The following is a 115,343-nucleotide window of genomic DNA, read 5'->3' on the forward strand; positions in this document are numbered from 1 at the left end:
AAGTCCTGATCTGTAGGACTTTCGCTTCAAGTTTTTCCATAAGAGAGGGATCTTTTTCTCCTGAATAAAAATCAATGCGCACAGCAAGGGAAAGCTTTGATGCAACAGCTCTTGCTACCTTTCCCCTTACCCACCAGGGCGCAGTATTTATCAGAGGGTGACTGTAGATGATCCCGTGCTTTGGAGATGGAGCCCGAGCCCGAAGATGTTTGAAAAGCGCCTTGCTGGCTCCTATAACCTGAATGGTGCTGGAGGGAAACGCAGCAAGTTTTTCGAGGTTTCCTGCAAGACTTATTAACCTTGCTCCAAGCATTGGGCCTGCAATAAGCTTCAGGTTGGGTGCAACCAGTTCCATGCTGTTCTCAATGTAAGCCTCGATCTGTCTCCGCTGTTCATAGAGACTGCACACGTTTTCTGCAAAACCTCTAAGGAGTGCTTCATCCGCAGGTTCAAGTTTTGCACCCATTGAGTTTATGGCTTTCGAATAAAGCGGGTCTTCAGAGCCGACATTTTTACGGGAACCATATTTTACAATAAAAAGTGCAAGGTCTTCTCCACCTAACCCGCTTTCCGGAAAATAACCTCCGTACCATTCAGAAAGCCTTTCAGACAGGGCATTTGTGGTTTCATTTATATCGTTCAGGGCCTCTACAGCCTGAATAATTCGCTGGTCAGGAGTAAGAGCACCTGAGACCTGAAGTTTTGCCGCCTCCAGAGTAACTTCATGTAAAAGGGAATAATATTCGGCAGTGGATTCTGCAAACCCGGATCTGATAGCTGCAGCTTTGAGGTCAAAGCCTTCAGGAGGAAGATCTGACCTGCTGTTCCTTAGATCTAGAGAATGGAGGGCAAGCTCCCGGATGTCTTTTGAAAGAAGTATGGAACCCAGAATTTCTCCGTCTCTGTCGGTTTCAATAGTTCCAAACCAGGTATTGATTTTCAATCCGGACCCCCGGAGATGTCCGCACCCCTGTTCCTTCCCTTTGTGAGTAAAACTCTTCCTCCAAGGGACTCTTCAAGCATGCGCTGGGTTTCTTGCTGGAGTCTTTTGCCTTCCTCGACGCTTCCGACAATGCCGTAAACTACCGGCCCGAAAGAACTGATACCTGATCCACTTGCGCCGTTGTCACGCATGTAATTCATGATATCCAGAACAGGCTGTGACTGAAGTCCGACTTCCCTTTTCTTAAAACCTACAGTCTGGATGTGGTTAATTGCCTTGCCAAAACTTTCCAGGTCTTCCTCGACAAGTGCAGGAAGCATCTGCATGAGGATTACGTGGGAAATTTCCTGAACTTCGGCAAGGGGAATTGGACAATACTTCTTGAAAATATCCACTTCTTCCGCATCGTGAGCCCCTTTACCTTCAGGAATTGCAAGGACTATGGACCAGTCAGGAAAGTCTCTTCTGAAAAGGACAGGACCAGGCGGTACGTGGCTGGCTGAAGAAGGAGAAAATGCGCCTTTATCCTTGAACTTATGTCCTCCATCCAGAATAAAGCCACCATTTTCAAAAGCAGCAACCCCTATCCCGGATGTGCCTCCCCTGCCGACCGCAACTGCAAGTTCCCTAACGCTTTTTCCCAATCTATAAATTCTGTTTACGGCTACTGCTGCTGACAGTGCGGCCTGGGTCCCGGAACCGAGCCCCACATGATCAGGAAGACTATCTTTAATATGCAGCTTTATTCCTTCTCCTATTGGAAGAAGGGCCTGTACAGCTTTTTGCATTTTGCTTGCTAGAAGAGGATTACCGATGATCTCTATATTCTCAGCTTCACTTGCAGAAATTTCCAGGCCGGGATATTCCAGGGTGATTCCCGCTCCCCCATCGACCCTGCCTATCTCTGCATTGAGGTCTATCAGGGTAAGATGAAGTCGGGATGGAGTCACTACTTTAATCATGTCTATATGTACCTCGTTACCTATTCATAAAGCTTAGGAATTAAACTTCCGTTAGCTCAGGAGCTAAACTTTCGTTTCCCCCAAAGTTTTTCCTTAATAATCGAATAAGTAAAAGATAAAGTTTTCCTGTTAAACATGAATTTAAGCATTGGAAAAATCAGAGAATATGCCCTTACACGGATTTCAATATCCCCCCTGAAATCCATCATCGGATTCATGAACACAGGATTAATGGAAAAACTGCAGTGCCTGCATCGGCTGTAGGCCAGTCCCGCAATAGAATGTAAAAGCCCACAGAGCATGCCCGTGTCTGCTGGATCGGAAAGGCCAAATGTCACATTAGATTCCAGACGTTTAATTTTTATCCCATTAAGCAAATCGGAAAATAGGCGAAATAGCGGTTTTCTGAGAGATCTGAATGCTTCCAGGCCCCAGTGAAGCATTTCTCTGGGGGTCATTTCTTCTGGAGCTTCTTCAATCTCGGGCTTCTTCTTCCCTCTTATCTTTGAAATTATACCCCATTTTTCTTTTTTCTCGTCCCCTTCTGTTAGTTTTTCTTTTCTTTCCCCTACTTCTGTTCGTTTTTCATTTTCCTCCCCTACTTCTGTTCGTTTTTCTTTTTTCTCACTATCTTCTATTCTTTTTTCTTCACCCTCACCCATTTCTATTCTCTTCTCTTCGACCTCTTTTTCTTCAACCTCCCTTTTTTTCTTCACTTCAGCCTTATCCTGTGGTTCTATAGTGACTCGTACTTTTTCCGTGTTATTCAGATCGATCTCACTTTGTTTCCCTTTTACTGTTTTGTCTTCATCCGATTTCTTCGGTTCTTCAGGAAAACTTTCGCTTTCTCCAGGTTCCTCTATGGAGAAGGTATGGGAAAAGAGCAGCCATTTTACAGTGAATACGCCTCTAAGTTCTTTCTTTTCTTCGAGACTCAGGACCTTAAGCTTGAAAGTGAGACCTATTGCTGTAAAAAGTACAAATAAAATCAACAGAAAAACCAGCAGAAGAACAGTGATTACCAGCATATTGATAGGTTATGGAGAAGAGGATAGTCCTGACTATCCTGAAAAACCATACTTATTCCATTCCCTGGAAGTCCCTGATATAGGTTTTAGTTCCAGAAATTCGATGGAAACTTTAGTGGGAACAGCCCTCTTCTTCAATCTTGACTTCGGTTCTTTCTACAGTTTCCTTTTCCGGAGTTTCTGTTCCTTTAACTTCCTGTTCCTGCAATTTTTCGTCTTTTTTGTTCTTGCCTCTCATGCCTTTGAGCTTGTCCATAATCTCAGGCACAAGATCAGGAATTGAGCTAAGGATTGAACCTGCATCGCTTCGCTCAGAGAGCCGGAAGATTCTGGCTTCTTCTTCAGAAAGCATAATAAATGCCACAGGCTCTATCTTCGCGCCTGCCCCTCCACCTCCGCCATATCCCGACTCAGTGTCTTTCTTGCCTTCTCCTCCACCTGCTCCAAAACCCATTACAATCCTTGAAATTGGAATAATTGTTTTCCCAGCAGCAGTAATCGGGTCTCCCACTACGGTTTTTGTAGTCGCAATTCTCTCAAGTTCACCTGCAATTTCTTTAATAGTGGCTTCTACACCCAATTTTTCATCCCCTTTTGTATATCGTTTCATATATTGCGATGATAAAGTTTTTCATTTTTTATTTTTAATCTAATTTTAGATACATTAAATTTGGGCTTAATCATATTTGAGTAATTCTGCACCTGAGAATTTAAATCCCGTTTTAATTTCAGGGACCAACTTATTTTTATCGTTTTCAAAGGCTATTGTTCTTTTACGTGGGCAACTTAAGTTTAATCCTCCCTTTTTTGAATGTAATGAATACTTGATCTTTATTTTTTGATTAATGAAAATAAGTCAATATAAAATAAGATATTCTATTAAGTTAAGTGACATGGATTATCCCAATAAATATAAATTACATAGGCAATATTTTTAAATTTTTGATTTATTCAATTTAACATAAATACAGTATATTTATATTCTATTATTTGAATTCCAGCTCAATTAATGGAATTTACATAAGGAGTCTTATAAAAGATGAACAAATTCTTTGAATAAGAAAATACTTTTTCATTCGCGCATTTATGTAGGTATTCAGTGTAAACTCCACTTATTTACAATGAAAGTTTCACCCTAAGCTTCTTTTAATGGACGGAGGAATTAAAATAAAAAAATTAAACACTTTGTTAGTAGCTATTTTCATATTAGCATTAATATCAAGTCTTGGAGCTGCGACTGAGATTATAGTGCAGCCAGGAGATTCTATTCAAACTGCTGTAAATAGTTCGTCTTCGGGCGATATAATTACTATAAATCCCGGAACCTATATTGAAAATATCATAGTAACTAAAAATGATCTTACAATCCGGTCAAAATCAGGAAATCCTGATAACACAATAATTAAAGCCAAAAGTTCAGGGGCTAATGTGTTCCTCCTGCAGGGAGACAACATAAAGATATCTGGACTTAAGGCTGTAGGAGCAACCCGATCCGGCTATTCAGGAATCTGTCTATCTTCATGCAGTAACTGCGTAATCGAGAATAACAAACTTTTGAGCAATTGTTATGGAATCTATCTCCTGCGTTCCAAAGGGGACAAGCTGTCAAAGAACACGGCTACAAATAATCTACAATATGGAATTGTACTTGGGACTGCTACAGACAATACCATTTCAGGAAATATAGCCCTTAATAATGGTCGTGGGATCCATATTGGCAACTCTGACGGTAACACACTCTCAGGCAACACCGTTCAAAACAACAATATTTATGGGTTTTATATCTGTGGCAAAAGTGACACAAACAAGATCTACAACAATTATTTCAATGACACCAATATGACTATTAAAAACGGAATCGGAAATTCCTATAACACTAAAAAAACCGCAGGTACTAATATTGTGGGCGGCCCTTACATAGGAGGCAACTTCTGGGGAAAACCCAATGGTACAGGATTTTCCAATACTGCAGTAGATAACGATAGAGACGGAATTTCCGATTCTGCATATAAAAACATAGCAGGCAGCATCTATTCTGACAATCTTCCTCTAGTTGTCTATAAGCCCAAGTCGACAAAGCCGGTTGCTGCATTTTCTGCATCTCCTACATCCGGAAAAGCACCATTAAACGTTAAATTTACTGACAAAAGTACAGGAACACCTACTTACTGGTACTGGAACTTTGGAGATGGATCAAAATCATACCTCCAGAATCCGACTCATAAGTATTCGAAGGCAGGGGCCTATAATGTTAGCTTAATAGTAAAGAATGCTGCAGGACGTAGCACGGTAACAAAAACAGGATATATAAAAGTGATATCAAAACCAGTTGCTGCATTCTCTGCATCTCCTACCTCCGGAAAAGCACCATTAAACGTTAAATATACTGACAAAAGCACAGGAATACCTGCTTCATGGTACTGGAACTTTGGAGATGGATCAAAGTCATACATACAGAATCCGGTTCATAAGTATTCGAAGGCAGGGACCTATACTGTTAGCTTAATAGTAAAGAATGCTGCAGGACGTGGCGCGGTAACAAAAACAGGATATATAAAAGTGACAGGAACTTCGCAAACTTCGACGGCTGCACTTTTTGCGTCTTCAACTCCTACTGCTGCACTTTCTGCATCTCCAACTTCAGGAAAGACTCCACTAACCGTTGACTTTACTGATAATAGTACGGGCTCACCAACTTCATGGAAATGGGATTTTGGAGATGGGACAGATTCAACAGAACAGAGTCCGACACATACATATTCAGCTGCAGGAACTTACACGGTTAAACTTACAGCAACAAATACAGCAGGAAGTAACACTGTAACAAAACCAAATTATATTACAGTAACAGCAACGTCACAAACACTGACAGAAACTTCGCAAACACCTGTTGCAGACTTCTGGGCTTCTTCACTCTCAGGAAAAGCACCACTAAATGTAACATTTACGGATACAAGCACAGGATCTCCAACTTCATGGGAATGGGATTTTGGAGATGGGACATATTCAACAGAACAGAGTCCAGCACATACATATTCAGCTGCAGGAACTTATACGGTTAAACTTACAGCAACAAATGCAGCAGGAAATAGTACAAAAACCAAATCAAATTACATTACAGTAACAGGAGCTTCACAAACGCTGACCGAAACTTCGCAAACACTAACCGAAACTTCGCAAACGCTGACCGAAACTTCACAAACACCTGTTGCAGATTTCTGGGCATCTCAACTCTCAGGAAAAGCACCACTAGATGCAACGTTTACGGATACAAGCACAGGATCTCCAACTTCATGGGAATGGGATTTTGGAGATGGGACAGATTCAACAGAACAGAGTCCGACACACACATATTCAGCTGCAGGAACTTACACGGTTAAACTTACAGCAACAAATGAAGCAGGAAATAGTACAAAAACCAAATCAAATTACATTACAGTAACAGGAAATTCACAAACGTTAACAGCAACATCACAGACGTTGACCGAAACTTCACAAATGCCCGTTGCAGATTTCTGGGCATCTCAACTTTCAGGAAATGCACCACTAGATACAACGTTTACGGATACAAGCACAGGATCTCCAACTTCGTGGGAATGGGATTTTGGAGATGGGACAGATTCAACAGAACAGAGTCCAACACACACATATTCAGCTGCGGGAACTTACACGGTTAAACTTACAGCAACAAATGAAGCAGGAAATAGTACAAAAACCAAATCAAATTACATTACAGTAACAGGAGCTTCACAAACGCTGACCGAAACATCGCAAACACTAACCGAAACTTCGCAAACGCTGACCGAAACTTCACAAATGCCTGTTGCAGATTTCTGGGTATCTCCACTCTCAGGAACAGCACCACTAGATGCAACATTTACGGATACAAGCACAGGATCTCCAACTTCATGGGAATGGGATTTTGGAGATGGGACAGATTCAACAGAACAGAATCCAACACACACATATTCAGCTGCAGGAACTTACACGGTTAAACTTACAGCAACAAATGCAGCAGGAAGTGGTACAAAAACTAAATCAAATTATATAAAAGTAGCAAAGTGACCACAACTTTGAAAACGATTGTAAATCTCCTGGGGCTCTTCAGTCTCAGGTAAAGATGCAAAAGGCAGTAGCACAAAAGTCATGTATGGATGTCAAGTATCTAAAAATGAGCTTGAAATCTAAAAGTAGATAAAAATACCTGAAGGCAAAGAGGAGTGGGGGCTTATTTATCGAACCATGCGAGAGGATATACTCGTATGGAATATCCTAGGGATTCGATTTCAAAATCGAATCCTTTAGGACTTACGCAGTTGAACTGAAAAATCAACCGCAACAAATCGTTAACTGTTTAAAACGGGACTTTAATCCATAGTCTTTGACGTAACTCATTTTAGCTAATATGATATTGCCACTATCTTAGCTTGACGTTTTTGTGCTGAAATACCTGTGTTTCTATGCTGATTTGCTTCATTCAGACTCTTTCTTAGATCAAGCCGTTCTAATTAAAAAAATTATTACGAAGTGATACTCGAAAGAGAAAATTTTAAAAATTGACAAAGAGTTCAGATTATTAACATAATTTATATGAAAAATAAATGAAAGATGGAGATACAGGATAAATGAAAGCTAACAAAAAACTGAACTCAGTAGCCTTAGCCTCAGCAATTCTAATTTTAGCATTAATTCTCTTTTCTTCTACGGTATCGGCAGCTGCCGAGAAATTAGAAGAAGAACAATTTACTTTTACAGAGGAACAAAGCAACGACACTCAGTCTGAATCTTCAACTCAATTTTTGGGATCAGCACAGAATATCAATAAGGTATATGGAATAAATTTTAGCCCCTATATGGATGGACAAAGTCCAGATTATGGGTCTCAGATAGATAAAAATCAAATCACGAATCGTATGAAAATAATAGCACCATATACTAAGTGGATACGAACTTATGGGACGGAAAACGGTCTGGAGTATTCTGGCCCAGTGGCTCATGAGATGGGGCTCAAGACTGCAATTGGTGCATGGCTTAGTGGAGATACTGAGGCCAATGAGAGACAGATAAGTAAACTTATCGATGAAGCTAAGGCCGGTAATGTTGATCTAGCCATAGTGGGCAGTGAAACGCTGCTAAGAAATGATCTTTCAGAAGATCAGCTTATTAAATATATCCAGCGTGTTAAACAGTCAGTGCCCGCCGGTATTAATGTTACAACAGCTGATACATATAGCGAACTTCTGAATCACCCTAAGGTAATGGATGAGTGCGATGTTATCATGTATAATAGTTACCCCTACTGGGAAGGTATCAGCATTGATAAAGCAATGGAAGTTCAGGATAGTCGCTATAAGAATTTAGTTAAGAATGCAAAGAATAAACCAGTAATAGTCTCAGAAACCGGATGGCCCAGCGCAGGAAACACGATTGGAGATGCTGTGCCATCACCTGAAAATTCTGCCAGGTACTTAAATGATTCTGTCTCATGGGCACGTAAGAATAACATTCAGTATTTTTACTTTGAAGCATTTGACGAAACATGGAAAAGCGTTCATGAAGGCCCCCAGGGTGCTCATTGGGGAGTATGGGACAAAGATGGCAATATGAAGCCTGGAATGGAAAGGGTCTTTCCACCGGAGACAGCCCCTAAGGCAAACTTTTCTGCATCTCTTACATCCGGAAAAGCACCATTAAACGTTAAATTTACTGACAAAAGCACAGGAACACCTACTTACTGGTACTGGAACTTTGGAGATGGATCAAAGTCATACCTACAGAATCCGACTCATAAGTATTCGAAGGCAGGAGCCTATACTGTTAGCTTAATAGTAAAGAATGCTGCAGGACGTAGCACGGTAACAAAAACAGGATATATAAAAGTGATATCAAAACCAGTTGCTGCATTCTCTGCATCTCCTACCTCCGGAAAAGCACCATTAAACGTTAAATTTACTGACAAAAGCACAGGAATACCTGCTTTCTGGTACTGGAACTTTGGAGATGGATCAAAGTCATACCTCCAGAATCCGGTTCATAAGTATTCGAAGGCAGGAACCTATACTGTTAGCTTAATAGTAAAGAATTCTGCAGGACGTGGTGCGGTAACAAAAACAGGATATATAAAAGTGATCTCAAAACCAGTTGCTTCATTCTCGGGGTCTCCTACATCCGGAAAAGCACCATTAAACGTTAAATTTACTGACAAAAGCACAGGAATACCTGCTGGATGGATATGGAACTTTGGAGATGGATCAAAGTCATACATACAGAATCCGACTCATAAGTATTCAAAGGCAGGGGCCTATACTGTTAGCTTAACAGTAAAGAATACTGCAGGACGTAGCACGGTAACAAAAACAGGATACATAAAAACTACATAAAAAGTATATGAAAATTATATAAAAAGTATATGAAAATTATATAAAAGGTAAATAAAAAGTAAATAAAAAGTATATAATAGTTGTAACAAAACCAGTTGCTGAATTCTCTGCAATTCTAACCTCTGGAAAATCGCTATTAACGCTATAATTTAATGACAAAAATACAGAAATTCCTATTGCATGGAAAATGAGAAATCATTCACCGGCCTTGACATGTGAAGGATTCGGAGAAGAGTAGATCATGGAGAAACTTGAGTAGAAGGAATAGGGATTTTTTGAACTCGCGCCCGATTAGCCAGCGCTGCGGTTTACTATAGATAAGGGCATTACACTCATCATAGCCCGCTAACAAAAAAGGAGAAAATCGAGGTTGAAATCCCCTAGCAAATGATTATCTGCAGAAACTGCAACCCTTCCAGAGAGAAAGAAATAATGGCTCTTCGTTGTTTTGTATGGATATTCTTGTAATGTACTCATTAAAAACAATACGGTCTGGAATTAAAAATCATCTTATCCATAGAAAATGACTAAGAGCCGAAATAATCCGGAAAAATGAGAATATTCAAGATAGGGAGCCATTATCATTGGAATTGAAATCATTTTTCCCGAACTGCCTAAAACGGCGGCGTAGGTACTAAAATAGGTCCAAAATTCTTAAAGATCGAAACGTACCGAAAATGTTAAAAAGGATGTTACATAAACGTGTTTTTAATATCATATGAAGGCAAATAGGAGCAACTAAGACGTCACCAATTGAAATACAAACCTCAGTATGTGCATTGTTGTTTATGTCTATCTGTGTAGCAACTTTGTTCTTCAGCTGTAAGCTTTTTGCCTGGAGATACTCAAACTATAATAAAGTTAACAAATTTATGAAACTAATAAAGTATAATAAAGTATAAGGAAGAAATAAACACCGCTTTTAGTTTTTATAGTTAGTTATGTCCATCTTTAATTCTTTCAATTTTTTCATTTTCTTTATTACATTTATGCTTTTAATTTGACATTGTTTTCTCCCAAAATTATTTCGCTGTTTAAATCCCTTTGTTTTATCCCAAAATGACTTCGCAGATTCAAAACCATTCGAAAGTCCAGTGAATGATACAACAAAAGGCGACGAAATATGCTAAACTTCAGTGGTTTTCCGGGAAAACGACTGTATTTTTCTTGAACCGGCACTACTCTCCGTTTTCAGCATTATTTATAATCCTCAAGCATTCTTGAGGATTGGAAATTGGGGAATTTTAATCCGGCTAAAATGAGGAATTGTTCACCGGCTTTTACATTAGTATAATCTCTGTATTTAAAGCACGGAAGACACGGAAATCAGTAGTAAAGGCGTGTTTCTTCCATGCTTTCCGTGTTTTCCGTGGTTGTAATATCCAGATCGAATCACTATGTGACCGACTGCGTTTTCCGTGTTACAAAATTCCATGTGACTTTAAAATAATATTTGCATCATAAACTGTAGTTATTTTATTATTATGCATATATTTGAGAATCGATATACTAGGATAATTCTTTCGTTTTTCCCAATCACAAAAGAAGGCAGGCGAGCATCTAGTCTGTGTGGCACAGGTCCTGGTAGAGGGAAAATTCACTAAGGCAGGCCAGATCAGCTTGATAAACTATTACTTCTGTACGCAGAACAATCTTGTAGAAAACTAAATCAAGAACTAACAGAGATCAGGCAAGAAAATGAAGTGATTTTCCTGAAAACTACCATGTTCTTTCCCTGATCTTGATCGATAGTTCTTAGTAACATGATTATTAAAATATTAATAAAGTTATTTTAAAGAAGGTAGGTATAATATCGATTAGAGAAAATGACAAATATATACTATGCATATCCTCTTTAATTGCAAATTCACTGCTTTGCCATTATTTGTGTGTAAAATATTTGGAGGACTCAATAGACAATGCTTTCTCAAGAGCTAAGAGATTCAGAGTACTTTATCAAGGTATTAAGGCAACATCTGCCTGAATTAAAAGAAAAGTATAGTGTGAATTATCTTGGGATCTTTGGATCTTATATTCGTGGAGAGCAGACCAAAGATAGCGACCTTGACGTGCTAGTACAATTTGATAAGAAACCAGGACTTTTAAAATACATTGAACTAGAAAACTATCTAAGTGATCTCTTAGGGATAAAAGTTGATTTAGTAATGAAAAGTGCACTTAAACCTAACATAGGAAAGCGAATCCTAAATGAGGTAAAAACTCTATGAAAGCAGAGAAAAGAGATCCTATAGATTTTTTAGTGGACATACTTGAGTCAATTGAAAATATAGAAAATTTTATTGAAGGATTTGATTTTGAAGAGTTTTCTAAGGATAAAAAAACAATATATGCAGTGGTACGAGCTCTTGAGATCATTGGGGAAGCAACAAAAAATTTGCCGGATTCACTAAAAATTAAGTATCCTGAAGTTCCCTGGAGATATATGGCCGGGTTTCGAGACAAAGTAGTACATGGTTATTTTGGTGTTGATCTTGAGGTTGTTTGGGATACGGCAATTGAAGACACTCCTTCTTTGAAGCCTTTAATAACAAAAATTCTAGACGAAAAGGAAAAGGATTAAGTTAATTTCTTAATATGGGGTACAATAGGACTCTTTTTTAGAATTTACGTTTGTAAAAGCTGTTTATATTTTACTCATATTACTTCAGAAATAAAAATCGAGGATGTGGCTAAGGTAAATCGAGTCATTTTTTCTCATGCAGAGATCACTTTTGCTTCTTTTTTAATTCCTTCAATAAGGTATGGGCTTATCGACCCTTCGGTTAGTAAATCGACTTTTACTCCAAGAAACTCAGATAGTTCTCTCTCAATTCTAACCATAGTGAGCAGACCTTTCGTTTCGGAAAACTCTACAAGAACGTCGATATCACTTTCGGGTCTTTCTTCTCCTCTTGCATAAGAGCCAAAAATAGCTACCTTTGTTGCTCCTTCTTTCTTGAGGAACGAAGATATTTTTTCGAATAACTCTTTATTTTGGGAAGCACTCTCCATATCAGCATAATTTCGTTTGTTACAATTTAAACATATACTGATGAAAGAGAGACACTTGTTTTGTCTTAGAGCCTATCCCAAAAGCCTCCTTTATTCTTAATCTCCAGAAGTTTTCAGAATTTTTTTGCATGATCATGAACTTGATTGATTACTCAAAATACAAGGTCCAAGAAGCAAATTTTGAGTTTTGGGATGGACTCTTAGAATAATTTTGTTTTGTCAATTTTTATGCTATTGTAATGACTTCTTGAGATTTATAGCTTTAAAAACTTGTACACTACTCGAGAATGCGAACATTTTATATCAAAAAGTTCGTATTCAAAGTTGGATCATACAAAAACATGTGTACTTTCCTAATTCTACAACTTATGCCTGTATCCTTGAATAGGCGAAATAATTTAGGATACACTAATAAAATCTGCAGTTTAACTTAAAAATCAAGTGAATAAAATTCACTTGAAAAAGTCCTAATTAATTTGCTAATCCATGAATGTAAAGCCAAGAAATTAAAATAAGGACTTCTACGATACAGGTTAATAATATCTCATCTGGAAGTTCTACAACTAATTTCATGTTTTCTCCTGTTCATTGTTGTTCTCAATATCTATACTACTCTGAAAAAAGGAAGATCAACTTCTAAATTTAGATTCCAGCAATTACCAACAACTATTCCAGGATTACAGTAAACTTCATGTAGTTTACCGTATAATATTAGATATACAACAATATGGCATTGATTATGTAATGCTTCCTGTCTCAGAGTCTTTAAGTTACAAGAATGGCCGTTCTTGTAACTTTTGACTTTGTTTAACTTCTGGTTTTCACACTCCTTTTGTTATATTTTTACTGTAAATGGTATTATTTTCCACTTATACCTGATAGGTGGTAAATTATTTGTAATAAGAAACTTCCTAAAGTACTGGAACTTCAGTTATGTTCTTATAGTCATCTTATTTTGTTCTTTATTCTATTTTTTGAGTATTTGTCGTCGAGCAATTCAATATTGAATTCTGTACCCTTTACCGTGTTCATATTTTGAATGTATAAACTAGGAATAGGCAAGCAATATGAGCCACCGACTTTTATTAAACGTTTTGAACCGAGACTTACTAAAGTCTGCATATAAATCTAAAGGTTATATAAGTATAAATACGTTTTCTTTATAATCGCATTTTCAAGGCTATAGACAATGCAATTGATTGCATAAAGCTTAAGTATTGATAGCTATATTGTAGCTATATGGACGAAAAAGGAAATTACCACTTTGAAAAAAATGAAATCAAGAAGAACGCAATTATATTAATTCTTGAAAATGAGGGAAAGATAAGCGAATCTGAAATATTGGCAAAATTCAAAGAAAAAGACAGATTCAAAGAAATCAATCAGAGCACGACAAATAGACACCTAAACAGCTTGCTTGAATTGGGATGTATTGAGAAGCTTCCAAATGTGAAAAAAGGTAAGTCTAATTATTGGGATATAACGAAAATCAACCATTTAGAAAATATAATGCGCGAGTTTCCGAATATAAGAATAAATGCATATGAAAAGTCAATAATAATTATTTTTGATGAGCGTGGTTATAGCCTAGAGAAAATAAAAAATTTAGATTTTTATATTAAATTACTTTTGTCTGTGTCTCTGTTTGATGCATTTCTCGATAATGATTATTATGGATTAAAGAAAAAAGCCATAAAAATTTACCTTAAAGGCGAAGGATACATAAAAACTATAAATTATGAATATCATGTTAAGAAATTTTTAGAAATGTCTAAAGAAGTAAACCCCAATTACCAAATATCGCCTTTTTTTGAGACATATCAAAGACATATGTCTAAAGAGGTTTTCCTTAAGCTATTTGAAGATTTTCAAATAAAGACAGATGAAATGATAAAGGAATTAGAGGAAGCATATACAAAATATAAAGAAATTGATGAAGATTTAGATATAAAACCTGATAATATTTTATTGGAACATTTCATAAACCACGACATTTTTAAAGACCTCGAGTCCCCTGACGAAAGAAGATTTTTTATAGATTTAAAAGAGTGTATAAGTAAAGCAGATAAGATATGGAGTAAAGAAGGTTTTCCAGAAATTAAGAGATTGTCTGAACTACTTAACCTCGAAAGACTAAAATTGTATAGCGAGTTTATAACAAAATACAAACAGCCTTCTTTGTTTTATATCTCAGAAAATTCCGAAATAATATATGACATGTTAAAAGATTTCTATAAAGATCAGATTTAAGAAAATTCTTGTTTATTATAGCTTTCTTTTATCTATTTTTATACTGAGGAAACATACGCTCGTTCCTGTTATTCGGTTTATTTTGTGCATTTTTCACTATATTTAATTATAAAGTGCACATTTGTGCAATTTTACTAAATTGTCTTTATATAATATTTCCTCAAAGTGTCATAGTGTTTATTAAAACCAGACGACTGTCGGTTTTTTTGCTTACTGGTACTTCTATTAAAATCAAAATTGATATCAATAAACCGTTTTGAGGCGAGATTATTTCAGGATAAAATCGAAAAAAATCATTTTCGACTCAGTACCAAAATCCAGTGATAAACGTGAAATTGAAAATCACTAGATTTTATAATTGGTTATAATCCATTAAATACGTCCTCTCGATGGAAGTCTTTCGATATCAAATATTGAGTTTGATTGAAGAACGAATTCTTCCTGCAAGTTCATGATTTCAATCGAAAAATACAAAAATCACTAGATTTTGGACCAGAGTCTCATTTTCATAAATTAAATATATATCAAACTACGAATTTTTTTCGCTAAGTGCAAGTCGATATGTTATTAATAGATATAACATATTGACTTTGCAGTTTATGACAGCTTTGCTGTAACTAGGCTGAGTCCTAAGTACTGTTACTTTATCTAATAATTTTTATTCAATTATCTCAAAAGAAACATAAGTTCAAATTATTTAAGTGCTAATTATTTTGTTTGTATAATAGTTGATACAATCCTAAGGGTGTATATAGCGTGGATAATTCCCCAAAAGAAAAGGGACGTAGGGAAGAAATCGAAACAGAGTATAAAATCGCTCTGGAAAACTATCCCTCTAATGCAGCTATACGCTCAAATTATGCTCTTCTTCTGAAAGAATTGGGACGTTGGGAAGAAGCTGAAAAACAATATAAGACTGCTCTGGAAATAGACTCCAAAAATGCAGCTATACACTCAAATTATGGTCTTCTTCTTGTAGAAACGGGACGTAGGAAGGAAGCCGAAAAACACTATATATTTGCTTTAGGCATTGACTCAAGTAATGCAGTTTTTCATTATAATTATGGCGTTCTTTTGGCAGAACTGGGACGCTGGAAAGAATCTGAAAAATACTATAGATCTGCTTTGGAAATCAATCCAAACAACGTTAATACACGTTCAAATTATGCTCACCTCCTTAAACAAATGGGACGCATAAAAGAAGCTAAAGAGCAGTTTATGCTTTCTCTAGAAATCAATCCAAACAACGTTAATACACGTTCAAATTATGGTCTTCTCTTGAAACAAATAGGACATTGGGAAGAAGCTGAAGAACAATATAAAATTGCTCTGAAAATAGATCCAAAGCATGTCAATACACACTATAATTACGGGGTATTCTTAGTAGAAAAAAAACGTAGGAAAGAAGCAGTGATACAATACAAGCTTGCAATTGATATAGATGGCAATAACCCTAACAGCCACATTGCTTACAGTTTACTCTTGTTGTCTATGGGCTTAGAGGAGAAATCCATTGAAAAAATGGAAATTGCTTCCAATCTTTTTAAAGAAAAAGGAGACTACGTCAAAGAATGCCTTGTTCTTGCGTGGCTTTATGAAGAACTATCAAACAAACATTACAAACTTAAAAAATATATTAAAAGTGGTGATTTTGCTGAAAAATCTGGGAGTAAATATATTGAAGCAGGTAATAAAGCAGGAGATAAATTAAAGGATGTTTCTTTGACAAAAGGGTATACACTTCTTGGGAGATCTAAAATTCGAAAAGTAGAGATTAAAGTTCCCTTTTATAAAGATGCTTTAAAGAGAATCTTGAAAAGGCACTCATATGAACTTGAAAAATTCGAGAGAATAATAGATTGTATTAAAAGTGCCTCTAAATGTTATGAAAAAGCAGCTCAAGTATCGCCAAAAAATAATCAAGTTTGTGTTGCTTGCTCTTCTACAATGTCTTGTCTTTGTGATATGATTGATCACATGGTTTTAATGATAACACGGAGAGATGAATTATCTAAGATGGATGATATATTAAAGAGTTGGAGTGAAGAGTTGGAAACTTCTGAGAAGATATATAACGAGCACAGTAAAGGAAAGTACAGTAAAGGAGAGCAGTTTGTTGAATCATTAAAGAAATTAATGGAATGTATAGAAAGTCTTAATAAATATAATGCTTTAGATTTGCATGGGAAGCACAGTGATTCTAAAAAGTGTGTAGAGCAATTATATAAAATTGTAAATAATATGGAAGGCCCTCTCCAAAGTATAATTGAAGTTTCAGCTAATAAAATGGATAAATATCTGAACAATATATTGCCTTATACCAAAAATGAAAGATCTGAGTTGACAAATGAACTGGATTACGCATATAGAATTAAGAAATGGATCTTGTATGCTTCGGGAGCCATTTTAATTTCAATAGTCAGTAAAATAGCTGTTGATTTTATATTAAAGACATTTCTCTCCTGATACTGTTAATACTTTTGTATTTCTATTAAAAGCTATCTTCCAGATTGGGAATATTATGGACGCACTAATTGATTTGGACGTAAAAATTGACGAAGCTAAAGTCTATGATCAACCTGATTTAGCGCCTCTAAAATATATCAATGATATAACAGAACTTTTCGAGGAGATTGTAGAAAAAACAGTCGCTACAGAGAGAGAATTAGTGTCTATTTGGATAGAAGCGTTTATCCAAGATAGAGAAGAGCTTGAGACCGTGGGGATTGATAACACTGGATTGATTTATCCACTCATTTTTAAAAGCATAGCTTTATCCTCTCCTTATATACTCCAAATATTATCAATGGATGATAGTTACCTCTCAGATTTTAAGTATTTTTTAGAAACATATGATAAGCAGGAGATGCCGGAAAAAATCAATAAGTTTCCAGAAAAATACTCGAAACTTCTCATTAGGGTTTTTGACATTTTTTCATCAGTATTAAAGACTTCTAGAGTTACTGAGGAAGAGAGTAACGAGATTGTTATAAATGTTCTTATTTCATTGCTAGAATATCTTCCCACTTCTGCAGCATTTGTAGCAGAGTTACAGAATCAAAATGAAAATGCACCCGAGAGTGAAATAAAAGGCCATAGTATTTCTGCCGACCAGACTTTAAAAATTTTTATTATCATAAACCAGATAATGATTGAAGCTATATTTTTTATAAAGACTTCATTTAAATCTACTTTTCAAATACTCAATTCAACTAATTTTATTTTTAGACAGAAATTTAAAAAAGTCTTTTTAATCTTAAACCAGATAATGACTCAAGCTATTTTATTTATAAAGACTTCATTAAAATCTACTTTCCAAATACTTGATTTAACTAATCTTTTTCCCATACTGAAGACGTTATCGGAATGGGAGGGATGTCAGGTTCTACCTCCTTGGCTATGGTTATGGTTTGCCTTTTACCTTTATTCAATTCCTTCTTTGTTAGGAAGATTTCAGAGGAATTACTCAAATTTGTTTTCTTTGACTTACCCAGTTAACTCTAATACTACTAACTTTTTTTATTTGCTTTTACTCCCTGGTATAACAGAATTAATTCTTCATTTGATTCTATTTTTAGGTATTTTTTCAGTTGTTTTTCCGCAATGGCGCAAATACTATGTTGAAAGAAAATATAAGTTAACTGAAAATTATATGAAAATTCCTGCAATAATAGAAATTGAAGATTTTCTTAAATTTCATGATCCAAATCTTCAAATCAAAACTAACCTACTAAGCCAAAGTGAAGAAGTATTCATCTATCCGCTTGGTTATCGTAAGACGGGCATAGCAATTTTTGGGAAATTTATAAAATCTTGGCGCATTGACAAAGAAAGATCTCAAAAAGTACTTTTACATGAGATTGGGCATCATAGAAACGGAGATGCTTTAATTTTGGGTATTTATAGTTTCTTCGTAGCATTTCTTAGACACTCTTTAATGATTACGACCTTAATTTTACTCATTCCAATGGTTTTGTTTTTTGCTACTGTAATATTTCCTTCTTTACCTTTAGTCTCAAATTGGATCAGTCAATTAATTTTATTCATAGTAGAAATGATATTATTATTGTTTGTCTTATTCTTCCAAACGGCATCGATTTTTACTCTTCCTATCATAGGTATGTGGGCTGTGGAACTTAATGCTGATAGATTTATGCTAGCATCAAATACAAATTCTACCGAAGAATCTTTAAAATTAATAGGAAAACTGAAAATAAAGAATTCATTTAAAATATGGTTCCTTGATCTAATATTCCATCCTCCAAATATTTTAAGGCGCTGGATGGTTACTCACCATTATGAGAAAAAAAGTATTTTCTTATACCTTTTGCTTTATCCAGTCGCCGATTTATTTCAATTATTTATGGCTTTAATGTATGAATTATGCCGTTATATTATGTATTACTTATCTGGATTAATCACCATCACGGAAATTATTGAAAATATGTATAACTATATTAAATTATACATGGATTCAAGATCATTTATATGGCTATTTATTTCAATTATAGTTTTATTCTGGCCGTTTGTAGCAGTTTACTGGGATGAATTATTTTCAGGAATACGTGAAATATCGAACTTAAAAAACTATAGAGGATATTTTCTATGTGCATCAATATTTGTAGTAGTTTCCATTATCATTTATTATTGTAGTCCATTGATAGGAGTTTGATTTTTTAATAAATTTTCGCACTCTAAAGCTCCACTTTTTATTTGTTAGATGCAAAGCTTCTACCGTGATGGGTGAATGATTAAACTGGTTCTGTTGCAAAAAAATGAGAGGAATCACTGAAACAAGTAAAAATTTAGGTTCCGTTTCAAAAATCTAATTTTACAGTATACTCGAACATACGAACTTTATAACGTAGAACGTTCGGATTTTAAGCAAAAATCACTTATTTTTTAATCATTATTTTGAATATTTTTCAATAAACACGAACTTTTTAACATTTTTTTCATATTCCACTTCTCATTGAATATGCCACTATTATTTGAATTTACTAAATCATATTAGGATAAAACAGTGAAATCAGAAATCAGGGATGAGAATCAATCCCATCCCCGTATTCAGCTTAGCTAACACAATAGCTTCGCTGACGAAAAAGAGGAGTTTTAGGCGTAAGGGTTCCGTAGCCCCTTGTTGACGCCGAAAGTCTTGCGCTCCTCAACTGTCTTCTGGTTCTTGTCGATCTTCTCTTTCGCGAGCTTCCTTAGGAGATCGAGACCGGGTTTGACTTCCTCAATGGGTTTCGTCTCGAACAGACCCGCAGCAACTGCTTTGGACCAGATCTCGTTCCCTACTTTGGTGCGGATGAAAACCGTAGACCAGCCATCTGGGCTTCCGACCGAGCCGGTTGAAATGTCGGCGAGGTTAGAAACATAGTCGAGACAAACATGGCAGCCTGGCTGCTCGTACTTGTGGGTTGCCTTGAGTGGAACAGTGGCAACGTTCCCACGCTCGGTATAGACCCAGAACTTGCCCTTCGTGATCTCCATTTTCTTCACGGAGCCGAGGCTCTGAGCTGCGTGGTCTTCGACAATGCTCTGCAAGGACTTGTACGGGAAGTTCTCCATGCAGAAAAGCCCTACTGTAAAGGCAACCTTGCCCGGGACATCCCGCATATTGATAGGATAAAGCTGAGCCTTCCTCACTGCCTGCATCTGGCAGCAGACACCGGTGACCCCGACCTTATCGAGGCCAAAAGACCTGGTTGCTTCCTTGAGCCAGGAGATCTGGGGGCTGATGCTGTATCTTGTTCCTCGTGCCTTGAGGATGTCCTCGCGGGTCATCGCAACTTCCGGCTTTGGCTGCCAGGGTTTGTCACCCTCGCCTGCAACAATAGTTCCGTCGATGAACCCTTCTTCGAGGGCATAGACCATGAGAGCTGTGGCGATTCCGCCGTCCTGAGCTTTCTTGAGGATCTCTTTGTCCGTGCTCCGTGCCGAAACACATGTCACGTATTTGCCGAGATACGGATCTTCAATCATCACTCTCACCATCCTTAAGCGCTTTAGCAATTATCTCGCTGATGTTCTCAAATTCAGGAATCACGTCCAAGTTGAAGAACGACCTCGGGCAGGCGCCATAGCAGGAACCGCACTTGATGCAGAGGTCACGTTCGCCCTGAGGTTTCCCGAACTCAAGAGTAATCGCATGCACTGGACAGGATGCAGCGCAAGTGCCACAGCCCATGCAGAGGCCCTGGTTGATCACGTCGTACATAAGGTCGCAGAAACATCCGGAAGTGCCGCGCTTCGCAAGGTCCATAAGGGGCTTCAAGTACTTGCCTGCAAGAGCCTTCTGTTCCTCGTTTCCTTCAAGGAGCAGGTACGCCATGACAGCGACGTTCCTTATAAGCTCCGGGCTCGGGGGACATCCAGGGATGTAGACATCCACATCAATAAGGTCTCCTATTGGGAGGAAAGACTCGTGCTGTGGCTGGTTGTGCTGCCCGCCGCGGCTGAACCGGGTGATATTCCCGTAGCATGCGCAGGAACCGAGGGCTACCACGATCTTGGACTTCTCCCGAGTCTCCTTTATGTCCTCCACGGATTCATGGTCCTGGAGGCAGACCGATCCCTCAACGAGCGCCACGTCCATCTCTGGTATATGCCGAACGTCAGCAAGAGTGAGGCAGTATACGAGGTCGGCATAGTCGTCCAGGATCTTGATGAGTCCCAAGTTGTTGTCGGCCAGGGACACCAGGCAGCCGGTACAGCCGCTCATGTGTACATGACCGATCTTGATCTTATTTGTCACTGGTTTTTTCTCCTTTGTAGCTTCCGCCTTCTTCTCCATCGCAACCTGAGCAGGCTTTGCTTCGCCGCCCATGGCTTTCGTGACGGAGTTAAGCAGTCCCATAGTTCATTCCGATTTCCTTCAGTATCTCGGATACAGCGTCTGGAATGGATCTTTTTACCTCGTCTGTAATCCCGATGACCATTTCAGGGGCAGAAACGTATTTCTTCTGGCATGCAAGGACACGGACCCGAATATCATCCTTAATGTACTGGAGCGGCTCGGTCAGGTCCCATGAGTGGGCGTCCCGGTAGCTCCCCACAGGAAGCTCGTCAACAGAGAGCCACCTGAGCTCACCGGGTTCCCCTCCAAAGTCCGCAATGTCCACAATGATAAGAGTCTTTGTGGACTCAGGGTTGAGAAGAGTAAAAACAAAATGTGGACCCCCTAGCCCTGCGTCAACAACCGTGATATTCTCTGGAAGTTTGAGGTCCTTGAGTTTCTCCACAACTGCAGGTCCGAACCCATCGTCCGCAAAGAGCGGGTTCCCACAGCCTGCCACCACGATCTCGGAGTACAGCGTTTCCATTCACTTCACCACTGCATGAGCTTCTGGGCGACTATCTTTTCCTCCTCGTTCACCACAATCATGTGGGTTGCGCACGAAACGCACGGGTCATAGGCCCGGACGACCATCTCGGCAATCTGCCAGGGAGCTCCAGTCAGAGCACGGCTACAGGTAGGGAAGTTCCAGGTTGTGGGCACAAGCATATCGTACCATAACACTTTCCCGTCCTTCACCCGTGCGAGATGGATATTGGTCCCACGCGGAGCCTCGTTCGCGGCCCAGCCCATGGACCCGTCTCCCTGAGGAATATGATCGGCAAGGACCTTACCCGAGGTGTTCAGGTTGTCAAGACATTTGAGGATGGTGTAGCAGCAGTCTGGGTATTCCATCTGCCTGGCAATATGCTGGGCGAAGGTGCCTTTCTCATCGAAGTTCTTGAATGTGGAAAGCCTTGCCCTCGGACCGACTTCAACAGGCTGCCCGTCGTAGGTTGGGACACCTGTGCAGGCCTCCATCTGGGGGTTGGCTTTGGTGCCGACTTTCGTGGTGCCTCCGACCGGGTAGCTCGGGTCCTCAAGATCGATTGTTACCTCACCCATGTACCAGTCCCATGGCCGGGTTTCTTTCCAGCGAGTGAAATCCCATGTGGGATTATCGTCCAGACTGGATGACCCGTACATGGAGGATGTAGCCATAACCCCCTGGTTGTGGTACCCGAGTGTCTTGGGAAGTGGGATCTGCTTGCCTGCGACTTCGACAAACTCCCGGTTCTGCATGTTCCTGATGACATCAAGCATGAATTCCATCTGCTCGTGAGCAAGGACAAGGCCTTCTTTTGCCAGGTCAGCCATTTTCTGCTTTGCCCTGGGACTCACATTATGGTACATCCCACCGATCCTCGGGTTGGAGGGGTGGATCGCCTCGCCGCCTGCGATGGCTCCAATAGTCTGTCCGATCTCACGGATGCGGACGATCCTTGCCATAACACTCCTGTCAGGCTGTTCGTTGGCGAACAGGTTAAACTTCTTTTCCGTCCCCGGTATGTAAAAATCCGGGAGGATCAGGATGTTGTGCAGGGCGATGCTATGGATACGGTTCGCGGCATGAAGAATGGTCCGCAGGAGTTTTGCGTCCGTGGGGATCTCGCAGCCAATCGAAGCCTCCATGGCCTCGGTACTTGCCAGGGTATGAGCAATGGGACAGATACCGCAGACCCGAGAAGCAATCTTCGGGACCTGTTCCATTGTCTTACCTATGGCTAGCTTCTCAATACCCCTTACCGGGGTGATAGAAAGCCAGTCTCCTCGCTCAACAATACCCTGATCATCTACCTTCAGGGTAAGCTTGGAGTGGCCTTCAAGTCTTGTGGTTGGAGAGATTTCTACAACTTTCGTCAATGGTATGCCTCTTTTTCGATTCGGTGTTATTTAGGCTGTACCGTGGTTAGGCACTCTCTGTGCGATTATTCTAAGATAGTTATTCGTACATGAAGTACGTTAACCTCTTAATTTCTCCAGCGCGTAGTACCTCAGTGTATTAAATATTTGATTTATAACGATAAATGGTTGAAAACGCGATATTACATAAATCCTTCTATCAATATAAAGAAGGATAATAAAATAATATGTATATTTTTTTCAGTTTATAACTCGGATTTTATATTGAAGATAGTACTTTTTATGACAACGAAAATATTGAAATTAGGAGAATATTAAATTCATAAATGATACAAAGATTGCTTATTAAAGAGTATACTTTGACCAATTATAAGGTCATTAAAGCGCTAGAAATAAAAAGCGGTATAAATTTTAGGAGTTGTGTCTTTATATACGTGAGAAATCTCCACCACCTTTTAGCCTTGATCTTTGTACCATTTTTTCAATTTAAATGTTTATTTTCTTTCAGAGTATATATCTGTTCTTGTATCAATCGTCAGCTTTATGTAGTTTGTTTTAGTGCAGCCCCACTGCCGACATTATTTAAGATATTTGACCTGGTAGTATAAATTCCGGATTTGGAATGTTTGCGTTGGATTCCTGGTTGTAGAAGTATTTCCGTCTCCAAAAGTTCATTTCCATATTAGAGGTGCCTGGAGAAAAAAAGACTCAGCTCCAAAATCCAGTACTTAGATTCAGACGTGAACATGTTAATAATTATCAGACTGTTGTAGACATAGCCTTATATTTTGTATAAGCCGTCACCCCAAATTATCAATCACTCAAAAAGATTCAGGCTATCTTATCAAGCTCATCCGATCTATAAATTAAGCAGCAAGCATTGTCGAAAGATCTAAAATCATACTTTTAAGCTATCAGGGGAAAAATGATACTGAAATGTCCAGAGAGTTGAAAGTAGATAATAAGAGAGACCTCAAGACATTAGCACCAAATCACGGGCTTTTATAATTACTTGCATGCATGAAGCCAAAAAATCCTGGTTATCTTCATGAAATCTGAACTTAGAGACTTCTTGCGAAATATATTAAGAGAATTGTATCAAAGAAGGAAAACCTGATTTATCTTCGAGAAATCAGGAAACAATTTCAAAGATTCTCAATGCGAGCAATATAAAAACACATAAGATCAGAATTCATTGGTCATTGGTTAAGGAATTTTCTTGCCTGCAGGCTATCGATTTTGCATTAAAAACCGGCCTTAAATTTTTGGCTCTTCGTTGTTTTGTGTGGATATACTCGTAACATAAAAACCAATGCGACCTCGAATTGAAAATCGCCTTATCCACAGGATGACGAAGAGCCAAATTTTGGACTATTTAAATGAAATATTTAAATGAAATTTATACCCTGTTTCTTCTCACAGTTTAGTAAAATATTTGACTGGTGTTGTGGAAATGGAGGCAATTTGTCACGATTCCTCGCTTAACCGAAGACGCATGAGTATCTCTCGATCTCATCAATAAACAAGGTTTAGCTCTCCTGTTTAGCTTCCAGAATAAGTTCATCAAGCATTTATCTATGAATTCACAAAATGCTTTTATAGCTTGAAAGTAATTACGCTGGATGTTCGTACTTGCGTCAATTGACAAAAGTTAACTCAATACAATTAGATCGTTTTTTAGTTTGAAATTATTCATACTACACATCACCTGATCGATTGTATATGAATACCTGAACACAGTAATTGATAAATATATCAACCTCCTTCCAGTTAAAACTAAAAATCACAATTACCGGCTTATCGGGCATGAAAGCCCAAACCATAAGAGTCCATAAATCCAGCTATAAAGATCGGATAGGACCTCTCGAAAGAGAATGAGTTACCTCGTTTCGGGAAAAAAATAGATTTCTGGCAGCCAGGGGAGAAGAATCGGCACTATCTCTCAGGATCTGCAAAGACAACCTAATTTAGAAAAGGTGGCATGCATGACAACAGTGTTTGATGTCCCTGCAATGGAACTTATCGAGAAGGTTGCAGGCATACTTAAAGAAAATGAAAAAGTCGTTCCCCCTGAGTGGGCAAAGAACGTAAAGACCGGGGTTCACAAAGACCTCCCTCCGAACAACGATGACTGGTGGTATATCAGAACCGCAGCAATCCTGAGGAAAATCTATACTGACGGGCCTGTAGGAATTGAAAGGCTCAGATCAATATACGGTGGAAAGAAGGACAATGGATCACAGCCGTACCACAAAGCAAAAGGCAGTGGTTCGATTGCCAGAAAGGCAGTACAGCAGCTTGAAGCTGCAGGTTACCTGCAAAAAGTAAAGGACGGAAGAACGGTATCTGCAAAGGGACGTTCTATGCTTGATAATGCAGCCAATGAGCTCAGGCAGGAACTTATTGAGAAGATCCCTGGACTTGCAAAATACTGAGAAAAATTCCATCCGAAGGGGACCTGAAAAATTCATAGGATTCCCTTTCAAATATTATTAATCTTAACCCAGATATTATTAATCTTAATCCAGATTGCTCCGGAAAACCGGTTTTTTAGATGATTGCCATGTCTACAATGGATGACGAACTTGACGAAATCCGAAAGAGACGGCTTGCAGAAATTCAGAGACAGCAGGCGCAGAACCAGCAGCCGGACATCCAGGCGGCTTACCAGCAGGAACAGGCAAAAGCTGAGATGGAAGCTCAGAAGCAGGCCATTCTGAGGCAGATCCTGACCCCTGAAGCTAGAGAGCGCCTTACAACCTTAAAGATGTCAAGACCGGCTCTTGGGGAACAGCTCGAAATGCAGCTGATCTCGCTTGCTCAGAGTGGAAGGCTCCCGTCTCAAATCAGTGATGAACAGCTTAAAAAACTCCTTATGAAGATGCAGCCAAAAAAGCGTAAGACATCTATAACCAGAGTTTAAAAACAATGAGAATTTCGGTCCTGTTTAGCGGAGGCAAGGATAGTTCGCTCTCTGCCCTTTTGATGGAACCGTTTTTTGAAATAGAACTCGTAACCTGCAGCTTCGGCTTGCTCCCAAATGGTGAGCTGGCAGCAAAAACCGCAAAAAGGTTAGGGTTCCCACATAGGGTTCTTTCCCTGGAATGGGAAATCCTTGAAAAGGCTTACGAAGAAATAATAAAGAACGGTTTCCCGAAAAGTGCTATAAATTATATCCACGAAAAAGCCGTAGAAACTCTTGCTTCGGACCCGGAAGTTAAACTCATTGCTGATGGAACCAGAAGGGATGATAGAGTTCCTGTACTCTCAATATCACAGGTACGAAGTATCGAAGATCGATTGGGGGTTCAGTATATCTGCCCTTTAAAGGGGTATGGCAAAAAAACCGTGAGTATTCTTGTAGAGCGTTATCTGAGAATTGAAGAAGGGCCGAGTGAGAATACTCAGAAAGCTGATTACGAAACCGAGCTCAGGGAGTTAATCAGGCAAAGAGACGGTGAGGAGAAAATAAAGGAACTATTTCCTTCCCATATTCAGTCCCATGTGCTTTCCAGGAAAAACTGCCCTGAAGAGAGCATGCCTTAAAATCAGGAAGTCTTCCGGAAGGGGAAAAATTCTGGAATAAAGATTTATACAATAATCGAGTTATATTCAACCCTTATACTGCTGCAGATTAACCAGGACCCTCATAGAATTTACCGGATATGATTTTCATAGAATTTGCCGGATATGGTTTTAAAAACTGCCTCCTAACTGGCAGAAAAAAAACCTCGATTATGCAAGGGTTAAAATCACAATCAGATAATCATTGGATATAACCGGAAATTAACGAAATTAAGTTATTTATAGGTCAACAGGTGTGATCCACTTGAGTCATAACATGAAAGGACAGAAGATACGTCTTGCAAAGGCGCACAAACAGAACACACGCGTTCCAGTGTGGGTTATTGTGAAAACTAACAGGAAGGTCGTGAGCCATCCCAGACGCAGGCACTGGAGAAGAAGAAGCCTGGATGTAAAGTAAGCGAGGAAGGTGGAAAAAATGGCTGACGACATGGTAAAAGAACAGATATATACTATCCCTCTCAGGGCAGCAAGGAAAGTCCCTGCATGGAAAAGAGCAAACAGATCAGTTACTGAAGTAAGAGGTTTTCTTGTAAGGCACATGAAAGTTGATTCTGTTAAGGTCAAACTGGACAAATCAATTAATGAGCGCCTCTGGGAAAAAGGCTGTGAAAAGCCTCCTCTCTCCATCCGGGTCAGAGCTGTAAAATTCGCAGATGGCGAGGTACAGGCAGAACTCGCCCAGTAAAATATATCAGAAGACGCGAAGCTTCAAAGAATATGATTCGAACAGTGGATATTTACGACACCCCAATGATCGGTGTCTTTGCAACCTGCACAGAAGATGTCGTTCTTGTTCCTACAGGAACAAAGCCCGAAACCTGTGCCATACTTGAGGATTCCCTGGATGCAAGGGTCGTTGAGACTCTTGTAAACGGAAGTGTTGTTATCGGAGCCCTTTCCAGAGGAAACTCAAACGGTTTCCTTTTTTCATATGGGACCGATTCCAGGGAGATGAAAGAACTGACCGGAGTTGAGGCTGAGATCCTCCCGGGCAAGCTGAATGCAGTTGGAAACATCGTGCTTGCAAACGATTCCGCAGCCCTTGTCCACCCCGAACTGCCAGACAGGGCTATTGAGACAATTGCCAGTACCCTCAAAGTAGAAGTTTACAGGGGAACAATTGCCGGAATAAAGAATGTAGGGATGGCTGGGGTTGTCACCAACAAAGGGCTTCTGGTGCACCCGAAAGTGACATCTTCGGAAATAGAAACTCTGGAAAAGCTCTTCGAGCTTCCGGTAAATATAGGGACTACGAACTTTGGGACTCAGATGCTCGGTTCAGGCCTGCTTGCGAACTCAAAGAATTATCTGGCAGGTTCAGACACTACAGGCCCCGAACTTGGGAGAATCGAGGAAGCCCTCGGGTTCTTAGAGTGATATTAATCCACCTGTTTCGTAAAAAGTTACAGCGAGAGTGGTGACCAAGATGAAGAGTTTTATTGTTAAAGGCAAATTTAAAGCAGGAAATTCCTGGGAAAAATTCACAAAGCAAGTCGAAAGTCAGAATGAAAAGAACGCGGTTGATAAGGTCTATTCTGTCTTCGGAAGCAAGCATGGTATTAAAAGAAGCCAGATCCAGATCGAAAGCATTGCTGAGGAGTGAAGGATATGGTAGATGTCAGTGAAGAAGATTTCAGGAATCTGGCAGCCAGGCATCAGGAGTTCCAGAGGCAGGCCGAAGGTTTAAGGCAGCAGATGAACATGGTCCAGACTTCTATCACAAGCTGCGACCAGGCAGTCATAACCATCAACGAGCTTAAAACCGCTTCAGCTGAGGGCAGGACTGCCGAAACGATGGTACCGATTGGATTTGGCTCGTTTGTTCACGCCGAAATAAAAAATGCAGAGAAGGTTATTGTGGACCTTGGAGCCGGCTTTAGTGCGGAAGAAAACGCTGATGAGGCCATTGAGACCCTGAACCGCCGCAAAGAGCAGCTTACGAAAATTCTCGAACAGATGAGTGCTTCACTGACTAAATATATACAGGGTATGCAGGCCCTGGAGTCTGAAGCTGCAAAGCTTCAAGAATCCGGCCAGGCCTAAAAACCTGGCTTAGAAACAAAAGGATTTAACTCAAATCCTGCATTTGATAAAGAACTTTTTATTTTGACTTAACTACTATTTTTTATTCGTTTTCCTGGGATGGGATCCTGTGTTCAACAAATTCAAAGAGAAACTAGGAAATTTTAAAAAGGTACTCAGCAGAACTATTGACGATAAAGCAGTAGATATCGAACCTGTGGTTGAGCCTGTACCTGAGGCCGAAGAAGGCTTTGAAGAGGACATTGAGCCCATTCCAGAGGAAGAAGCTCTTGAAACGCTGATCGAAGAAGAAAGTTACGAAGCCGAACCTGTAACAGTTGCCACTACACCTGTCAGGATAGAGGACAGAAAAAAGGCTGAGTACAGGAAAAAACTGGAAAACCGAAAAAAGGCGATCGAGAGCAAAACTGAAGAAGAAAACGTACCTGAAAACGTAACTGAAGAAAAAAAGGGCTTTTTCAAAAAATTCTCAAATATAGGCCTTACAAAGAAAGCAAAAGCCCTGGTCCTTAATAGAGAAGTCTATCTGGATAGTAAAGACCTGGAAGAGCCCCTGTGGGAACTTGAAATGGGGCTTCTTGAAAGTGACCTTGCCCTCTCGGTTTCCGAGGCAATTGTGGAATCAGTGAAAAAGCAACTCACAGGCACAACAAAACGCATTGGCAGCAATACCGGAGAAATTGTAGAGGAAGCCCTGAAAAAAGCCATCATTGAGGTAGTGTCTGCGAATACTTTTGATTTTGATGAGTACGTAAGAGACAAGGAAAAGCCTGTCCATATTGTCTTTGTAGGAATTAACGGGACAGGAAAAACGACATCCATTGCAAAGATGACGCACAGGCTGCTCAAATCGGATTATTCGGTAGTCCTTGCTGCAGGAGATACTTTCAGGGCAGGTGCTATCGACCAGCTTGGAATCCATGCAGACCGGCTTGGAGTAAAGATGATAAAACATCAACCTGGTGCCGATCCTGCTGCAGTTATTTACGATGCCGTGCAGTACGCAAGAGGCCATAAAATTGATTTTGTGCTTTCCGATACCGCAGGCAGAATGCATACAAACCTTAACCTGATGTCACAGATGGAAAAGATCTGCAGGGTAAGCACTCCTGACCTTATAATTTTTGTAGATGAAGCCGTAGCAGGAAACGATGCCGTTGAAAGAGCTGCGCAATTTAACGATGCTGTGCCAATCGATGGGTCCATCCTGACAAAAATCGACGCGGATGCAAAAGGAGGAGCTGCAATATCCATTGCCTATATTACAGGCAAGCCCATTCTATTTTTCGGGATAGGGCAGGGCTATGAAGATTTACAAAAGTTCGACCCCGAATGGTTTATAGACCAGCTTTTTAACCAGTAAATTTCTTTAACGTGGAGCTATTGACTGATAACAAATTTCCGAGATCAAAGTTGTGCTGACGCATACCGCTGTAAGCAACAGGATATATTCACATCAGCACAACTTAATTGTCCTGGAATATCATTTCAGGCCATAGATTGCATAATATTCATACTCATAGGCAATTTTATATCTGAGCGGCATGTGTTTTTTCTGAATTCGCACCAGATCGTTCAGCTCTATTGATCGCACGTCTTTAAACCCGACTTTTTCCATGTATTCCCGGGCCTTATCCAGGGATACCCCTTTCGCGTTGGGCAGTATAGCATTCACTTCCGCAGTATAACTGTCTTTGGAAATATCGTTTTTTTCGACTATATGTATCATAGCCTCACCGATCTTTCTTTTCAGGTGTGTCTCCAGGCGGCCGTCGTCCCATACGCCGTCTATTATGACTGCTTTTCCCCCTGGCTTCAGCACATTTCGCCAGCTTTTAAGGGCTTTTTCAGGATTAGGTAGCGTCCAGAGTACATGGCGAGTCACGACTGCATCGAACTTTCCTTCGTCGAATGGGGGATTCTCTGCATCGCCGATCCTGAATTTGATACTGCCAGGAGACTTAGACTTTGCCACCGAGAGCATTTTCTCGGACAGGTCGATACCTGTCACCTTATGCCCCATATCCGCCAGCATCTTGCTCATTTCACCCGTACCGCAGCCAACATCAAGAACGCTTAGCTTTTCCCCAGGGATTACCTGCCTGAAAAGAGCCTTCCAGGCTGCTGCTTCTTCCTCGCTCTTTACCCCGTGGCCGTGATATGTATCGTAGTGCTGCGATGAATAGTCCCATCGCTTCGTGATCTCTTCCTTGACCTTGTTTTCATTTATTGACATACAATACCTCGAAGCTTACCTATTTTTAACCGCGATACCATGGGCCATAAAAATGGGGTGATCATTGGCATATTTTAAATACCAGGGTAATCGCTTTCGCTGTATATCCCGAATTATTTTCAAGTCAGTAACAGCGATATCGTCTAAACCGGCCTTAGACATATACTCCACAACCTGCTCACTCTCGACCCCATGCGGATTGGGGAGGCAAACATTGACATCCTTCTTATAATCGTAAGTGAAGGGATTCTTTCCATATTTTATAAATCGATAAATGTGGTAATTAAATGCGGATATACGGGGAAGTAAACCCTTTGTGATCCACTTGCCGTCAATAATAACAACCCTGCCTCCTGGCTTCACGACTCTGGCCCATTCTTTTACCGCCTTCTCCGGGTGAGACATAGTCCAGAGTACGTATCGGGCAGTGATACAATCAAAAGTCTCGTCTTCGAAGCTAAGGTTTTCAACGTCCATTTCCATAAACCGAATATTCGCTCCTTTTGCCAGGGCTTTCTTCCGGGCTACATCCATCATTCCTTCGCTAAAGTCTACCGCAGTCACACTATAGCCCAGCTCTGCCAGGTACATGGCGATTATTCCGGTACCACTGCCGACGTCCAGGATATTTTTAGGGCTCGAACCAATTGCTCCTGATAATAGCTTTCTCCACATCTGACTTTCCTCGACCCCCCCGTTACCCGGCGCCGTATCGTAGAACTTGCTCCCATAATCCCAGTATTTCTTTACTCCTTCCTTGGTACTGTCGAGTTCCAGCTTGCCTGATTCCATCATGATCACCCCATTATGGCTTTTTTTATCCCGCAATTTCGCGTCGAATTAATTGGTATGACTTGCGGGATACCCTCACCGTCGAGTGTTACTCTCGCATTGACCCCGTAGACTTTTCGAATCATCGCTTCGGTTATCACGGAAGCCGGGCTTCCAGCAGCCACGATTTTACCTCCATTCATCAATACGACATTACCCGCATACCGGGCTGCCAGGTTGAGGTCATGTAATGCCACTATCGTCGTCATTCCATTCTCTTCCGTAATGTTCTGGATCACATCAAAAAGCTCAAGCTGCCGCTGGAGGTCAAGTGAATTCGTAGGTTCGTCCATGAGGAGCACTTTGGGCTTTCGGATGATCGATTGAGCGATAGACACCATTTGCTTCTGCCCTCCGCTGAGCTCGTTCATTGGCCTCATTGCCAGGTCTTCGATCCCGAGCTTTTCAAGCGTATCCATCGATGCAGAAAGGTCCTCGTCCTTTATCCTCCAGCCAAGCGAATTTATCTTTCCAAGCATTGTCGCCTCTAGCACCGTCATAACCGTACTTGTAGTGGATTCCTGGGGGAGGTAGCTAATGTTTTTTATGACCTCATCCTTCCGATATGCCTTCAGGTCTTTTCCATTGAATATTATCGACCCTTCGGCCTTGAGTATCCCGCATATGCATTTTAGCAAAGTGGATTTTCCGACCGCATTCGGGCCTATGATCGCAGTGACCATCGGCTCAGCAACCATATTTACGCTTTTTAATACCGGATTGGAATTATATCCAAACTTGAGGTTTTTGATTTCCAGCTTCACCAGTATCCCCTCTTTTTAGATAGAAGGAGCCAGACAAAAAACGGTATGCCAATCAGTGACGTGAGTATCCCTATGGGAAATATGATTCCTGGGACAACGGCTTTGCTGAGAACCGAAGCGGTGGAAAGTATAAACGCCCCGGACAACGCTGAAAAAGGTAAAAAGTATCGGTGGTCTTCCCCCACGAGCATCCGTGCTATATGCGGTGCCACGAGGCCAATGAACCCTATGGTGCCTACGAATGCCACTGCCGTGGACGTAAGAATTGAAATCAGAATCAATCCTTTTAATCTCATCTTTTCAACGTTCACTCCGAGGCTTTTTGCCTTATCGTCGCCCAGCCTGAGAGCGGTGAGCTTCCAGACGTCTATGGCTAGCAGTGGTATGACCATCAAAACGATTCCCACAGTGATGCCCAGAGTAGTCCAGGTGGTCTTGGTCAGGCTGCCAAAGAGCCAGAAAACTATAGCCTGGACCTGCTCCGGGTTTGCCGTATATTCAAGGAGCGCAAGCAGAGAGTCGAACAGGAACAACACGGCAATGCCGGTAAGCACGATGGTTTCGGAGGTGGCTCGCTTAAACCTGGCAATGCCATATATTGCCATGCAGCTGATTAACGAGAACACGAATGCGTTGACCGGTACGAATAAGGTATCTGCGAACGGCAGCACTTCCACGCCTAACACGATGGCCAGCGCGGCACCAAACCCGGCGGCTGCGGATATGCCAAGCGTATAAGGGCTAGCCAGAGGGTTATCGAGGATAGTTTGCATGTTCGCACCGGCAAGGCCTAAAGCTATTCCGATCGTGATCGCCATGAGGGCAACGGGTAGACGGAAGGTCCAAACAATGACCTGAACCGATCTATCACTATAGGCAGGGAAGAATATTGTCGAAATGACCTCGTTTGCCGATAAAGACGCGGGGCCTGTCATAATGTCGAGGATAAAAGTGAGGAAGATTGCCACCGAAATCGAGAGGAGATATAGATATTTTCTCCCGGTAATTTTCTTGTATGCTTCTTTTGTTTTAACGTTCATCCTGAGCCCTACTCCTCAAGTCCGCAGTTGTTAATAATAGCTGTACATGAACGTCCCGTTGTATTCAACAGGCATGAACTTTTCATGGTACTCCCGAATAGTAGCATTAGGATCGATATCCTTGAACTCCTCAGGATAGAACCATTTCGCAAAAGTCTCCAGCGCCACAAAATTATAGATGCTGAAGCAGTACCCATGATAAATGCCGTACACATTGTGGTTTTTGACGGCATTGATCGTGTTCCATCCGGAACGTGAAATATACGCATCCATTGTATTCTTAGTATCTTCAGCAGTGGAGGTATAGCCCATCCTGATTGATCCTGGTGTTGACCAGTTCCGGCCGGTCAATATTATGATACTCGGGCTCTGGTTGACAAGGAACTCAGGGCTAATCGCTTTGCTGGTATTTCCTAATAAAGTCTCAGCAATGTTGTCGCCGCCAGCTCTCTTTACAATCGATCCCCATCCAACATCTCCCTCGGTTATCCCGTATGTTTCTGGGCCATTGTATCCTGTCTCTATATATACACTGGGCTTCTTCAGTCCGCCATTCTCCTCCAGACGTGAATAAATCGTGTCTACATGTTGGTCATAAAAGTCGACAATATTCTCTGCTCTTTGTTCTTTACCAAGTATCTGACCAAGTAGCAGCATACTTTTTGTGGAGTTGACCATTGGGTCCATGTAGAAATCCACAAAAACCACCGGGATGCCTGCCTGTTCCAGCCTGGCCAGGGCTTCTTTCGTAGCGTCTCCGCTCCACATAAATTCCCAGTTATGCATGATGACAACATCGGGGTTTAACGCAATCACCTTTTCAACACTGAATGTATTGTCATCGAGGGAGCCTACATTTGGGATATCGGCCAGCTTTGGATATTTCTCTACGAACTTTACGTATCCGTCGCCTGCATTGTCCTTGAAGTCGTTGTCCCATCCGACGATCTTGTCGACAATTCCAGCTCCATCTATAGCGGCCAGTTCATGTGTTTTCGATGATTCCATCAGGACAATGCGTTCTACCGGTGATTTCAAAGTAACCGATCGTCCTTCCATATCCGTAACGGTGATCGTCTTCGCCTGGTTATCTGTGCTGCCGTTCGTGATACAGCCCGGGATGGTAAAGGCCGTAAAGATAACTAATACGCTTGCCAGAATTGTCAATATAGTGAACCTTCCACGCACCCAATTCCTCCAGTTTTTTCTCTCTCAACTCCTGCCATCAATAATAGCTGTACACCAGCGTGCCGTTATAATCGATGGGCATGAACTTTTTGTGAAATTCCTTGAGCGTATCAACAGGGTTCACGTCCTTGAACTCTTCAGGGTAGAACCATTTAGCAAATGCTTCCAGTGCAACGAAGTTAAATACGTCCGAGCAATAGCCGTGATATATGCCGTAGACCTTCCGATTCTCTACTGCATTGATCGTATCCCACCCTGGACGGTTGACGAATGGCGTCATCGTGCTCTTCGTTACATTCGATGTAAAAGTGTAGCCCATCCTGAGCGATCCGGGCGTAGACCAGTTCCTTCCCGTCAATATAATGATGTCAGGACTCTGGTTGACCAGATACTCGGCACTAAGAGCCTTACTTTTGTTGAGTAAAACCGGTTCTGCAATGTTGTCTCCGCCCGCTTTCTTAACGATGGCTCCCCATGCCACGTCCCCATAAGATATACCGTAAGTATCCGGGCCGTTATATGCACATTCGACGTAAACGGTGGGTTTCTTTCCCTGTGTTTTCTCCAGGCGGGAATATACGCTGTTGACCTTTTCCTCATAATAATCAACTATATCCTGAGCCCTCTGTTCCTTGCCCGTGATCTTCCCAAGTAACTGGATACTCTTCGTTGAATTTTCCAAGGGTTCCATGTAGAAGTCTAAAAATACTACTGGAACACCGGCCTGATCCATCCTGGCCAGCGCCTCTTTTGTAGCTTCTCCGTTCCACATGAATTCCCAGTTGGGCATGATAACGACGTCAGGATTCAACGCTATCACTTTTTCAGCATTAAAAGTATTATCGTCCAGGGAGCCTACATTGGGTATTTCGTCCATTGCCGGGAATTTTTCCACGTATTTCTCATACATGTCGCCGGAATTCTCCCTGAGATAGTTATCCCAACCAACGATTTTGCTATCAAACCCCTCTCCATAGACCGATGAAAATTCGGCTGTGCACGTCGAGTCCATCAGTACAAGGCGCTCCACAGGATATTTTAATGTCACCGATCGTCCTTCCATGTCGGTTACAGTAATTGTCTTCGCCTGGTCATCTGTGCTGCCGTTCGTGATACAGCCCGAAACTGAAAAAACCAAAAAAACGATCAACATGACCGCAAACATAGAAAATATTGTTAATTTGTATTTCATTTTGACCACTAATAATCAAATTATATCTAAATTATCCCAGTTCAAATTATAATATAAAAGCCGTATTAAACATCCCATTTGATTGAAATCTACAGATGCCCGCCGTTTCTCGGGCAAGATATACATCATAATACTCGTGGGTCTACAGAGATCAAAAAACAACGATTTATCTTGAGGAAGCATTATCCGGCATCACACTTATTGGCAATTCAGTAACAACATTAAGTAATAATATTCAGTAACACTGTTTAGTAACAATATTCTACTCAATACGTTTTTTAAAGTATTAATAGTTTATTAAATAGTAGCACTTTATAGTCCATGTTAGAACTTTTGTAATACAATAAATTGAAATTTATTAAATATCACACTTTTTTGTTCTTTCGATTGATATGAACATGTAAGAGATGCCGGATGATCAGATGCTAAATTGTTAACCTTAAAAAGCCAAACTGCAGCAGCATAAGCATCATGTACTTGGGCAAGATTGTGAGTGGAGAGATGAAAGAAATTCTACTGCAGTTCAGAGAAATCCATGTTTACTCTAAGATGCTAGAGAAATCCATGGCTATCCTAAGATGCTAGAGAGATCCATGGCTATCTTAAGATGTGGGTATCTGTGCAGCCATTAGATGGCCGAAAGCGCCCTTAGCAGCGATAAGCTCGTCAAATGTGCCGCTCTCCTCGACTTTCCCATTTGCTAGCATTATCACCCGGTCTGCAGACCGAATCGTCGAAGGCCTATGTGCTACGATCAGCGTTGTACGTCCTGCCGATATATCCTTGATCGCTCTTCGGACATTGACCTCTGACTCGGTATCCAGGCTGGAGACTGCTTCGTCCATGATCAGGATAGAGGCGTTCTTCAGAAATGCCCTGGCTATCGCAATCCGCTGGCGCTGGCCGCCAGAAAGCGTTGCACCCCGCTCTCCCAGTACAGTTTCCCACTTATCAGGCAAAGCTTCGATGAAATCTAGAGCAAACGCCCGACGAGCTGCATCTCGAATTTCAGCATCGGTAGCCTCGCTTTTTCCTATACGGATATTTTCCCTCACTGACATGTTGAACAGGTAGACATCTTGAGGCACATAGGCGATCATATCTCGGAGGTACTCCTGGGGGAACTCACGCAGGTCGTGCCCGCCAATCTTGACCGTGCCTTCAGCAGGGTCCCATAGCCTGAGTAACAGATAAGTGCAGGTTGACTTTCCCGCACCCGATGGACCGACCAACGCGACTGTCTCTCCTGGCGATACCGTAAGGTTCACACCTTTCAGTACCTCGGGTAATTCGGGACCGTACCGAAATCGCGTATCTTCAAAGCAGACCTTCGGGATGATAGGCCCTTCGGGAGAGGAAGAAACCAGATCGATGACTGAAGGCTGAGTATTCATGATTCCAAATACCCGGTCGGCCGCTGCAGCAGTCTGGCTGAGCTGTCTAGCGATGCTCAGTAAGTGCATGACGGGCGAGAATGCCATTGCAGTTAGAACTGCTGCCACAGGGTACAGTGCAACGTCCATGTAGCCCATGATCGAGAGCCAACCTCCTAGCGCTACGGTGACAACCATCCCTCCTGCTAACAGCGCATCGCCTGCCCCGCGTTCCATGCCGCTGCGGCTTTCGTAGGCCACATAAGTGTCCGAGTATTTCTGCTGGCTGACATCGAGCCGGTTCATTGACAGTTTTACGGCCCCGAAAGCCACAACTTCCCTCATTCCCTGGATGTAGTCGATAACGTCTGCACTCATTGCTCCCACTGATTCCCTGTGGGCTTTACCCTGCATTTCTGCCCGGCGAGCGAACCAGTCGGGCACCGTTACCGCGGCTATCAGAAAAGGGGCAAGTGTTATCATCAGGCTCCAGTGGATAAGTCCGATGGAAATTAGTGCCAGAGGCGTCACTACTATTGCCTGTAAAAACTCGGGCAGTGTGTGAGCAATGTATAGCTCCAGCAGGTTGACGTCGGAGAGCGCGGAACGGGCAAGGTCACCGGAACGCTGTTTGATTACGTATGCAGGGGCAAGTTCGTCCAGTTTCCGGTACAGAGCCTTGCGAATCTCGGCCAGCGACCGAAATGCGATGACATGGGACCAGTAGCCATTGAGGTTGGAAAGACCAAATTGAGTAACAGTAAACAGGAGCAACAACCCGATTGTCGGCCATAGGTCGATAACGGAAACCCCAGTAATTACCGCCCCTACAAGATATGCTCCGGTGATTGCCGACAGGATACCAAGCACCTGAATCACGATGCTGGCAATTCGCACTTTCCAGAGGTCCAGATGATAGCTGGTCAACAGCAGGTCAATAACCCTCACTTTTCGAAATACCTGTCCAACAGGCAGATCGAAGTGCGTGCTGTGTTCGTGGCTCATATGCATACCTCTTCGGCCCTTACCAGAGCACTGTAATTACCTTTATAGTCGACCAGCTCCGAATGCGTACCCACCTCAGCTAGATGACCTTTTTCCAGCACATAGATCCGGTCAGCATCTCGAGCTGCCAAAAGGCGGTGCGAGATGATCAGGGTAGTCCTGTCACTGGCTAACCCGGTTATTGCTTCGCGAATCAAAGCTTCATTGGCAACATCCACGCTGGACGTTGCCTCATCCAGAATGAGAATAGGCGCGTCCTTCAGGAAAGCCCGGGCAATGGCAATGCGCTGGCGTTCGCCTCCGGATAACCGTACTCCCCTCTCACCTATCAGGGTATCGTAGCCCTGGGGGAGAGCCGTGATGAACTTGTGCGCTGCAGCGGCACAGGCAGCCTGTTCGAGTTCTTCCTGTGAGGCCGTTGGCTTTGCCATCAACAGATTTTCACGTACAGTGCCGTGGAACAGGAACGTATCCTGAGACACAATCGAGTACATAGCATGTAATTCATCTGCTGGGATACACCGGACATCTTCTCCGCCGAGTCGGACAAAACCAGCTTGCGGGTCGAAAAATCTCATTAGAAGAGCAGTCACTGTCGTTTTACCGCTTCCGGAACGGCCTACCAGAGCTACTTTATCTCCCGGCCCAACCGAAAAAGAAAGGTTGTCGATCGCAGGAGAGTCAGTTTTCCGGTATCTGAAGGTGACACCTTCAAAGGTAAAGGAGGGAGGAAGGGAAGTGGTAGGGGTCCTGGTTGACGCTTCCGCGAGCGGAACTGCTTCCAGGATGTCCAGCACGCCTTCGGCGGCTCCCATCCCGGTAAAGGAGAAATGTATAGTCTGACTCAAGTCAGTTATCGGGCGGAGCGCTTCTCTCACCAGCAACAGAACGAAGAGCAGACCTTCTGCGGATATGGCACCTGCATCCATGCGGATGGCACCGATAATGATGGCTACGGTACTGCAGATTGCGGCTACCAGCCCCGGAGGCACGCTCCACAGGATCTCATCCCGCAGAATGCCGATCTCCGCATCGTACAGGTCATTCGTCCGCTGGTAAAGGATCTCACCCTGTTTCTGGCTGGCATTGAAAGACTTCAACGTAACAATGCCCTGGATGTTATCGACGTACTCCGCGAACAGGCGAGGCATGGCGACAAACCAGATCCGTATCCCCTTTCCGACTCCCTTGTAGATGGCAATTGGCTGTATTAGGGCAGCAACCATCATAGCACCAATAACCAGCCCAATGGTTATATCGACATGGAGCAGTATCGCCACAATCGAGATACCGGTGACAACAGTCACAATAACCTGGGGTAGGAAACGCCCGTAGTAATTCTGCAGAGCTTCAGCTCCGTCGACCAGCGTAGCCTGTATGACACCACTTTTCTGGGTCGAGACCCATCCGGGGCCAAGCTCGTACAACTTACGATACATACGCCGCCGTAGAGACATGGCGATACTGCTGGCAGTTTTGGCCGCGATATGATCATTTTCCCGGATCATAGCCCATCGCAGAACGATGAGGAGCGCCACAGCAGCAAAATATAGTTCGGATTTACGGAGCGGTACACCAGCGAACACTCCGTTGAGTATGACTGCAATGAGCAGCCCCTGGACAATATAACTGAACGAGATGAGAAGGCCAAGAATGATGACGCTCCACAGCTTGCCGTATTCTCCGCGGCCGAGCTCAAGCACCCTGCTGTCGAACAGTTTCATTCTGTTCGCCCCTGTCGTAATAGAGAGCCCGCGCTTAGACTCAATCCGAGTATACTCTTTGACGATATCGGTTTTTTTTGACATGTGATCTCTCTGTTAACAACTTCATTTTGTCATCAGTTGATACGTTTTTGGCTGTATTCCTTGAGTATTGCTGACTTGAGAAGAATCAATTTCAACGAAATTTTTTCAACGAAATTTTGAATACATCTGCTTCAACGAAATTTTGAATACATCTGCTTCAACGAAATTTTGAATACATCTGCTTCAACGAAATTTTGAATACATCTGCTAAAAAACGGTTATAAATAACTTATTAATTAACATTAATAACAATATTTATAACACATTAATTTCCATTAAAGAAAAATAGTAATAATAATTGACAATAATGGTATTATTTTTAAGAAAGATAACATTTGTTAGTCAAATAACAATATATATATCATATCAAATTATATTAAAAAGAATTAATAATAAAAATTAATAATAAATGTAACATTTTTGATTATTATGCTATTCAAGGCTGGTTAAAACATTAAAAATTACTTGAATAATTATTAGAGTTGTTAACTGAAATAATTGAAATATTTGTTAAGAGGCTGTCTAATAATAGCAATTTTATAAAACTCATCACGAACTTGGTCAAACATTATACATTAGAGGAACAAAAAATGAGTTTAAACATCCGCATTAAAAATTATTGGGAAGGAGAGGCGCAAGGTTACAGCGAAGTAATTGAAGATGAATTAAATGGCTTTGAGAGAAAAGCATGGTCTGATTTGGTACTGGAATACGCTCCCTCCAAAGATTGTCTTGACATACTCGATATTGGCACCGGACCGGGATTCTTTTCAATCGTCTTATCGCAGGGTGGACATAATGTTACTGGTATAGACTTAACCGAAAATATGATTGAATTTGCACGTCTTAACCTTGCACGTGAAGGTGCCAGTGCAAAGCTAATGACGATGGATTGTCAGAATTTGGAATTTTCAGACAATATTTTTGATCTGTTAGTTTGTCGTAATCTCACATGGACACTTGATGACCCCGCCAAAGCATATAAAGAATGGCACCGCGTCCTGAGACCAGGCGGGAGGATTCTTATCTTTGACGCCTGCTGGCATCTGCACCTGTTTGATGAGAATATGAAAATAGCCTATGAAAAAAAGGAGAAAGAGGTCCTTATGAAATACGGGCGCCCGATGCACCAGCACAAGGACCAGGACGAAGGCGCTGCACTCAGTCGAAAGCTGTTTATGAGTGATAAAGTCAGACCGCAGTGGGATTTGGATACAATGCTTAAACTCGGATTTTCAAAGGTATTTGCAGATACTTCTGTAGGTGAACGGGTACTCAATGAACAGCAGCAGGATAGAAACAGTATGCATCCTCCGTTTTTAGTTGGAGGAGAAAAATAGAATGGACACACTAATTTGCGTCTTGGGGCAAAATATTTACGGTTTATACAGTTTCTGAGCGGATTCAAAAAAGATGCAGCAGGCAAAGTAACAACTGGTCTGTAGTCCACAATGTGCTTTTTTTAAAGATGTAGGCGTTGTATAAGTCGGCACCTCGACGAATTAATAAAGCAGCCCGGCTTTTACAGGCCCTTATTGGACACAATTATAAAAATAATATGCAGTTCACACGGCAAGTAACACTTGGTCACGGAAGGTGAAGTAATGCTTAAAGGCATAGGAGAACGGTTATTCACACTGATTCCAGTACTGCTAGCTATTTCATTAATAACCTTCGTCCTTGGCAGCATGTCTTCCGGTGACACGGCACGTACGCTAGCTGAAAAGAAATATGACCGGCCAACATATGAGCAGATTGAAGAAATACGAACCGAAATGGGATTTGACAGGCCGGTGCTCGTCCAATATGCCAGTTGGCTTAAAGATGCGATGAGAGGTGATTTGGGCTTTTCTTATTCAAATGACAGGCCAGTGGTTGACGAGATCTTTCAATATTTTCCTAAAACATTACAGCTAGCACTTCTATCACTATTGTTTTTAATTATAATTTCATTTACTCTTGGAATTTTATCGGCGGTGTTTTCCGGCTCTTGGATCGACAAGATTTCCAGGATATACTGTTTTTGGAGTGTATCAATGCCCGAATTCTGGTTTGGACTCATTCTGCTGTATATTTTCGGCGCTCGTCTTGGACTAATATCAGTGCTTGGTGGAAGTTCAACGAAATTTCCAGTAATACCTGCTCTTACGATGTCCATATGCAGTGGTGGGATTTATGTCCGACTTATTCGTACAAATATGGAGGAAGTACTGAACAAAGGATATATCCGTGCAGCCAGAGCAAAAGGCGTTAGTGAATATAAAATTATAACAAAACATGCTCTAAAAAACGCAACACTTCCTGTAATCAACAAGCTTGGAATCGGATTCGGCTCTTTGTTAGCTGGATCTGCGATTATTGAATCAATATTTTCATGGAACGGACTTGGAAATCTGGCACTCGAATCTGTTAAGCTCAAAGACTATCCAGTAGTCCAGGGATATGTGCTGTTTATGGCTGTTTTTATGGTATCAATTAACATGGCTGTAGACATTTTATGCGGCATCATTGATCCGCGTCTTAAAAATGGATAAGAGGGATATATGATGCAGGTCAAAACTCAAGCAATAAAGAGATCGAATGCATGGTTTCATTCATCCGATGGCATTATAAATCGCATACTTACGCAAAAAGCAGCAGTTTTCGGTTTTGTAATAGTGGCTTTGATTATCATCATTGCCATAACTGCATCTGTAATCGCTCCAAATGACCCGCTTAAGGTAAATATGTCAATGCGCTTAAAAGGCCCAAGCTCTTTATATTGGCTTGGCACCGACAATCTGGGGCGATGCATTGCATCCCGCCTGATTTGGGGAGCACGGATGTCACTGATATACAGCATGTGCGTGCTGGGCCTTATGATGGCAATTAGTATTCCGATAGGTCTCCTTTCTGGGTATGCAGGCGGTCGCATAGACACGTTTATTATGCGGACTATTGACATATTTTTATCACTTCCGACTTTTCTGATGGCATTAGCTATTGCCGGTATGCTGGAACCAAGTGTGAAAAATATGATCATTGCCATGGCCAGCGTGTGGTGGGCACCTTATGCAAGAATAATACGTGGTATGGCAATGCAGATAAAGCAGCAGGACTTTATGCTTGCAGCAAAAGCAGCCGCCTGTACTCACAGTCAGATTATTTTCCGGCACATACTTCGCAATATCGCCCCGTCAATTATTGTAATGGCCACACTTGAAATTGGTTCGATTATACTGGCCATCGCATCATTTTCTTTTATCGGGTTGGGTGCGCAGCCGCCTACGCCCGAGTGGGGTGTTATGCTCAGCGACAGCAAAGAATTTATGCAGACACAGCCGCAGCTGATGATTTATCCGGGAGTTGCAATTATGATTACAGTTATGGCATTTAATCTTCTGGGGGAAGGACTGAAAAATGCAATACAAAACTGATCAGAGAGATGACCAGGCAATTCAGAGCGAAAATGTGGTGTTGGATATTCGGGGCCTTTCTCTGGAATACATTATGCCGGATCAAAACATCCACGCCGTGGTAGACTTGAACCTTGTTGCAAGAATGGGGAAAATCACCGCACTTGTTGGAGAAAGCGGCAGTGGAAAATCTACTGTCGCACTTGCGGTAATGGGTATCCAGGATAAAAATGCTGTAATTTCAGGTGGTGAGATTTACCTAGCGGGGACGGACATACTCTCTATGCCTAAAAAATATCTGCGGGCTTACATATCTAACCATGCCGGCATTATCTTTCAGGATCCAATCGATTCGCTGAATCCGTTATTAACTGTTGGAGAGCAGTTGGTGGAGGCAATCCTGATACACAAAAAAATAACAAAAAATCAAGCTCGCACCATTGCGCTAAATCAACTTCTGGCAGTCAGCCTGACGCAGCCGGGGGAATTGATGAAAAAGTACCCTTTTATGCTGAGCGGAGGAATGTGTCAGCGTGTAATGATTGCCATCGCCAGCGTTTTCCGCCCACCGCTTCTCATTGCAGATGAGCCAACGACAGCTCTTGATGTAACGATTCAGGCTCAAATTCTGCATCAATTGGATTCGATGCGGAAGAGAGACGGAACTGCAATTCTGCTTATTACGCACGATCTGGGAGTAGTTGCAGAAATAGCAGACAATGTGTGTATTATGAAGGACGGACATATTGTGGAAAGCGGCACGGTAGACGACATATTCTATAGTCCGCAACATACGTATACACGCCAATTACTGGCGGCAGCACTCTAAGAGGTTTGGCCATGGAAGTATTGGCGGAAACCCTGAACATACGGAAATCCTACGAAAAACAAAATTTATTTACAAATAAGGGAGAGCAGGTTTCTGCTGTAAACGGTGTGTCTCTCAAAATTCAGAAGGGACGTTCAGTAGGACTTATCGGGGAAAGCGGAAGCGGAAAAAGCACGCTTGGTCGAATGATGGCCGGACTGGAAACGCCGACAGAAGGACAGGCACTGTTTCGGGGACGGTCAATATCAAATATTTCCCTTAGAAAAATGCGTCCACTACGACGTAATATCCAGATGATATTTCAAAATAGCAGCAGCGTTTTTGATATGTCCTATACCGTAGGTGAAAGTATTGCCGAGGTTATTGAAAACAGCGAGAAAGTATCAAAAAAAGAGTGCTTAGAAAAAATTGAGACAATACTGGAACAGGTCGGTCTAGATGCCTTATACGCTCAGAGGAATCCAAAGGAGTTGAGCGGGGGGCAGCGCCAGCGTGCCAATATTGCACGTGCGCTTGTTCTTCACCCGGAGTTTGTTGTTTGCGACGAGCCCGTTTCCAGCCTTGATTATTCATTGCGCAAACAAATTCTGACTTTACTTAATGATTTACGAAATAAATTTGGTTTAACCTACTTGTTTATCACCCACGACCTCAACTGCGTGCCTTATGTCTGCGATATTATGGCCATTATGTATGCGGGTAAGATAGTAGAGCAAATCGATTTAAAACAGAACTCGATGCAGAACGCACTTCACCCATACACCAGCCTACTGTTTTCGTGTATACCAGCAAAGGTACCTGCAGAACGAAAAAAATGCACGATGGAGAGCGTAATTGATACAACAGTTATACCTGATTCAAAACACTGTTGTCGGTTTTTTCCACGCTGTCCTTGTTGTACAGAACGTTGCATAAATGAAGATCCAGTGCTAAGGGAGGTCGCACGCGGTCATTTTGTAGCATGTCATTTTGTAGCATGTCAAATCGTATAAGCCATTAAAGAAAGGGAGAATGAAAAATGAAGAAAAAATATATCTGGGCAATTATCGCGTCAGCACTATCGCTGGTGCTGTTGATGAGTGGATGCATCTCAAATCAAGCGTCAAACAATACACAGAACGAAATTTCTGATTATTCAGATACCACCGCCACGGCCGTCAGTAATCAGTCAGATTCCATTACAATTATGGTCTCCGGCAAACTGAACCCGGAAGATGCCAGCCCGATAGAGTCCAGCACTGAAATGTGCCTTTATGAAATGGTGTACGAACCGCTGGTCAAATACGGAAAAGGTGGCGTGATTGAACCGGGACTTGCTGAGAGATGGGAAATTAGTGATAATGGAACGCAGTATACTTTCTACTTACGTAAAGATGTCAAATATTCAGATGGTACCAGCTTTAACGCGGACAGCGTGGTGAACAGTGCAAAGCACTGGGACCCAACGAGATTTTCCACGCCACTTACAAATGTGGAGAAATTAGACGACTACACGGTCAGGTTGACATTTAAAGAAAACTGCTATCCCGTATTAATCGAACTGACCTACCCACGACCTTTCCGTATCGCATCTGAAAATTCGTTTGATGAAAGCGGCAACTTTGTAAAAATGATCGGCACAGGTGAGTGGATGGTGGAAAGTTACGTCCCTGAGGAAGAGGTGGTTATGGTGCCCAATCCGTATTACTACGGAACGAAACCGAATATTAATAAGATAACCATCAGAAAAGTTACCGACGGCGAATCAAGAATTATGGCGCTTCAAAGCGGAGAAGCTGACCTTTCTCTGGCCGATCTGCCTTCCGAAAGCAAATCGATCATTGAGTCATCAAAAAATCTTGCCGTTACAAACACTGAGGGCACATTGGGCTTTTTCCTCATGCTAAATCAAGAAAATACTGTATTGCAGGATGAAAATGTCCGTCTTGCATTAAATTACGTAATAGACAAAGACAGCATCGTGGAAAATATATTTGGAGGAGATGCTGTTGCCGCAAAGGGCATTTTACCTGATACGGTACCATATGTCACTGATGAAAACAGTAAAGGATACTCTTATAACCCGGAAAAAGCAAAAGAGCTGCTGGCCGAATCGGGATATACGGACAGTGATGGGGATGGGATCGTTGATAAGAACGGTGTGCCTCTGTCCCTCAAGCTTGTATTTCAGTCTGAGGAGTATGCAAGCTGGAAATCTATGTGTGAATACCTTCAGGCGGCTGCCAAAGAGGTCGGAATTGATATTCAGCTTGAGCAACTGGACACTTCGGCCTACTATGATGCAATCTGGAAAAACCGCGATTTTGACATGATTATTTACCGCACATATGAAGATTCATGGAATCCTCACGGATTTTTGCGCTCCATGTTTTATCAGTCCGAGGGTAGCACGTCCATATGCTGGTATGACCCTCAGTTAAATACAGATCTTGACGAGGTCATTAAAACACAGGACGAGGCAACGCGTCAGGCAAAGTATGACCAGATATTTAAGCTGATCAATGACAAGGCACTTGTTGTTCCTCTGTGCTATCCCAACAAACAATATGTATATAACACTCGCTTGCAAAACGTGACAGTTGCACCGACGAGCTATGAAGGCATAGAGTGGCAGTTGATCACTATAGCAAAGTAAGAGGTCAAAAGCATGTTGGGGACTGTATTTGAACAGATTGAAAAAGCCTGGTCTGCCGATGCCGGGGGTTATGACCAGGTGATCCAAAAACAGCTAAGTAATGAAAAAGACGTAAATCATTGGCAGGATGAACTTCGGCTGGTGCTTGGTGAGAAACCATTGCATGTACTTGATGTCGGGTGCGGACCGGGATTTTTTACAATTATGCTTGCCAGGCTAAAACATAATGTGACATCTGTTGATGGTGCTGAGGGAATGGTAGAGCGTGCCAGGATCAATATCAAAAAGGAGGCGTTAAATACAAAAATTTATAAAGGCGACGCCGTGCTTTTGGATAAAGAGAAGGAAGACAGCCTTGATGCCATAATATCACACGATGTTGTTTGGACACTCTATGACCCGGAGAAAGCTTTCATTCGATGGAAAAATCTGCTGAAAGCGGGTGGTAAAATCGTCATTTATGACGGCGATTACAGGCGGGATCAGTCCTCTTTGCGTTACTACGTATTGAAATTAATCTCAGATCTGATTAATCTCTTCATGGAAGGGAAATCTCGGAAAAAGAAACAGCACAATTCCCCAGGCAATGGATTCGAGCAACTGCCTATGATTCGGCATAAGCGACCGCAATATGATCAAGAACTGTTGCTGAAAGCAGGTTTTTCAAAAGTAGAGGTGACAAAGGATCGTTTCCGCAACAGTCCATTACATCTCGAATTCTGGAGATATGGATATCAGGGGAAAAGGTTCCGTGTAATTGCTTACAAGTAAGTGAGATAATAACTGCGAGAGTACAGGCTCTAATTATGAGAATAAAGAAATAATTGTGAGAATACAGGCTCAAATCACATAACTTTAATAAAACACTAAGTGAGATAAGCTTCATAATCCATAGGACTTATTCACTTGAGAAACAAAATCAATTGCAGCAAAGATTATGGATTAAAGTCGTGTTTTATACAGTTAATGATCTGATGCTGTTGATTTTTCAGTTCGACTACGTTAATCCGGTGATTTCACTATTTTTCTTTTCACCGGATTTTACATTTCGATCTTCATCTTTAGTTTTTTTTCATTAAATTTCGTTGACTCAGGAATTATTGCCCTTTGAGTGGCCATTCTTTTTACAAATATCTAAAAAACTCTCGTTTTTTGTTATTATTTCAATCACAACAAAATGTGTTCTGAAGCAGATTCTAATTAAAGCAAAATTCGGACTGGAATGAAGACGATTTCTTAGGTTGTGTTGTCATCTGGAGGATAAAGGTAATCAAACTGCACAGTATATATATTTTATTTTTGTTCAAGCTCATTTTTTATCCTTATTGCATCTTCTCTCGGAATCCAATACGTTAGGGGACCATCACTATAAAGAAAACAAATATTACACCAAACAAACCTTTTTACTTCAGTATTATATTTATTGAGTATTGCAAGAAATTTTCTGTTCCGGGTTGCTTGTTCAGAGACCGAAAGAACGTAATAATCTCCTTTTCTGATAACATGAGGAGAAGATATAGTCCAATCTTTTTTCTCTTCCTTCATCTCAACAAGTTCACCTCTGATGTCACTCCAATTATCTTTATCCACCATTATGTAATATCTTTCATCCGTATGATTAGTATCATATTCCATTCTATAGTTCGAGTCATGTTATAGTTTTGAAGAATGGATTTTACTTCTGACTCAGAAACTCCATCTTTAAATTGAATAAACAGACCACCTACTTGCGATTCAGGATCCGGCGTTTCTTTATCAACTGGAGGTTCTATAAATAACCCAGCTATCATTCAGTAGTTCCGAATAACCCAAGTTCCGAATGCTGAATTTAGAACATTAGTAACTAATTAGAATTAGCCGAAAAAAAGTTTTATTAGATCATGGAATTTATTTTTAATGCCAACAAAAAACGATTCCATGACCACAGATACAGCCAGCTTGCTGGCTGTATCCTCTGAATTGATTAGCAAATATAATATAATAACTTTGCCAGAATCTGCAAATTATGAATGTCAGGACACTTTAAACATATTGCTGCATGCCGCAACATCCTCTACAGACTCTCTTGAATCTGCAAGTAATGATTTGCAAAGAAAAAATCCTGACTTAAGAATACCTTCAGCAGATACTATTTTCAATTACATCAAAGAAAATAAAATTGAAGATATTCTTTCCTCTTTTAGAAAAATGAATCTTGAGCTTTTCAAGATGATGAAACTTGAAAACAATATTCATGATATAGCTATTGATTTTCATGACATTTCGTATTATGGAGACAAAAATACTCCTGGTATTAGAGGAATAAAACTAAAGAATGGTAGTTCATGGGGTAAATCGTTCTGTACTCTTGATATAATTGGAACTTCTCACTTAACACTTGACGTAATAGACATCAATAGTTTGAACAAGAATTATTCTCTTTTAATCGAATCTTTATTCAAAAGACTTAAAACGATAGGTGTAAAAACAGGAACAACATACCTTGATAAAGAATTTTTTAACACAGATGTAATTTCAAAGTTGGATGAACTTAAAGTCAATTTTGTTATAGCAGCTAAATCGACTCAGGTTATCAATAGAGAACTTAAAAATCATCAAAAAGAGTATGGGAATACTTCGACTATTTTTGAATATCGATTCCAGAAAGGAGGACCTTCTTTCAATGTTGTGGCAATATATAATGATAAAAAGAAAAAGTATCTTCTGTTTGCTACAAACAAAAAAGCAGAATCAATTGAGAAATTTGAAAAGATGATTCCTGAAGAATATAGAAAACGATGGAATATAGAAACTGGGTATAGAGTGAAAAACGAGTTCAAGATACGATCATGTACAAAATCTCCAGTAGCAAGAGTATTGTTCTTTATTATTCAATGCATCATGTACAATGTGCTAAATATGCTAAAGTCAGTTCTAGAAATTACAGCTTATGAGCTAAAATCATTAATAAATGAAGACATAAAAAAAGTTGTAAGATATGGACTAAGGTCGCTGAATTTTATTCCTGTTAGTGTGTTACTGGATTGTTTGAGATGGGTCAATGAAGAAAGAAATCGAGTGCTATGCACTCGATTAACTATAATATAACTCATCTCAAATTAAAATTTAAGAACCTAATAGCGTATGCTATAAAATTACTCAATGTGATCTGATTTTTTGAAAAATGTAAGTGAAAGTTATAGCTTAAGAATTTTAAAATCTGATCAATAATATAGTCTACTTTGAAAATTAATGGATAAAATGTAAGTTCAATTTGTTTTTATCATTCGGAAGTCAGTCTGATCGGAACTACTGGAATAACAGGAACAAAGAAATGAAAGTACTTTTCACCTTACCCTTTTTGACTATTGATTTTCCTCATTATCCCGGGCAGTAGGGTTGTCTTGATTTTGATTTTTCAAAACCGTTGCTAAATTAATCGGTGAATTGCCATCGAAGGCTTAAATTTGAGAAGGAGCAGAAAAAGGCGCATGGAGAACCAGTTTTGTTCCGTAATTTCATGCTAACTCAATTGTTCTGTAGCAAGTAATATTGAATACCTAAAAAAGCAGATCGACCTGATGAGCGGTCAATTAGGCAGGAAAGATGACCAGACCACACAGCTTAATGAAGTTACACAGAAACAAGCTGTTCATGTTCAGAGCTTGATTCAGAAAAAATAGTAATTGAATATGATGCGATTACCGGAGATATAGGAGATCAGTAGGAATAATAAATCCCAGTAGAAGTTTGTAATATCTGATCATTTATTGTTATGAGGATTTTCAAAAAGGGCAGGATACTCCTTTTTTAACGGTATGTAATATTCATCTAATTTCGTATTGTAAAGTGTTTTTACTTTTGAAAGTTGGTCAAAAGATAAATATTCAGGATATATAATTTGAGCTTCTTCGAGGTTTACTTCTTTGAAGTTAGCTCCTTCAAAACAAGTCCATTCAAGATGAGCTCCTTCGAGGTCAGCTCCTTCAAGATTAGCTCCTCCATCAAAAAAAGAATGCTTAATGCGCGTCCATTTAAGATTAGCTCTTTTAAGGTTAGCTCCTTTGAGATCCACCATCAGACGAGCTCCTTCAAGGTTCGCCCTATCAAGATTAGCCTCTATAAGGCTGCCTCGAATATGAGCCCATTTAAGATTAGCTCTTTCAAGGTTCGCTTTGTCAAGATCCGCGTGACAGAGATTAGCTCGATGGAGGTTAGTCCCTTCAAGGTGAGCTCTCTTAAGATTGGCCTTAATGAGGTGTGCCCCTTCAAGATTAACTCCTTCAAGGTGAGCTCCCTCGAGTTCTGCTTTACCCAAATACGTATAACTTAGATTAAGGTGCTTTGCCTCCTCACTGTTATACACACGCTTATGTTTTCCAAGAATAGTAAGTATTGCTTGAACATCGATAGACAGGAGTTCAACTATTGGATCGTCCTCATCACATTCTGAATATCTTATACGTTTGTCAGTTCGAGCATCTGCAGATATATACTCACTGTTGAGTTTATTTCCGTCCTTGTCAATAATTGAATTCATTCTGACGTAAGCGGTCAGAATCTCCATGATTGGCCAGTAGTCTTTTTCAGATTCATTTGAGATTCTCTCAAGTGCATATATTCCACCTAAGCGAATCTCTAATTTTTCATTTCCCAATTGATCTACAGCTCCACGAAGCTGCTCAATAAACCCATTTTTCAGACCTTCCTGAGCGATACTTATGCTTTTTTCTGCAGCAAAAGTTTGTTTACGATTGTAATGTAGGGCAATGATACTAATGATGACGCCTGAAATAGCAACAGTGACGCTTAAGTACGGATTTTCCAGACCGGTCACAAGACCACCTTACACTTTTTGTAATAAAGTAATACTATGTCCTACTCAGTTCCCAAATCTAGTGCTTTTTGCATTTTTTGATTAAAATCCTTAATTTCCAGGAAGAATTCAGACTTCAATCAAACTAAATATTCAAGATCTTCCAGAATCAATCAATAGATAACGTTCAAGGATTGTGACCATTTTCAAATCTAGTGATTTTTGATTTTATGGTTATCACTGGACTTTGGCATTGTGTCCCATATACACATTTTTTATTAATTAAATGGAAACATTGATTAGACTTTCTTAAACTTTCTCTATCACTTGAGAAGATTCTCATGGAAAAAAGTTGTATATTCCATCACTCATTTTCCAATAAAGAATCTTCTTTTCCCCTTTCCATTCAATAAATATATATGACTCCTCAAAGTATCTTTTATCCATGACCCTTGAGCCCGTGCATATGCATAAAATCTCGGAGCTTGCAAAAAAGATTGACTGCTCGTTTGAGTCTGAGGAGGTAAAAACAGCTTCAGATATCTATTCTCTGCTTGAGGAGCTGAGTCTCGATGGGAAGGTCATTCTTAAAGCTATAGACAGGCTCTTTCGGGGAATTGTAAGGACTCAACTGATGGCACAGGGTGAAGACCCGTATCCTCTTACTTATGCCTGCGACAGCGGAAGTACCAACCCAAGGACTTATGACAGCGGGCTTTTTGTAGATTTCTGCCACTGTGGGCTGGCTTCAACGCCTACTAATCTTGATATCCAGAGATTCCGAACAATCGTATGCGCCGCTTATTCTTCTTCCCAGAGGGTATCCATGCAGGGTAGCGCAATCTGGGAAACCTTCGATGAAGGATTTGGAAGGGCAAAACTGGTTACAATCGCGCCTGACGAGTTAAAAAGAAAAGCTTCTGACATGGTGCACAGTTTTGCCATGTACCTGGCAGAATCCGAACATATTCTTTTCATGAAAGACAGGATAAAGCCCGAGAGCTTTTTCATAATGGACGGGCCGATTTATCCAAAACAGCTAATGTACTGGATGGTGCTGGACGACGAGGACGTAAGGGTCCGGCAGAACACCGATGCCCGAAAAATTCTCCAGAATTACATTGATATAATGGACCATTTCTTGAAAAATCGGAAGCCTGTGATTGGGTTTGTGAAAAATCCAATTGACATGCAGATTATGGACAGCGTCCGGAAAAAAGGAAACGCTCTCGATCTGCCCTGGATGCTGGATTCGCAGTTTTTCAAGAACCTGCTCTCCCTGGAAAAAGTTAACAAAGCTTCAGGACACGGGGGACGAAATTCGAACAATAACGGGAAGAACGGCAAGCACAACGGCTCCAAAAATGATTACATTACTTACACGAACTGGTTTTTGCAGCCCAACAGGTTTTACGAAAAATTGCTTAACGGGACTTCACCCCTTGCAGCCGCAGACCCTCTCCAGCAGAAACTCAGGCACTATTTCCCGCCTGAAGATTATGCTCTTTGTTTTTTCATGCTTTATGTACCCTACAAAGATGTGGTCTTCAAGGTAGAAGCCCCATATGGGCTTGTTAAAGACGATTTTCTCCGTATGCAAATGACCAAAAAAGTGCTCTTTGACCTTTCTTTGTATGGTTTTCCTCTTACCCTCACAAAAGCAGACCATCTGGCAAAAATCAGGAAAGTAGAGAGGGAAGAGATTGATAAATTCTTTGAAAATATGAATCCCGATACTACTTACAATGACACTCGGTGGGGTAAGATTGAATGAAATATGAAAATGTCGACATTTTTACTTTTAACTCTTACAAACCAAAAAAGGAGTCAGCTCCTGCCAATTCAGGAACGAAAGAAAATGCAGGTTCAAAGGAAAGCCCTGCTGAGCTAAGAAATGAAAGTCTTGCTGAGCCAAGAAATGAAATTCCTGCTGAGTCAAGAAATGAAAGTCTTGCTGAGCCAAGAAATGAAAGTCTTGCTGAGCCAAGAAATGAAATTCCCGCTGAGCCAAGAAATGAAAATCTTGATGAGATAAATCCTGAAAACAGGAATATAAGCAAAACAGCAAATTCCGTTGAAGACGCTCCCGATCTGGTCACCTCTAATCAGGTCACCTCTATACTCACACCTGATACTGAGGAAATACTGCAAATTCCCTTATCCGAGGATTTGAGGAAAGATTGTCTGGAGGATGTACCCGATTTTATCCCACCCAAATCCGGTATTGAATACGGTGTTGAATCCGACATTAAATCCGATACTGAATTTGGCATTGAACACGGTACTGAATCCGACATTAAATCAGGTACTGAATCTGGCATTGAACACGGTACTGAACCCCGCACTGAATCTGATAGTAAATCCAACATTTTTTCAGACCCTGCCGAAGCAATTTTTGAATCTTCCTCTCTACCCAGAACTGCTCCTGTATCTAAGACTGCTTCTCTGTCTATTTCAGATCTCTCTCTTGAATCCGAAGTTCTCGGGAGTTCCGTAAAGGGAAATTTTCCTTTTGAAGGCTTTGCAGGGTGTGATGATAATGTACTGAAGGCTTCTCCGGTTTCAGAAGCTTTCGGGATTGTCACTACAGGCATAGAGCCCCTTGAATTAACCCCTTCAGGAGCTGTAATCACCGGTTACATTACATCAGCTCGACGGGATGAGATAAGGCTGGGAACATACGTTGTTGTGCCTTATGAAAACGGAGAAAAACTCTTTGCCAGGGTGGGAAAACTCCAGTACAGGCAGGAGTTTGTTGTAGACGATGCAACTGAAATTCATTCAAGGCGCATGCTCAGTGCCCGTGGAAACCCTGTAAATGAAGACGATTACAAGTTCCTTGCCTGTCTTGATCCGCTCTGTATTCTCTACCGAAAAGCCGAAGGTAAACTCACCCGGCGGATGGCAGACCGGATTCCTCACCCTAACACTCCTATCCTGCCGGTTACTGACAGGCTTGAAGTCCAGACAGGGCTTAACATTCCCGAAAACGGGATCTTTATCGGCCACCTGAGTGTAGGGGGCGAGCTTTTAAAAACCAATTCCGAGCCCGAAACGGTTGCATATTACCTGAGAAACGACTATTCCATGGGTGATCCCCTTATTTTCAGGCATATGCTTATTTGCGGGAGCACAGGTACAGGAAAAACTTTCCTTTCTAAGAATATCCTCCGCCAGTTCATGAATGAAAGCAACAGGTACAGGCTGCGGGGTTCTCCTGACAAGGCGCGGAAAAATCCTTGCCTGGTAATTATGGACCCTCAGGATGAGTATTCCCAGCTTTTTGAGGACAACGAAAACCTCACTGAGGGCGATAAATTTCGGTTTGAATCCGAAAATGTAACTTATGGCCGGGTTCTCTCTACAAAGGCTTTCGTGGCAAAAGTCGATGGGCAAAGATATCCCGGAGATAAATCCAGAGCCGAGCAGATTGAATTTACAATTCCTTTTTCACTTGTAGAACACAATTCCTGGCTTATTGCAGCAACCGGAATGTCAGAACTCCAGTATATCGGGCTTGAAGTGCTTCTTGGAGATTTCTTCAAGTCAAGTGTACCTCATACTTACCTGAATTTCATCAACCATATTGATAATGAAGGTACCCGTTCCTACTATGTTGACAGCGGGAAGCTTCACGAGTCCTCATACGATGGGATTGTAAGAAGAGTAAGAAGTCACTTCTTCTCGAAGGTTTTTGACCGGGATGCGACTTCAATCACTGACCTTGTGGATAAGATCTTCAAGCCGGGGCAGATTTCGGTTTTCCCAACTGAATATATAAGTGCTCCGAGAATCCGTGACCTTATAGTACTCACAATCATGAGCTTGATCGTGGACAACAAATTAAGTACAACGGGAAAGGAAGCTATTAAAGAAACTCCAATCATTCTTGCACTGGATGAGGCTCATCGATATCTCTCAAATGCAAATGGGGAACATTCTCGCCTTATTATTTCACGCTTTGCAGATGCAGCCCGCCAGGGCCGAAAAGAAGGACTGGGCCTTTTCTTGATAACCCAGGACCCTCAGGACATCGATGATACGGTTTTCAAGCAGATTAATACGAAACTGATCCTTAACCTCAATAATGACGCAGCTATTACATCTCTAAAAGTTCCGAAAGAATACGAGCGGAGAATTCCCTATCTTAAGAAAGGACAGATGATAATTCATTCTCCAGACAACAGCGATATCGTGGAGATAATCGGGCTTTCAAATTGTGTAGTCCGACATCGGTGATCTTATCAGGTTCGGTGATCAACAAATTTTCTTAGAAGATTCTTTGGCTGTACAGGCTTAGGTTGTACAGGGCAGGGTTCAGGCACAATGAGAGTCTATAGTACGAAAATCCGAAACATCCTGGTGTTGCGTAAACAGTAAAATGTCGTTTCAAATCAATTGCAATTATTTGTAAGCATTGAATCCTTGAAAATTGATGCTACACTAAACTTAATATGTGAATTAGTTTGCGAGAGTGAGTTATTGAAACCGTAAGTGTACTAATATAATTGTAAAAGTCTAAAATGTGTAAGCATCAATCTATGTTTTTCATAATATGAAGAATATGCCCTGTTTTTCCAATTAAATCAATAGCTCACGGACAACTAAAAACCAGATAATAAGATAGGTTTCTCAAAATCGCAAAAGAGAAAGTCAGTTTTCAAATTGGTTATACAAGATAAGATAATCTTGTTGTCAGATTTGATAAAATAATTTCCCCACTCCCTTTATCCATTATTTTTTCTCTTTTTCAATTAAAGAGTTTATAATGGTTTACTGACTTTCGGCGTATATTCCCGGTCTTGTGTTTGTTGTCACTTTTATGAAATTTGTCTTCGATATAGTACTGCTGCCTGCTGCATTGCTTACTGTAAGTGTAATCTTATAGTTTCCTGCCTGTGAATACTGATGGGTTGGATTCTTTTCTCTTGAAATTGCTCCATCTCCAAAACTCCATTTGTATGAAGTGGGGTTTCCGGAACTCTTATCTGTAAATTTAACTGTTAATGTTGCTTTTCCTGAGGTAGGGGATGCAGAGAACGAAGCAGTGGGTTTTGAGACTACTACTATGTAATCTGTTTTTGTTACCGTGTTACTGCCTGCAGTATTTGTTGCTGTTAGAGTCACAGTATAGTTACCTATTTTGGAATATTTATACTTTGGATTCTGGACTGTTGAAGTTTTTCCGTCTCCAAAGGTCCATTTCCATTTGGTAGGTGTTCCTGTGCTGGTGTCAGTAAAGGCAACTGTCAATGGGACTTTTCCTGAGGTAGGCTTCGCAGTAAAGCTTGCTACAGGCATTCCGCCAAATACTGCATCATATGCATTGATCCGGCCTGAACCATAATTGTTATCCTTTCCTGATGATCCAAGGTCTAATGACGTATCTTCTAACTTCTCCTTTACAGCAGCCGGCTTCATAGTTGGGTTCTCTTCAAGAATTAATGCTGCAGTACCGGAAACGTGTGGTGTTGCCATGGAAGTTCCTGACCAGTCCGCATATCCGCCGCCTGGAAGTGTTGAAGTGACATCTACACCGGGTGCAGATACATCAGGTTTAATGTATGTCTGGTCATTCAGAGTAACGGGGCCCCTGCTGCTGAAATACGCTATTACATCGGAGGAATCTGTTGCACCGACAGTGCATGAATTGAGTTCATCACCAGGGCAATTAATTGTGCTAGATGCAGGTCCGCTGTTGCCAGCCGCTACAACAGGAATTACACCTGCTGCTACAACATTGTTTATTGTATCTGCAAATGCTGTGCTGTGTACTGATGATCCACCACTGAAACTTATAATACGGGCATTATTAGTAACCGCCCACTCAAAGCCAAGAATACAGTCAGATAAATATCCAGAACCGCTTGCATCGAATACTTTTGCTACAATCAAATTTGTGCCTGGTGCAACTCCGGTTTGTATGCCATTAGCTCCGGTTCCTGAAATAGTTCCTGATACGTGAGTGCCATGCCCGTGATCGTCATAAGGAGACGACTCTGAGTTTACATAGTCGACCCAACCGATAACTTTCGGATCGGTTGTACTGGGATTGTCGTCAAGGTCATCAAGATCGGGGTGTGTCGCATCGACTCCCGTATCCACGACAGCAACAGTTATTCCTTTCCCAGTTATACCCTGCTGCCAGACAGCAGGCGCTCCAATTTTGTCAACTCCCCATGCCGTACTCTCCTGGGCAGTCGATGCCTCTGTTTCTACAGAGGAAGTTTCGGATTGTCCTATGGAGTAAATTGCATCAAGCTCGACAGTTGAAACATCGGATCTTTCGGTAAGAGACGCTAAAACGTCAGGGGTTACACTGGCTGCTACAGCATTAATAATTGACATGGGTTTTATATCTTTTACATTGTTTTTGGATTTCTCAGTCTCGAGAAACGTTATGAGATCTTTCTGTTTACTCTCGATTTTCTCTTTTCCAGCAGCAGTAAATGAGATCTGCTGATCTGGTAGCATTATAATTACTGGGACTTTTTCCGTCGCTGAAGTTTCAGCAAGTTTAGAAGATAAACTCGCTGAGATCTTATCATTTGAGTCTTCAGCTAAAGCGTTAAATGAAAACAGAGATACTAATAAAAATAATGTGCAGATTACACATAACAGTTCAGAAACCGTGTTTCTTAAGGGCTTCTGGCTTTTTTTTTCCACCTATTCACACTCCTTTTCAAAGTTATTCTTTCATTATTAATGGGTATAACTTTCTGTAACAAAATTACCTGGGTTTTCAGACTTTTCATCCCAGAGAATTAAAGTAAATACCTGTTGAGTAACTATATTTTTGTGGTTGATATGCAGGTGTTAAACTTTATTACAGAACATAAGACCCTTATAGAGATCGGTGTCCAATTATAAAATACTTCTGAGTTTAAAAGGTCTGGTATTTATTTTAATATCGGAATATTCTTAAAAATAGAAGAATTAGTATCCTCCCAAATTGTATGAGTAAAAGTAAATTTTATGTATTTACTGAAAATTTAAGAATATATCCAAGTCTGAAAAACAACGTCATGCGATGCATTTAACTTTATAAATGTATAAAAATTGTTGCACACTTTTCGAGTTGGAAAATTCTCCATTGAATTTGAAGAGGATACAAGAATGTGAATATTTAGTCGTATCAAAGCCTGGAAAAAATGCTTTTCAATACAAAAACTCAAAATGGCTCTTGTTTTTATGTGTGGATATTTTCACGACTCTGGTCCAAAATCCAGTGATTTTTGCATTTTTTGATTGAAAATCTGAATTAGCAAGAAAAATTCGGTTTTCACTAAAATCAATATTCGGTATCTAAAGACGTCAATCCCTAAGTTGTATTACAAGGATTGTGACCAATTACAAAATCTAGTGATTTTGAATTTTACATTCATCACTAGATTTTGGTACTGAGTCATTTTCACAATGTGTTTATAAAAACCAATGCGATCTTGAATTGAAAGTCATCTTATCCATAGGAAATGACGAAGAGCCATTAATAATTTCCCCACTACCCTTTACTTGACTTTTTCAATTTAAGCGTTTATTTGCTTTCAGAATATTCCAGGTCTTGTATTTGTTGTCACTGTTATGTAATTTGTCTTCGTTATAGTACTGCTGCCTGCAGCGTTGGTTACTGTAAGTGTAACTTTATATTTTCCTTCCTGTAAATACTGATGTTCTGGATTCTGGGCTGTTGAAGTTTTTCCGTCTCCAAAACTCCATTTCCATGAAGTAGGCGATCCTATACTTTTGTCAGTAAATCTTACAGTCAACGGGACTTTTCCTGAATTTGGAGAGGCTGAAAACGCAGTAATCGGTTTTAAATAAACTGTTTTTACAGTTATATAGTTCTTTATTGTTTTCGTGTTTGTTCCAGCTTCATTCTTTACTGTTAAGCTGACCGTATATTTTCCTTCTTTATTATATACGTGTACAGTGTTTTGGAGTGTTGAAACATTTCCATCTCCAAAACTCCATTTCCATGAAATTGGTGTGCCTGTACTCTGATCCGTAAAACTGACTTTCAGAGGAGGGTTTCCTGAAGTTTGGGATGCAAAGAAAGCAGCAACAGGTGGGTTTTCGGTTTTTAGAGTCAGAATATATATACCGTTGTTTCCTTCCCTATCAGACCAAAAAGCAATTTTTTTGCCGTCTGGGCTCCATACCGGAAATGAATCCGACGCTGAATTTGACGTTAACTGCACTTTGTTTTTTCCATCAGCATTCATAACCCATATATCTTTACTTCCGGCTTTATCTGACACATATACAATTTTACTTCCATCAGGTGAAAACATAGGGGAATTATCATTTGCCAAATCTGAGGTGAGTTGAGTTTTTCCGGTGCCGTCAGCTTTCATAGTATATATTTCCGAGTTTTCGTCTTCATAATATGACTCATTTTTCCCGGCATAGTATACTATTTTTGAACCATCTGGGGACCATATCTGTGACTGTTTGGACTGAGTTTGATGACTAATTAATCCCGGCCGGAAGCTGGTCAAATCTTTACCTACTTTTCCAATGTCAATATAGTAGTCTATGTCAGCTGGTCCATGTGCACAAATTGCTATTTTTGACGCATCGGGAGACAGGGCGATACTGTCAGCAATACCCATGTTCCCAAGGTTATGTTTATCAGATCCATCAGAATCCATTTCCCAATAGGAGCCCCCAATCTCTTCATAAATCTCAGAGTAGAGTATTTTTGAACCTGTAGGGAACCAGGTGTATATATAATAATATCTGTACCAAATGGTATCAAGCAATTGGATTCTTTCTGTCCCGTCTGAATTCATTATCCATAAATCACTCCTGGGTCCCGCAGCGTCATCATATCTGTTTTCAATATATGAAATTTTATATCCATCTGGAGACCAAGCGTAATCGGATGTAAAATTCTTTCCCATTGTAGAGGTGAGTTTCTTTTCTCCTGTGCCATCTGAAAACACTTTATAAAGTCCGTATTCCCGTGAGAACAAAATTTCCTTCCCATCCGGTGACCAAACCGGATTTGAGTCGGACGTAACACTGGACGCTACTTTTGTTAACTTATCGGATTCTAGGTCATCAGCTACTGCTACGTTTGATATCATAATCATAAGAAATATAAAAACTATTGACAGATATATGACTCTTGGATTAATTTTCACGACATTCCCTCACTTTCACAAGTACAGATCTTCTTACTTTCATAAATCCCAGCCGGATAATTCTGTCCTGCCAGCGAAAGATTACCTACCTTATCTTAGGTTCATAAAAATAACCAAGAGAACCTGCTGTGTTTCCAGGTTGTTTGTCAGGTTAAAGTCCGCTGAATAACAAGATTATTCATCTGTCTTCAGTTATGACAAAATATTGAAAGTGTTAACTTAATACAGCATTTTCTCTAAGCTAGAGATTGAAAACTCTGTATGTACCCTTATTTTGGTAACCATTTCAGAGCGGCCAGTTTCTTTACCTGAGTATGAATTATTCATCCCCCTTTTGCTAATGTGTGCTGTTTATGTAGCACTATATATTAAGCTATAAAATATACACCCTCAAATTCTCTTATATTTTTCTTATATATATATTTTCCTATAATTTTTTATATATTCACAGTTAACTCTCTTAAATTACATGCTGATATTTTATAATTGTACAAAACATACTTACATTTGTAAATATTTATAAAGAATAACTATGCCCTGACTCCCCCATAAATATACGTAACTGATTTTTTTAAAGTAAAATTACTCCCCCTTCTCACAAATTTACTGATTTTTGCTTAGCTATATTTATAAGTGACTGACTCTCTAACATTTCTCATAACTGCAATTAAAGTAGCTCTTAAATCTAGTCGAACAAACGAATCTGGTAATTTTTAATATTTATTAAATAATTATTGACTGTCCCTCTATAGAAACTTTGCTAAACAATAGGGGATTTCTTTTGAAACTGTGTGATTGTAGCTCAAGTGTTTATAACTATGGCAAGGTTTGCATTATTTTAGTCAATCCCCACACTATAACTAATATCAAAAATATATATACTGATAATTTAATTCCTTTGCCTAATTGATACCAGAAAACGTCCATTTTTTCCAAAAAACTCACGTTCATGTTCCTCCTCTTTGTTAATATATAATGAACGTTTACATATAAAAAATATTAACATTGATGACATTTGTTATCGGAATGTAGGCTAATACTTGAGTTTGCAATAGGACCCAGAAAACAGTACGTTGCAGATAAGTTAGTTGAGTCAGTTAAAAAACATCTTTCTGATAAAACCCTTCTTTTTGTCACAGATGCACAGGTAGTCAAAATAAGAATAAATGGGATACTTAAGAAAGTCGAGAAGAAGATTCTCTCTGGAAAAAACATTGAACAAAGCGAAATATCAACAACTTTACTTGAAACACAAAACCTGACTCTTAGGCAGGATAACAACAGAGTTTCAAGAAAAACAATAGGGTTTTCAAAAGCGAAAGAATGGTTAGAATCTCAAATGAGGTCATATTGCATGTATTTTGACTTCTATAGAGGTCATGTAGGATTAAGGTACAAGGATGAAAAAGGAGTGGAATGTAAAAATACACTCAAGAGAGGCAGGAATTGTGGACTCAATATGGACTTTAAAGAAATTGCTGACTTTCAGGTGTTTTAAAACATCAATCGAATAAAGATGAACCATCTAAGAAATTACCAGCTTTATATCTCATAAATTGGCAAAAAAATTGTAAAGATGAACCATCTAAGAAATTACCAGCTTTATATTTCACAGATTGGCAAAAAAATTGTAAAAAAGGAAAAGTGCTCCGATGGGGATTTGAACCCCAGTCGCAGGAGTGAGAGTCCTGAATGATTGGCCGAGCTACACTATCGGAGCAGTTTGTAATTTTGTTATGCTTTGCCTCTCAGCCAGCATATCTTCAAGTAATTTATAAAATATAAATCTTTCGTCTGAGTTTTAAAAAAATAGAGGAACTGCCGGAAGAGTATTATCTATCCGGCAAGCTTAAAAAAATATTCCTGAAAGCTTTCCTAAACTTAATAGTAATACGGTTTGTAATCCGGTTCCAGTTTCTCAAGTTTTGGCTGTCGGTTTGGTTGTCGGTTTGTCTGTCAGGACAGATTTATACGAACATAGCCTGAGGAATTGAGGGTTCTTCGGTATTTACGACCTTTTCGTGTGCTTTCAGGAAATCAGCCATGGTGATCTGTTTACCGCGCCTGCGGAGCACAAAAATTCCGGCTTCTTTGACGATAACGCTGATTTCTGCCCCGCTCATGCCTGTCATGACTTTTGCGAGTTTCTCAAAGTCCACATCATCTGCAAGGTTCATCTTGCGGGTGTGAATTTTAAGGATTTCAGTCCTTCCTTTCTCGTCAGGGAGTGGGACTTCTATAGACCGATCAAACCTGCCAGGCCTGAGGAGAGCAGGATCAAGCAGGTCAATCCTGTTGGTTGCAGCAACGACCTTTACATTGCCTTTCGGATCAAAACCGTCCATCTCTGCAAGGAGCTGAAGCATTGTCCTGTTGACTTCAGCCGAACCGCTGGTTCCGTCATAGGTCCTCATGCTGCCTACAGCATCTATTTCATCTATAAAGAGAATGCTTGGAGACTTATCCCGCGCAAGCTGGAAAATGTCTTTGACAAGCCTTGAACCTTCACCTACGAATTTCTGTACCAGGTCAGATCCCGACATTCGGATGAAGGTTGCTTTTGCATGAGAAGCTATAGCCTTTGCAATAAGGGTCTTGCCTGTGCCTGGGGCCCCGTGGAGCAGGACACCTGAAGGGGGTTCGATTCCGATGTCCTCGAAAAGTTGGGGCTCGGTAAGTGGCAGTTCAACGCTTTCCCGGACTTCCTGAAGCACGTCATCCAGCCCACCAATCATGCTGTAGTCTATCCCAGGAGAGTTAATAAGTTCCATTACCTGAGCCCGCACATCGGCAGCTCTGCTGACTACGGAAATAATTGAGTATGCTCCATTTACTGCAACTCTCATGCCGGGTTCAATCTTTCCAATACATTCTTCAGGGATCTGCGTAAGAACCTCCTGATTATTCCCATGCTGCCTTATAAGTGCGATTTCTCCATTTACCTCAAGAATAGTTGCAATAAAGAGAGGAGGCTCGGTAAGCTGTTCCAGATGAGCTTTCAATTTGTTGATTTCCTGAAGGTGCCTGCCTGTTGCCACACTTGCTTCCAGGAGCCGTGCCTTCATGTTCTCGTTCTGGACTCTCATTATTTCGATTTCGGTTAAGAGAGATTTCACATCTTCAGCATTGATCTTCCCGCTCTCAAGCTGGAACTCTACCCTTGTTTTGATATCTTCCAGAGAAGATCTTATTGCACTGTCTTCTGGCACTTGAAACCACCTTTTTTATCGCATGAAATTGAGTTTATACTGTCTATGATCTAAAGATTAGTTTTTATCTAAAGATTAGTTTTTATCTAAAGATTAGTTTATAATCTAAAGATTAGTTTTTATCTAAAGATTAGTTTATGATCTAAAGATTAGTTCACTCAGAAATTATTGATTTATAATGAATTGATTTGGAGGCAAACTGGCCTGCGGGATCTATAATACAGGTCCGTAACCAGTAAACCAGTCATGATCAGTTACCCGGTCAAGTTACCCACTTAAGCTTTAAGCGTTATTTTCCGGAGGTATTATTCTCCTATATAGTTTGTCTCTCAGGATGATCACATTTTGTCCTGGCTTTACAAGGAATAAAGCAGGAAATAAAGCCTGAGAAACAGGGAAATCAAGAATCCTCTTCCTGAAATCTCCCATTATAGTGTGACTCGCAAAGATCAAAGGGTAAAATGACATTTAAAAGGTACTCTTACTTTTCACAGTGAATGTTAAAATGTTTGAAATTAAATATATGTATAAATATAAAATGGATATATATAAGTTACTGCAACTCCTGTGACTATTTTTATATCCCGACTACCTTTATAATATCCCAATTAAGGATCTATTCAGTTATTTGATTAAATTGCTTTCGGACACTCGCTTGAAATTTGTCAACATTTGTATTCCGTTCAGTCATCATATTTCTTTTTTCTATATTATACATGCCGTTGCATTCTCCAGATTCCAGCAAATTATTCCGGAAAAAAACCAGACAGAAAATTTAGAAAAAACTGAGCTTTTAACTTATCTTTTCAATTAAGCTCTTAAACTTAACTCTTTAACTATTTTACTTATGTATTTCTTTTAGCTCCGGCGTTAAATTTTTAATTAGTTTTAATCCTTACTGAAAAGGACAAAGAATATAACCATTTCCCGACTTGAGCGAAAAAACTTTCAGGAAAATGGTATCCCTTTTTGTAAGCCTTTAAGGCATAACAAACTACGGATGCAAAAAGTTAGAAAGATAGATTTAATAATAAAAGCATTATATCATTCGACATGCGTACATCTCAGGATTTTCTAAGAGTAGGCACAGCAGTCATATTTGTTGGTATTATTATATTATTGCTAGGTACAGTTCTTACTATTATACAGCATCCTGCAAACAGCCAGATGGGTGGACTTATAATGATCGGCCCAATCCCGATAGTTTTTGGCTCTTCTCCTGAAATAACAACAAATATGCTGGGAATTGGATTAATAATCTCAGTAATCTATCTATTCCTATGGAAAACGAAACGTTGACTGATGGAAGCATGCTTTTTTCGATTGGAATTACCACAATACTCATCGGATTTCTGCTAATTATGATCGGCGTAGCTTTAAGCATGTACCAGGAATCCAGATCGAAGCAAAGCTACTCAAACAGAACAGACACATCCGGAATAGATTCACGCTTTGAGAGCACTTCAAATTCTGATAGCCCTCTCCATGAAAAACCCTCCAAAAGAAAAGTCGAATCCGAAATCAAAACCGGAGGAGTAATCATGATCGGCCCGATCCCAATCATCTTCGGAAGCGACAAAGAAAGTGCAAAAACCACCGCAGTCCTTGCAATAATACTCATGCTTCTCAGCCTGCTGATCCTCAGATCCTCCTTTATTTAAATCCCATAATCGTCGTTCCTGCCAGGTTGAAATCAACTATTTTTGAAAAAGTTTGCATTGCGCCATTTGATCACACCGGATGAAGCTTTTGGTCAAGCTTTCCGCCATAACAGTTGCGATCAAAACATTTCAAAAAAAGTTTGCGGTCAGCCCTTCATTTAAAAAGCTTGCACCACCTGATCCAAAACGAAACTCAGGTAAATCACCTTCCTGAAGCGCGTTGATAATGCAGCCTCTCTTGCCATAAGTCGATCCTATTGGTTCAGCTCAGCATCTTCATTATCGTTCATCCCTCTTGAGCGAAGCGTAGCGTAGCGAAAAGGGCCCCGTCCTCCCGAGACGGAACTCGGGTGACGGAACTCGGGTAACAAAAAGTTATTAATAGTTAAGCCCGAATCAGAGCTTTATGTTTACGATAATCACAGGCTCGCAGTTCGGTGACGAGGGAAAAGGCAAAATTGTCGATCTTATTTCAAAGAATTTTGATATTGTTGCCCGCTTCCAGGGAGGGAACAACGCAGGCCATACAGTCAAGGTAGGAGATGAGGTTTACAAATTGCACCTGATTCCTTCAGGTATTCTGCTTGATTCCAGAGTTCTGATTGGGCCTGGGGTTGTCCTGAATCCTGAGGTTCTTGCCGAAGAAATCGAGATGTTTGAGAAACACGGCATAAAAGTAGATGCCGAAAAACTTGGGGTCGATGCAAAGACAAGCATAATCATGCCTTACCATATCGAAATGGATGGTCTGAGGGAAGCGTCAAGGAAAACGAAAATTGGAACCACAAAACGTGGAATAGGCTATGCTTATATCGATAAAGTGGCAAGAGACGAATTCCGTATGGCTGAGCTTGTGGACCGTAAGCGTTTTTTTGCAAGACTTGAGGAACTTGCTCCCCAGAAAGAAAAGGAAATAGCAGCACTTGGAGGAGATCCTAAAATCGTTAGAGACCCTGTGCTAATTGAAAGATATCTTGAGCTGGGAAAGCAGTTTGCCACTTATGTAACAGATGTTTCCAGAGAAATCAACAAGGCTCTTGATGAAGGAAAACATGTAATGGCTGAAGCTGCCCAGGGTACACATCTCGATGTTATACATGGGACCCAGAAATTCGTAACTTCTTCTTCTACAATTGCAGGTTCTGCCTGTGCCAACCTCGGAGTTGGCCCTACAAGAGTAAATAACGTAATTGCTATAGTAAAAGCTTATATCACAAGAGTCGGTGAAGGCCCGCTTCCAACGGAACTGACAGGAGAACTCGGAGAAAGACTACAGAAAGCCGGAGGAGAATTCGGGACAACTACCGGTAGAGGCAGAAGATGTGGATGGTTCGATTTGCCTCTGCTGAAGAAAGCCATTGCTCTTAATGGATATACCGAGATTTCCCTGACCAAACTGGATGTACTCTCAGGCCTTAACCCAATCAGGATCTGCACCGGCTACACCTTCAAGGGAGAAAACCTTGACTATCCTCCTGAACTTACAGAAGATCTTGCTGAATGTATGCCTATTTACGAAGACCTTCCTGGCTGGGAAACTGACCTCACAGAAGTAAAAGCCTTCGAGGAACTTCCGGAAAATGCCAGAAATTACGTCAATAGACTGGAAGAACTTATGAAAGTACCGATTAATTACATTTCAGTAGGTCCGGGCAGGGAACAGACCTTTAAAAAAGAGTAATGCAATTTATCAGGCTTGCAAGGGTAATTACTCAAAAAATGTGTATAGTAACTGTGATGGATATGTAACAATACACATATCCAATTGTATTTATCTTTCTCATCATTACCAAATTATAACATATGTTGCCAAATTATAACATATATTTCCAAATTATAATATATATTACCAAATTTATATCTACATTCTTGTGATTTTAAGCCCTACTTAAGTCGATTATCTTTTATCTTCTATTTAAGCCGATTATCTTTTATCTATTACTGTAAATCTCATCGTGAACTCTGTGCCATTGTTCCTTTTTAATTCAAACTCTCCATCTAACTGATCTGCGAGAGTAGTTATCAGTTGTATGCCAAGGCTATCAACATTTTTAATATCAAGATTTTCAGGAATGCCTACACCATTGTCTGAAACAACTAGAATAAAACTGGTAGCCCTATCGGCTTCCTTTTCATTTTTATATTTACTGTTTTTTTCTCTATGTAATTTAATTTGGATTTCTCCCCTGTCTTTGCCGGGAAATGCATGTTTGAGAGAGTTGGAAACGAGTTCATTGACAACTATTCCTAAAGGAATACCAGTATCCATATTAAGGAAGACATTTTCTTCCAGATCCATTGAAAGGTGGATATTTTTGCTTTTAAGGCTGTAAGTCTGGAAAAGATTTTCAGCTAACTCTCTTATGTACGTCGAAAAATCTAATGTATCGGTTCCTTCTCCTTTATAAAGTTCTTCGTGAATGAGAGCCATAGATATAACCCGGTTCTGGCTTTCTCTGAAAGCCTCGATAACTCTCGGGTTATCAAACTTATCAGCCTGAAGGTCAAGAAGGGAAGAGATTACCTGCAAATTATTCTTAATCCTATGGTGAATCTCCTTTTTACGGGCAATCTCAACATTTGCTAAGGCTTTTTCTACTTCTTTACGTTCTGTAATATCCTGAATAATTCCTTTAACTCTAATAGGGTTGTTTTTTTCATCAAAAATAACTTCAGATTGCATGTGGACTATACGCTCTTCCCCATTAGCCAGGATAATCCTGTATTCAATACTGTTAGTTTGCCCTTTTACAGCTTTCTTAATGTCAAGGGCACCATCCACATAGTCACGATCATCTGGATGTATGCAATTTAAAAACTCATTATAAGGTGGTGCTGATTCTTGAGAATCACGTCCGAAAATACGATACATTTCCTCAGACCAGTATGCTTCGTCCGTTGCCATATCCCACTCCCAATTTCCAATATGAGCCATTTTTTGAGCTTCAGCGAGACCTTTTTCACTTTCTTTCAGGGAGTTATAAGCTTTTTCAAGTTCTGCAGTACGTTCTTCAACCATTTTTTCTAAATTTTCATGTGCTTTTTTTAACTTAACTTCTGCTTCTTTGCGCTCCGTGATGTCATTGGCGGCTCCAAACCATTCAACGATTTCGCCATTTGCATCCAGTATCGGAACCGCACGCGAGAAAATCCATCCCAGGCTGCCATCTGCCAGACGGACTCTATGTTCCAGTTCGTAAGTACTCTTCGTCCGTATGGCTTCATTGATGACTGCCATCACATGCGGCTGATCTTCAGGAGGAACATATTCATGAATCCATGTGTTGCTTGGGCTTTCCGTATTGGCAAGAAAACCTCGACCATGGAAATATCGCATCTCGCTCCAATCAGGGTTCACGCGATATACCATTTCTGAACTGGCAGTCACCAGAGCACGGAAGCGTTCTTCACTCTCCCGCAGCGCCTCTTCGACACGTTTGCGCTCGGTAATGTCAATGCAAATACCGGACATGCGCTGAGGCTTCCCATTGCTGTCATAGGTCGTATTGCCAAGGGCGTTGATCCACCGCACTTCTCCCGATGGGAGCACGATCCGGTATTCGTTTGCGAGGGAGGTGTGGTTGTTGATTGCTGTTTCAATCCGCCTTTCCGCAACCAGCCTGTCGTCAGGATAGGTCACACTTCTCCATAAGTCAAAGCTAGCATCAGATTTCCTGGGATCTAAACCAAAGAGGCGGAATAGGTCTTCGGACCACTCAATCTTGCCGGCAGACATATTCCAATCCCATATGCCTGCGCCTGCAGAGATCTGGGCCAGCCTCAAACGTGATTCGCTTTCCAGAAGTGCCTCCTCTGCTCGCCTGCGCTCTGTGATATCACGTGCAGCAGCAAAGACACCCATAACCTTGCCATTCTCATCTTTATAAACTGAAGCATTATACAAAACAGGAGTTATATGTCCGTCCTTATGTTGGATTTCCAGGGTATAATCCCTAACCTCACCTTGCATGAATACCTGCTGATAGCCTGCACGTGCTTTTTCAGGTTCGGTAAAATAATCTGAAAAATCAGTTCCAATCAACTCATTTCTGGAATATCCAGTAACCTGTTCTGTAGCATTGTTTACATCGGTAATCTTACCGTCACGCCCAATAGTTACCAGAGGGTCCAGACTTGCTTCAATCAGACTCCTGTTATAAACGTTTGACAACCTGATAGCTTCTTCTGCTCTTTTTCGTGCTGTGATGTCTATAAACGCAGAAATGGACCCACGTAGTTTTCCCTGTTCGTCACGTAGGGGTCTGGCATTGCCCAGTACATGTCGCATCTGGCCGTCAGCAGATACGATGTCTAACTCGCAGTTGTTTATCTCTATGCCCGTAGCTGCTAACTGTGACGGCATTTTTGAAGGTGGGATCTCTACCCCATCCTTGAATAATTTAAATATCTCTGGCTTCTCTCCCTCAGGAGCAGATTTAGAAAAGTTTGTGCCTGCAGGAATTCGTAACCATTCATAGGAAAGCCCATTACCAGTTATCTGAAGCGCCTGAGGGTCATGTGCTATGTACACGGCAACAGGCACAGCATCTAATAATACTGCCAGTTCCTCTGAACGAGCACGCTCACGTTTCTCGCTCTCCTGCAGTGCATTTACAACTGTATCCCGTTCAGCCAGTGACTGAGATAGCTTGATATTGCTGTAACTTAGTTGCGATATCATATTAGCAAATGTCATAAAGAAAGCCATGCTCGCATCCACAGCTTTCTTACTAAGCCGAGGAACTGTTTCAAGCGCCTTTATATATTCATCTTCATTAAAGCCGCACTGCCGAGCTTGAGATCGAAAAAGCTTATAGTTAAGGGGCTCGTCATCAAAAAAGAACTGTCCTGAAAAGATATTGCCAACGTGCTGACCTTCTACCATAACTGGAGTTACAACGTCCCACATGTTGTTTTTACATTTGTACAACTTATATCCTTTCGGAGCAACTTCCGCAGTTAGATGTATGTCCCTTTCTGTACAATGCTTGCAGGCTTCAGGACTAACTCTATGGAATTTCATGCAGATATCCTGCCATCCAGCACTTAGCAGAACATTTCCTTCCAAATCGGTCAGGCACATGGGGACATGAGCAAGCGCATAAAAGTCACTCATAAGGGACTGGACCGCTTTAGTATCAATAATCCTGGCAAGGTCCAGGTTCGCCTTTTCTTGAGTTTTACTTCCCTGAAGTTTTCCCTCAACCTTTTTACGGTCACTTATATCAAATCCGTAAATGTTTACACATTCTTGTTCAGGAGAGGGATGAAAAACGATAAAATAGACTTTTTTACCCATAGCAACTTCTATTTTTTCAATACTTCTCCGAGAAATTGCCCTTTGAACGAAAATTTCGAGGTTTAGAGGTAATTTTTCCCCGACTACCACCCCCCAATCACGCAATAAGGGCTCCCCCGCCTTATTGGAGTAAAGAATAACTCCGTCCTTTGCCACACTGAGCACAGGATTCGAGTCTATTGCTTGAGACTGCTCATTTTTCAATTTCATTTTCCCCTCAAATCTCCCTTTCTTAAGTGACAAAATATCTGACTTTCAATAATTATTTACAAATTATTTGTAATTATCGTACTACTAATTATCTCTTTTTATATATAATAAAATTTCAGTGATTTACGAAAGTAATCTTTAGCTTTAAAATAACTCAATAGTGCTATTTACTGATCTGTATTTTTATCATGACTATCTTTTTTACACTATATATTAATTCAATAACATAAATATAATACTTTTAAACTTATAAATCACATTATTACTATTTTTGTACTGAAAATTTCATGTGCGTTTTTATTGTTTCCTGTTTCTGCTCCTGCGGGAAAATATTTTCAATTAACTCCATTGTTGAATATCAAGCAACTATCAATAATCCATACAATTTTGAAATTCTGAAACTCTTTTATGAATGTTTATGTTGAAGCAAAAGCGGCGCCAGGAAAGCTATAAGGAAAGCTGTAAGTGCTACAGCAATAGCAGAGCCGGCAACTCCCTGCCAATCTGCTATCTTCCAGGCCAGCATTGCACCTCCAGACCCCAGGCTGCCGCCAATAAACATCCCTACCATGAACAAACTATTCACCCGGTTGCGTGCTTGCGGCTTAAGCCCGTAAATTATCTGCTGATTGGCAACCATGGCACTTTGCATCCCGAAATCCAGAAGAATAACCCCGAAGATTAAGCCTGCAAGAGAGTTCCAGCCTGCGAGAATCAGCCAGGATAGCAGAGCGGCAAACGCACCTGTAGAAACAACCTGGCCTGGTCCCCGGCGGTCAGCTAGACGTCCAGCTATGGGAGCAGCAAGCACTCCAACCACCCCAATGATTCCAAAAAGTCCTGCAACATCAGCGCCGAGGTGGAAAGGAGGCTGTTCGAGATGCAGCGCAAGGATCGTCCAGAAGGCGCTGAAGACGGCGAAGATCAATCCCTGTGTCAAGGTGGCTCGACGTAGACTGGATTCTTCGCGCCAAAGTTGTAGGAGTGAATGAAGCAGCGGACCATATTGCATAGAAGTTGTGGGCCGACTGAGCGGCAATAACAGTGCCATTGATGCCGCACCAACCAGAACCAGAGGAATACCAAGCCAGAACATCGCTCTCCAGCCGTAGTGAGTGGCAATAAAACCGGCGAGAATCCGGCTCAAAAGCATGCCGCTCAGCAATCCGCTCATAACGCTGCCGATAATTGCACCTCGGCGGTTATCAGAGGCAAGCGATGCGGCAGCCGGTATTATCTGCTGCGTGACAGAGGCGGTAAAGCCAATGCAAAGTGAGGCGCCCAGCAGGGCCCAACCAGTAGATGATGTAGCGGCAAAAAGCAGTGATAAGGCCAAAACGAGAAACTGCAACACGATGAGTCGGCGACGTTCTATCAGATCGCCCAGAGGTACCAGAAGCAGCAACCCAAGTGCGTAACCGAGTTGGGTAGCAGTTGGAATCAGGCTGGGAGCCAATTCGCCTGGGAAAGAGCGAGTGATAACACCAAGCATTGGCTGGTTATAGTAGATGTTCGCCACTGCGATTCCGCATGCACAGGCCATCGCAAAAACAAGCCCTTTACCTGGCTCAGAGGCACTTCTTGTATGGAATGTGTCCTTTTTAGAATAGTAGGTTCCGTCTTCCGACATGTAGTGCGATTTAAAACGATCAAGTACTTTATTTATTTCCCTCAGTCACAGGTTACACCATATAACCCGATGATGAATACATCAGATATTGTGATTCTGGATAACAGCCCATTAACATTGCTGTCATGTGAGCTTCACACACAAAAGTTACCATTTGTGCATGTCACACCAGGATTACCTCAAATGGAAAGTAGCTATGAAGCAATTCATAGGATAGCTTCTTGTCGCACCTGCAAAAAGTGGAGTTAATGTGTTTTTCATTAAAACGATAGTAACCTGATAAGCAAACGCTTATAAAATAATGGGGAAGTTGATGAATCCCATACTTATTGTTGCTCAGGCTGAATCCCATACTTATTGTTGCTCAGGCTTCAACTTCGATCTGGTTAAGTTTATTGTAAAAATCAACTATCAACTTTGCAGCTTCGCTTTCCATGTTTAACTGGAAAATTCGAGTTTGCTTTCCGAAGGGTTTTTCTGTAACAACTCCTGATCCAACCAGAGGTGTGATAACCCTTGATACACTTGCGTGTGACAATCCAGTTTCTTCAGCTATTCCTGAAAGATAAGTTGGTTCGTTTTGTCGTTCAATAAGATTCTTAAGGACTGTCATCTGTGCGGTTTTCCCGAATATTTTTTCTAATTTATCCATTGTTTTTCATCTCAGAGATGGCTTTTCTCTAATTAAATAATTCCTATTTTCTAATATTAGATACGACCATATATTTATTTCTTTTCTTTAATATAAATTGACTGATATTTAAGAGTATAAATGAAAACAATTAAAAACAGTCATTCTACACATACAAACAATAATGGAAACTCCAGAAAAGACATATATTTTTTCTATCTTTTACGTTAAATCCAAGATGAAATTATGCAATCCAGGCTGAAAAAGAGATTTCTTTTTTCAGATCCCTTTAAATAAATCGCAGTTTTAACTTAGAACCTATCAGAGAAGTGTTGTAACCGTTATATCTAATAGAAAAGTAAGATAATAGACAAGCAGGCTAAGACCTGAATATCTCCATATTATTTTCCATTACTGTTTCTGATAGCCAACTGCTCAGACAGATGCCTCTTAGATGTCTCCAAAGTCTTAATAGCTTTATTTATATTATATAGATCATTTAAAATGGTTTCCATGTCCGGATAAGTAATTTATCCTTCTCTTCCAATATATAAAAATACCTTTTTCATTCTATGTAAATCGTTTCCAAAATATCCCTGTAAAATGCTCTTCATCCACCCTCATATTTTCAATCATCTGTGACGCCGTATAAGGTACAATTCCCCGGCTGGCAAGAGAAATAATCGCCTTTTCCCCTGCGAGCGTAATATTCTTGCGTTTCTGTAAACTTTCTGTATCCGTTTTTTTTCTTTAGGGGAAACCTTGACCTTTTTTGCCTGTTTCTTGGCAAGGTTGATTTCCCCTTCTTCCCAGGGTTTGAGGCTGCAATCATCTTGTTTTTATAGTAGCCAACTGATTAAAATCATAAATAAACAAAAAAATTGAATTGGGGATAAAGACATCTGAGTATTGTAGACGGAGGGTGAGTAATGGTATACATTATAAATTGATTGGGCCAGATGTCTTTGCTGTATAATATTTAGGGATCGTTATATAAGTGCTATTATCTACTGCTATTTATCATGTATTTATTTCAGTACTCATATTCTTACTTTCAATAGTGCACCAGTATACATTATATCCTGTTTTTCATTCCCAAAACTTCTTCGTCTTCACATAATTTCTCTCTGCAACCAGAATATCCCTGTAAAACGCTTCTTCGTCCACCCTCATCTTTTCAATAACCTTTGACGCCGTATCAGGCCCAACTCCCCTGCTCGCAAGCGCAATAACCGCCTTTTTCCCCTGCGAGCGTACTATGCTTGCGTTTCTGTAAACTCTCTGTATCCGTTTCTTTTCTTCGGGAGAGACTTTGACTTTTTTTGCCTGTTTTTTGACAAGGTTAATTTCCTCTTCTTCCCAGGGTTTGAGGGCTGCAATCATCCTGGACTCGCAGACCGGGCAGATGATTTCTTCAGGGACGTTCTTGACCTGCCGGCGTGAAGTCCATTTCTTGCAGTTAGTACAGAATAAAATAATTCGGTCGTTCATAATGCGTTCCTTAAGGGCAAGCACTATTGATCGGTCGGCTTTCTCCGGTGCGACCAGGTCTTTTTTCATGGCAAAACCGGCTGAACCAATCGGAGTTGGCAAGGACACTTCAACTGAAATTTCGCCGGCTGCAAGTCTTTTAAGGACTTCTTTTGTCCTCGGGACGTCAAGCAGGTCGTGGAAGATTTCCCGGATGACTTCGTCATACATTGAGGAACCCTGGTATATTTCCAGCAGCTTTTTCATGCTTATCCGGTCGTAATCAACGTCTCTGGATAGGGCTCCGAATTTTCGGGCAACGTGGACCATTTTCCATTTCATCAGCATTGTGTTTTTCAGGGTCATTTCTATGATCGGCTCAACGTGTTCAGGGCGGAGGGAAAGCAGCATGTCCCGGATTTGAAAAGAGCCTACACGCCTTGGGAGGGTCAGCTTTATTCTGTAGGGGTCCACCTCCTGGGCTACACTGCTTCCGAAGCGGGCTGAAAGAAGCGAGGTCAGAACCCTGGCAAGGGTACCATTTGTATTATGGCCAAAACAGGCGTTCAGGGTTACAGCATCTCCTTCGTCTTCAATCACAATCGTATCCGCATCAGGGAGGGGGAAGCCTCCTTCGACGTGTTCACGCACAAGGCGGACCAGTTCAAGCACAGCATTCCTTGCTACGGGATATTTTGCCTGGAGTTTTTCGGCAATTGATTCATCATCAAGTTCTGCCCGAATAAAAGCCGCAATTTCCGCCCTTAGCTTTCCTACATCCTGGGCTACTTCAAAAGGCACAGGGATTTCTTCACCGGTCCAACTCGGAACCTCACCTGTGCCTTCCACAGGTTCGACTTTGATTCTGTCCTTTCCCTGCTCGCGGTCAGGCATCTCAACGACCCGCCACATATAGCCTTTCGTTATGAAAACGGCACCAGGTTCTGCAAAATTTACGACAAAGGCTTCGTCCAGCACGCCGACTGATTTTCCGCTTACAATATCATAGATCTCGTACTTTTTCTCGTCCGGGATCATGGAAAGGTTCTCGTAATAGTATTCACGGCTTTTCCTGCGTCTTTTGACGATATTTAAACCTTTTTCACGCCAGACCAGTTTGTAATCCCCTATCTGGTCCACAACTCTTTGCAGTTCCTCAAGCCGCAGATCCCTGAATGGGTAAGTCCGTTGAAGAATCTTGAGAATTTTCTCAATTTCAATCTCCCCAAAATCCATAACCATGCCCGCGATCTGATTTGCCACGACGTCCAGGGATTTTATATGCGGAGAAACTTCTTCCACCCTGCCTTCCAGTGCAGCTTTCGTAATTGCCATACTTTCTGCAGTATCGTCGACTTCCATAGAAATTATAGTACCCCAGGAAATCGAATGCAGCTTATGCCCGGCTCTTCCGACTCTCTGGAGAAGCCTTGAAACCTGGCGCGGAGACCCGTACTGAACTACCCGGTCGACGTTTCCTATATCGATTCCAAGCTCCATTGACGAGGTGCAGATAAGGCCTTTAAGGGCTCCTGATTTGAACGCCTCCTCAGCTTCCACACGGGCTTCAAAAGAAAGCGAGCCGTGATGTACACCTATGGATGTCCCGAGTTTCCGAAAACCGGCAGCTAAAGCTTCGGCACTCTGCCTCGTATTTACAAAAATAAGAGTGGACTGACTATCTTCGACAATTTTCCGGATGCAGAGCAGGTGAGATGCAAATTCGGGCTCGCAACCAACTGTTTTTGCAATTTCCAGGACTTCTTTTTCCCTTATCTTTCCTTTTTCTGAAACCTGAGGGTTGACCACATCAAATTCAAGCAGTTTCAACAGGGCTACCTCAATTACAGTAAAATCCCTTCCATTACCTGCTAGGAACTTTGCAATTTCCCAGGGGTTCCCGACTGTTGCAGAAAGCCCGATTCTCTGGAACTCTCCTGAAATTTCCACAAGTCTCTCAAGCCCAACAGCCAGTTGAGTTCCACGTTTTGAACCTGCAAGCTCATGGATTTCGTCTATCACGACATGAGTTATGGTTTCAAGGTTCTGGCGCAGGCGGGAGCCGGTAAACATTGCCTGCAAGGTCTCAGGAGTAGTGATCAGTACATCAGGGGGATTTTTCGACTGGCGCTGCCTTTCACTTTGCGGAGTATCACCATGCCGAACCTGGACTTTGATGTCGAGCAACTGCCCGAGGATTTCAATACGAGAAAGCATATCCCTGTTAAGTGCTCTCAATGGAGTTATGTAAAGGGCTGAAATTCCCTTTCTGGCTTCAGGTTTCTTTTTCAGGATACTGTCAAAAACAGGCAGCACGGCTGATTCGGTCTTGCCTGAACCCGTAGGAGCTATCAAAAGAGTATGCTTTCCATCCATTATGTGAGGAAATGACCTTTCCTGAGGTTCTGTGGGTTTTGTAAAGCCAAGAGTTTTGATGGCTTCCTGAATCTTTGGATGAAAAGTGTTAAAGATGTTATGAAATGTCATGTTTTTGTAATCAATTTTTGGTTAAATTGTTCAATTATTGTGTTAGTTGGCACCAGTATAAATGTTTCTCTGCAAGTGCATAAATAAAGTGAGTAAAAAAATAGAAAAATGCGGTCTCGAATTGAAAATTGTCTTATCCACAGGGAATGACGAAGAACCAAATATATAAATTAACCTGTATTAAAATAACATCAATTAACCTGTATTAAAATAACATCAATTAACCTGTATTAAAATAACATCAATTAACCTGCATTAAAATAACATCAATTAACCAGTACCTAATTATAATTAATTTGTCCTAATATAATATAAATTAACCAATACCTAATTATAATTAATTTGTCCTAATATAATATAAATTAACCAGTATCTAATTATAATTAACCTGTATTAAAATTGAAAAATTAAATATATGGAATTAAAGCTATGAAGAACTGAAGGTCGAAATCACACAATTTATTTTCAAGGTACGTAATCTATATAAAGGTTTGAATACAAATATATATTTATAAACTTAATTAAGGAATCAAATGTCAGGAAAAAAATCTTTAATAATAGTTGCAGGCATATGCCTTTTGTTAGTAGGAATTATTATTCTAAACCCTTTTATGCAGCAGAATTCTCCAACTAACAAAGAAGAAAACAACAGTGAGAACAAAAACAACAGTGAAGAAGAAAACAATAGTGAAAGCGCTAGTCCGAATTCTTTCTTCATAAATAATTGGGGTAACGCAAACCATGAAGTTACTGTAGAACTTCTTAACTCAAAAAACAATTCTGTATTTAGCGAATCATATACCTCGGTTCCTGGAGAAACCATAGAAGATCAATTTCCAGTTACACCGGTAACAGGGGGACAAGTTGTAGTTACATTAGATAACAATATCACCAGGACCCAGCCGGTTTCAGAGGATTTGACAGACCTAGTACTATACATTGACATAGATATGATAGCCAGTAGTCCATTGGACCTGACCACTGTTCTTCCATGAATTAAATAAGGAATGATTCAAATATAATATCAAAGGTTTTCGTTGCCAAAAATGATTATTTAGGGAAATGGAACTATAGATCAATTCCCAGACTGAAAATTTGAAGTTATATTTTTATCATTCCTTAACTCTGACACTATAAATGTCAGCGTTTATGGCGACGTGTTCCTGCCTCAATTAATGAGGCAAAGGAACTGCTAACTGCAAATCTAAACCTGAAAACGTTGAAAAGCGACGAAAGATACTCATTTTATCAAACCTTTGTGGAATATGGTGGAGTTAAACAAAAGTGGGTTTTGTTACTCTCTCATAAAATGAAATAAAAAAAGGTAACTCTTAGAAGGAAGCTTGAAAAATAGCTTGAAAAAGCAGAAAAGTCGCTTAAAAAGCTGGCAGGAAATGACTTTTTCTGTGAAGAAGATTCATAATTTCATATTCTTTTTTCTTCTGTATTTTCCAGTTCTTTATTATAATAAAGAGTAAACTCCTTTCCAGGGCGTAAGGAGAAATTATATGAGGCATATTTTTCTTCCGGAATTACTTCATACATCCGATATTTTGCAGGCACGATTATTGCATCGTATTTTGCCTTAGCCGGAGGTTCTGTATAATATGCTGCTTTCTCATAGTCCCTGAGGTACCAGGGAAGGGGCCAGTAAAGGTTTTCGGGATCTACAACTGATATACTTAGAGTTTCAGGCCCAATATTAAATCCTTCAATTTTCTCCATAAGTTGCCGGATATCCGGAGATGCCTGTGAATACGTCATCAGCTCATCAGGTTCCATACTTCTATAAAAATTTACAGAAATACACTGGGCCAGGGATATTATTAGTGTAAGCACCAGAATCCCCACAACAAAGATATGGGCTCTGGAACGTTTTGTCTCGAAAGTGGGGTTTTTGTCTGTTCCGGATAAATTCATGTTTTCTGTTCCGAGTAAATTCTTCTGTCTTTGGCCAGGCGCCCTGGAAAAAAAATCCCCCAGATAAGCTCCCGCCAGAATCCCGAAGGGTAGGACAATGTGCACAACAAGCCAGGGGACTTTTTCCTGAAGATAGGAATAGAGCAGCAAACTCGCAACTGCCCAGTAGGAAAGAAACATGAAAAAGGAGGCATTTTCTCCTTTCTTTTTAAGGAAATGAACAATACCTGCAGTCCCAAAAATCAGAATCGGGCTTTCGTATACAAGAAGGATAGGAATATAAAAGTAAAAAGGGCCTCCTATGCGTTCAATTCTGTGCATCTCCATCCAGTGAGAAAAAGCCCTTTCCACAATTGAAAAGAGGGTTTCCGGGGTTCTGAAAAGGCTTGTGTAGAATAACATTACTATAAAAATAAACAGAGTACCTGAAAGCAGAACTTCCGGTATAAATGGAAAAATAGCTGAAATCTTGAGAATAAGAGTTTTTTTAAGGCTCAACTTTTCTTTTTTCCAGTCGGAATAGAACCTGTACAAAGAATAAATCCCTGCATAGGCTCCGAACATGAGAATAATAAGATAGGCATTCTCTTTTGAAGATACAGCAATTGCAAGAGAAGATGCTGTAAGGATAAGATAAGGGTATCTCTTTGGGCTGTGAAGGTTCTCAAGGTATCGAATTCCCCCTATAACAGTTGCCAGTGTGCAGAAAACAATGATTGGGTCATTCCTGAAGAACCTTGAAAAGTATACCATACTTGGAGAAAAAGAGAGCAAGAAAGCCGACCAGAGTACACCTCTTTCTCCAAGTTCCTTCTTAAGTAAAAAGAGCAGAAGAATTGCCGCTACTCCGAAGAAGACAGGGATCAAGCGTGCTGTTGTGTCGTTTATTCCCAGAAAGTGAAAGACAACAGCAGTAGAATGAAAAAGAAAAGGGCCGTGATAAGCCGGATTATATCTATATTGTCCGGTTTCAAGAAGTCTAAGGGTAAAACTGGCATGTACGCTTTCATCGTGATGGAAAACTCGCTCTCCCAGATCAAACAGTCTTATTGACAGAGCAAAAAGGATGATCAAAAATCCGAGTATTTTATATTTTTTTTCAGAAAGTTCTGGCGAGTTTTTAGTATTGTAATCCCGGCCTCGCTGCATAATTCCCCCAATCCTCCAGCATAGCTGCTTCTTTATGAGCATAGATATATTTAAGGGATAGGATGAAATAGTCTCTCTCATGGCTGAGGTTAAAGTCAAGTTATTTGCAAATTTGCGTGAAAAAGCAGGTACATCGGAACTGCAGCTATCGGGAGAAAAGGTTATTGATGTCCTTTTATCCCTTACTGAAAAATATCCCGAGCTGAAGAACATTATTTTTGAGGAGCCCGAAGGAGAAAGCGAAGCTCCAGTTATGTGCGGTTCAATTAATGTCCTTATAAATGGAAACAATGCCCGGCATCTCGATGGGCTTGATACCCTTCTTTCGGATGCCGATGAGCTTGCCGTCCTGCCTCCGGTTTCGGGGGGCTGATTTTTTCAGGAAGGACGATCATGGGCAGGATATTCAAAGAACGAACCTCGGTTGATGAAGCTTTGAGACTTTTTCTTGAGCATATTTCTCCTCTAAAGAAAACAGAAGAAATCTCACTCGAAACCTGCACAGGCAGGGTACTGGCAGAGGACGTGATCTCGGAAAGGAATGTCCCTCACTACCGGCGTGCAGCTATGGATGGATACGCGGTAAGGGCTTCCGACACTATGGGAGCTTCCCCTACAAATCCGGTAATGCTGCAGCTTTCTGACCGAGTAGAGGAAGGATGTTTAACCTGGGTCCATACTGGGGCTTCAGTGACTGAAGGAGCTGATGCTGTCGTAATGGTTGAAGATACCATCGCCGTAGGAAACCTTGTTGAGATCAGAGCTCAGGTCTACCCGACTCGTAATGTGGGACAGGTTGGAGAGGACATAAAAAAAGGAGATGTTGTTTTTGAGGAAGGGCATCTTCTTCGTCCTTGTGATGCTGCTGTGCTTGCGTTGCTTGGACTTGACAGGGCAAAGGTTTTCAAAAAGCCTGTTGTTGCAGTTATTCCAACAGGGGATGAGCTTGTAAGCCGTCAGAAAGGCAGGGATGTGCCTCTTCCTGGTATGGTGCTTGAGACTAATGGGCTGATGTCGGCTCTTTATGTGAATAAATGGGGTGGAATTCCCCGATATCTCGATATAGTGCCTGATAACCCGGAAAGTATAAAAATGGCTATAGAAGCAAACATGGATACCGATATGATTCTTCTTTCTGGCGGAACGTCAGTAGGAAAAAGAGATCATGGCCCTGAGGTTGTGGCAGCTCTTGGAGAACTGCTCGTTCACGGCATAGGAGTCAGCCCCGGTAAACCTGCAGCCATTGGGGTTATAAATAACGTTCCTGTCGTTTGCCTTCCAGGTTATCCGGTTGCCGGGCTCGTTGCTCTCTATCTCTTTGTCCGTCCTGGGATCAGGAAACTGGCAGCAATTCCTGAGATTCCCGAGCTTGTTCTTAAAAGGCGCCTGGCTGCAAAAGTCAGTTCGAAAATAGGATATGTTAATTTCATCCGCGTTGTATTTGAAGGAGATAAAGTGCGCCCTCTTACCGGAGCTGGAGCCGGGGTACTGAGTTCCGTTGCTAAGGCTGATGGGTATGTGCTGGTGCCAGAAAACATTGAAGGGTATGATGAAGGAGAAGAGGTTGATGTCTTCTTAATAGAATGATATTTCTGTGTTCTCTCAAAAACACTCTTTTTTCCCTTCTTTACTCTGTTTTTCTCCATTGAAGCCCGGAAGGAATTTTCCCTCTTTCTGAGATAAAGTTTTATACTTCAAGGGATAATCAAACGAAGAAAACCATAGCTAAAACGCTCAGAGCTAAAACGTTCAGAGCTAAAATGCTCAGAGCTAAAACGTTCAAATCTAAAATGTTCAAATCTAAAATGTTCAAATCTAAAATATTTGGAGCTAAAACGTTCAAATCTAAAATCTAAACTTTTAAGTGATTCCCTGAGTGAAAAACAATGTCTTCCATGCATAAAGACCTGGATAAGATTTTTCTCATAGGCGCTGGCGGGTTCCTTGGAGCAATATGCCGTTTTTCACTCTGTGAGCTCATGGAATCGCATTTAGGTATCCTTTCGGTAAACGTACTCGGAAGCTTTATGCTCGGTCTGATAATGTACGACACTGAGTATATTGGGTTTATAGGTCCAAAAGGAAAGCTTGCTTTCGGGACTGGATTTATGGGAGCATTCACAACATTTTCGACGTTTGCAGTCCAGTCTTTTACCATGCCCTTTTTCCCTGCTCTGGAAAATATCAGTGTTAACCTGATTCTTGCCCTGGTCGGCGTGTTCATGGGCAGGAGTACAATAAAAGCCCTTTCAGGTAGAGAGGTATGAAGAGATGTTCTCCCTTCCAGGCATGGAAAAACTCTTTTTGATAGGTGCAGGTGGTTTCATTGGGGCATGCCTTAGATATATGGTTTCAAGCCAGGTTCCCAGGATTAAGAATATCCCTGCAGGCACGCTTACCGTGAACCTCTTAGGGACCATTGTACTCGCTTTTCTCACTTTTTCTTCTGAACCCCAATCTATGGTCTATCTCGTAAATATAGGAATTTTAGGTTCCTTTACCACATTTTCTACCTTCGCATATGAAACTTTCAAATTGCTTGAAGAAGGGCAAAATTTCTCCTTTTTCCTGAATATCTTTCTTAACGTTGCACTCTGCCTCGCAGGAGTAAGCATTGCATACCTGGCCCAGGGTTTGTGAGTTTAATACCGAAAGATGAGTAGAAAAATTTTCTATGGAATGTATTATTCTAGAATTCTAGAAACTATTATTCCATGAAGAAAATCTATTTTACGGCTTAAAAACAAAAGCCAAAAAGTTAAGTTAAAAAAGTTAAGTTAAAAAGTAAATTCAAAAAAGTAAATTTAAAAGCCCTTAAGATTACTTTACAAGAGCCTTTGCGGATCTTCTGATGAAGCGCCTCTTATGACCTGAAGAACTGAAGCGCTGTGCAGGTCCTGGATGTGCTTTTTGAGCCTGTGACTTCTGGACCTTAATTACTCTGCCTTTTCTGCCTTTTACTTTTACCCAATCAATGCTGCCGGTTTTGCCCATTATCATTCCTCGTTAAGTTTAATCTTAATTTTCTCTGAATTTATTTGTAATTTATCACGTAATATCCAGGTATTCGCTTATTGCTGGACACTGCCGGTTGCCGCGGATTCTTTCTTCTCCTCGGCAGAGTCTCAATAAACAGGTATTTAAACAGGTGTTCCCTGGTTCTATAGCGTTAAGTGTTAAATCGATAATTCTCAATGATTATTGAAAAATATCTAATATTTTTTGAAGCCTGAAAGTGCGAAATTATAAATGTCATCAAGCCTTGAGTTTATGTTAAAAAGAAATGCTAGTAATTAAATGTTACGGACATGGAATTAAAACAAGGTAGAATTGCACTATTCTTTTCTTAAAAAGGTGATTAACGTAAAAAAAAATAACATTGAAACAGGGCTTGCAGATGCAAGGGAAGAACTTGCAGGCGTAAAGAAATTTCCTGACCCTGAATTTGTAGGCATTATTAAAGGGCTGGGGTTCAGATGTGAACTTTGTGCACGGTGCTGCACAAAAGAGTTTAATGATCATGTTTTCCTGCTCGATGCAGACCTGGCCGTTATAAGGCAGATAAATCCGGATTCAGTTATCCCTGCTCCATATCCTGAGTTTTGTGACCAGAAGGGCAGGTTTTATGTCTCAGGCTATGCCTTGAAAACAAAACCTGACGGCTCTTGCATCTTCCTTGAGAATAAGCGATGCAAAATTTATGACAGGCGTCCTTCAATCTGCAGGGTCTATCCATACATGCTTCATCGGGAAGCTGACGGCTCTGGCAATGTGGACTGGCGCCAGATAAGCGGCTTAAACGAGCATGGGAGCTATTATTCAGAACTAGAGAATTCCGAATGTGAAGCAATTGCGAGGGAGACAAGGGCTTATGAAGAGGCTTACCTGAGACAGATGATCGGGTTTTTTGAAGCTGTGAAGGCTAACTTCCAAAAAAAAGGACTGAAGCACGTTCAAAGCGTATATGACCGCAGAATACGGGAGTTTCTTAAAGGCAAGTGCGAACTTGAAGTCTTTGTATATTATAACGGCGAGTTTGAAAAATGTAACCTTAAGCCCGGTACTTAAGCTTGGTACCAGTCAACAATGCGGTATATATTGGCAATTTGATTTTATTTTGCCTTGCCTTTTACTTTCCACCTGAGAAGTATCCCTTCTTCGATTGTTTCAGCAGAAGACAATTCAAGCATCAGGAGTTCGGCCTCTGAAAATCCTTCCCCGTCCGTAAAAGTCGGGGCTGTTTTTCCTCCGATTATAAGGTTTCCAACGAAAGTATAGACTTCATCAACAAGACCCGCAGAGAGCATACCCCAGTTCAGGGTTGCACCTCCCTCAACCATGAGGGTGTTTATTCCTATTTCCTTTAATTTTGCTGCAAGCTCGGTAAGATCAACTTTAAAGGTCCCTGTTTTAATGACGAGAGCTTTTTCTTCCAGTTTTTCTATCTTTTCGTCAGGTGCAGAAGTTGAAACGGCAATTATCCGGAGTCCGTCTCCTTTTTTGAAAATATCGGCATCAAGCGGAGTCCTTGCTGAACTGTCCACAATGATCCTTACTGGATTCTCGTTTTTTCCCGCGGCTTTCCTGGCTGCCCTTCTCTCTGGAGACTTTACGGTTAAGCTTGGATCGTCCGAAAGGACAGTTCCTATACCTACCATAACTGCATCTGCCTGGGCTCGGAGTTCGTCAACCCTTTCAAAATCAAGTTTTCCGGAGATTCTGACCTGTTTCCTTTCCTTTGTTGAAAGTTTGCCGTCGGCTGATATAGCAGAATTAATAAAAACAAAAGGTCTGTCCATTTTTCTGGCTCCTGAAAAAAGTAATTTTCGGAGGCGTTTCTGGAGAGAAAGCCTCTTTACTGGAATAAATTTTGAATAGGCATTAATAGCCTTATTTTTCTTAAATAGCTTTATTATTCTTCGCTTCACGTTAAAAACGTTTAACGGTTCTTAGAAGCGAGATTTAATCTTAACTTATTCGATTTCTATCAAAGGCTTCAGGAGATCATGGTCTCTCAAAAGTCCCTGAAGTTTCCGGTTTGAATTGATAATCGGAACCTGGTCAATCCTGTTCCGTTTCATTTTCCGTGCACAGTCGCTGACGGATGTAATATACGTAGCTGTGATCGGCTCCCTTATCATTATATCACTGCCGCTCAGGTTGGGAACCTTAATCCTTGAGACGCTATAGTAGATGCTCATGGTGTCTCGCATCGATTCCCAGGTCCAGGCATCGTCGTCCTGGCCTGCAGACATATCTGACATCTCTACACTGTCTTCAATTATGCTGGCAGCAATAACATCACGATCCGAGATTATTCCTATGAGCTCCAGGTTTGAATCAAGTACCGGGACAGCCTTAACACCTGCGAGTTCCATAATTCTGGCAGCAACAGGCAGAGGTGTTTCACTGTAAATCGCAACGACTTCCTTTTCCACATAGTCCTTTATCGGAATATCGATGTTCATATCCGCAATTGTGCCTATAATATCTGCCACGGTAACAAGCCCTACAAGTTTCCCGTCATCAACCACTGGAAGCCTTCTTATGTGGTGCTCCAAAAGTAAGCGTGCTGCAGTCTGCAAATCCGATCCGGAGGATATGGTTATCGGATCACGTGTCATAAGAAGAGCCAGTTGTTCTTCTTCAGGGTTTTGTAAAAGGTTTGTCCTTGTTACAACTCCCACAACTTTGGAGTCTTTAAGTACCGGAACTCCTGATATGTGCTTGTTCTTAAGAATTTTAAGAACCTCATCCCTTGAACCTGGAAGGGTTGCGCTTGCTACATCCCTTACCATGATATCTTCAATGAAGATGTTTTTTGGCATGTAATCTACACCTTTGTATACTCTGAATCCTGGTTTTCTTTCCCCTATCTCTATTTTCTCACAAGGCTTCCAGTTGGCAGAAAGTCTTAACCTTGTTTTTCACTCCGGACGACCAGGACCGGGACTTTTGAGCCTCTTACTACCTTCTCTGCAACGCTTCCCATCAGAAACCTGTCGAGCCCGGTTTTTCCGAGGGTGCCCACAACTATCAGGTCAGCATTATTGTTTTCTGCAAAATTTATAATCTCATTACTCGGGTGACCTTCCAACAGCACTTCTCTTACCTCAACTCCTGAGCCTTTTCCGCGTTCCTGTACCATGGATATTGCTTTTTCCCCTTCTTCTCTCAGGGTATCATACATTGCTTCCCATCCCGCATCCATAGGTATCGAAGAAAAAGAAGTTATATCTATTACGTAGAGAGCGTGAACCGTGGCCCCGCTGAGTTTTGCAATCTCAATACCGTAAGAAATAGCCTTAAGGCTGTTCTCGGATCCGTCTGTTGCAATCACTATATTCCGGTAAAATTCGCTCATCATGTCTGTTCTCCATTTGCTTTACGAATGAAGTACTGATAGTATGTCATCGGGTCTTGCCCGCCTTGTGATTCCACTTATGGGGTTCTTTATCCCTGCAAGATTATTGGAATTTCCATTCAGGATCATGAGATTAGCTTTATTCCCCTTTTGTATCGAACCCGTAGAATCAGATCCCATTACAAAGGAACCATTAAGTGTGCAAATTTTAAATACTTGCCTGTCATCAATGGAATAAATTTTAGACATAAATTCCATTTCAGCAAACATATTTACAGAATTTAACATTACATTATCCGTTCCTGCAGCTACTTTTATCCCAGCTTCCAGCATCTCGGCAACAGGTGCAATTCCGGCTCCTGTAATTAGATTAGATCTGGGACAGACAACAACAGGAATCTTTGCATCAGCCACGTCTTCAAGATCTTTTTTTGTGGCATTTGTCAAATGAATCAGGAGATCTGGCTCAAGTGACAATGCTTTTTCTATGTCGCTCGTATCTTTTTCTCCGGCATGGATCGCAAAGAATTTTCTATGTTTCCGTGTGCAGGTAGCAATATTCTCCAATAGTTCGAGATCAAGGTCATTTGCCCCACTCATTCCAAGTCCGGTAGAGCGTAGAAGAATTCTTCTTACTTCTGCCAGTACAACCTGAAGAGGCAGTTCAGGCTCTGTAGGTCTGCCCAATATCATGGAATGAAGGTTAAGTCCTTCAAGAGCTTTGTTCAGGGCTGCTACCCCTACAACACCCCCTTCTCTGAAATCCGCAAAAGCACAGGTCCCGGTTTCTATCATGTCCAGCAAGGACTTTCTCATGCCCTCAATCAGGGTTCTATATGGTGTGTCTCTTAATATCCTATGCTTTAACCCATCAGGAGGCTTTACAAGAGCATCCAGGTCTCTTTGAGTCCGAAAGCCGGAAACTTTTCCCAGAGGAGGGTCTTTGAATACCGAGTCTCCAAGGTGAGTATGTGCATTGACAAAACAGGGAGCAATTATGTTCTTAGAGAGTGTACGCTCTTCCCCAACTTCCGTAATTATTCCTCTCTTTACGCAGATATACCCCTCAATAGGTTCCAGTTCGGGGCCTGCAATAATTGTCCCGGGAATTATCTGTTCAGTGCCGTACATATATAGCACCTCAGCTACTCATTAAGCATATGTGCTTAATTTCTGGAAGAGCAAACATATACATAATATATAAGTTTTTCTTCAGATTTTTTACATTATAATTTTTTCAGGATATATAAATCTTTAAAATATAACTTTCTGAGAATGCATTTTTTTGAGAACGAAATTTTGCTAAGAACGCCGCCCGTCGCCTGATTTCATGCTTTTATAGTTTTTTGTTATGTTTGTTGTTTTCATATCGCAGTTAATTCTGCATTCTTTAAAGTTATCTTTCCAAATTATCAGGTTCTTATACTGCCCCTATAATCGAAATCGTTTCTTGTAAGAGAAATCGGTTTTTAATACAAATAGTTTTTTAATATATATACAATGTAGTAAATCTAGGGTTTGCCGACATTTTTATATATCACCATGTATATAATATGACTTTGTCGCATTGTATAGGTCCTTGCACGAGGTAATGGAAAATCCTGACTGTGAATGCATAGACAACCCCAATGCGGTACATCAATAGTGTGACACTGCCCTGCACGAGGGTAACTGAAAGTGACTGCGGAAAACCAGAGGATGAGCTTTCGGAGTTAGTGCGCCAGGGCTACAACACTATTTTCTCCTTCTTGTAAAAGCTCTTTCTTTAATCTTATACTCCCATTGTTTCCTATTATTTCTTTACTTTAAAGGGTCAGTCCGTTATTGATTTATAGAATCCCTCCAGAAAGGTAAAAGATATGTCCTTCGAAGAGGCAATAACAGATCTGGGTTCAGGTGTAATTGTTGATATAGAGGTTACTCCAGGCTCCAGGTCGATTTCGGTTCCAAGCGGTTATAACGAGTGGCGCAAGCGAATTGAAGTAAAACTAACAAAAAATGCCCAGAAAGGAAAGGCAAACGAACAGCTGGTAGAATGCTTTGCTGAGCTCTTTGCAATTAACAGTTCGGATATTCTCATAAACAGTGGGGCAACAAGCAGTAAGAAGTCTTTATTGTTAAAAGGAGTTTCATATCAACAGGCAGTTTCAGTTTTTGGAGCGCATTTAAAAAAATAATCCAGAAATTTAAAAACTACATTTGAAAATAACCGAACTTTATGAGTTATTTCCTTGTTTCCTGATAAGTAAAGTGCCTATAAGTAAACTGTCTATAAGTAAACTGTTTATAAGTAAACTGCAGTTCTCTTAAAGTTTTAATTAATAAAAAGGTTGCAGAAAACGTGGTTGATCTTGAAATTTACAGAAAAAGGCTTGAAAGAATTGAAGAACTGCTCTCAGAACTCTCCGAATATTCTGGACGGGGAGCAATTATCATTGTTGAAGGAAAAAGAGATGTCCTCTCACTGAAAAGGCTTGGAATAGAAGGTAATTTTGAACTCGCAACTCGTCAATCTCTTTTTAATTTTTCTGAGAAAATTGCTCGGCTTGGTAGTGAAGTAGTTATACTAACTGATTGGGACAGACGAGGTGACATTCTGGCTATAAAACTTTCAGGATACTTCCAGAGTTTCGGTTTGAAACCCGAACTTGAGATCCGAAACAAACTCCGACTCATATCTCAAAAGGAGATTAAAGATGTAGAAAGCCTGTACACTTATGTTTCCAGGCTGAGAGTAAAAACGGGCTTTTGTTCAAAGCAAGATTTCCAATAAGTCTAAATCTGAAAAATGAAATTTAAAGGTCAAGTTCAAAAATTAATATTAAAATTAATATTAAAATTAATATCATAATTAATATTGAAAACAAATATTAAAGTTAACATTAACAATTGACAGAGTTAGTTCATTCTTTATGCATAGGATTAGGTTCTGCTTTTTCCTGAATTATCTCCATACTCTGTGGATTCTTCTGATGGTTGAATGTTCGATCAAATTCCGGATATTTTGGAAACTTGCCAGCCAGTTCTTCAAACATTTTGTGCCTTGGACTAATGATGATTATGTGAGCGGGAGGATGAATTTTTTTTAGTCTGCTAATTGCCGCTCCTGCATGATTATTCAACTCCACCAGTGCTGCAGAGTTACATTTTGACTTGAGGGATACGCCCATTACACTAACAAGAAGCTCATCAGCATAGTTTGGTTCTATGCATTTTGGAGTAGCTGAAAATTGAATATGTCCGTATCGTTCTAAATCATGTAAGGCTATTTTTACTTTATCCGAGTCGTCTGCCCGGACTAACGCGAATGATTTCATTTTTTACACACCACCAATATACTGAAGTTATCCCCATTTCGATATGGATTTACCCCTATAATAATCTTTGTGTATGAGAAATGCTGAACAGCCAGGTTTTCGGACATTTAAGACCTCCTCTGGTCTTTTTATCGCTTTTACGGCACTATATATGGTCTGGTCCCCAAGGCTGTAAAATTTCATTTCTCTTATCCAAGAGATCTTCAAAAATTATAAGGGTACCTTGCAATTTCTTTTTTCAGATGTAGTATACGCTTCCAGGTAATGGAGTCGTGTATTCTATAGTTATATTCATCGTATATATATTCGTTTTGAAATAATATCTATTAATGAAAAAGTTTTATTTTCCAAGTAAAAAAGCTTTTTTGACTTTTTACCTTTCTAGTATTTTTATATAATTCCTATTTTTTTTATAAACATACATTAAAAAATTAATTTCCTATAAGCTTATTATTAATTTTCAACTTTAACATAATTAAAACCATGGTAACTTTATTCATTCTATTAAGCTACTCAAGGCTAATTGCCAATTTTTATGGGGTTTAAAATAAACTTTAATAAGATAGAGACTTATTTCAGGTGAATTTAAAATATGAATATTTTCACAAACTTGAGCTGCTGATATAAGCCATCAGATAAATTCCCAGACTTAAAAGCCTAAAGTATATATCATAAGTTAAATATTCAATTTTAATATATTCAGTATAATATATTAAAATTGAATATTAAATGTAAGAGCTTCATGATCATATATTAAAAGTAAAAAATTCTAAATAAAATATTAAAAACAAAATATTAATTATAAAATATTAAAAGTAAAAAAATTCTAAATAATCTATTAAAAATACAATGTTATATATAATATCTTAAAAATAAAATGTTACTTGCTAAAATGACATCTTTTATCTAGGACTTCGCTATATCATATACCGAAATCGCGTACAATAAGGTATCAAAAGGTATTACATAACTGTATTCTCTTTCTTTTCGTCGTGTTTACTTTATGAATGCAGCGGAAGAATTTATACATCTTTAGAATTATGGATATACCCCCGATATTTAAAGAAAAAATGATCTTTAGTTTATTTCTGATATTCAATCTAAGTTCAGCACTTTCAATAGTAAGTCCCATCATTTGTAATTTAGTAATAAATTTAGTAATAAGACCGTTACCTGTAATTTAGTAATAAGACCGTTACCTGTAATCAATAGTAAGATCTTACTTCTATCCGTGTTGAGTAATGCCGAATCTTCTGTAAATTAACTGATACAATAACAGGTTTGGCTGCCCAGTTCCTTAATTAACGCATACATGAATCATTATATTAGAAGGTGATTATATGGCTGAAGATATTAAATCCAAAGTAATACAGGCAAAAAAGGCATCGATTGAACTTTCCAGTGTAAGTACGGAAGTAAAAAACCTGGCGCTTGAAGCCATGGCTCAGGCTCTGGACAAGGAAAGGACAGCTATTCTGGGTGCAAATGCAAAAGATCTTGAAGCTGCAGCAGAACTGAAAAAGAAAGGGAAGCTCACTCAAGCTCTTGTAGACAGGCTTAAAGTAAGTGACTCAAAAATCGATGGAATGATTGCAGGAATCAGAGGTGTAATTAAGCTCAAAGATCCTGTAGGAGATACTCTCTCTACTCTTGAGCTGGACAAAGACCTCATTCTCTACCAGGTGAGCTGTCCGATTGGCCTTATAGGTGTTATCTTTGAATCTCGACCTGACGTGGTGCCTCAGGTTATGTCCCTTTGCCTTAAGAGCGGGAACGCGACCATCTTCAAAGGTGGGAGTGAAGCCCGGGAGTCTAATCGCACTATTTTTCAGATTCTTGTAAAAGCCATAGAATCCACAGACGGCATGCCAGCAGGGGCTTTCCAACTTATGGAAACCAGAGAAGAGATAATGGACCTGTTGAGTCTTGATGTTTATGTAGACCTTCTCATCCCCAGAGGTTCAAATGAATTTGTCAAGTTTATCCAGGAAAATACGAAGATCCCTGTACTGGGACATACCAGCGGGATCTGCCATATCTATGTGGACGAGTATGCGGATCTCGATACAGCCTGGAAGGTCTGCTTCGATGCCAAAGTACAGTATCCTGCAGTATGCAATGCCATTGAAACCCTTCTGATAAACCGTAAAATTGCAGATGCTTTTCTGCCGAAGATGGCAGATATGTACCTTGGTGCAGGGGTTGAATTACGCTGTGACGAGGATAGTTATACTCTGCTTGAAAAAAGAGGGCTTTCTACTCTCTCACGAGCTACGGAAGAGGACTGGGGTCTTGAGTACAATGATCTCATTCTTTCGATAAAACTCGTTGATACCATAAAGGAAGCTATCGACCATATAAACACTTTCGGTTCCCATCACACCGATGGAATAATAACTGAGAATGCTTCAAAAAGAAAAGAGTTCACAGGGCTTGTTGATTCTTCGAGTGTTATGGTAAATGCCTCAACCCGTTTTGCTGACGGCTATCGTTATGGGAAAGGAGCCGAGGTTGGAATAAGCACAAACAAAATCCATTCCCGTGGGCCTGTAGGCATGGAAGGTCTTCTGATCTACAAATACATCTTGCTAGGGAAAGGGCAGGTTGTTGCAGACTACGCAGGAGAAAATGCAAAACCCTATACGCACAGAAAACTTGACCTTAAGTTTGAAGATGTAAATTGAAACCCTGCTGAAGAATTCCGAAGAATTATGATATGTTTATATATCTGAATTGGAATACCAGCGCAAATTGAGTGCAAGCGATGGAAATTCGGATTGCAGCTGTTACTTATTTCAGCTGTATTCCCAAAATATTTTACGAGGCCTTGTGATTGACAGATAGAAATCAATTTCTCGATGATGTTAATAAAATCGTTATCAAGATAGGTACTTCCTCACTTACAAAACAGAACTGTGACAGTACAAAAGAAAATTGCAGTATTGATCCTACCTTTATGGAAAGTATTGCAGCTCAGGTCTCCGAACTTCGAAAGCTCGGAAAAGAGGTAATTGTGGTAAGTTCGGGGGCAATAGGTGTAGGACTCTATGAGCTGGGCATTGCCCCAAAACCTCGTGAAATTCCTATCAGGCAGGCAGCGGCAGCGGTAGGACAGAGCATCCTTATGCAGTACTGGAGCGAAGCTTTTTCAAAACACGGGATAAAAGTTGCTCAGATCCTTCTTACTTATGAATTCTATTCTGACCGGGTATCTTATCTTAACCTCAGAAATAGCATATCTACCCTTCTGGAATATGGGGTAGTTCCCATAATAAATGAAAACGATTGCACCTGTACAAACGAGATTGAAGCAATCTTTGGAGATAATGACAAACTTTCTGCAATGGTTGCAAGCAAAATCGATGCTGATCTCCTGATTATTCTTTCGGATATCAATGGCCTTTTTGACAAAAACCCAAAGATACACGATGATGCCAGACTTCTCTCTCTCGTGGAAAAAATCACACCTGAAATCGAAAGTTATGGGGGTGACCCTACAAGCTTCAAGGGTGTAGGGGGAATGAGGACCAAGATAAAAGCTGCAAAGATCTGTAGCATGGCAGGTTGCTATGTATTGATTGCAAACAGCAAAATCAAGGATGTTCTTCTAAGGGTTTTGTCTGGAGAAGAGATAGGCACTCTCTTCCTGGCTGAAAGGCATATTCAGAAGAACCGCGCCCGCTGGATCATTCTTGCAAGGGCTTCAGGCACTATTCGTGTAGATGCAGGAGCAAAAGCCGCAGTCCTCGGAAAAAACAGCCTTCTTCCTGCAGGAGTTGTGAAAGTTGAGGGAAATTTTGATAGGGGAGATGTGGTTAGATTAGAGTGTGAAGGCAGGGTCTTTGCAAAAGGAATTACAGACTACACTTCTGAAGAACTTATGAAAATCAAAGGAGCCCACACAGACGAAATTGAAGGTATTCTGGGCTATAGCAATTACAGCAATGTAATAAAAAAAGAAAACATCGGCATAATCGAGAACTGAATGGAATTTCCAGCATACTCGAAGAATTAAACTGGGTTTTTTGGAATTTCTGAATTTGGGATTTCTGAATTTGGGATTTCTGAAGAATCCAATTAATTTCTTGTAATTTGGAAGTTTTATCAATCTACTGATTTCTTATAAATTCATTTGGGCTATAAAGTCCCTTTAAATTACTTAATACTTATTTAAAATACGTTTTGAAACAATTACCTAGATATTTACACTTATTTTGAAAATAGGAGATATTATATGGTAGATCAGAACCGAAAGATAGGATTTATCGGAGCAGGAAAAATGGGCTCTGCACTTATGCAGGGAATTATAAAGGCGGAAATTGTAAAGCCTGAAAATCTTGGCGCAGCCGACGTGTACGAGCCTTTCTTGAACGATCTGAAGGCAAAGCTTGGAATTAACATATCTACTGACAATTCTGTTATCGCCAGTGCATCTGATATTCTTATCCTGGCAGTAAAGCCTCAGACCCTGGGTTCGGTACTCGAAAATCTTAAAGCTGACATAACTTCTGATAAACTTATAATCTCAATTGCAGCCGGTGTGCCTCTTTCCACTTACGAAAATGCGCTTCCTGCTGGCACAAGAGTCATACGTGTAATGCCAAACATTGCGGCCACAGTTTCCGAAGCTGCTTCAGGCATTGCTCCAGGTAAAAATGCCACTCCCGAAGACGTGAAAACTGCCCTTGAGATCTTTTCTGCAGTCGGTACTGCAGTCCAGGTGTCTGAGTCCATAATGGATGCAGTTACAGGTCTTTCAGGCAGTGGACCTGCATTTATCTTTCCTATAATTGAGGCAATGGCCGATGGGGCTGTCCTTGAAGGAATGGACAGGAAAAGTGCACTCACTCTCTCAGCCCAGACCGTACTTGGGGCTGCAAAAATGATGCTTGAAACAGGCCTGCACCCCGGAGAACTCAAGGATATGGTTACTTCTCCTGCCGGGACTACCATTCAGGGTGTCCATGCCCTTGAAGAAGCTGGAGTAAGGGCTGCGTTTATGAATGCAGTTATAAGGGCAACCGAACGCTCAAAAGAACTTGGAAAGAAGTAAATTTCTCTTTTCCATATTATTTCATTTTTTTATTTGGTAGCTGTTCAACCCCTACAAAATAGGTCTATTGATATTAATTCCAATGTGATTGAGCAGTGCAAATAAAAATCAGTAAAATCCGAAAAAACATGATCAACAACCAGTAATTTAAAAAATAAACTTAGAAGAATTTGCTCATGAATTCTACAAAAGATGGTCGTTGATCATGCTTTGTCTAAGTTGAGTATTTTCCCAATCTGAGTATTTTCCCAATCTGAGTATTTTCCCAATCTGAGTATTTTCCCAATCTGAGTATTTTCCCAGGTTTAGTAGGCACGAAAATTTTTATTTTCTTAATTATTTCTTACTATCTTTTTTAAAGCACAAAAACCAGTCAAGACAGTACATGTTTTCTTCGAGCTTACCAGTTCTTTCTTTTACGGCTTCCATCGAACTGGGGGCTGGAACAATAACATCCTCTCCAGGCTGCCAGTTTGCAGGCGTTGCTACTTTCTCAGCTTCATTTTTCTGCAAGGAGGTTACAAGCCTTTTTATTTCCTGCATGTTTCTTCCCGCTGATTGCGGATAGTAAAGAATTGCCCTTATCTTTGCCTCAGGATCTATGATAAATACGGCTCTTACAGCCTGCGTGGTTGAAGTTTTTGGCTGAATCATTCCGTATTTCTTTGCGACTTCCATTGTCAGGTCAGCTATTACCGGAAACTTTACCTCTACATTTTTCATTCCTTTATACTCGATTTTTTCCTCGATCCTCTTAAGCCATGCAATATGAGAGAACACGCTATCTATAGAGAGCCCTATCAGCTCAGTGTTCATCTCTCTAAATTCCTCCTGCATACTGGCAAAAGTCATGAATTCGGTAGTACATACGGGTGTGAAATCTGCAGGATGACTGAAAAGAATAACCCACTTACCCTTGTAATCATCAGGGAAATTTATTTGTCCCTGAGTTGTCACTGCTTTAAATGACGGTGCATCATCTCCGATCAGAGGCATGTGTATCTGTTCATACTCAGCTTCTACCATATTTTTCACCTATTTTAAGCTCATGCTTTTTCTTTCGGGACCGGAAACTGAGTTCAAGTACAGAGGCTTTCCCTCAAAAGAGTTAGAAGTCTTGCTACCCCTTAAAAGAGTTTGGAGTCTTACCCCTTAAAAGCCCTTTTTTCCCTCAATCGTCCCCTAACTATCTATAGTTATTTTTGTTCTTATATATTTGTTCCGAAATACGGACAAAAAATTTACTTTGTTAAAAATACTTTTTTTAAAACCTTATTTTCTTTTGGCTTTTATTTTTTTCCCAAAATAAGTCCTGTGAACCTATTTTTAATTCATTTTTCAGTCAACACTTTTAGTTTTTATGTATTAAGTATTTTAAAGTCTTTTTTGGAAGATCCTTACTTTCTAACGTTTTATTTTTAGGAAATAAGTCTTTTAAGACTTTCTTTTGGAAAATAATTTATGCTGGAAATCCTTTGTTATATGGGGAGTTAAATGAGGGAGTTTTTTCGGCCAAAGGTTGTAGTTAGTAGATGCCTTGGGTTTGACCACTGTCGATACAACGGGAATATTATAAACAGTTCGATAGTGGCAAACCTCATGGAGTATGTTGATTTCCTGCCTGTCTGCCCTGAAGTGGAGATAGGGCTCGGTGTCCCAAGAGACTCGTTAAGAATTATTCTTGATAATGGGGAACAGCGGCTTGTCCAGTCCGCAAGTGGCAGGGATGTAACTGAAGCTATGGAGGCATTTTGCACTGATTTTCTCGGTTCTGCAGGAGAGATTGATGGTTTTATTCTTAAATACAGGTCTCCTTCTTGCGGCATTAAGGACGTAAAAGTTTACCCGACTACATCGCTTAAATCAGCAGTAATTGGGAAAACTTCAGGATATTTCGGGAGGGCAGTCCTGAAAGAGTTTTCCTATCTTCCTGTTGAGGATGAAGGAAGGCTAAGGAACGCTCGCATAAAAGAACATTTCATGACCAGGATTTTTATGCTTGCCGCTTTCCGAAAAGTAAAATCCGAAGGCCGCATGAGAGACCTTGTCGCATTCCATACCGAAAATAAGTACCTGCTCATGGTATATAGCCAGGAAGAACTCAAGAAACTGGGAGCTATTGTTGCAAATAAAGAACAGAAAACCTTTCAAGAACTGATTTCTGAGTACGAGAAGCATCTTTACAGCTCCCTCTCCAGGCCTCCCAGGTATACTTCAAGTATTAATGTACTCATGCATGCCTTCGGACATTTTTCAGAGCGGCTCTCAAACCAGGAAAAGGCACTATTTTTTGGCTGGATTCAGAAGTACAGGAACGGGAAAGTTTCTCTTTGCCCTGCAATTAGTATTATCAGGTCGTGGGCCGTGCGCTTTGAAGACCAGTATCTTACGAATCAGACCTTTTTTGAACCCTATCCAGAAGGCCTGATGGAAGTGGATCCGGTAAACTCCCACCTCAGGAACGATCTCTGGAAATGAACTCGTAAACTATGAAATTCTGGGCGGGGATAATGTTATGAAAAGCTCAAACGCTTTGTTTTATTTCTTTTTATTCCTTTATCTGGTCGGATTTATCTTAACCTGGTTCAACTCTGAAACTTCCATAGATTGTTATATAGGCGATTCTGGGGAGAGTCTGATAGGAGAAGATACTGTAAATTCTGAGCCTTACAGCGCCTCGATAACAGAGGAGTCAACTACTCCTGGAACGTTTTCCCGAACTTACTCCTGGGACTATGAAGGCTGCAACTGGCAGCTTACTCTGCCTCTTGACAATGAGTTGTATGAAAAATATAACTCCAGGACTAGAAACCGAGACTATGACCTGTTTGCTTCAGATCCATATGATGACTGGTTAATTAAGGACATTGCAGAGGCTTTACTTTCTCTCTCAAAAGCTCATGGGCTTGAAAAAAGTCAAATTCCAGGACTTTGTATTTCTTTTGTCCAATCCCTTAACTATACCTCTGACCTTGAAAGCTCAGGTTATGAGCAGTACCCCCGTTTTCCTTACGAAACTCTTTATGAGAACGGCGGGGATTGTGAAGACACTTCAATTCTCTCCGTGGCAATTCTTCAGGAAATGGGGTATGATGCTGTCCTTCTGGAACTCCCTGAACATATGGCTCTCGGGGTGAAATGTAACAATGGGTACAGGGGCAGGAGCTTCGAGTACGAAGGCAGCAATTACTACTATCTGGAAACAACAGGGAGTGATTGGCAGATAGGTGAAGTCCCGGAAGAATATGCAGACCAGCCTGTACATGTTGTTCCTGTGTATAGAAGACCCATGATTAAGCTTGATTTCAAAGCACAATGTGCATACTCAAAAAAAGAAGGGGTTGTAGATATTAATGTAACAGTAAGAAACGTGGGTTCGGAGAGAGCTGAAAATGCAACCGTTTACGTTGCCCTCCAGGCTGAAGATAAGCTTTCTTTTTGGGATGAAATTGAAAGTTCTTCAACTACAATTGAGCCGGAAGAAGTTTTCAATTACACTGCAAAAGGCCTGACGGTTCCTGCAGGAAATAAATTCAGGGTATATGTGCAGGCATCTGGAGAGGACCTGGCACCTGAAAACATAACCAGTGCCTGGGCTATGATCTGAAGATCTGAATTTCTGGCAGGCCCATATGAAAAGGAATTGCGTGTAAAAAAGCTAAACCTGAAAAATGAACTTTTACTTGCAAACATAAGGAAATTTCATATACATTTTCATAGTCCAAGGAGTTACTTATAAATCGAATATAAGTAATCTATTAATTGCAATCTTTTTTTTAAAAGGATTGGTCTAAAACTGTACTTACAAATCGAATATAACTGTACTTACAAATCGAATATAACTGTACTTGCAAATCGAATATAACTGTACTTGCAAATCGAACATAAATGCACTTATAAATCGAATGTAAGTATAGTAGTATGTTAAGCATTTTGAAGTTAGGGGGTGATCAAATGAATAAATTGTATAGGTCAAAGAAAAACAGGATTATTGCAGGGGTATGTGGTGGGCTAGGTGAATACTTTAAAGTTGATCCTACGCTTATACGGCTTTTGTGGTTGCTAATTTCTCTAGTGGGTGCTGGAAGCGGTATAGTTGCCTATATAATAGCATGGATTATAATTCCTGAAGAGCCCTGAAGGCTTTCGGTTTTATTTTTAAATAAGGAAACTCTAAAACTTTTTTACGAAAAAGAAAGGGCTAATTCCCGTCATTTTAATGGCGGGATACAGCCCGTCAACCTCAACAAATTTAAAATTTTAATTTTATATGTTAAGCTAATTTTACTCAGGTGCATGCACAGTAACAGTAATAGTCACGAGGCTAAATAATGCAACTGCTCAAATGAGATACGATGAAATTTTTGTTGCAACATTTACAGGAGTGACTAAAGTTTCCATCTTTCGAACTCTTTAATTGATTATTCCAAATAGTCAGAGTTAGCGAATTTTTAGAAAAAAAGTCTATAGTTATTAGTTTTTAATTTATATAAGACTTTTATACCTCAAGATTGAATACTATTTTCTTTTATACTTGTTTTTGAATATGAGTTAAGGCGTACACTCAAATAAATAATTTATGAACAAATCATTAAAATATAAAAACATTAAAAAGTAATTCAAACTCAAAATCCGCTTGAAAATTGAATTGTTAGAGAACCTGGACACAAAAGTTATAAAATATTAGAAAAAAGGAGTTTATGGAGTTGAAATGTACTCTCCAGGTAAATCGCAAAGTATAACGTTATTATATATTTAAGCTCGAAGCTATGAGAACCCAGAACATATTACCCCTAGCGGTGTTAGCATGAGCAAAATTAATAGGAAGATTGCTATTTTTACTGCTTTTCTGACTCTCGTAGTAGTTTCTGGACTACTTATAAAAATGCCAGTTAATACTAATACCCCGGCACCTGAATCACAAGTAGCTGGTATATATATTCAATTTAAAGATGGAATTTCTGAGCCAGAAGTAAAAGATATTCTTCAAAACATTATTGGTATGACTCTGAACTATAGCATGGAATATGATACTAATACTACGGATGAAAGATATTACATAATAGTGGACAAAGATAACTGGGATATAAGACGTGATATTCGTAAAGGGATGAAAGAAGAGAAAAAAGAATGGATTACAACGTCTCCTGCTCATGTTATCAGGGAAGGGGATAATTACGTTTTTACGGTCTCTGAACAAGCTGTCCAAGACAAAAAATTTCTCGCAATACTGGACAAATATGACACTAGGGTGAAAAAGTTTACCTGGTGCGAGATTCATTTTGAAAATCCTAATGGATCTCGGTACGTGATTCAAGAAAAAGATGCAATAAGGATAAAAAATGAGCTTAATCAAAATGAAAATATTTATACTGTATATTTTAGTTACATTTTTCCTCCATATGACCCTACAACCTAAGAGACTGTCTTATAATTACAGATTTAAAAGGGGAAGGTCAATTACCCACGGTTGAAGCAGATCTATCCTGGTCTTCCCGTAAATGGTGAAACTATCCTCGATGTTCCAAAAGGGATTGATGCCAACGAAGGTTGCTCATTATTCTCCATACAAACAGCCAATCTATAAGTTTTATCGAACCTTATTCATTTTTTAGGTTTTAGTGTGAGCAAAATTAATAAGGAAATAATTTTTTTTATTCTAATAATGACAGTAGTTCCGATCAGACTGACTTCCGAATGATAAAAACAAATTGAACTTACATTTTATCCATTAATTTTCAAAGTAGACTATATTATTGATCAGATTTTAAAATTCTTAAGCTATAACTTTCACTTACATTTTTCAAAAAATCAGATCACATTGAGTAATTTTATAGCATACGCTATTAGGTTCTTAAATTTTAATTTGAGATGAGTTATATTATAGTTAATCGAGTGCGTAGCACTCGATTTCTTTCTTCATTGACCCATCTCAAACAATCCAGTAACACACTAACAGGAATAAAATTCAGCGACCTTAGTCCATATCTTACAACTTTTTTTATGTCTTCATCTATTAATGATTTTAGCTCATAAGCTGTAATTTCTAGAACTGACTTTAGCATATTTATCACATTGTACATGATGCATTGAATAATAAAAAACAATACTCTTGCTACTGGAGATTTTGTACATGATCGTATCTTGAACTCGTTTTTCACTCTATACCCAGTTTCTATATTCCATCGTTTTCTATATTCTTCAGGAATCATCTTTTCAAATTTCTCAATTGATTCTGCTTTTTTGTTTGTAGCAAACAGAAGATACTTTTTCTTTTTATCATTATATATTGCCACAACATTGAAAGAAGGTCCTCCTTTCTGGAATCGATATTCAAAAATAGTCGAAGTATTCCCATACTCTTTTTGATGATTTTTAAGTTCTCTATTGATAACCTGAGTCGATTTAGCTGCTATAACAAAATTGACTTTAAGTTCATCCAACTTTGAAATTACATCTGTGTTAAAAAATTCTTTATCAAGGTATGTTGTTCCTGTTTTTACACCTATCGTTTTAAGTCTTTTGAATAAAGATTCGATTAAAAGAGAATAATTCTTGTTCAAACTATTGATGTCTATTACGTCAAGTGTTAAGTGAGAAGTTCCAATTATATCAAGAGTACAGAACGATTTACCCCATGAACTACCATTCTTTAGTTTTATTCCTCTAATACCAGGAGTATTTTTGTCTCCATAATACGAAATGTCATGAAAATCAATAGCTATATCATGAATATTGTTTTCAAGTTTCATCATCTTGAAAAGCTCAAGATTCATTTTTCTAAAAGAGGAAAGAATATCTTCAATTTTATTTTCTTTGATGTAATTGAAAATAGTATCTGCTGAAGGTATTCTTAAGTCAGGATTTTTTCTTTGCAAATCATTACTTGCAGATTCAAGAGAGTCTGTAGAGGATGTTGCGGCATGCAGCAATATGTTTAAAGTGTCCTGACATTCATAATTTGCAGATTCTGGCAAAGTTATTATATTATATTTGCTAATCAATTCAGAGGATACAGCCAGCAAGCTGGCTGTATCTGTGGTCATGGAATCGTTTTTTGTTGGCATTAAAAATAAATTCCATGATCTAATAAAACTTTTTTTCGGCTAATTCTAATTAGTTACTAATGTTCTAAATTCAGCATTCGGAACTTGGGTTATTCGGAACTACTGTCTATGTACTTTCACTTCCGCTTGCTTTTGTTGCGATGGCCTTCCTTCCAGAGACAAGGGTTCAGAGGGACAATGAGGCTCACAAAGGTATATTAAACGGGTTTACAGCACTCAAGGAATTAAGAATATTATACACGGTATTCCTAAGCTTTGCGGTTTTCTTTATACTATTTTCAGTGCTCATCTACGTTCCCTTTATGCTTCAGAATGTATTAGGCTATACTGCAAAGGGAGCAGGAATTGTATTGGCTTTTCAGGGAATAGCTGTCATTTTGATTATACCCCGCGTGAAGATTCTGGCTAGTAAACATTCAACCATGCTAATTATTGCTACTGGTTTTACACTTACTGGACTGGCAATCTTTTCTGTTTCATTTGCGTATTCGATTTTCACAGTTCTTCTCTTAATGTTGCTATTCGGAGCAGGTTTTGGGCTTGCTCAAACCGCAATTGATGCACAGATAGTTCAGATCGCTCCTTCAGAATCAAAAGGTAGTGTGTTATCTATTCACAACACCATGAAGTACGTTGGTCAGAGTCTTTCTCCCATAGTGCTTGGTATTGTCCTGTCACATTTTGATCTTGACACGGTTTTTAGGATAGCAGGTTCCTTTGGGTTGCTTGTTGCTCTGATAACGTATTTAATGAAGAATTCTTTTGAAAAACCAGGTGACAAACACATAAAAGAGACGAAAATATCGTTGTCAAATCAATAATTTGTTGAACTTTTAGATGATATAGTGTAAGGGGTCGTCTCAAAACTTCATCTAACTAATTATTGATGCCAACATTAAAGCTCCAGGGTATGATCTTTCTTTGATCCTATTACATGAAATTTCCTTTTACCCATGCAATTTGAAGAGAATACAAAGAATCCATTTATCGATAAGACTATTTCGAACAATGGAAAATAATAGAATACTACCGGAAGAAATGCATCACTAAATCCAATTCCGTTCCAAACTGACACCCGGAAGGGTAGTAGTGGCTCGAGCCGGATGAATTGAAAAATTCTAGGCCGGTTCCTGGAAGACGTGGTAGGGAGCAATTCCACCCTGTTATTCAAATCTCACCTTGCAATTGCTCTTGGGATTGAAGCAGTAAAGCAGGTATTTCGGTTTATTTTAACAATACAGGAAACCTTATTTAAAGATTGAAAACAGCAAATCGAGAAGGAATGCTTGAAAAGAAACTCAGGGATTTGGTGAAGTATAAATTGCGGATTCCTGGTGCTCTGAAACTTTACTTATAGTAAAAACCTACAAAAATGATTGATTAAGTCCGTTCGATTACCGATTAACCTGATTAAAGAAAATTATATTCCTTTTCTGGAAGTGAGAATTATGAGTGAGCTTGAGATTATCGAAGCTGCGCTTTTTGCTGCTGGCAGGGCAGTAAGCCTCGAAAAACTTATGAAAATTACAGGAAAACCCAAAAAAGCCGTCCTTTCGGCAGTACAGAAATTGACAGAGGCTTATTCTTCCCGAGGGTCCGGAATTGAGATTCTTGATCTTGGGGAGCGGTATGTTATGCAGGTCAAGCCCGAATACTCCGAGCTTATGCGGGAAGTCGCCCCAAAAGAGCTATCAGCCCCAAAACTTCGTACCCTTTCCATGATTGCCTATCATCAGCCCCTGCTCCAGTCAGACCTCATTGATATGAGAGGAAGCGGAGCCTATGATCATATAAAGGACCTTATAGAGCGAGGTTTTGTAGAGTCCGTGCCCTGCGGGAGAAGCAGGCAGCTTTCAACAACCCCTCTTTTTGCAGATTACTTCGGGCTTAAAAGAAATGACCCTAAAGCCATAAAAGAGAAAATCCTTGACCTTTTGAGGTCTCAGGCAGGGCAGAGTGAGATCAACCTCTGGATAGGAAAGAAGACCATTGCCGTAACCCCCATGTATGAATCTCTTATGAGCATGTGCGGGATCAGGGAATACTTCGTAGCCAATGCCTACTCGCCTTCAAAAGAGGAAATCTCTCGCCTGCTTGAAGCCGATGTTGTCGTGGTCTCGGCCGGTTACGCTGATACTGTACGGCAGTACTGCGACGGAGAGATCCTTGAAATGCATTCAACAACTTTTGAAGACCTTATAGAATCAATTGCCTTACTTGCTGAAGAACTCCCCGATGATGTAGACTCCAAAACCGCGGAAAAAAGCATTAAGAAAATTCGAGAAACCAGAGAAAGATATGTTTCTGCTGCCGTTCTTATCGAGAAGAAGGTCAAGCCGGCAACTGAAATGGTTTCAAGAATCGTAAACGACCTTTCCCTTGGAATTTCTGCAGATGGAGTTCTTATCGCACCTGACTATGGAACTTCGAAAAGCGGAGTTAAAATTGAAAAAGGGGCTCAGATCCTCATACCCACACACCGCAGTGTTAAAGGCGACCTTCTCCAGAGGGTCTGTGCAAAGTATGATTCTATTCTTGAAGGCCTTGAGAAGTTAAAAGACTGATGTACCTTATTGGTGCACAACCTTCCTCATCTATGATTATTTTTTTTAAATTACGGGCGCCCTTAATTTAAGTTTTTCTGTGGCATTTATATTCTATATATAAAGTATTTATATAGTAACCTGGCTATTTAGCTATAGCTTTATATACTGGGTAGAGGATATTACCTTTGCTTTATATACTGAGGGTTGACTAATGAGTGAATCTAGCATCAAGATCGAAAATGTGGTTGCATCCACTAAACTCGCTGAAGAATTCGACTTAACCGTTATCGAATCAAGGTTCGAAGGAGCCGAATACAACAAGCAGAAGTTTCCCGGACTCGTTTACAGAGTTTCAGATCCTAAAGCTGCATTCCTGGTCTTTACTTCCGGTAAGGTTGTCTGTACAGGGGCAAAAAACGTTGCCGATGTACATACAGTTATAGGCAACATGGCGAAAAAGCTGAACAGTATAGGGATTACGACTATAGAGAACCCTCAGATTACTGTCCAGAACATTGTTGCTTCTGCAGACCTGCATACTATTTTGAACCTGAACGCAATTGCAATAGGGCTTGGACTTGAAAATATTGAATACGAGCCTGAGCAGTTCCCTGGCCTTGTGTACAGGATCGATGACCCCAAAGTAGTTGTGCTCATCTTCAGCTCCGGAAAACTGGTAGTTACAGGTGGCAAGACCCCTGAGGATTGCGAGAGGGGTGTTGAAGTAGTCCGCCAGCAGCTCGACAACATGGGGCTTTTATAAGAACCCTCAATATATTAATATACCACTATTCTGGAAGTAAAAGTAACTGATAAATTATACAATAAAACGGATTCTGCGATGCACGTAGAGGTTCCGGTAAAGGATATGTGTGAGACGTGAACAGCGCAGATGTTTGCATTCTTATTCCCACTCTGAACGAAGCTGCAACAATAGGGCAGCTTATTAAGGACTTCAAGCAGGAAGGCTTTTCCAATATTCTGGTAATTGATGGGAACAGCAAGGACGGCACAGGGCAAATTGCAGAAGCTGAAGGCGCAAAAGTAGTCATGCAGACCGGGAAAGGTAAAGGGCAGGCAATGATTCAGGCATTCGGGCTTATAGGGAGCCCTTACGTGATAATGGTTGATGGCGACGGAACATATCTTGCCCGAGAGGCTCATTCCCTTCTCAAGCCTGTGCTGGATGGCCGTGCCGACCACGTTATAGGTAACCGACTGGAGAATTACGCCCAGGGAGCTTTTACGAGGCTCAACCTTGTGGGCAACCATTTGATAAATATGTTTTTTGACGTTGCATATAGCGTGAAATTAAAAGATATCCTCTCAGGCTACCGTGCGTTTACGCTTGAAAGTGTAAAAGAACTTGAACTTAATAAGACAGGTTTCGAAATAGAGACTGAAATTTCGGTGGAATGTATTCTTAAAAAACAGAGGGTTGAAGAAGTCTCTATCACTTACTTGCCGAGAAGTGAAAAAGGCGCAACCAAGCTAAATCCGGTAAAAGACGGATTCAGGATTGGATCTACAATCTACAGGCTTGCAAAAGTGCACAATCCCATGTTTTACTTTGGAATTATAGGTTTCGTCTTAATCATGGCAGGCCTGTTCACAGGAACCTTTATTGTAATCGAATGGTTCCGGGGAGTCGATCATATCCCGCTTACTATTCTTACAACCCTACTGATCATATTCGGCCTTCAGATGTTTATCTTCGGAACCTTGAGTGATTTCATATTAACCCTCCATAGGCAAACAGTCCAGTTAATCATGGAGCAGAACAAACAGAGAAAGTAAAAAACTCTCTTAATGGCGATTTTTTATTTTTATTACTCATTTTTACAGTGCCTGATTGTTTGGTTTTCATCCTGTTACAGTAATTTAGGCATATGGCATCTTGTATCTGGTTTCTTGTATCTGTGATCTTGTATCTAGCTTCTCGTATCTGGTATCTCGTATTTGGCATCTCGTATCTGACATCTTGTATCTGGTTTCACGTATCTGAGCTCTCGTATATGGTATCTTGAATCTCTTGTTATTTTGATATTTTCTTCAGATTTTTCAACCCCCCCCCCCTGAAAACAAGTTTACTTGTTTTTTATTCAACGAAAGTTTAATATAAATTTATAAAATATTTATTTTAATTCCACACTTCATATTTTTCAATAACTATAGACACATAAGTAAAGTAAACTTGATTACGGTTAAAGTTAATTTTTTAAAAAGTGTTATATATAATTACGCGCATTTTATGATCTAATTCACCCTTGCTTTAATTACAGATTTATCTTACAGACAAATTTTACAGATGATCAAAATCTTGAGGTTAATAATATGACGATCGTGGAAGATGCACAAAAAGGGATTATTACTGAAGAAATGAAGATTGTTGCAAAAGACGAAGGTCTTGAACCTGAATTCATCCGCCGTGGAGTTGCAGCCGGCAGAATTGTTATTCCAACATCTCCATACAGGAAGGTAAAGATTTGCGGTATAGGAGAAGGACTCAGAACCAAAGTCAATGCATCTATCGGTGTGTCCTCGGATATTGTTGATGCAGATATGGAAGTTAAAAAAGCACAGGCTGCCGAAGCTGCAGGTGCAGACACCCTTATGGAGCTCGGAACTGGCGGAGACTTCCTTGCAATCAGGAAAAAGGTCATTGACAGTATTTCCCTTTCAGTCGGTTCAGTGCCTCTTTACCAGGCTTTCATTGAAGCTGCAAGGAAATACGGCTCAATCGTGGATATGACCGAAGACGAACTTTTCAAGGCAACCGAAGACCAGGCAAAGCTCGGAACCAACTTCATGGCAATCCACACAGGAATCAACAATATCACAATGGACCGGCTTAAAGCCCACGGCAGGTACGGTGGTCTCTGTTCCCGTGGTGGTGCCTTCATGACTTCCTGGATGCTCCACAACGAAAAAGAAAATCCTCTTTACGCAAACTTTGATTATCTCATTGAAATCCTCAAGGAGCACGAAGTAGTCCTTTCTACCGGAAATGGAATGCGTGCAGGTGCAGTCCACGATGCAACCGACCGTGCCCAGATCCAGGAACTCATCATCAATGCCGAACTGGCCGATAAAGCCCACAAACAGGGTCTGCAGGTTATTGTTGAAGGTCCGGGTCATGTCCCTCTCGACCAGATCGGAACCAACGTAAAACTCATGAAGGAAATGAGCGGCCACAAGCCCTTCTACATGCTTGGCCCGCTTGTAACTGACATCGCACCCGGTTATGACCATATCGTAACTGCAATTGGAGCATCTGTTTCTGCCTCATATGGCTGTGATTTCCTCTGCTACGTTACTCCTGCAGAACACCTAGCCCTTCCAAACCTCGAAGATGTCATCACAGGAGTTAAAACCTCCAGGATTGCAGCTCACGTAGGCGATATGGTAAAATATCCAGACAGGGCAAGAGAACAGGACCTTGCGATGGGCAGGGCCAGAAGAGAACTCGATTGGCAAAAGATGTACTCTCTTGCAATCGACCCAGAACACGCAAAAGAAGTTAGGAACAGCAGGGCCCCCGAAGATTCTGACGCCTGCACAATGTGCGGTAACTTCTGTGCCCTGAAGATTGTCAACCAGAACTACAACCTCGCAAAATAAGCAGGTACTGGTAATGCAGAGTAAGGCCTTCGGGCTTTACTTACTCATCTTTTTAAACGGTTTTTCATGTTTTTTTCACTCATTTGGCATGAAAGTTCTTTTTCAGTAAAATTCTTTTTCAGTAAAATTCTTTTTCAGTAAAATTCTTTTTCAGTAAAATTCTTTTTCAGTAAAATTCTTTTTCAGTAAAATTCTTTTTCAGTAAAATTCTTTTTCAGTAAAATTCTTTTTCAGCAAACTTCTTGTTCAGTAAACTTACATGCTTCACTCAATTCATACACTTATATATTATTTTGAAACCCATGTTTTTGCCATTCTGGCAGTTCAAAATCGACAACTTTTTACATAATTATTATAGAAATATCAATAGTTATTCTTATTATTTTATTGAGATACTGGAAAGATTTCTTCTAAACCTGAGTTGAAATTTTTTATTTTATTAAGGGCGGTGCTTTTATGAGATATAAATCGGTTAAAGGGCTTGTTGTTCTCGGAATAGTTAAAGGACTCATCACTCTAGGGTTATTACTGTTTTTTTCAACGTTTTCTGAATGTGGTGCTTCTGCAGAGGTAACGAATTCTTCTGACGCACTAAATGTGGAACAACCGTTTGAAAAGCTTGATCCCGATAATGTTACTACTGAATGGAAAAGTTCATATCTCTTCGGCAGCAGGGAAGATGCCTTAGAAGAACTTGAGGCCTTAAAAAAGAAACCAGAAGAAATAAACTCAACTTTCCGTCCGGAATTTGAAAATTTATCGGGACCTGTTGCTAAATAAACTGAAAAAACGCACATGATATTCTTCGAGTAACATGCCCAGATAAATGGAAGTCCTTTTAACTTACCTTTTTTGTTTATGTGTTCCATCATTACTACAATAAATGGTGACGGCACCAGCAATCCAAAATCCTTTTTTGTTTATATGCTCCATCATTACCTTAGGACAGGAATATTGTCTGTTCTTTGGTTCTTCGAAGCCGTGAAAAACTAACCATTGAATTACCATCAAAGACCCAAATGTGACTTGATCACGGATGCAAAATTGCCTTTCAGGCAATTCTACTGTCTAATATGATTCAGCCATCAAGAGTTTTCCCAAAGAGGCACAGAGAATTCAGGCCATATGTTCGGCTCAGATTAACTCTTGTTAGGGAAAGAACAGATATAAAAAATGAAGCTCATGAAATTTTACCTTTTTAAAAATATTAAATTTGAAGAATGTGCTGACAGACATTTTGGGAAAAAACGGTAGAGAAATTCTGTCAGGAATAGCTTCAGGTAAGAGTGTTGATCAGATTATAGAAAGCCTTTCTCTAAAGAGGAATGGAAAGTTAGAACTCTTTTGAACTTAGTCTCTGTAATAATCAAACAGCAACATTTCTCCTGAATGTGCATCAATCCATACTGAAGCAGGATAGGTAGCGTCCTTTGCAAAACTTGAATCCATGAATCGGATCCACCATGCCAGATGAATTTTATCTTCATCGTCCTCTTTCCAGACAAGGTTCGACGAAATAACTTTTACAGTATTTGCTTTTTCTTCTCCTATAGACGGTTCGTTACTCATGTATTCTTTGAGAATCTCAACTGCTTTTTCATCCGTAACGCCTGGTTCCGTATCAATGAGTGCTATCTCTTCTTCAGACATAGACCATCTTTTGCGATAGCTTGAAACTTCGCCTGTTTCTGCGTTGATCCCTACCTGTATTCCATCAGAAAGAGAAGGTATTCCTCTGATAATTCTTGCGTAGCTAATTTTGTAAGTTCCAGGGAGATCGTCAGCAGCAGGTTCTACGTAGTTTACATGTTCAAACTCAATATCATTAATTTTATCCGCTGAAACCCTGGATTCGATACATTCTTCTGCTATTTTCAGAGCATCGTCTTTGCTTATACTGTCTTTGCCCTGTACATTCTTTGATCCATCGTATACAAAAAGTTGCTCTCCATTAGAGGCATCTATTCCTGCAAAGATGCTTTTTCCATTAGTTGTTTTTGAGCTTACTCGCCAGATTATCCCGAAATTTTCGTCATCAATCAGTTCTCCATGGACAGATTCATTGATTACTTCCGGATTTTCTGATATTAGCTTGTTTTTTGCATCCTCAAAACTAATATTTACGTCTGCAGTTGACGGATCAAGGTATTTTGTTTGCTTTGCATCTTCTTTCGTAAATATTATTTCTCCCTCTTCAGAAGCAAAAGCCACAAATATTGCACCTGCCAGTACCAAACTCAAGATACAAATTTGACTAAGTTTCATGATCTTCTCTCCCTTAAGGTCTTAAACACAAGTTTGAATTTCCTATAAATCTGTTATTGTCAACATCTGCTGCATTTCCAAACTCATCTTCTACTTCTCCTGCTGCATAGTTGGCTGCTTCAGAAACAGTGACATCGGTGAAAGTAGCCGCATCAAAGAATGCAGAATAGAAGCGGGCATTACGTAAGGTGTTGACATCGTCTTTATATCCAAAGTAGGTATCAAAACCGTTGTTAATAAACGCGTTTCCTAGATCTGTGTATTTTGCAGATTTACATGCACCTGCAAAAATGAATCCTCCGTCTCGTTCGTCCATCCAACTGTTCACGTCCAAACTATATAGACAGCTTTCATCTTTGAATATTAAATAAGATAAAAGAAGAGCTCCACCATGAGTATGGATTAAAACAACATTCTCATCAGTTGCATCATCAAGTGAATTGATACCGTTTATAAAACCTTGATCACTCGCAGCTCCGTAGGTATAATCTGCAATTATAGTTATATCAGGAATTAAAATAAGATCGTTTCTGACTTCATTACATCTTGCATTGATGTAATTAATTGAAGACGTTGAAAGATCTCCAAATTGGGTTCGGCTTCTATCTAACATAGCATCAGGATCCGCAGAAGCTGGCGCAGCAAACAAAAGTAGCAATATGCAAATTATATATATAATTTTAAATTCGTTCTTTTTCTGCTCATTTCTTATTTACCTCATTCGATTTACTCCAGAAGCAAGATTATACAAACTTTGAACACTATCAAAGTCAACTATATCTTTGCCTCTGTGCGTTCAGGAGTTCAAACCGATTTTTCAAGTTCATTTCATACTGTTTATTTTTTTATACACTGTTATGTAAGAATGGCACTTCTTTCAACATAAACTTTACTACAAAATTATTTAATCAATAGATAAATAATATTATAATTTAATTGGAAATTAACACAATAATTTAATATTATGACTCTTCGCTGTTTCGAGTGGATAACTTACATTTAGTTCCTAAATGTTGAAATAACATATACCAAATATGCGAACAGTTGCTGTTGAAAATCACATTCAAGTTTGATATTTTCCTATTTGGAAGGCTTTTCTTTTGCCTTCGGCTTTTCCAGCTTAGGCTTCAAGACCTCATGAACGTGATCTAGAGCTCCAGAGAAAAAAGCTTTAGAATCTGATCTATGAGAAACACTATACCCGATTATTTTGCTGACAATACCTTTTAAAAAATGTTTTGCTTGTGTTTTCTTATTGAGCATATCCTGAAACTCAAATTTGATTTTTGAATTTCGTATGTGGAACAATCAGCTGAATACCTAATCACTAAAATGATCCTGAAGACTCATAATGATTTAGAATCAAATAGGTTTTAGGACAAGGCTCGTTCTTTATTTCTTTTTTGGATAGAAGGATGATGAACAAGTCCAGTTCCGACAGTCCATAGCCCAGAACATAAACTCTTCTTCGGGACTCATGCTTTTTTAAGTATTTCCGGAGATGATCATAAGGTGCAACCTCTGTTGCTTCTTTAGGTCCCTGCGGGATCAATACCAGGACAAAAATCGGCGCCGAACAGTATGAATATTGAGAATTTCACACCCCGCTTCTCCACGTATTGAATGGTGGATTTGTGCATTAACCAATTGAGACAAAAAGAGGTTAAATGAAAATGAATTTTAAAATGAATTTTACCGTTTTTCTGGAATTCCCGGACGGATATATATTCGACATAATCCAGAAGATGATAATGCATAGAGTCAAGGATTTCTCAAGATCTTCAAGGGATTTATCGTTGCACTCCTCTTCGGGACTTATAACCGTAGAGGCGGAAGTTAATGAGTTCAGAGGCTACACAGTACCAGCTGCTTGCTGCGTTCCAGTTTAAAGCCGTTGATATTGTCTTGCTGGCGGTCTTCATCAGTAAAACTGGTCCTGTATTCATAGTGGAGGTAGTCTTCACAGAATACAGAACTTCCAAAGGAGAATAGGACACTTCAAGGCTTTCTACTTGGTGTGGGTAAGGTATTCCATGTATGAGGTTTTGACTTCATCCTCAACTTTGTTGTGTTTGATCCAGTCCTGATCTTCAAAAATGTCCAAAACTTTGAATTATGTTCATTGGTCATTGGTTAAGGAATTTTCTTGCCTGAAAGCTATCGATTTATCATTAGAAACCGGCCTTAAATATATGACAAAAGAATATCAAATCTTAAAAATTGGGTAATATCAGATAAATTTAATGTCTTTGCCTGTGAATCAATAAGTGACTTCTGGCTTCCAATCTATGAATCATTGATCAATAATCTGCCTGTTATAGTTGGGAATTAAATAGATTTCTACCAGAAGCAATACAATTATCTGCAACCACACTTCTGGAAACGAACAAAATGTACTACGAAATAATCGAATCCCCAATCGGTCCCATTCTTCTGGCAGGAGATGAAAAAGGGCTGAAACATCTTAATTTCTTGAAAGGTAAGAAGAGAATAGAAATTCCTTCAGACTGGATAGAAGATAAAGAGTTTTTCAGGGAGGCTGCCAGGCAGCTTGAAGCTTATTTTTGCGGAAAACTCGAATCTTTTGACCTTAAAACAGCTCCCGAGGGAACGGATTTTCAAAAGTCCGTCTGGAAAGCTTTATACGAAATCCCTTATGGGGAGACCCGAACTTATAAAGAGATAGCTGTATCTATCGGGAAACAAAAGGCTTATAGAGCTGTGGGGCTTGCGAATAACCGGAATCCGATTGCGATAATTATCCCCTGCCACAGGGTCATAGGCTCAGACGGAAAACTTACAGGTTATGCCAGTGGGCTGGATATAAAGGAATTTTTATTGAAACTTGAAGAAAAGAATTTGAGAAAAGAATAACACAAAGATTCGATCTAAATTCTCTGTAATTAGCAGGAGAAATCATCATGGGGCTTAAAAAAAAGATTGAAAGCATTATCAAAGGAGCCGTAGCAAGTCCAGGCACTGAGACTAGATATCGTGAACCTCTCGTAGGCTATGCTTCAGCAAGTGACCCGATTTTTGATGACATGAAGAAAATCATTGGTCCTCACCACCTGCTCCCTAAAGAGATTTTCCCCGAAGCAAAAACTGTTGTTTCCTTCTTCCTGCCGTTTGAAAAAGAACTGGTGAAACTTAACTGGCAGTCACCTGATCCTGTAAATGAATGGATACAGGCCAAAAGTGAAACCGACTGTCTTATAGAGAAAATCAACGAAAAACTAAAAGCTGAGCTGGCAGAAGAGAATATTCAGTCAGTTGTGCCCGGAACTGTTTTCGATTATAAGAGTAAAGGCTTCGACGTTGCCTGGTCTCATAAAAGTGCTGCTTATGCTGCGGGCCTGGGCACTTTTGGAGTCAACCAGATGCTGATTACGAAAGCTGGGTGTGCAGGTCGTTTTGGGACTTTGCTGATTTCTGTCGAAATTTCTCCAACTCTGCGCCCGAACGAGGAGTTCTGCCGCTACAAAAAAGGAGAGAAATGTCTTGTCTGCGTGGACAGGTGCCCGGCTGGAGCCCTCAGTGTAGGAGGGCTTGATAAAGAAAAATGTTACAGGCAGCTTCAGGAAAACGCCAGGGCTTTTCCCGAACTTAATCAGTTTGCTTGTGGAAAATGTGCAACTGGACCCTGTGCTCTCAGATCTCGTTGAACCATATAAAATTTTTGTACTTTCATCAGGATTGCACGAATTTTATTATTTCAGTTTCTGAGATGTACAGGGTTCAGTGCCGAATAGCGGCTCAGTTGCTTATACCGCCGTTATCGGAGTTGAAGTATTCTTCGAAAGATTCTGCGTCGTTACATTTATCCATAGATGAAGATCTCTATAAGGCACACTGATATTCTCTAACATTTCCTTTTTATCGTTATTATAGAGCAAAAACTGAAGGTTCATGTTTGTTCCCTCGAAGGGGGGAGTTATGGTTACTGCTTTTTCCCAGGTCTCATTGTTCCGAATGTAGATATTTTTCTGGTCATCCGGCAAAGGTAGAGACGTGTTCTCAAGCCTGACTTCCATTGTATAGTTTACGGGCTTCTGCTCATGGTTTATAACCGCAACTATTATTGTCCCATTATCCCCAAGTACATAGTCGGTAGGATAATTCTCAGCTGTTCCATCAGGCCCCAGAATATAAAATTCGGTAAAAGGCTCCATTAAAGATTCCGCATCAAGAACATCAACTTCGGTAGAAAGCTCTTTAAAAGACTCCGCGATTTTCAGCATCTCTGCTTTTTCAAGAGACCCGATCAAATTTATTTCAACTCCTCCAAGTTCCCACT

Annotated in this window: 92 protein-coding genes, 1 tRNA gene and 4 pseudogenes (2 of these 97 only partly in view); 57 read left to right on the forward strand and 40 right to left on the reverse strand. The window is 40.3% G+C overall.

Annotated elements, in window-relative coordinates:
- From MSKOL_RS16325 to MSKOL_RS16340, 4 genes are all read right to left on the reverse strand, one after another.
- On the reverse strand, window positions 1-943 hold the 5' portion of the coding sequence (locus tag MSKOL_RS16325) for an NOP5/NOP56 family protein (protein WP_048157727.1). 68 nt of this gene lie to the left of the window's left edge; the window shows 943 of its 1,011 coding nt (coding positions 1-943); it begins with the start codon at window positions 941-943; its stop codon lies beyond the left edge, outside the window.
- The gene (locus MSKOL_RS16330) at window positions 940-1,905 is read right to left on the reverse strand and encodes a beta-ribofuranosylaminobenzene 5'-phosphate synthase (RefSeq protein ID WP_048157729.1); all 966 of its coding nucleotides are present in this window, start codon (window positions 1,903-1,905) and stop codon (window positions 940-942) included. The genes MSKOL_RS16325 and MSKOL_RS16330 overlap by 4 nt, the downstream gene beginning before the upstream one ends.
- A gap of 56 nt (window positions 1,906-1,961) precedes the next feature.
- Entirely contained in the window at window positions 1,962-2,933 is a 972-nt protein-coding gene (locus tag MSKOL_RS16335; RefSeq protein WP_048157731.1) for a DUF2953 domain-containing protein, read from the reverse strand.
- Window positions 2,934-3,045: 112 nt separating this feature from the next.
- Entirely contained in the window at window positions 3,046-3,543 is a 498-nt protein-coding gene (locus MSKOL_RS16340; RefSeq protein WP_369799527.1) for a GerW family sporulation protein, read from the reverse strand.
- A gap of 539 nt (window positions 3,544-4,082) precedes the next feature.
- Between MSKOL_RS16340 and MSKOL_RS16345 the strand changes: the two genes are divergently transcribed.
- Both MSKOL_RS16345 and MSKOL_RS20515 read left to right on the forward strand, forming a co-directional pair.
- Window positions 4,083-6,998, forward strand: coding sequence for a PKD domain-containing protein (locus MSKOL_RS16345; RefSeq protein WP_082091173.1), 2,916 nt, complete (start codon window positions 4,083-4,085; stop codon window positions 6,996-6,998).
- Between the two features lie 560 nt (window positions 6,999-7,558).
- Window positions 7,559-9,313, forward strand: coding sequence for a PKD domain-containing protein (locus MSKOL_RS20515; RefSeq protein WP_052725570.1), 1,755 nt, complete (start codon window positions 7,559-7,561; stop codon window positions 9,311-9,313).
- A gap of 1,303 nt (window positions 9,314-10,616) precedes the next feature.
- Here the strand turns inward: MSKOL_RS20515 and MSKOL_RS21440 are convergent.
- Complete coding sequence (locus MSKOL_RS21440) at window positions 10,617-10,748, reverse strand: hypothetical protein (RefSeq protein WP_255351943.1); 132 nt, start codon at window positions 10,746-10,748, stop codon at window positions 10,617-10,619.
- 484 nt (window positions 10,749-11,232) lie between these two features.
- On the opposite strand from MSKOL_RS21440, the gene MSKOL_RS16355 reads away from it, so the two are divergent.
- Window positions 11,233-11,541, forward strand: a complete 309-nt coding sequence (locus tag MSKOL_RS16355; RefSeq protein WP_048157733.1) for a nucleotidyltransferase family protein — start codon at window positions 11,233-11,235, stop codon at window positions 11,539-11,541.
- Window positions 11,538-11,894: a DUF86 domain-containing protein gene (locus tag MSKOL_RS16360; RefSeq protein WP_048157735.1), complete on the forward strand. Its 357-nt coding sequence runs from the start codon at window positions 11,538-11,540 to the stop codon at window positions 11,892-11,894. Before MSKOL_RS16355 ends, MSKOL_RS16360 begins: the two co-directional genes overlap by 4 nt.
- A 134-nt stretch (window positions 11,895-12,028) precedes the next feature.
- On the opposite strand, the gene MSKOL_RS16365 is transcribed toward MSKOL_RS16360, so the two are convergent.
- Window positions 12,029-12,325: a nucleotidyltransferase family protein gene (locus tag MSKOL_RS16365; RefSeq protein ID WP_048122734.1), complete on the reverse strand. Its 297-nt coding sequence runs from the start codon at window positions 12,323-12,325 to the stop codon at window positions 12,029-12,031.
- A gap of 1,239 nt (window positions 12,326-13,564) precedes the next feature.
- On the opposite strand from MSKOL_RS16365, the gene MSKOL_RS16370 reads away from it, so the two are divergent.
- From MSKOL_RS16370 to MSKOL_RS16380, 3 genes are all read left to right on the forward strand, one after another.
- Window positions 13,565-14,575, forward strand: coding sequence for a hypothetical protein (locus tag MSKOL_RS16370; protein ID WP_048157740.1), 1,011 nt, complete (start codon window positions 13,565-13,567; stop codon window positions 14,573-14,575).
- A gap of 756 nt (window positions 14,576-15,331) precedes the next feature.
- The gene (locus MSKOL_RS18955; protein ID WP_052725572.1) at window positions 15,332-17,041 is read left to right on the forward strand and encodes a tetratricopeptide repeat protein; all 1,710 of its coding nucleotides are present in this window, start codon (window positions 15,332-15,334) and stop codon (window positions 17,039-17,041) included.
- 55 nt (window positions 17,042-17,096) lie between these two features.
- Window positions 17,097-19,247, forward strand: a complete 2,151-nt coding sequence (locus tag MSKOL_RS16380) for a hypothetical protein (RefSeq protein ID WP_048157742.1) — start codon at window positions 17,097-17,099, stop codon at window positions 19,245-19,247.
- Between the two features lie 440 nt (window positions 19,248-19,687).
- On the opposite strand, the gene frhB is transcribed toward MSKOL_RS16380, so the two are convergent.
- The 4 genes from frhB to frhA are packed head-to-tail and all read right to left on the reverse strand — an operon-like array spanning window position 19,688 to window position 23,279.
- Entirely contained in the window at window positions 19,688-20,563 is an 876-nt protein-coding gene (gene frhB, locus MSKOL_RS16385) for a coenzyme F420 hydrogenase subunit beta (protein ID WP_048157744.1), read from the reverse strand.
- Window positions 20,556-21,407 carry a coenzyme F420 hydrogenase subunit gamma gene (gene frhG / locus MSKOL_RS16390; RefSeq protein WP_231592293.1) on the reverse strand — a complete coding sequence of 284 codons (852 nt, stop codon included), beginning with the start codon at window positions 21,405-21,407 and terminating at the stop codon, window positions 20,556-20,558. The genes frhB and frhG overlap by 8 nt, the downstream gene beginning before the upstream one ends.
- Window positions 21,408-21,423: 16 nt before the next feature.
- Window positions 21,424-21,903 (reverse strand): coenzyme F420-reducing hydrogenase, FrhD protein, encoded by a 480-nt coding sequence (gene frhD / locus MSKOL_RS16395; RefSeq protein ID WP_048122741.1) that lies wholly within the window; start codon window positions 21,901-21,903, stop codon window positions 21,424-21,426.
- A gap of 5 nt (window positions 21,904-21,908) precedes the next feature.
- On the reverse strand, window positions 21,909-23,279 hold the full coding sequence (gene frhA / locus MSKOL_RS16400; protein WP_048157746.1) for a coenzyme F420 hydrogenase subunit alpha: 1,371 nt from the start codon (window positions 23,277-23,279) through the stop codon (window positions 21,909-21,911).
- 1,985 nt (window positions 23,280-25,264) lie between these two features.
- Between frhA and MSKOL_RS16405 the strand changes: the two genes are divergently transcribed.
- The 9 genes from MSKOL_RS16405 (at window position 25,265) to ftsY (ending at window position 30,273) form a co-directional block, all read left to right on the forward strand.
- On the forward strand, window positions 25,265-25,714 hold the full coding sequence (locus MSKOL_RS16405) for a 30S ribosomal protein S19e (protein ID WP_048122745.1): 450 nt from the start codon (window positions 25,265-25,267) through the stop codon (window positions 25,712-25,714).
- Between the two features lie 119 nt (window positions 25,715-25,833).
- The gene (locus MSKOL_RS16410) at window positions 25,834-26,202 is read left to right on the forward strand and encodes a DNA-binding protein (protein ID WP_048122747.1); all 369 of its coding nucleotides are present in this window, start codon (window positions 25,834-25,836) and stop codon (window positions 26,200-26,202) included.
- A 5-nt stretch (window positions 26,203-26,207) separates the two neighbouring features.
- Entirely contained in the window at window positions 26,208-26,825 is a 618-nt protein-coding gene (locus MSKOL_RS16415; protein ID WP_048122749.1) for a tRNA (5-methylaminomethyl-2-thiouridylate)-methyltransferase, read from the forward strand.
- A 283-nt stretch (window positions 26,826-27,108) separates the two neighbouring features.
- Complete coding sequence (locus MSKOL_RS19580) at window positions 27,109-27,264, forward strand: 50S ribosomal protein L39e (protein WP_011305491.1); 156 nt, start codon at window positions 27,109-27,111, stop codon at window positions 27,262-27,264.
- Window positions 27,265-27,282: 18 nt separating this feature from the next.
- The gene (locus MSKOL_RS16420) at window positions 27,283-27,552 is read left to right on the forward strand and encodes a 50S ribosomal protein L31e (RefSeq protein WP_048158433.1); all 270 of its coding nucleotides are present in this window, start codon (window positions 27,283-27,285) and stop codon (window positions 27,550-27,552) included.
- A 32-nt stretch (window positions 27,553-27,584) separates the two neighbouring features.
- A complete protein-coding gene (locus MSKOL_RS16425; protein WP_048157748.1) occupies window positions 27,585-28,244 on the forward strand; it encodes a translation initiation factor IF-6 in 660 nt (219 codons plus the stop codon).
- A gap of 49 nt (window positions 28,245-28,293) precedes the next feature.
- Window positions 28,294-28,470: a 50S ribosomal protein L18Ae gene (rpl18a, locus tag MSKOL_RS16430; protein WP_048122754.1), complete on the forward strand. Its 177-nt coding sequence runs from the start codon at window positions 28,294-28,296 to the stop codon at window positions 28,468-28,470.
- A gap of 5 nt (window positions 28,471-28,475) precedes the next feature.
- Window positions 28,476-28,910 (forward strand): prefoldin subunit alpha, encoded by a 435-nt coding sequence (pfdA, locus tag MSKOL_RS16435; RefSeq protein ID WP_048122756.1) that lies wholly within the window; start codon window positions 28,476-28,478, stop codon window positions 28,908-28,910.
- A gap of 109 nt (window positions 28,911-29,019) precedes the next feature.
- A complete protein-coding gene (gene ftsY / locus MSKOL_RS16440) occupies window positions 29,020-30,273 on the forward strand; it encodes a signal recognition particle-docking protein FtsY (protein WP_048157750.1) in 1,254 nt (417 codons plus the stop codon).
- Window positions 30,274-30,393: 120 nt separating this feature from the next.
- On the opposite strand, the gene MSKOL_RS16445 is transcribed toward ftsY, so the two are convergent.
- The 8 genes from MSKOL_RS16445 to MSKOL_RS16480 form a co-directional block, all read right to left on the reverse strand.
- Window positions 30,394-31,146: a class I SAM-dependent methyltransferase gene (locus MSKOL_RS16445; RefSeq protein ID WP_048157752.1), complete on the reverse strand. Its 753-nt coding sequence runs from the start codon at window positions 31,144-31,146 to the stop codon at window positions 30,394-30,396.
- A 15-nt stretch (window positions 31,147-31,161) separates the two neighbouring features.
- Window positions 31,162-31,941 carry a class I SAM-dependent methyltransferase gene (locus tag MSKOL_RS16450; protein WP_048157754.1) on the reverse strand — a complete coding sequence of 260 codons (780 nt, stop codon included), beginning with the start codon at window positions 31,939-31,941 and terminating at the stop codon, window positions 31,162-31,164.
- A gap of 2 nt (window positions 31,942-31,943) precedes the next feature.
- Window positions 31,944-32,741, reverse strand: coding sequence for an ABC transporter ATP-binding protein (locus tag MSKOL_RS16455; RefSeq protein ID WP_048157756.1), 798 nt, complete (start codon window positions 32,739-32,741; stop codon window positions 31,944-31,946).
- Window positions 32,738-33,781 (reverse strand): iron ABC transporter permease, encoded by a 1,044-nt coding sequence (locus tag MSKOL_RS16460; RefSeq protein WP_048157758.1) that lies wholly within the window; start codon window positions 33,779-33,781, stop codon window positions 32,738-32,740. The genes MSKOL_RS16455 and MSKOL_RS16460 overlap by 4 nt, the downstream gene beginning before the upstream one ends.
- Window positions 33,782-33,811: 30 nt before the next feature.
- Window positions 33,812-34,840, reverse strand: a complete 1,029-nt coding sequence (locus MSKOL_RS16465; protein ID WP_231592295.1) for an ABC transporter substrate-binding protein — start codon at window positions 34,838-34,840, stop codon at window positions 33,812-33,814.
- A 166-nt stretch (window positions 34,841-35,006) separates the two neighbouring features.
- On the reverse strand, window positions 35,007-36,161 hold the full coding sequence (locus MSKOL_RS16470) for an ABC transporter substrate-binding protein (RefSeq protein ID WP_052725574.1): 1,155 nt from the start codon (window positions 36,159-36,161) through the stop codon (window positions 35,007-35,009).
- Window positions 36,162-36,763: 602 nt separating this feature from the next.
- Window positions 36,764-38,539, reverse strand: coding sequence for an ABC transporter ATP-binding protein (locus tag MSKOL_RS16475; protein ID WP_052725576.1), 1,776 nt, complete (start codon window positions 38,537-38,539; stop codon window positions 36,764-36,766).
- A complete protein-coding gene (locus tag MSKOL_RS16480; RefSeq protein ID WP_048157762.1) occupies window positions 38,536-40,347 on the reverse strand; it encodes an ABC transporter ATP-binding protein in 1,812 nt (603 codons plus the stop codon). The genes MSKOL_RS16475 and MSKOL_RS16480 overlap by 4 nt, the downstream gene beginning before the upstream one ends.
- Before the next feature lie 590 nt (window positions 40,348-40,937).
- On the opposite strand from MSKOL_RS16480, the gene MSKOL_RS16485 reads away from it, so the two are divergent.
- From MSKOL_RS16485 to MSKOL_RS16515, 7 genes are all read left to right on the forward strand, one after another.
- Window positions 40,938-41,687 carry a class I SAM-dependent methyltransferase gene (locus MSKOL_RS16485; RefSeq protein WP_048157763.1) on the forward strand — a complete coding sequence of 250 codons (750 nt, stop codon included), beginning with the start codon at window positions 40,938-40,940 and terminating at the stop codon, window positions 41,685-41,687.
- Between the two features lie 243 nt (window positions 41,688-41,930).
- Entirely contained in the window at window positions 41,931-42,881 is a 951-nt protein-coding gene (gene nikB / locus MSKOL_RS16490; RefSeq protein WP_231592296.1) for a nickel ABC transporter permease, read from the forward strand.
- Window positions 42,882-42,893: 12 nt separating this feature from the next.
- The gene (gene nikC / locus MSKOL_RS16495; protein WP_048157766.1) at window positions 42,894-43,763 is read left to right on the forward strand and encodes a nickel ABC transporter permease subunit NikC; all 870 of its coding nucleotides are present in this window, start codon (window positions 42,894-42,896) and stop codon (window positions 43,761-43,763) included.
- On the forward strand, window positions 43,747-44,571 hold the full coding sequence (gene nikD / locus MSKOL_RS16500; RefSeq protein ID WP_052725577.1) for a nickel import ATP-binding protein NikD: 825 nt from the start codon (window positions 43,747-43,749) through the stop codon (window positions 44,569-44,571). The genes nikC and nikD overlap by 17 nt, the downstream gene beginning before the upstream one ends.
- A gap of 11 nt (window positions 44,572-44,582) precedes the next feature.
- Window positions 44,583-45,563, forward strand: coding sequence for an ABC transporter ATP-binding protein (locus MSKOL_RS16505; RefSeq protein ID WP_052725579.1), 981 nt, complete (start codon window positions 44,583-44,585; stop codon window positions 45,561-45,563).
- 194 nt (window positions 45,564-45,757) lie between these two features.
- Complete coding sequence (locus MSKOL_RS16510; protein WP_231592297.1) at window positions 45,758-47,206, forward strand: nickel ABC transporter substrate-binding protein; 1,449 nt, start codon at window positions 45,758-45,760, stop codon at window positions 47,204-47,206.
- Window positions 47,207-47,218: 12 nt separating this feature from the next.
- Window positions 47,219-47,977: a class I SAM-dependent methyltransferase gene (locus tag MSKOL_RS16515; RefSeq protein ID WP_048157770.1), complete on the forward strand. Its 759-nt coding sequence runs from the start codon at window positions 47,219-47,221 to the stop codon at window positions 47,975-47,977.
- 522 nt (window positions 47,978-48,499) lie between these two features.
- On the opposite strand, the gene MSKOL_RS16520 is transcribed toward MSKOL_RS16515, so the two are convergent.
- Complete coding sequence (locus MSKOL_RS16520) at window positions 48,500-48,841, reverse strand: UPF0228 family protein (protein ID WP_231592298.1); 342 nt, start codon at window positions 48,839-48,841, stop codon at window positions 48,500-48,502.
- Window positions 48,842-49,102: 261 nt separating this feature from the next.
- On the opposite strand from MSKOL_RS16520, the gene MSKOL_RS19585 reads away from it, so the two are divergent.
- Window positions 49,103-50,293 carry an ISH3 family transposase gene (locus MSKOL_RS19585; RefSeq protein ID WP_082090993.1) on the forward strand — a complete coding sequence of 397 codons (1,191 nt, stop codon included), beginning with the start codon at window positions 49,103-49,105 and terminating at the stop codon, window positions 50,291-50,293.
- 655 nt (window positions 50,294-50,948) lie between these two features.
- On the opposite strand, the gene MSKOL_RS16530 is transcribed toward MSKOL_RS19585, so the two are convergent.
- A complete protein-coding gene (locus MSKOL_RS16530) occupies window positions 50,949-52,022 on the reverse strand; it encodes a pentapeptide repeat-containing protein (protein ID WP_052725582.1) in 1,074 nt (357 codons plus the stop codon).
- Between the two features lie 424 nt (window positions 52,023-52,446).
- Between MSKOL_RS16530 and MSKOL_RS16535 the strand changes: the two genes are divergently transcribed.
- Together MSKOL_RS16535 and MSKOL_RS16540 are read left to right on the forward strand one after the other, a co-directional pair.
- Entirely contained in the window at window positions 52,447-53,775 is a 1,329-nt protein-coding gene (locus MSKOL_RS16535; protein ID WP_048157771.1) for a DNA double-strand break repair nuclease NurA, read from the forward strand.
- A gap of 677 nt (window positions 53,776-54,452) precedes the next feature.
- Complete coding sequence (locus MSKOL_RS16540) at window positions 54,453-56,240, forward strand: ATP-binding protein (protein ID WP_052725653.1); 1,788 nt, start codon at window positions 54,453-54,455, stop codon at window positions 56,238-56,240.
- A 534-nt stretch (window positions 56,241-56,774) separates the two neighbouring features.
- Here MSKOL_RS16540 and MSKOL_RS21230 read toward each other — a convergent pair.
- Both MSKOL_RS21230 and MSKOL_RS16550 read right to left on the reverse strand, forming a co-directional pair.
- Window positions 56,775-58,667, reverse strand: coding sequence for a S8 family serine peptidase (locus MSKOL_RS21230; protein WP_052725584.1), 1,893 nt, complete (start codon window positions 58,665-58,667; stop codon window positions 56,775-56,777).
- Between the two features lie 878 nt (window positions 58,668-59,545).
- Window positions 59,546-61,147: a PKD domain-containing protein gene (locus MSKOL_RS16550; protein ID WP_048157773.1), complete on the reverse strand. Its 1,602-nt coding sequence runs from the start codon at window positions 61,145-61,147 to the stop codon at window positions 59,546-59,548.
- 1,027 nt (window positions 61,148-62,174) lie between these two features.
- On the opposite strand from MSKOL_RS16550, the pseudogene MSKOL_RS16555 reads away from it, so the two are divergent.
- Window positions 62,175-62,661 (forward strand): annotated as a pseudogene (locus MSKOL_RS16555) (IS1 family transposase); the annotation flags it as partial.
- 131 nt (window positions 62,662-62,792) lie between these two features.
- On the opposite strand, the gene MSKOL_RS16560 reads toward MSKOL_RS16555, so the two are convergent.
- Window positions 62,793-62,867, reverse strand: a tRNA-Glu gene (locus MSKOL_RS16560).
- A gap of 247 nt (window positions 62,868-63,114) precedes the next feature.
- The gene (locus MSKOL_RS16565; RefSeq protein WP_048157777.1) at window positions 63,115-64,356 is read right to left on the reverse strand and encodes a proteasome-activating nucleotidase; all 1,242 of its coding nucleotides are present in this window, start codon (window positions 64,354-64,356) and stop codon (window positions 63,115-63,117) included.
- Window positions 64,357-65,409: 1,053 nt separating this feature from the next.
- On the opposite strand from MSKOL_RS16565, the gene MSKOL_RS16570 reads away from it, so the two are divergent.
- From MSKOL_RS16570 to MSKOL_RS16580, 3 genes are all read left to right on the forward strand, one after another.
- Window positions 65,410-65,655 carry a DUF131 domain-containing protein gene (locus MSKOL_RS16570; protein ID WP_048122807.1) on the forward strand — a complete coding sequence of 82 codons (246 nt, stop codon included), beginning with the start codon at window positions 65,410-65,412 and terminating at the stop codon, window positions 65,653-65,655.
- The gene (locus MSKOL_RS16575) at window positions 65,637-66,017 is read left to right on the forward strand and encodes a TIGR00304 family protein (protein ID WP_048157778.1); all 381 of its coding nucleotides are present in this window, start codon (window positions 65,637-65,639) and stop codon (window positions 66,015-66,017) included. The genes MSKOL_RS16570 and MSKOL_RS16575 overlap by 19 nt, the downstream gene beginning before the upstream one ends.
- Window positions 66,018-66,423: 406 nt before the next feature.
- Complete coding sequence (locus MSKOL_RS16580; protein WP_048157779.1) at window positions 66,424-67,698, forward strand: adenylosuccinate synthase; 1,275 nt, start codon at window positions 66,424-66,426, stop codon at window positions 67,696-67,698.
- A gap of 243 nt (window positions 67,699-67,941) precedes the next feature.
- Here the strand turns inward: MSKOL_RS16580 and MSKOL_RS19590 are convergent, their stop codons facing one another.
- From MSKOL_RS19590 to MSKOL_RS16600, 4 genes are all read right to left on the reverse strand, one after another.
- Complete coding sequence (locus tag MSKOL_RS19590; RefSeq protein ID WP_231592299.1) at window positions 67,942-71,526, reverse strand: PAS domain-containing protein; 3,585 nt, start codon at window positions 71,524-71,526, stop codon at window positions 67,942-67,944.
- Between the two features lie 406 nt (window positions 71,527-71,932).
- Window positions 71,933-73,156 carry an MFS transporter gene (locus tag MSKOL_RS21445; protein ID WP_048157786.1) on the reverse strand — a complete coding sequence of 408 codons (1,224 nt, stop codon included), beginning with the start codon at window positions 73,154-73,156 and terminating at the stop codon, window positions 71,933-71,935.
- 364 nt (window positions 73,157-73,520) lie between these two features.
- Window positions 73,521-73,808, reverse strand: coding sequence for a MarR family transcriptional regulator (locus tag MSKOL_RS16595; RefSeq protein WP_048122801.1), 288 nt, complete (start codon window positions 73,806-73,808; stop codon window positions 73,521-73,523).
- 1,068 nt (window positions 73,809-74,876) lie between these two features.
- Window positions 74,877-77,744 (reverse strand): DEAD/DEAH box helicase, encoded by a 2,868-nt coding sequence (locus MSKOL_RS16600; protein ID WP_048157788.1) that lies wholly within the window; start codon window positions 77,742-77,744, stop codon window positions 74,877-74,879.
- A 533-nt stretch (window positions 77,745-78,277) separates the two neighbouring features.
- On the opposite strand from MSKOL_RS16600, the gene MSKOL_RS16605 reads away from it, so the two are divergent.
- Together MSKOL_RS16605 and MSKOL_RS20525 are read left to right on the forward strand one after the other, a co-directional pair.
- Entirely contained in the window at window positions 78,278-78,739 is a 462-nt protein-coding gene (locus MSKOL_RS16605; protein ID WP_048122796.1) for a hypothetical protein, read from the forward strand.
- 161 nt (window positions 78,740-78,900) lie between these two features.
- Window positions 78,901-79,164: pseudogene (locus MSKOL_RS20525) on the forward strand (IS1634 family transposase); the annotation flags it as partial.
- A gap of 5 nt (window positions 79,165-79,169) precedes the next feature.
- Here MSKOL_RS20525 and MSKOL_RS16610 read toward each other — a convergent pair.
- Entirely contained in the window at window positions 79,170-80,813 is a 1,644-nt protein-coding gene (locus tag MSKOL_RS16610) for a flippase activity-associated protein Agl23 (protein ID WP_048157790.1), read from the reverse strand.
- A gap of 79 nt (window positions 80,814-80,892) precedes the next feature.
- On the opposite strand from MSKOL_RS16610, the gene MSKOL_RS16615 reads away from it, so the two are divergent.
- The 4 genes from MSKOL_RS16615 to crcB (MSKOL_RS16630) all read left to right on the forward strand — a co-directional run bounded on the left by MSKOL_RS16615 (window position 80,893) and on the right by crcB (MSKOL_RS16630) (window position 83,453).
- Window positions 80,893-81,186 carry a ubiquitin-like small modifier protein 1 gene (locus tag MSKOL_RS16615; RefSeq protein WP_048157792.1) on the forward strand — a complete coding sequence of 98 codons (294 nt, stop codon included), beginning with the start codon at window positions 80,893-80,895 and terminating at the stop codon, window positions 81,184-81,186.
- 20 nt (window positions 81,187-81,206) lie between these two features.
- The gene (locus MSKOL_RS16620; RefSeq protein ID WP_048157795.1) at window positions 81,207-82,400 is read left to right on the forward strand and encodes a molybdopterin molybdotransferase MoeA; all 1,194 of its coding nucleotides are present in this window, start codon (window positions 81,207-81,209) and stop codon (window positions 82,398-82,400) included.
- A gap of 299 nt (window positions 82,401-82,699) precedes the next feature.
- Complete coding sequence (gene crcB / locus MSKOL_RS16625; protein ID WP_048157796.1) at window positions 82,700-83,080, forward strand: fluoride efflux transporter CrcB; 381 nt, start codon at window positions 82,700-82,702, stop codon at window positions 83,078-83,080.
- Between the two features lie 4 nt (window positions 83,081-83,084).
- Entirely contained in the window at window positions 83,085-83,453 is a 369-nt protein-coding gene (gene crcB / locus MSKOL_RS16630) for a fluoride efflux transporter CrcB (RefSeq protein WP_048122786.1), read from the forward strand.
- 180 nt (window positions 83,454-83,633) lie between these two features.
- Here the strand turns inward: crcB (MSKOL_RS16630) and MSKOL_RS20805 are convergent, their stop codons facing one another.
- Window positions 83,634-83,807 (reverse strand): DUF5350 domain-containing protein, encoded by a 174-nt coding sequence (locus MSKOL_RS20805; protein WP_158498980.1) that lies wholly within the window; start codon window positions 83,805-83,807, stop codon window positions 83,634-83,636.
- 360 nt (window positions 83,808-84,167) lie between these two features.
- Here MSKOL_RS20805 and MSKOL_RS16635 point away from each other — a divergent pair, with 360 nt between their 5' ends.
- The gene (locus MSKOL_RS16635; protein WP_048158439.1) at window positions 84,168-84,881 is read left to right on the forward strand and encodes a YkgJ family cysteine cluster protein; all 714 of its coding nucleotides are present in this window, start codon (window positions 84,168-84,170) and stop codon (window positions 84,879-84,881) included.
- A gap of 44 nt (window positions 84,882-84,925) precedes the next feature.
- Here the strand turns inward: MSKOL_RS16635 and MSKOL_RS16640 are convergent, their stop codons facing one another.
- The 4 genes from MSKOL_RS16640 to MSKOL_RS16655 all read right to left on the reverse strand — a co-directional run bounded on the left by MSKOL_RS16640 (window position 84,926) and on the right by MSKOL_RS16655 (window position 88,308).
- Window positions 84,926-85,612 carry a 2,5-diamino-6-(ribosylamino)-4(3H)-pyrimidinone 5'-phosphate reductase gene (locus tag MSKOL_RS16640; protein ID WP_048122784.1) on the reverse strand — a complete coding sequence of 229 codons (687 nt, stop codon included), beginning with the start codon at window positions 85,610-85,612 and terminating at the stop codon, window positions 84,926-84,928.
- Window positions 85,613-85,786: 174 nt separating this feature from the next.
- The gene (locus MSKOL_RS16645) at window positions 85,787-86,641 is read right to left on the reverse strand and encodes a CBS domain-containing protein (protein ID WP_048122782.1); all 855 of its coding nucleotides are present in this window, start codon (window positions 86,639-86,641) and stop codon (window positions 85,787-85,789) included.
- An 86-nt stretch (window positions 86,642-86,727) separates the two neighbouring features.
- Window positions 86,728-87,180 carry a universal stress protein gene (locus MSKOL_RS16650; RefSeq protein WP_048122780.1) on the reverse strand — a complete coding sequence of 151 codons (453 nt, stop codon included), beginning with the start codon at window positions 87,178-87,180 and terminating at the stop codon, window positions 86,728-86,730.
- Between the two features lie 18 nt (window positions 87,181-87,198).
- The gene (locus MSKOL_RS16655; RefSeq protein WP_048157798.1) at window positions 87,199-88,308 is read right to left on the reverse strand and encodes an amidohydrolase family protein; all 1,110 of its coding nucleotides are present in this window, start codon (window positions 88,306-88,308) and stop codon (window positions 87,199-87,201) included.
- 728 nt (window positions 88,309-89,036) lie between these two features.
- On the opposite strand from MSKOL_RS16655, the gene MSKOL_RS16660 reads away from it, so the two are divergent.
- On the forward strand, window positions 89,037-89,354 hold the full coding sequence (locus tag MSKOL_RS16660) for a DUF167 domain-containing protein (RefSeq protein WP_048122776.1): 318 nt from the start codon (window positions 89,037-89,039) through the stop codon (window positions 89,352-89,354).
- Window positions 89,355-89,518: 164 nt separating this feature from the next.
- Complete coding sequence (locus MSKOL_RS16665; RefSeq protein WP_048122774.1) at window positions 89,519-89,950, forward strand: toprim domain-containing protein; 432 nt, start codon at window positions 89,519-89,521, stop codon at window positions 89,948-89,950.
- A gap of 130 nt (window positions 89,951-90,080) precedes the next feature.
- Here MSKOL_RS16665 and MSKOL_RS16670 read toward each other — a convergent pair whose 3' ends face one another.
- Complete coding sequence (locus MSKOL_RS16670) at window positions 90,081-90,494, reverse strand: DUF356 domain-containing protein (RefSeq protein ID WP_048122772.1); 414 nt, start codon at window positions 90,492-90,494, stop codon at window positions 90,081-90,083.
- Window positions 90,495-91,834: 1,340 nt separating this feature from the next.
- Here MSKOL_RS16670 and MSKOL_RS16675 point away from each other — a divergent pair.
- From MSKOL_RS16675 to proC, 3 genes are all read left to right on the forward strand, one after another.
- The gene (locus MSKOL_RS16675; RefSeq protein ID WP_048157800.1) at window positions 91,835-93,178 is read left to right on the forward strand and encodes a glutamate-5-semialdehyde dehydrogenase; all 1,344 of its coding nucleotides are present in this window, start codon (window positions 91,835-91,837) and stop codon (window positions 93,176-93,178) included.
- A 149-nt stretch (window positions 93,179-93,327) separates the two neighbouring features.
- On the forward strand, window positions 93,328-94,479 hold the full coding sequence (gene proB, locus MSKOL_RS16680; protein WP_048122767.1) for a glutamate 5-kinase: 1,152 nt from the start codon (window positions 93,328-93,330) through the stop codon (window positions 94,477-94,479).
- A gap of 249 nt (window positions 94,480-94,728) precedes the next feature.
- The gene (gene proC, locus MSKOL_RS16685) at window positions 94,729-95,547 is read left to right on the forward strand and encodes a pyrroline-5-carboxylate reductase (RefSeq protein ID WP_048157802.1); all 819 of its coding nucleotides are present in this window, start codon (window positions 94,729-94,731) and stop codon (window positions 95,545-95,547) included.
- Between the two features lie 336 nt (window positions 95,548-95,883).
- Here proC and MSKOL_RS16690 read toward each other — a convergent pair whose 3' ends face one another.
- Window positions 95,884-96,573 carry a peroxiredoxin gene (locus MSKOL_RS16690; RefSeq protein WP_082091176.1) on the reverse strand — a complete coding sequence of 230 codons (690 nt, stop codon included), beginning with the start codon at window positions 96,571-96,573 and terminating at the stop codon, window positions 95,884-95,886.
- A gap of 468 nt (window positions 96,574-97,041) precedes the next feature.
- Between MSKOL_RS16690 and MSKOL_RS16695 the strand changes: the two genes are divergently transcribed.
- The 4 genes from MSKOL_RS16695 to MSKOL_RS16710 all read left to right on the forward strand — a co-directional run bounded on the left by MSKOL_RS16695 (window position 97,042) and on the right by MSKOL_RS16710 (window position 100,966).
- Window positions 97,042-98,025 (forward strand): DUF523 and DUF1722 domain-containing protein, encoded by a 984-nt coding sequence (locus MSKOL_RS16695; RefSeq protein ID WP_048157804.1) that lies wholly within the window; start codon window positions 97,042-97,044, stop codon window positions 98,023-98,025.
- Window positions 98,026-98,062: 37 nt separating this feature from the next.
- Window positions 98,063-99,154 (forward strand): hypothetical protein, encoded by a 1,092-nt coding sequence (locus MSKOL_RS16700; protein WP_048157809.1) that lies wholly within the window; start codon window positions 98,063-98,065, stop codon window positions 99,152-99,154.
- A gap of 347 nt (window positions 99,155-99,501) precedes the next feature.
- Window positions 99,502-99,687 (forward strand): PspC domain-containing protein, encoded by a 186-nt coding sequence (locus MSKOL_RS16705; protein ID WP_048157811.1) that lies wholly within the window; start codon window positions 99,502-99,504, stop codon window positions 99,685-99,687.
- Window positions 99,688-100,354: 667 nt separating this feature from the next.
- Entirely contained in the window at window positions 100,355-100,966 is a 612-nt protein-coding gene (locus MSKOL_RS16710) for a UPF0228 family protein (protein ID WP_048157813.1), read from the forward strand.
- A 457-nt stretch (window positions 100,967-101,423) separates the two neighbouring features.
- Here the strand turns inward: MSKOL_RS16710 and MSKOL_RS19595 are convergent, their stop codons facing one another.
- Window positions 101,424-102,614 (reverse strand): ISH3 family transposase, encoded by a 1,191-nt coding sequence (locus tag MSKOL_RS19595; RefSeq protein WP_082091177.1) that lies wholly within the window; start codon window positions 102,612-102,614, stop codon window positions 101,424-101,426.
- A 68-nt stretch (window positions 102,615-102,682) separates the two neighbouring features.
- Between MSKOL_RS19595 and MSKOL_RS16720 the strand changes: the two genes are divergently transcribed.
- From MSKOL_RS16720 to MSKOL_RS20530, 7 genes and pseudogenes are all read left to right on the forward strand, one after another.
- Window positions 102,683-103,435: an MFS transporter gene (locus tag MSKOL_RS16720; RefSeq protein WP_255352012.1), complete on the forward strand. Its 753-nt coding sequence runs from the start codon at window positions 102,683-102,685 to the stop codon at window positions 103,433-103,435.
- Between the two features lie 627 nt (window positions 103,436-104,062).
- Entirely contained in the window at window positions 104,063-105,178 is a 1,116-nt protein-coding gene (scpB, locus tag MSKOL_RS16725) for an SMC-Scp complex subunit ScpB (protein WP_048157815.1), read from the forward strand.
- A 193-nt stretch (window positions 105,179-105,371) separates the two neighbouring features.
- Window positions 105,372-105,923, forward strand: a complete 552-nt coding sequence (locus tag MSKOL_RS16730; protein ID WP_048122070.1) for a TATA-box-binding protein — start codon at window positions 105,372-105,374, stop codon at window positions 105,921-105,923.
- Between the two features lie 116 nt (window positions 105,924-106,039).
- Entirely contained in the window at window positions 106,040-106,957 is a 918-nt protein-coding gene (gene aglJ, locus MSKOL_RS16735) for an S-layer glycoprotein N-glycosyltransferase AglJ (RefSeq protein ID WP_048157818.1), read from the forward strand.
- Between the two features lie 537 nt (window positions 106,958-107,494).
- On the forward strand, window positions 107,495-108,781 hold the full coding sequence (gene thiC, locus MSKOL_RS16740; protein WP_048122842.1) for a phosphomethylpyrimidine synthase ThiC: 1,287 nt from the start codon (window positions 107,495-107,497) through the stop codon (window positions 108,779-108,781).
- A 456-nt stretch (window positions 108,782-109,237) separates the two neighbouring features.
- A complete protein-coding gene (locus MSKOL_RS16745; protein ID WP_048157819.1) occupies window positions 109,238-109,561 on the forward strand; it encodes a hypothetical protein in 324 nt (107 codons plus the stop codon).
- Between the two features lie 278 nt (window positions 109,562-109,839).
- Window positions 109,840-110,096 (forward strand): annotated as a pseudogene (locus MSKOL_RS20530) (IS110 family transposase); the annotation flags it as partial.
- Window positions 110,097-110,131: 35 nt separating this feature from the next.
- Here MSKOL_RS20530 and MSKOL_RS16750 read toward each other — a convergent pair.
- Complete coding sequence (locus MSKOL_RS16750) at window positions 110,132-111,046, reverse strand: YcdB/YcdC domain-containing protein (protein ID WP_231592301.1); 915 nt, start codon at window positions 111,044-111,046, stop codon at window positions 110,132-110,134.
- 13 nt (window positions 111,047-111,059) lie between these two features.
- Window positions 111,060-111,695 (reverse strand): hypothetical protein, encoded by a 636-nt coding sequence (locus tag MSKOL_RS16755; protein ID WP_156151130.1) that lies wholly within the window; start codon window positions 111,693-111,695, stop codon window positions 111,060-111,062.
- 1,190 nt (window positions 111,696-112,885) lie between these two features.
- Between MSKOL_RS16755 and MSKOL_RS20535 the strand changes: the two genes are divergently transcribed.
- From MSKOL_RS20535 to MSKOL_RS16770, 4 genes and pseudogenes are all read left to right on the forward strand, one after another.
- Entirely contained in the window at window positions 112,886-113,038 is a 153-nt protein-coding gene (locus MSKOL_RS20535) for a hypothetical protein (RefSeq protein ID WP_156151131.1), read from the forward strand.
- Between the two features lie 202 nt (window positions 113,039-113,240).
- Window positions 113,241-113,375, forward strand: a pseudogene (locus tag MSKOL_RS20540) (IS110 family transposase); the annotation flags it as partial.
- Window positions 113,376-113,437: 62 nt separating this feature from the next.
- The gene (locus MSKOL_RS16765) at window positions 113,438-113,920 is read left to right on the forward strand and encodes a methylated-DNA--[protein]-cysteine S-methyltransferase (RefSeq protein WP_048157824.1); all 483 of its coding nucleotides are present in this window, start codon (window positions 113,438-113,440) and stop codon (window positions 113,918-113,920) included.
- A 47-nt stretch (window positions 113,921-113,967) separates the two neighbouring features.
- Window positions 113,968-114,711, forward strand: coding sequence for an epoxyqueuosine reductase (locus tag MSKOL_RS16770; protein WP_048157826.1), 744 nt, complete (start codon window positions 113,968-113,970; stop codon window positions 114,709-114,711).
- 99 nt (window positions 114,712-114,810) lie between these two features.
- On the opposite strand, the gene MSKOL_RS16780 is transcribed toward MSKOL_RS16770, so the two are convergent.
- On the reverse strand, window positions 114,811-115,343 hold the 3' portion of the coding sequence (locus tag MSKOL_RS16780) for a DUF1616 domain-containing protein (RefSeq protein WP_082091178.1). The gene runs 1,003 nt beyond the window's last position; the window shows 533 of its 1,536 coding nt (coding positions 1,004-1,536); its start codon lies beyond the right edge, outside the window; its stop codon occupies window positions 114,811-114,813.

The organism is Methanosarcina sp. Kolksee (assembly GCF_000969945.1).
Taxonomy (GTDB): domain Archaea; phylum Halobacteriota; class Methanosarcinia; order Methanosarcinales; family Methanosarcinaceae; genus Methanosarcina; species Methanosarcina vacuolata.

Bases quoted from the DNA above. Each gene is read 5' to 3' on its own strand.
- MSKOL_RS16480 (WP_048157762.1), bottom strand. From the start codon at position 40,347: ATGTCAAAAAAAACCGATATCGTCAAAGAGTATACTCGGATTGAGTCT.
- thiC (WP_048122842.1), top strand. From the start codon at position 107,495: ATGACGATCGTGGAAGATGCACAAAAAGGGATTATTACTGAAGAAATG.
- MSKOL_RS21440 (WP_255351943.1), bottom strand. From the start codon at position 10,748: ATGGAATTTTGTAACACGGAAAACGCAGTCGGTCACATAGTGATTCGA.
- MSKOL_RS16405 (WP_048122745.1), top strand. From the start codon at position 25,265: ATGACAACAGTGTTTGATGTCCCTGCAATGGAACTTATCGAGAAGGTT.
- MSKOL_RS16505 (WP_052725579.1), top strand. From the start codon at position 44,583: ATGGAAGTATTGGCGGAAACCCTGAACATACGGAAATCCTACGAAAAA.
- MSKOL_RS16675 (WP_048157800.1), top strand. From the start codon at position 91,835: ATGGCTGAAGATATTAAATCCAAAGTAATACAGGCAAAAAAGGCATCG.
- MSKOL_RS16605 (WP_048122796.1), top strand. From the start codon at position 78,278: ATGTCAGGAAAAAAATCTTTAATAATAGTTGCAGGCATATGCCTTTTG.
- MSKOL_RS16710 (WP_048157813.1), top strand. From the start codon at position 100,355: ATGAGCAAAATTAATAGGAAGATTGCTATTTTTACTGCTTTTCTGACT.
- MSKOL_RS21445 (WP_048157786.1), bottom strand. From the start codon at position 73,156: ATGTCGGAAGACGGAACCTACTATTCTAAAAAGGACACATTCCATACA.
- MSKOL_RS16340 (WP_369799527.1), bottom strand. From the start codon at position 3,543: ATGAAACGATATACAAAAGGGGATGAAAAATTGGGTGTAGAAGCCACT.
- MSKOL_RS16415 (WP_048122749.1), top strand. From the start codon at position 26,208: ATGAGAATTTCGGTCCTGTTTAGCGGAGGCAAGGATAGTTCGCTCTCT.
- MSKOL_RS16370 (WP_048157740.1), top strand. From the start codon at position 13,565: ATGGACGAAAAAGGAAATTACCACTTTGAAAAAAATGAAATCAAGAAG.
- MSKOL_RS16600 (WP_048157788.1), bottom strand. From the start codon at position 77,744: ATGACATTTCATAACATCTTTAACACTTTTCATCCAAAGATTCAGGAA.
- frhG (WP_231592293.1), bottom strand. From the start codon at position 21,407: ATGGGCGGCGAAGCAAAGCCTGCTCAGGTTGCGATGGAGAAGAAGGCG.
- MSKOL_RS16335 (WP_048157731.1), bottom strand. From the start codon at position 2,933: ATGCTGGTAATCACTGTTCTTCTGCTGGTTTTTCTGTTGATTTTATTT.
- MSKOL_RS16420 (WP_048158433.1), top strand. From the start codon at position 27,283: ATGGCTGACGACATGGTAAAAGAACAGATATATACTATCCCTCTCAGG.
- MSKOL_RS16645 (WP_048122782.1), bottom strand. From the start codon at position 86,641: ATGCCAAAAAACATCTTCATTGAAGATATCATGGTAAGGGATGTAGCA.
- MSKOL_RS16575 (WP_048157778.1), top strand. From the start codon at position 65,637: ATGGAAAACGAAACGTTGACTGATGGAAGCATGCTTTTTTCGATTGGA.
- MSKOL_RS16745 (WP_048157819.1), top strand. From the start codon at position 109,238: ATGAGATATAAATCGGTTAAAGGGCTTGTTGTTCTCGGAATAGTTAAA.
- MSKOL_RS16445 (WP_048157752.1), bottom strand. From the start codon at position 31,146: ATGTCAATAAATGAAAACAAGGTCAAGGAAGAGATCACGAAGCGATGG.
- pfdA (WP_048122756.1), top strand. From the start codon at position 28,476: ATGGTAGATGTCAGTGAAGAAGATTTCAGGAATCTGGCAGCCAGGCAT.
- MSKOL_RS16615 (WP_048157792.1), top strand. From the start codon at position 80,893: ATGGCTGAGGTTAAAGTCAAGTTATTTGCAAATTTGCGTGAAAAAGCA.
- MSKOL_RS16765 (WP_048157824.1), top strand. From the start codon at position 113,438: ATGTACTACGAAATAATCGAATCCCCAATCGGTCCCATTCTTCTGGCA.
- nikD (WP_052725577.1), top strand. From the start codon at position 43,747: ATGCAATACAAAACTGATCAGAGAGATGACCAGGCAATTCAGAGCGAA.
- scpB (WP_048157815.1), top strand. From the start codon at position 104,063: ATGAGTGAGCTTGAGATTATCGAAGCTGCGCTTTTTGCTGCTGGCAGG.
- rpl18a (WP_048122754.1), top strand. From the start codon at position 28,294: ATGAAGAGTTTTATTGTTAAAGGCAAATTTAAAGCAGGAAATTCCTGG.
- MSKOL_RS16425 (WP_048157748.1), top strand. From the start codon at position 27,585: ATGATTCGAACAGTGGATATTTACGACACCCCAATGATCGGTGTCTTT.
- MSKOL_RS16355 (WP_048157733.1), top strand. From the start codon at position 11,233: ATGCTTTCTCAAGAGCTAAGAGATTCAGAGTACTTTATCAAGGTATTA.
- MSKOL_RS16730 (WP_048122070.1), top strand. From the start codon at position 105,372: ATGAGTGAATCTAGCATCAAGATCGAAAATGTGGTTGCATCCACTAAA.
- MSKOL_RS16580 (WP_048157779.1), top strand. From the start codon at position 66,424: ATGTTTACGATAATCACAGGCTCGCAGTTCGGTGACGAGGGAAAAGGC.
- frhD (WP_048122741.1), bottom strand. From the start codon at position 21,903: ATGGAAACGCTGTACTCCGAGATCGTGGTGGCAGGCTGTGGGAACCCG.
- MSKOL_RS16520 (WP_231592298.1), bottom strand. From the start codon at position 48,841: ATGGAATATGATACTAATCATACGGATGAAAGATATTACATAATGGTG.
- MSKOL_RS16365 (WP_048122734.1), bottom strand. From the start codon at position 12,325: ATGGAGAGTGCTTCCCAAAATAAAGAGTTATTCGAAAAAATATCTTCG.
- crcB (WP_048157796.1), top strand. From the start codon at position 82,700: ATGTCTTCCATGCATAAAGACCTGGATAAGATTTTTCTCATAGGCGCT.
- frhB (WP_048157744.1), bottom strand. From the start codon at position 20,563: ATGATTGAAGATCCGTATCTCGGCAAATACGTGACATGTGTTTCGGCA.
- MSKOL_RS16465 (WP_231592295.1), bottom strand. From the start codon at position 34,840: ATGGAAGGACGATCGGTTACTTTGAAATCACCGGTAGAACGCATTGTC.
- MSKOL_RS16475 (WP_052725576.1), bottom strand. From the start codon at position 38,539: ATGAGCCACGAACACAGCACGCACTTCGATCTGCCTGTTGGACAGGTA.
- MSKOL_RS16470 (WP_052725574.1), bottom strand. From the start codon at position 36,161: ATGAAATACAAATTAACAATATTTTCTATGTTTGCGGTCATGTTGATC.
- MSKOL_RS16460 (WP_048157758.1), bottom strand. From the start codon at position 33,781: ATGAACGTTAAAACAAAAGAAGCATACAAGAAAATTACCGGGAGAAAA.
- MSKOL_RS19595 (WP_082091177.1), bottom strand. From the start codon at position 102,614: ATGCCAACAAAAAACGATTCCATGACCACAGATACAGCCAGCTTGCTG.
- MSKOL_RS16510 (WP_231592297.1), top strand. From the start codon at position 45,758: ATGGTCTCCGGCAAACTGAACCCGGAAGATGCCAGCCCGATAGAGTCC.
- MSKOL_RS16515 (WP_048157770.1), top strand. From the start codon at position 47,219: ATGTTGGGGACTGTATTTGAACAGATTGAAAAAGCCTGGTCTGCCGAT.
- MSKOL_RS16450 (WP_048157754.1), bottom strand. From the start codon at position 31,941: ATGATGGAATCAGGCAAGCTGGAACTCGACAGTACCAAGGAAGGAGTA.
- crcB (WP_048122786.1), top strand. From the start codon at position 83,085: ATGTTCTCCCTTCCAGGCATGGAAAAACTCTTTTTGATAGGTGCAGGT.
- MSKOL_RS16650 (WP_048122780.1), bottom strand. From the start codon at position 87,180: ATGATGAGCGAATTTTACCGGAATATAGTGATTGCAACAGACGGATCC.
- MSKOL_RS20805 (WP_158498980.1), bottom strand. From the start codon at position 83,807: ATGGGCAAAACCGGCAGCATTGATTGGGTAAAAGTAAAAGGCAGAAAA.
- MSKOL_RS16360 (WP_048157735.1), top strand. From the start codon at position 11,538: ATGAAAGCAGAGAAAAGAGATCCTATAGATTTTTTAGTGGACATACTT.
- MSKOL_RS16640 (WP_048122784.1), bottom strand. From the start codon at position 85,612: ATGGACAGACCTTTTGTTTTTATTAATTCTGCTATATCAGCCGACGGC.
- MSKOL_RS16330 (WP_048157729.1), bottom strand. From the start codon at position 1,905: ATGATTAAAGTAGTGACTCCATCCCGACTTCATCTTACCCTGATAGAC.
- MSKOL_RS20515 (WP_052725570.1), top strand. From the start codon at position 7,559: ATGAAAGCTAACAAAAAACTGAACTCAGTAGCCTTAGCCTCAGCAATT.
- MSKOL_RS16770 (WP_048157826.1), top strand. From the start codon at position 113,968: ATGGGGCTTAAAAAAAAGATTGAAAGCATTATCAAAGGAGCCGTAGCA.
- MSKOL_RS16695 (WP_048157804.1), top strand. From the start codon at position 97,042: ATGAGGGAGTTTTTTCGGCCAAAGGTTGTAGTTAGTAGATGCCTTGGG.
- MSKOL_RS16670 (WP_048122772.1), bottom strand. From the start codon at position 90,494: ATGAAATCATTCGCGTTAGTCCGGGCAGACGACTCGGATAAAGTAAAA.
- MSKOL_RS16535 (WP_048157771.1), top strand. From the start codon at position 52,447: ATGACCCTTGAGCCCGTGCATATGCATAAAATCTCGGAGCTTGCAAAA.
- MSKOL_RS16570 (WP_048122807.1), top strand. From the start codon at position 65,410: ATGCGTACATCTCAGGATTTTCTAAGAGTAGGCACAGCAGTCATATTT.
- MSKOL_RS16705 (WP_048157811.1), top strand. From the start codon at position 99,502: ATGAATAAATTGTATAGGTCAAAGAAAAACAGGATTATTGCAGGGGTA.
- proC (WP_048157802.1), top strand. From the start codon at position 94,729: ATGGTAGATCAGAACCGAAAGATAGGATTTATCGGAGCAGGAAAAATG.
- MSKOL_RS16655 (WP_048157798.1), bottom strand. From the start codon at position 88,308: ATGTACGGCACTGAACAGATAATTCCCGGGACAATTATTGCAGGCCCC.
- MSKOL_RS16380 (WP_048157742.1), top strand. From the start codon at position 17,097: ATGGACGCACTAATTGATTTGGACGTAAAAATTGACGAAGCTAAAGTC.
- MSKOL_RS16690 (WP_082091176.1), bottom strand. From the start codon at position 96,573: ATGGTAGAAGCTGAGTATGAACAGATACACATGCCTCTGATCGGAGAT.
- MSKOL_RS20535 (WP_156151131.1), top strand. From the start codon at position 112,886: ATGAGTTCAGAGGCTACACAGTACCAGCTGCTTGCTGCGTTCCAGTTT.
- MSKOL_RS16750 (WP_231592301.1), bottom strand. From the start codon at position 111,046: ATGAAACTTAGTCAAATTTGTATCTTGAGTTTGGTACTGGCAGGTGCA.
- MSKOL_RS16485 (WP_048157763.1), top strand. From the start codon at position 40,938: ATGAGTTTAAACATCCGCATTAAAAATTATTGGGAAGGAGAGGCGCAA.
- MSKOL_RS16410 (WP_048122747.1), top strand. From the start codon at position 25,834: ATGATTGCCATGTCTACAATGGATGACGAACTTGACGAAATCCGAAAG.
- MSKOL_RS16345 (WP_082091173.1), top strand. From the start codon at position 4,083: ATGGACGGAGGAATTAAAATAAAAAAATTAAACACTTTGTTAGTAGCT.
- MSKOL_RS19585 (WP_082090993.1), top strand. From the start codon at position 49,103: ATGCCAACAAAAAACGATTCCATGACCACAGATACAGCCAGCTTGCTG.
- MSKOL_RS16595 (WP_048122801.1), bottom strand. From the start codon at position 73,808: ATGGATAAATTAGAAAAAATATTCGGGAAAACCGCACAGATGACAGTC.
- MSKOL_RS16620 (WP_048157795.1), top strand. From the start codon at position 81,207: ATGGGCAGGATATTCAAAGAACGAACCTCGGTTGATGAAGCTTTGAGA.
- nikC (WP_048157766.1), top strand. From the start codon at position 42,894: ATGCAGGTCAAAACTCAAGCAATAAAGAGATCGAATGCATGGTTTCAT.
- MSKOL_RS16610 (WP_048157790.1), bottom strand. From the start codon at position 80,813: ATGCAGCGAGGCCGGGATTACAATACTAAAAACTCGCCAGAACTTTCT.
- MSKOL_RS16660 (WP_048122776.1), top strand. From the start codon at position 89,037: ATGTCCTTCGAAGAGGCAATAACAGATCTGGGTTCAGGTGTAATTGTT.
- MSKOL_RS19590 (WP_231592299.1), bottom strand. From the start codon at position 71,526: ATGAAATTGAAAAATGAGCAGTCTCAAGCAATAGACTCGAATCCTGTG.
- MSKOL_RS16700 (WP_048157809.1), top strand. From the start codon at position 98,063: ATGAAAAGCTCAAACGCTTTGTTTTATTTCTTTTTATTCCTTTATCTG.